This window comes from Bradyrhizobium barranii subsp. barranii (assembly GCF_017565645.3).
Classification (GTDB): Bacteria; Pseudomonadota; Alphaproteobacteria; order Rhizobiales; family Xanthobacteraceae; genus Bradyrhizobium; species Bradyrhizobium barranii.
Map to the genome: position 1 here is coordinate 5,089,542 of NZ_CP086136.1, position 112,831 is coordinate 5,202,372.

The 112,831-nt window shown below is 65.1% G+C and carries 104 protein-coding genes and 4 pseudogenes (2 of these 108 only partly in view); 49 read left to right on the plus strand and 59 right to left on the minus strand.

The window, feature by feature from the left end; all coding sequences use genetic code 11:
- A protein-coding gene (locus tag J4G43_RS24290) for an SDR family NAD(P)-dependent oxidoreductase (protein ID WP_225005061.1) crosses the window boundary here: on the plus strand, positions 1-467 show its 3' portion. 304 nt of this gene lie to the left of the window's left edge; the window shows 467 of its 771 coding nt (coding positions 305-771); its start codon lies beyond the left edge, outside the window; its stop codon occupies positions 465-467.
- Positions 468-562: 95 nt separating this feature from the next.
- Here J4G43_RS24290 and J4G43_RS24295 read toward each other — a convergent pair whose 3' ends face one another.
- Both J4G43_RS24295 and J4G43_RS24300 read right to left on the minus strand, forming a co-directional pair.
- Positions 563-793, minus strand: coding sequence for a DUF6894 family protein (locus J4G43_RS24295; protein ID WP_027530842.1), 231 nt, complete (start codon positions 791-793; stop codon positions 563-565).
- A 377-nt stretch (positions 794-1,170) separates the two neighbouring features.
- Positions 1,171-2,205, minus strand: a complete 1,035-nt coding sequence (locus J4G43_RS24300) for a hypothetical protein (protein ID WP_208086554.1) — start codon at positions 2,203-2,205, stop codon at positions 1,171-1,173.
- Positions 2,206-2,540: 335 nt separating this feature from the next.
- Between J4G43_RS24300 and J4G43_RS24305 the strand changes: the two genes are divergently transcribed.
- Entirely contained in the window at positions 2,541-3,158 is a 618-nt protein-coding gene (locus J4G43_RS24305; protein ID WP_208089401.1) for a L,D-transpeptidase, read from the plus strand.
- A gap of 66 nt (positions 3,159-3,224) precedes the next feature.
- On the opposite strand, the gene J4G43_RS24310 is transcribed toward J4G43_RS24305, so the two are convergent.
- Together J4G43_RS24310 and J4G43_RS24315 are read right to left on the minus strand one after the other, a co-directional pair.
- Entirely contained in the window at positions 3,225-3,656 is a 432-nt protein-coding gene (locus J4G43_RS24310; RefSeq protein WP_208086555.1) for a COG4315 family predicted lipoprotein, read from the minus strand.
- Between the two features lie 121 nt (positions 3,657-3,777).
- Positions 3,778-4,242: a MarR family winged helix-turn-helix transcriptional regulator gene (locus J4G43_RS24315; protein WP_071917490.1), complete on the minus strand. Its 465-nt coding sequence runs from the start codon at positions 4,240-4,242 to the stop codon at positions 3,778-3,780.
- A gap of 102 nt (positions 4,243-4,344) precedes the next feature.
- On the opposite strand from J4G43_RS24315, the gene J4G43_RS24320 reads away from it, so the two are divergent.
- Positions 4,345-6,267, plus strand: coding sequence for an FAD-binding monooxygenase (locus tag J4G43_RS24320; RefSeq protein WP_208086556.1), 1,923 nt, complete (start codon positions 4,345-4,347; stop codon positions 6,265-6,267).
- A gap of 238 nt (positions 6,268-6,505) precedes the next feature.
- Positions 6,506-6,733, plus strand: coding sequence for a hypothetical protein (locus tag J4G43_RS24325; protein ID WP_224580733.1), 228 nt, complete (start codon positions 6,506-6,508; stop codon positions 6,731-6,733).
- 15 nt (positions 6,734-6,748) lie between these two features.
- Here the strand turns inward: J4G43_RS24325 and J4G43_RS24330 are convergent, their stop codons facing one another.
- Positions 6,749-7,027 carry a DUF3551 domain-containing protein gene (locus tag J4G43_RS24330; RefSeq protein WP_208086557.1) on the minus strand — a complete coding sequence of 93 codons (279 nt, stop codon included), beginning with the start codon at positions 7,025-7,027 and terminating at the stop codon, positions 6,749-6,751.
- Positions 7,028-7,138: 111 nt separating this feature from the next.
- On the opposite strand from J4G43_RS24330, the gene J4G43_RS24335 reads away from it, so the two are divergent.
- Positions 7,139-7,345, plus strand: coding sequence for a hypothetical protein (locus J4G43_RS24335; RefSeq protein WP_166096363.1), 207 nt, complete (start codon positions 7,139-7,141; stop codon positions 7,343-7,345).
- Positions 7,346-7,463: 118 nt separating this feature from the next.
- The gene (locus tag J4G43_RS24340; protein WP_225005063.1) at positions 7,464-7,796 is read left to right on the plus strand and encodes a hypothetical protein; all 333 of its coding nucleotides are present in this window, start codon (positions 7,464-7,466) and stop codon (positions 7,794-7,796) included.
- A gap of 12 nt (positions 7,797-7,808) precedes the next feature.
- Here J4G43_RS24340 and J4G43_RS24345 read toward each other — a convergent pair whose 3' ends face one another.
- The 3 genes from J4G43_RS24345 to J4G43_RS24355 all read right to left on the minus strand — a co-directional run bounded on the left by J4G43_RS24345 (position 7,809) and on the right by J4G43_RS24355 (position 9,610).
- Complete coding sequence (locus J4G43_RS24345; protein WP_208086559.1) at positions 7,809-8,378, minus strand: TetR/AcrR family transcriptional regulator; 570 nt, start codon at positions 8,376-8,378, stop codon at positions 7,809-7,811.
- Positions 8,378-8,722, minus strand: a complete 345-nt coding sequence (locus tag J4G43_RS24350; RefSeq protein WP_208086560.1) for a DMT family transporter — start codon at positions 8,720-8,722, stop codon at positions 8,378-8,380. Before J4G43_RS24350 ends, J4G43_RS24345 begins: the two co-directional genes overlap by 1 nt.
- Positions 8,723-8,944: 222 nt before the next feature.
- Positions 8,945-9,610 (minus strand): O-methyltransferase, encoded by a 666-nt coding sequence (locus tag J4G43_RS24355; RefSeq protein ID WP_208086561.1) that lies wholly within the window; start codon positions 9,608-9,610, stop codon positions 8,945-8,947.
- Positions 9,611-9,707: 97 nt separating this feature from the next.
- Here J4G43_RS24355 and J4G43_RS24360 point away from each other — a divergent pair, with 97 nt between their 5' ends.
- From J4G43_RS24360 to pdxY, 3 genes are all read left to right on the plus strand, one after another.
- Positions 9,708-10,340, plus strand: coding sequence for a TetR/AcrR family transcriptional regulator (locus tag J4G43_RS24360; protein ID WP_208086562.1), 633 nt, complete (start codon positions 9,708-9,710; stop codon positions 10,338-10,340).
- 107 nt (positions 10,341-10,447) lie between these two features.
- The gene (locus tag J4G43_RS24365; RefSeq protein WP_208086563.1) at positions 10,448-11,089 is read left to right on the plus strand and encodes an FMN-binding negative transcriptional regulator; all 642 of its coding nucleotides are present in this window, start codon (positions 10,448-10,450) and stop codon (positions 11,087-11,089) included.
- 144 nt (positions 11,090-11,233) lie between these two features.
- The gene (gene pdxY, locus J4G43_RS24370; RefSeq protein WP_208086564.1) at positions 11,234-12,052 is read left to right on the plus strand and encodes a pyridoxal kinase; all 819 of its coding nucleotides are present in this window, start codon (positions 11,234-11,236) and stop codon (positions 12,050-12,052) included.
- Between the two features lie 5 nt (positions 12,053-12,057).
- Here pdxY and J4G43_RS24375 read toward each other — a convergent pair whose 3' ends face one another.
- A complete protein-coding gene (locus tag J4G43_RS24375; protein ID WP_208086565.1) occupies positions 12,058-13,380 on the minus strand; it encodes a hypothetical protein in 1,323 nt (440 codons plus the stop codon).
- A 305-nt stretch (positions 13,381-13,685) separates the two neighbouring features.
- Here J4G43_RS24375 and J4G43_RS24380 point away from each other — a divergent pair, with 305 nt between their 5' ends.
- The 3 genes from J4G43_RS24380 to J4G43_RS24390 all read left to right on the plus strand — a co-directional run bounded on the left by J4G43_RS24380 (position 13,686) and on the right by J4G43_RS24390 (position 14,744).
- Positions 13,686-13,850, plus strand: coding sequence for a Flp family type IVb pilin (locus J4G43_RS24380; RefSeq protein ID WP_166105775.1), 165 nt, complete (start codon positions 13,686-13,688; stop codon positions 13,848-13,850).
- A gap of 209 nt (positions 13,851-14,059) precedes the next feature.
- On the plus strand, positions 14,060-14,314 hold the full coding sequence (locus tag J4G43_RS24385) for a hypothetical protein (protein ID WP_208086566.1): 255 nt from the start codon (positions 14,060-14,062) through the stop codon (positions 14,312-14,314).
- 283 nt (positions 14,315-14,597) lie between these two features.
- Positions 14,598-14,744, plus strand: coding sequence for a hypothetical protein (locus J4G43_RS24390; protein WP_166096368.1), 147 nt, complete (start codon positions 14,598-14,600; stop codon positions 14,742-14,744).
- Here J4G43_RS24390 and J4G43_RS24395 read toward each other — a convergent pair.
- Positions 14,711-15,352 carry a bifunctional transcriptional activator/DNA repair enzyme AdaA gene (locus J4G43_RS24395; protein ID WP_225005065.1) on the minus strand — a complete coding sequence of 214 codons (642 nt, stop codon included), beginning with the start codon at positions 15,350-15,352 and terminating at the stop codon, positions 14,711-14,713. The genes J4G43_RS24390 and J4G43_RS24395 overlap by 34 nt on opposite strands.
- 122 nt (positions 15,353-15,474) lie before the next feature.
- Between J4G43_RS24395 and J4G43_RS24400 the strand changes: the two genes are divergently transcribed.
- The 3 genes from J4G43_RS24400 (at position 15,475) to J4G43_RS24410 (ending at position 17,363) form a co-directional block, all read left to right on the plus strand.
- Positions 15,475-15,891: a nuclear transport factor 2 family protein gene (locus J4G43_RS24400; protein WP_225005067.1), complete on the plus strand. Its 417-nt coding sequence runs from the start codon at positions 15,475-15,477 to the stop codon at positions 15,889-15,891.
- Positions 15,892-15,967: 76 nt separating this feature from the next.
- Entirely contained in the window at positions 15,968-16,888 is a 921-nt protein-coding gene (locus J4G43_RS24405; protein WP_208086568.1) for a DMT family transporter, read from the plus strand.
- Between the two features lie 73 nt (positions 16,889-16,961).
- A complete protein-coding gene (locus J4G43_RS24410) occupies positions 16,962-17,363 on the plus strand; it encodes a VOC family protein (protein ID WP_208086569.1) in 402 nt (133 codons plus the stop codon).
- Between the two features lie 20 nt (positions 17,364-17,383).
- On the opposite strand, the pseudogene J4G43_RS24415 reads toward J4G43_RS24410, so the two are convergent.
- Positions 17,384-17,515: pseudogene (locus tag J4G43_RS24415) on the minus strand (PhnA domain-containing protein); the annotation flags it as partial.
- Positions 17,516-17,612: 97 nt separating this feature from the next.
- Here J4G43_RS24415 and J4G43_RS24420 point away from each other — a divergent pair.
- The gene (locus J4G43_RS24420; RefSeq protein WP_208083632.1) at positions 17,613-18,881 is read left to right on the plus strand and encodes an IS256 family transposase; all 1,269 of its coding nucleotides are present in this window, start codon (positions 17,613-17,615) and stop codon (positions 18,879-18,881) included.
- Positions 18,882-18,911: 30 nt separating this feature from the next.
- On the opposite strand, the pseudogene J4G43_RS24425 reads toward J4G43_RS24420, so the two are convergent.
- Positions 18,912-19,142 (minus strand): annotated as a pseudogene (locus J4G43_RS24425) (alkylphosphonate utilization protein); the annotation flags it as partial.
- Between the two features lie 287 nt (positions 19,143-19,429).
- On the opposite strand from J4G43_RS24425, the pseudogene J4G43_RS24430 reads away from it, so the two are divergent.
- From J4G43_RS24430 to J4G43_RS24445, 4 genes and pseudogenes are all read left to right on the plus strand, one after another.
- Positions 19,430-19,965: pseudogene (locus tag J4G43_RS24430) on the plus strand (helix-turn-helix domain-containing protein).
- A gap of 253 nt (positions 19,966-20,218) precedes the next feature.
- Positions 20,219-20,890 carry a cell envelope biogenesis protein TolA gene (locus J4G43_RS24435; RefSeq protein WP_208086570.1) on the plus strand — a complete coding sequence of 224 codons (672 nt, stop codon included), beginning with the start codon at positions 20,219-20,221 and terminating at the stop codon, positions 20,888-20,890.
- A 66-nt stretch (positions 20,891-20,956) separates the two neighbouring features.
- Positions 20,957-21,238, plus strand: a complete 282-nt coding sequence (locus J4G43_RS24440; protein ID WP_071914421.1) for a hypothetical protein — start codon at positions 20,957-20,959, stop codon at positions 21,236-21,238.
- A gap of 155 nt (positions 21,239-21,393) precedes the next feature.
- Positions 21,394-21,681 (plus strand): hypothetical protein, encoded by a 288-nt coding sequence (locus J4G43_RS24445; RefSeq protein WP_208086571.1) that lies wholly within the window; start codon positions 21,394-21,396, stop codon positions 21,679-21,681.
- A gap of 258 nt (positions 21,682-21,939) precedes the next feature.
- On the opposite strand, the gene J4G43_RS24450 is transcribed toward J4G43_RS24445, so the two are convergent.
- On the minus strand, positions 21,940-22,734 hold the full coding sequence (locus tag J4G43_RS24450; RefSeq protein WP_208086572.1) for a transglycosylase SLT domain-containing protein: 795 nt from the start codon (positions 22,732-22,734) through the stop codon (positions 21,940-21,942).
- Between the two features lie 388 nt (positions 22,735-23,122).
- Here J4G43_RS24450 and J4G43_RS24455 point away from each other — a divergent pair, with 388 nt between their 5' ends.
- On the plus strand, positions 23,123-23,587 hold the full coding sequence (locus J4G43_RS24455) for a hypothetical protein (RefSeq protein WP_408581439.1): 465 nt from the start codon (positions 23,123-23,125) through the stop codon (positions 23,585-23,587).
- A 119-nt stretch (positions 23,588-23,706) separates the two neighbouring features.
- Here the strand turns inward: J4G43_RS24455 and istB are convergent, their stop codons facing one another.
- The 3 genes from istB to J4G43_RS56035 all read right to left on the minus strand — a co-directional run bounded on the left by istB (position 23,707) and on the right by J4G43_RS56035 (position 26,638).
- Complete coding sequence (istB, locus tag J4G43_RS24460) at positions 23,707-24,474, minus strand: IS21-like element IS1631 family helper ATPase IstB (protein ID WP_038952109.1); 768 nt, start codon at positions 24,472-24,474, stop codon at positions 23,707-23,709.
- 4 nt (positions 24,475-24,478) lie between these two features.
- The gene (gene istA / locus J4G43_RS24465) at positions 24,479-26,236 is read right to left on the minus strand and encodes an IS21-like element IS1631 family transposase (RefSeq protein WP_100214066.1); all 1,758 of its coding nucleotides are present in this window, start codon (positions 26,234-26,236) and stop codon (positions 24,479-24,481) included.
- A 138-nt stretch (positions 26,237-26,374) separates the two neighbouring features.
- Positions 26,375-26,638: a GCG_CRPN prefix-to-repeats domain-containing protein gene (locus J4G43_RS56035; RefSeq protein ID WP_071914415.1), complete on the minus strand. Its 264-nt coding sequence runs from the start codon at positions 26,636-26,638 to the stop codon at positions 26,375-26,377.
- On the opposite strand from J4G43_RS56035, the gene J4G43_RS24470 reads away from it, so the two are divergent.
- Positions 26,637-26,825 carry a hypothetical protein gene (locus J4G43_RS24470; RefSeq protein WP_208086573.1) on the plus strand — a complete coding sequence of 63 codons (189 nt, stop codon included), beginning with the start codon at positions 26,637-26,639 and terminating at the stop codon, positions 26,823-26,825. The genes J4G43_RS56035 and J4G43_RS24470 overlap by 2 nt on opposite strands.
- A gap of 4 nt (positions 26,826-26,829) precedes the next feature.
- Here J4G43_RS24470 and J4G43_RS24475 read toward each other — a convergent pair whose 3' ends face one another.
- The gene (locus J4G43_RS24475; RefSeq protein ID WP_208089402.1) at positions 26,830-27,876 is read right to left on the minus strand and encodes a prolipoprotein diacylglyceryl transferase; all 1,047 of its coding nucleotides are present in this window, start codon (positions 27,874-27,876) and stop codon (positions 26,830-26,832) included.
- Positions 27,877-28,364: 488 nt separating this feature from the next.
- On the opposite strand from J4G43_RS24475, the gene J4G43_RS24480 reads away from it, so the two are divergent.
- Together J4G43_RS24480 and J4G43_RS24485 are read left to right on the plus strand one after the other, a co-directional pair.
- The gene (locus J4G43_RS24480; RefSeq protein ID WP_063983569.1) at positions 28,365-28,661 is read left to right on the plus strand and encodes a hypothetical protein; all 297 of its coding nucleotides are present in this window, start codon (positions 28,365-28,367) and stop codon (positions 28,659-28,661) included.
- Positions 28,662-28,761: 100 nt separating this feature from the next.
- Entirely contained in the window at positions 28,762-28,959 is a 198-nt protein-coding gene (locus tag J4G43_RS24485; RefSeq protein ID WP_014495617.1) for a hypothetical protein, read from the plus strand.
- A gap of 228 nt (positions 28,960-29,187) precedes the next feature.
- Here the strand turns inward: J4G43_RS24485 and J4G43_RS24490 are convergent, their stop codons facing one another.
- The 7 genes from J4G43_RS24490 to J4G43_RS24520 form a co-directional block, all read right to left on the minus strand.
- Positions 29,188-29,880: a phasin family protein gene (locus J4G43_RS24490; RefSeq protein ID WP_225005069.1), complete on the minus strand. Its 693-nt coding sequence runs from the start codon at positions 29,878-29,880 to the stop codon at positions 29,188-29,190.
- A 143-nt stretch (positions 29,881-30,023) separates the two neighbouring features.
- Positions 30,024-30,197: a hypothetical protein gene (locus J4G43_RS24495; RefSeq protein WP_166096372.1), complete on the minus strand. Its 174-nt coding sequence runs from the start codon at positions 30,195-30,197 to the stop codon at positions 30,024-30,026.
- Positions 30,198-30,235: 38 nt separating this feature from the next.
- Positions 30,236-30,826: a hypothetical protein gene (locus J4G43_RS24500; RefSeq protein WP_208086574.1), complete on the minus strand. Its 591-nt coding sequence runs from the start codon at positions 30,824-30,826 to the stop codon at positions 30,236-30,238.
- Positions 30,827-30,863: 37 nt separating this feature from the next.
- Positions 30,864-31,541, minus strand: coding sequence for a lytic transglycosylase domain-containing protein (locus J4G43_RS24505; RefSeq protein ID WP_408581440.1), 678 nt, complete (start codon positions 31,539-31,541; stop codon positions 30,864-30,866).
- A 192-nt stretch (positions 31,542-31,733) separates the two neighbouring features.
- A complete protein-coding gene (locus tag J4G43_RS24510; RefSeq protein WP_208086575.1) occupies positions 31,734-32,249 on the minus strand; it encodes a ParB N-terminal domain-containing protein in 516 nt (171 codons plus the stop codon).
- Positions 32,250-32,444: 195 nt separating this feature from the next.
- The gene (locus J4G43_RS24515; protein ID WP_208086576.1) at positions 32,445-32,663 is read right to left on the minus strand and encodes a hypothetical protein; all 219 of its coding nucleotides are present in this window, start codon (positions 32,661-32,663) and stop codon (positions 32,445-32,447) included.
- Between the two features lie 391 nt (positions 32,664-33,054).
- Positions 33,055-36,822, minus strand: a complete 3,768-nt coding sequence (locus tag J4G43_RS24520) for a vitamin B12-dependent ribonucleotide reductase (RefSeq protein ID WP_208086577.1) — start codon at positions 36,820-36,822, stop codon at positions 33,055-33,057.
- A gap of 745 nt (positions 36,823-37,567) precedes the next feature.
- Here J4G43_RS24520 and J4G43_RS24525 point away from each other — a divergent pair.
- Positions 37,568-38,464 (plus strand): DMT family transporter, encoded by an 897-nt coding sequence (locus J4G43_RS24525; RefSeq protein ID WP_208086578.1) that lies wholly within the window; start codon positions 37,568-37,570, stop codon positions 38,462-38,464.
- 15 nt (positions 38,465-38,479) lie between these two features.
- Here the strand turns inward: J4G43_RS24525 and J4G43_RS24530 are convergent, their stop codons facing one another.
- The 4 genes from J4G43_RS24530 to J4G43_RS24550 all read right to left on the minus strand — a co-directional run bounded on the left by J4G43_RS24530 (position 38,480) and on the right by J4G43_RS24550 (position 46,722).
- Positions 38,480-42,850, minus strand: a complete 4,371-nt coding sequence (locus J4G43_RS24530) for an autotransporter domain-containing protein (RefSeq protein ID WP_256461573.1) — start codon at positions 42,848-42,850, stop codon at positions 38,480-38,482.
- 336 nt (positions 42,851-43,186) lie between these two features.
- A complete protein-coding gene (locus J4G43_RS24540; RefSeq protein ID WP_208086579.1) occupies positions 43,187-45,445 on the minus strand; it encodes a CHASE3 domain-containing protein in 2,259 nt (752 codons plus the stop codon).
- Positions 45,442-45,855, minus strand: a complete 414-nt coding sequence (locus tag J4G43_RS24545; protein ID WP_028148724.1) for a response regulator — start codon at positions 45,853-45,855, stop codon at positions 45,442-45,444. The genes J4G43_RS24540 and J4G43_RS24545 overlap by 4 nt, the downstream gene beginning before the upstream one ends.
- Before the next feature lie 246 nt (positions 45,856-46,101).
- Complete coding sequence (locus J4G43_RS24550) at positions 46,102-46,722, minus strand: BA14K family protein (protein ID WP_208086580.1); 621 nt, start codon at positions 46,720-46,722, stop codon at positions 46,102-46,104.
- Between the two features lie 246 nt (positions 46,723-46,968).
- Between J4G43_RS24550 and J4G43_RS24555 the strand changes: the two genes are divergently transcribed.
- The gene (locus J4G43_RS24555) at positions 46,969-47,376 is read left to right on the plus strand and encodes an NADH:ubiquinone oxidoreductase subunit NDUFA12 (protein ID WP_208086581.1); all 408 of its coding nucleotides are present in this window, start codon (positions 46,969-46,971) and stop codon (positions 47,374-47,376) included.
- Between the two features lie 355 nt (positions 47,377-47,731).
- On the opposite strand, the gene J4G43_RS24560 is transcribed toward J4G43_RS24555, so the two are convergent.
- Positions 47,732-48,379, minus strand: coding sequence for a glutathione S-transferase family protein (locus tag J4G43_RS24560; RefSeq protein ID WP_208086582.1), 648 nt, complete (start codon positions 48,377-48,379; stop codon positions 47,732-47,734).
- A 178-nt stretch (positions 48,380-48,557) separates the two neighbouring features.
- Positions 48,558-49,241 carry a DJ-1/PfpI family protein gene (locus J4G43_RS24565; RefSeq protein WP_208086583.1) on the minus strand — a complete coding sequence of 228 codons (684 nt, stop codon included), beginning with the start codon at positions 49,239-49,241 and terminating at the stop codon, positions 48,558-48,560.
- A 94-nt stretch (positions 49,242-49,335) separates the two neighbouring features.
- On the opposite strand from J4G43_RS24565, the gene J4G43_RS24570 reads away from it, so the two are divergent.
- Positions 49,336-50,277, plus strand: a complete 942-nt coding sequence (locus J4G43_RS24570; protein WP_038931737.1) for a GlxA family transcriptional regulator — start codon at positions 49,336-49,338, stop codon at positions 50,275-50,277.
- Between the two features lie 35 nt (positions 50,278-50,312).
- Positions 50,313-51,107: a methyltransferase domain-containing protein gene (locus tag J4G43_RS24575; protein ID WP_208086584.1), complete on the plus strand. Its 795-nt coding sequence runs from the start codon at positions 50,313-50,315 to the stop codon at positions 51,105-51,107.
- 7 nt (positions 51,108-51,114) lie between these two features.
- Here the strand turns inward: J4G43_RS24575 and J4G43_RS24580 are convergent.
- Positions 51,115-52,103: pseudogene (locus tag J4G43_RS24580) on the minus strand (Na+-dependent transporter).
- Between the two features lie 8 nt (positions 52,104-52,111).
- A complete protein-coding gene (locus J4G43_RS24585; protein ID WP_208086585.1) occupies positions 52,112-53,059 on the minus strand; it encodes a LipP1 family hormone-sensitive lipase in 948 nt (315 codons plus the stop codon).
- Positions 53,060-53,262: 203 nt separating this feature from the next.
- Between J4G43_RS24585 and J4G43_RS24590 the strand changes: the two genes are divergently transcribed.
- A complete protein-coding gene (locus tag J4G43_RS24590; protein WP_208086586.1) occupies positions 53,263-54,321 on the plus strand; it encodes a DUF2155 domain-containing protein in 1,059 nt (352 codons plus the stop codon).
- Between the two features lie 40 nt (positions 54,322-54,361).
- Here the strand turns inward: J4G43_RS24590 and aat are convergent, their stop codons facing one another.
- The 10 genes from aat to J4G43_RS24640 form a co-directional block, all read right to left on the minus strand.
- Positions 54,362-55,042: a leucyl/phenylalanyl-tRNA--protein transferase gene (gene aat / locus J4G43_RS24595; protein ID WP_135213473.1), complete on the minus strand. Its 681-nt coding sequence runs from the start codon at positions 55,040-55,042 to the stop codon at positions 54,362-54,364.
- Positions 55,043-55,089: 47 nt separating this feature from the next.
- Positions 55,090-56,193, minus strand: a complete 1,104-nt coding sequence (locus tag J4G43_RS24600; RefSeq protein WP_208086587.1) for a sensor histidine kinase — start codon at positions 56,191-56,193, stop codon at positions 55,090-55,092.
- Positions 56,190-56,630: a response regulator gene (locus J4G43_RS24605; protein ID WP_063983554.1), complete on the minus strand. Its 441-nt coding sequence runs from the start codon at positions 56,628-56,630 to the stop codon at positions 56,190-56,192. Before J4G43_RS24605 ends, J4G43_RS24600 begins: the two co-directional genes overlap by 4 nt.
- Positions 56,627-58,144, minus strand: a complete 1,518-nt coding sequence (locus tag J4G43_RS24610; RefSeq protein ID WP_208086588.1) for a sensor histidine kinase — start codon at positions 58,142-58,144, stop codon at positions 56,627-56,629. Before J4G43_RS24610 ends, J4G43_RS24605 begins: the two co-directional genes overlap by 4 nt.
- Positions 58,145-58,246: 102 nt before the next feature.
- The gene (gene accC / locus J4G43_RS24615) at positions 58,247-59,602 is read right to left on the minus strand and encodes an acetyl-CoA carboxylase biotin carboxylase subunit (protein ID WP_208086589.1); all 1,356 of its coding nucleotides are present in this window, start codon (positions 59,600-59,602) and stop codon (positions 58,247-58,249) included.
- Between the two features lie 59 nt (positions 59,603-59,661).
- A complete protein-coding gene (accB, locus tag J4G43_RS24620; RefSeq protein ID WP_208086590.1) occupies positions 59,662-60,150 on the minus strand; it encodes an acetyl-CoA carboxylase biotin carboxyl carrier protein in 489 nt (162 codons plus the stop codon).
- A 35-nt stretch (positions 60,151-60,185) separates the two neighbouring features.
- A complete protein-coding gene (aroQ, locus tag J4G43_RS24625; RefSeq protein WP_135213477.1) occupies positions 60,186-60,653 on the minus strand; it encodes a type II 3-dehydroquinate dehydratase in 468 nt (155 codons plus the stop codon).
- A 257-nt stretch (positions 60,654-60,910) separates the two neighbouring features.
- The gene (locus J4G43_RS24630) at positions 60,911-61,720 is read right to left on the minus strand and encodes a DUF1236 domain-containing protein (protein ID WP_208086591.1); all 810 of its coding nucleotides are present in this window, start codon (positions 61,718-61,720) and stop codon (positions 60,911-60,913) included.
- 236 nt (positions 61,721-61,956) lie between these two features.
- Positions 61,957-62,724 carry a DsbA family protein gene (locus tag J4G43_RS24635; RefSeq protein ID WP_085401094.1) on the minus strand — a complete coding sequence of 256 codons (768 nt, stop codon included), beginning with the start codon at positions 62,722-62,724 and terminating at the stop codon, positions 61,957-61,959.
- Between the two features lie 92 nt (positions 62,725-62,816).
- Complete coding sequence (locus J4G43_RS24640; protein ID WP_208086592.1) at positions 62,817-64,220, minus strand: M48 family metalloprotease; 1,404 nt, start codon at positions 64,218-64,220, stop codon at positions 62,817-62,819.
- Between the two features lie 178 nt (positions 64,221-64,398).
- Here J4G43_RS24640 and J4G43_RS24645 point away from each other — a divergent pair, with 178 nt between their 5' ends.
- From J4G43_RS24645 to J4G43_RS24655, 3 genes are all read left to right on the plus strand, one after another.
- Complete coding sequence (locus J4G43_RS24645) at positions 64,399-65,586, plus strand: pyridoxal phosphate-dependent aminotransferase (protein WP_208086593.1); 1,188 nt, start codon at positions 64,399-64,401, stop codon at positions 65,584-65,586.
- Positions 65,587-65,693: 107 nt separating this feature from the next.
- Positions 65,694-66,251 (plus strand): biotin transporter BioY, encoded by a 558-nt coding sequence (locus tag J4G43_RS24650; RefSeq protein WP_208089405.1) that lies wholly within the window; start codon positions 65,694-65,696, stop codon positions 66,249-66,251.
- 83 nt (positions 66,252-66,334) lie between these two features.
- Complete coding sequence (locus J4G43_RS24655; RefSeq protein ID WP_208086594.1) at positions 66,335-67,669, plus strand: dicarboxylate/amino acid:cation symporter; 1,335 nt, start codon at positions 66,335-66,337, stop codon at positions 67,667-67,669.
- Positions 67,670-67,695: 26 nt separating this feature from the next.
- Here the strand turns inward: J4G43_RS24655 and J4G43_RS24660 are convergent, their stop codons facing one another.
- Positions 67,696-68,580 carry an SDR family oxidoreductase gene (locus J4G43_RS24660; RefSeq protein ID WP_208086595.1) on the minus strand — a complete coding sequence of 295 codons (885 nt, stop codon included), beginning with the start codon at positions 68,578-68,580 and terminating at the stop codon, positions 67,696-67,698.
- 91 nt (positions 68,581-68,671) lie between these two features.
- Here J4G43_RS24660 and J4G43_RS24665 point away from each other — a divergent pair, with 91 nt between their 5' ends.
- The gene (locus tag J4G43_RS24665; RefSeq protein WP_208086596.1) at positions 68,672-69,508 is read left to right on the plus strand and encodes a helix-turn-helix transcriptional regulator; all 837 of its coding nucleotides are present in this window, start codon (positions 68,672-68,674) and stop codon (positions 69,506-69,508) included.
- Between the two features lie 61 nt (positions 69,509-69,569).
- Here J4G43_RS24665 and J4G43_RS24670 read toward each other — a convergent pair whose 3' ends face one another.
- Positions 69,570-70,802, minus strand: coding sequence for an NAD(P)/FAD-dependent oxidoreductase (locus J4G43_RS24670; RefSeq protein WP_208086597.1), 1,233 nt, complete (start codon positions 70,800-70,802; stop codon positions 69,570-69,572).
- A 64-nt stretch (positions 70,803-70,866) separates the two neighbouring features.
- Positions 70,867-73,974, minus strand: coding sequence for an Rne/Rng family ribonuclease (locus tag J4G43_RS24675; protein WP_208086598.1), 3,108 nt, complete (start codon positions 73,972-73,974; stop codon positions 70,867-70,869).
- A gap of 705 nt (positions 73,975-74,679) precedes the next feature.
- On the opposite strand from J4G43_RS24675, the gene J4G43_RS24680 reads away from it, so the two are divergent.
- The 8 genes from J4G43_RS24680 to J4G43_RS24715 all read left to right on the plus strand — a co-directional run bounded on the left by J4G43_RS24680 (position 74,680) and on the right by J4G43_RS24715 (position 86,511).
- Entirely contained in the window at positions 74,680-75,975 is a 1,296-nt protein-coding gene (locus J4G43_RS24680; RefSeq protein WP_208086599.1) for an N-acetylmuramoyl-L-alanine amidase, read from the plus strand.
- A gap of 262 nt (positions 75,976-76,237) precedes the next feature.
- Entirely contained in the window at positions 76,238-78,748 is a 2,511-nt protein-coding gene (locus tag J4G43_RS24685) for a penicillin-binding protein 1A (RefSeq protein WP_014495579.1), read from the plus strand.
- Positions 78,749-78,851: 103 nt separating this feature from the next.
- Positions 78,852-79,983, plus strand: a protein-coding gene (prfB, locus tag J4G43_RS24690) for a peptide chain release factor 2 (RefSeq protein ID WP_100213929.1) whose coding sequence is annotated in 2 segments (ribosomal slippage) — positions 78,852-78,920 and positions 78,922-79,983 — 1,131 coding nt in all. Because the reading frame shifts where the segments join, the coding sequence is not laid out codon by codon here.
- Complete coding sequence (locus J4G43_RS24695; protein WP_208086600.1) at positions 79,983-80,864, plus strand: NAD(P)-dependent oxidoreductase; 882 nt, start codon at positions 79,983-79,985, stop codon at positions 80,862-80,864. The genes prfB and J4G43_RS24695 overlap by 1 nt, the downstream gene beginning before the upstream one ends.
- A gap of 14 nt (positions 80,865-80,878) precedes the next feature.
- A complete protein-coding gene (locus tag J4G43_RS24700) occupies positions 80,879-81,754 on the plus strand; it encodes a DMT family transporter (RefSeq protein ID WP_208086601.1) in 876 nt (291 codons plus the stop codon).
- 78 nt (positions 81,755-81,832) lie between these two features.
- Positions 81,833-82,744: a DMT family transporter gene (locus tag J4G43_RS24705; RefSeq protein ID WP_208086602.1), complete on the plus strand. Its 912-nt coding sequence runs from the start codon at positions 81,833-81,835 to the stop codon at positions 82,742-82,744.
- Positions 82,745-82,853: 109 nt separating this feature from the next.
- Positions 82,854-84,089, plus strand: coding sequence for an ABC transporter substrate-binding protein (locus J4G43_RS24710; RefSeq protein ID WP_208086603.1), 1,236 nt, complete (start codon positions 82,854-82,856; stop codon positions 84,087-84,089).
- Between the two features lie 238 nt (positions 84,090-84,327).
- A complete protein-coding gene (locus J4G43_RS24715; RefSeq protein ID WP_208086604.1) occupies positions 84,328-86,511 on the plus strand; it encodes a hypothetical protein in 2,184 nt (727 codons plus the stop codon).
- 5 nt (positions 86,512-86,516) lie between these two features.
- Here J4G43_RS24715 and J4G43_RS24720 read toward each other — a convergent pair whose 3' ends face one another.
- The 5 genes from J4G43_RS24720 to J4G43_RS24740 are packed head-to-tail and all read right to left on the minus strand — an operon-like array spanning position 86,517 to position 92,105.
- Complete coding sequence (locus J4G43_RS24720) at positions 86,517-87,875, minus strand: O-antigen ligase family protein (protein ID WP_208086605.1); 1,359 nt, start codon at positions 87,873-87,875, stop codon at positions 86,517-86,519.
- Positions 87,876-87,887: 12 nt separating this feature from the next.
- The gene (locus J4G43_RS24725; protein ID WP_208086606.1) at positions 87,888-89,267 is read right to left on the minus strand and encodes a glycosyltransferase family 4 protein; all 1,380 of its coding nucleotides are present in this window, start codon (positions 89,265-89,267) and stop codon (positions 87,888-87,890) included.
- On the minus strand, positions 89,264-90,004 hold the full coding sequence (locus J4G43_RS24730; protein WP_208086607.1) for an ABC transporter ATP-binding protein: 741 nt from the start codon (positions 90,002-90,004) through the stop codon (positions 89,264-89,266). The genes J4G43_RS24725 and J4G43_RS24730 overlap by 4 nt, the downstream gene beginning before the upstream one ends.
- Positions 90,005-90,007: 3 nt before the next feature.
- Positions 90,008-91,936: a glycosyltransferase gene (locus J4G43_RS24735; protein WP_208086608.1), complete on the minus strand. Its 1,929-nt coding sequence runs from the start codon at positions 91,934-91,936 to the stop codon at positions 90,008-90,010.
- A 7-nt stretch (positions 91,937-91,943) separates the two neighbouring features.
- Positions 91,944-92,105, minus strand: a complete 162-nt coding sequence (locus J4G43_RS24740; protein WP_208086609.1) for a hypothetical protein — start codon at positions 92,103-92,105, stop codon at positions 91,944-91,946.
- 126 nt (positions 92,106-92,231) lie between these two features.
- Between J4G43_RS24740 and J4G43_RS24745 the strand changes: the two genes are divergently transcribed.
- Together J4G43_RS24745 and J4G43_RS24750 are read left to right on the plus strand one after the other, a co-directional pair.
- Positions 92,232-93,131, plus strand: coding sequence for a DUF6502 family protein (locus J4G43_RS24745; RefSeq protein WP_208086610.1), 900 nt, complete (start codon positions 92,232-92,234; stop codon positions 93,129-93,131).
- Positions 93,128-94,333: a DUF5666 domain-containing protein gene (locus J4G43_RS24750; RefSeq protein WP_208086611.1), complete on the plus strand. Its 1,206-nt coding sequence runs from the start codon at positions 93,128-93,130 to the stop codon at positions 94,331-94,333. Before J4G43_RS24745 ends, J4G43_RS24750 begins: the two co-directional genes overlap by 4 nt.
- A gap of 35 nt (positions 94,334-94,368) precedes the next feature.
- Here J4G43_RS24750 and J4G43_RS24755 read toward each other — a convergent pair whose 3' ends face one another.
- A complete protein-coding gene (locus J4G43_RS24755) occupies positions 94,369-95,736 on the minus strand; it encodes a M23 family metallopeptidase (RefSeq protein WP_201266171.1) in 1,368 nt (455 codons plus the stop codon).
- Between the two features lie 109 nt (positions 95,737-95,845).
- Positions 95,846-96,535, minus strand: coding sequence for a peroxiredoxin (locus J4G43_RS24760; RefSeq protein WP_166096410.1), 690 nt, complete (start codon positions 96,533-96,535; stop codon positions 95,846-95,848).
- Positions 96,536-96,737: 202 nt separating this feature from the next.
- Here J4G43_RS24760 and J4G43_RS24765 point away from each other — a divergent pair, with 202 nt between their 5' ends.
- On the plus strand, positions 96,738-100,538 hold the full coding sequence (locus J4G43_RS24765) for a YhdP family protein (protein WP_208089406.1): 3,801 nt from the start codon (positions 96,738-96,740) through the stop codon (positions 100,536-100,538).
- Positions 100,539-100,698: 160 nt separating this feature from the next.
- Here the strand turns inward: J4G43_RS24765 and J4G43_RS24770 are convergent, their stop codons facing one another.
- Together J4G43_RS24770 and J4G43_RS24775 are read right to left on the minus strand one after the other, a co-directional pair.
- Positions 100,699-102,393: a methyl-accepting chemotaxis protein gene (locus tag J4G43_RS24770; protein WP_208086612.1), complete on the minus strand. Its 1,695-nt coding sequence runs from the start codon at positions 102,391-102,393 to the stop codon at positions 100,699-100,701.
- Positions 102,394-102,662: 269 nt separating this feature from the next.
- Complete coding sequence (locus J4G43_RS24775) at positions 102,663-104,354, minus strand: methyl-accepting chemotaxis protein (protein ID WP_208086613.1); 1,692 nt, start codon at positions 104,352-104,354, stop codon at positions 102,663-102,665.
- On the opposite strand from J4G43_RS24775, the gene J4G43_RS24780 reads away from it, so the two are divergent.
- Positions 104,337-104,576: a hypothetical protein gene (locus tag J4G43_RS24780; RefSeq protein WP_208086614.1), complete on the plus strand. Its 240-nt coding sequence runs from the start codon at positions 104,337-104,339 to the stop codon at positions 104,574-104,576. The genes J4G43_RS24775 and J4G43_RS24780 overlap by 18 nt on opposite strands.
- Before the next feature lie 138 nt (positions 104,577-104,714).
- Here the strand turns inward: J4G43_RS24780 and J4G43_RS24785 are convergent, their stop codons facing one another.
- From J4G43_RS24785 to tyrS, 3 genes are all read right to left on the minus strand, one after another.
- The gene (locus J4G43_RS24785; RefSeq protein ID WP_071914328.1) at positions 104,715-105,158 is read right to left on the minus strand and encodes a DoxX family protein; all 444 of its coding nucleotides are present in this window, start codon (positions 105,156-105,158) and stop codon (positions 104,715-104,717) included.
- Between the two features lie 219 nt (positions 105,159-105,377).
- Positions 105,378-106,637, minus strand: coding sequence for an MFS transporter (locus tag J4G43_RS24790; RefSeq protein ID WP_208086615.1), 1,260 nt, complete (start codon positions 106,635-106,637; stop codon positions 105,378-105,380).
- 56 nt (positions 106,638-106,693) lie between these two features.
- A complete protein-coding gene (gene tyrS, locus J4G43_RS24795) occupies positions 106,694-107,947 on the minus strand; it encodes a tyrosine--tRNA ligase (protein WP_063983526.1) in 1,254 nt (417 codons plus the stop codon).
- 164 nt (positions 107,948-108,111) lie between these two features.
- On the opposite strand from tyrS, the gene J4G43_RS24800 reads away from it, so the two are divergent.
- The 3 genes from J4G43_RS24800 to J4G43_RS24810 all read left to right on the plus strand — a co-directional run bounded on the left by J4G43_RS24800 (position 108,112) and on the right by J4G43_RS24810 (position 110,339).
- Positions 108,112-109,215, plus strand: coding sequence for an anhydro-N-acetylmuramic acid kinase (locus J4G43_RS24800; protein ID WP_208086616.1), 1,104 nt, complete (start codon positions 108,112-108,114; stop codon positions 109,213-109,215).
- Positions 109,216-109,327: 112 nt separating this feature from the next.
- A complete protein-coding gene (locus J4G43_RS24805) occupies positions 109,328-110,005 on the plus strand; it encodes a glutathione S-transferase family protein (RefSeq protein ID WP_208086617.1) in 678 nt (225 codons plus the stop codon).
- A gap of 10 nt (positions 110,006-110,015) precedes the next feature.
- Entirely contained in the window at positions 110,016-110,339 is a 324-nt protein-coding gene (locus tag J4G43_RS24810) for a DMT family transporter (protein ID WP_208086618.1), read from the plus strand.
- On the opposite strand, the gene J4G43_RS24815 is transcribed toward J4G43_RS24810, so the two are convergent.
- The gene (locus J4G43_RS24815) at positions 110,336-110,848 is read right to left on the minus strand and encodes a DUF1697 domain-containing protein (RefSeq protein ID WP_208086619.1); all 513 of its coding nucleotides are present in this window, start codon (positions 110,846-110,848) and stop codon (positions 110,336-110,338) included. The genes J4G43_RS24810 and J4G43_RS24815 overlap by 4 nt on opposite strands.
- An 8-nt stretch (positions 110,849-110,856) precedes the next feature.
- The gene (locus J4G43_RS24820) at positions 110,857-111,504 is read right to left on the minus strand and encodes an alpha/beta hydrolase (RefSeq protein ID WP_014495555.1); all 648 of its coding nucleotides are present in this window, start codon (positions 111,502-111,504) and stop codon (positions 110,857-110,859) included.
- 345 nt (positions 111,505-111,849) lie between these two features.
- Between J4G43_RS24820 and J4G43_RS24825 the strand changes: the two genes are divergently transcribed.
- On the plus strand, positions 111,850-112,831 hold the 5' portion of the coding sequence (locus J4G43_RS24825) for a cysteine desulfurase family protein (protein ID WP_208086620.1). It continues 158 nt past the right edge of the window; 982 of the gene's 1,140 nt are visible here — the first part of the coding sequence; it begins with the start codon at positions 111,850-111,852; the stop codon falls past the right edge of the window.

Below are 112,831 nucleotides of genomic sequence, written 5' to 3' on the forward strand. Positions count from 1 at the left end.
TCGCGGTCGATCGCAAGACCTGGCAGGAGATGCATGCCGTCAATCTCGATGCCGGATTCCATCTGGCGCGCGGGCTGGCAAAACGGCTGATCGCGGCGAAACGGCCGGGCTCGTTCCTGTTTCTCACCTCGCTGCACGCGGGCACGCCGCGCAACCTGCCGCATTATTCGACGGCGAAGGCGGGAATGGCGATGCTGGTGAAGGAGCTCGCGAAGACGCTCGGGCGTCACGACATCCGCGTCAACGCGCTGGTGCCCGGCGCGATCGCGGCGGGCGGGTTCGTTGCCGATGCCTCGCTGGCGAAGCACATTCCGCTCGGGCGTCTCGGCGAGGCCAAGGACCTCGCGCCGATGGCGCTTGCGGTGCTGTCGAACAAGCTCTCGGGTTACGTCACCGGCGCAGCCTTCGTCGTCGACGGCGGATTGTCGCTGACGAACTGGTTCGAGCCGCCGGTGCTGGACGACTAAAGTCCCGTTCCGATGACCCGGAACGGTGCTTTTGAGTCACGGATCGACGCGCCCTTACGCGAACCGGTTTCCAAATCGCTCGAAAACGCTGTGGCCTAGCGTCGCCAGGCCGGCACGGGATCGAGCGGCGTGCGATAGACCTCGTTGTGATCGCGATCGGTGACGCGCACCGCGCAACCCTTCCGTTGCAGCTCCGGCTTCACCTGCGACAGCTCGGTAGCCAATTGAACGGCGCGATCGGAAGCGACCTCGATGTCTTCGAGGATGATTCCACCCTGGTTCTTGAACTCTTCACCAACCACGAGATCGAAGGAATAGTAGGGCATTCGATTTCCCCGGTGTGACGACGTGAGCTTCAGTGGAAGTCTCAACACATCCCGGATGATACCACTGAGTCGATATTTTCGAATGAACAGGTCGCGCAATCTCTGTGCTTATGGCGCAGAAATCATGTGCAGCATTTGTGTGCGTTAAGATTTTATTAAATATGTCGACGTGATCATAAGGCATGGAATTGCAGCAGAACCGGGCTCCGGGAACCGGCAGCTGCAAGAGAAGGCCGGCGGCATAAATCCCGACGGCCTTTTCTCTTGACGGAAGACGATCGAAATATCGGTCTCCGTAATTGCCCGGACTCAACGCGTCGCATCGACTCGGACAGCTTGGACGACGTCGCGACAGCGACGCTGCGTCGGCGCCTGATCTAGCGCAGCGGCATCGGCGGACGCACGACAGGTCCGTCGTCATCGGCAATGGCTTGCGTCGTGGCGACCGGTGCTGCCGTCGGCGCGACCGCGGCAGCCTGCGAAGGTGCAGGCGGCGCGGGCGAATAGGCCGGCATGTAGGTTTGCGACACGACAGGCTTCGGCTTGCGCACCGGAGCCGCCGGAGATCGCGGCGGGAGCGTGGACACGCGCGCGCGCGGATCGACTGGCTTGGCCTCAGCCACCGGCTTTGGCGCGGGCGGTTTCGCCATCTCGCGCGCCATCTGCTCCTGCCCGGCCTTCAGCTCGGCGATGTTGGCCTTGAGCGCTTCGATCTGCTGCGCCATCGCTGCGAGATCGCGCGTCATCGATTGGACCGACTGCGCGGGATCGGGCTGTGTTGCGACAGGTGCGGCTGCTGCAACCTGAACCGGAGGCGGCGTCGCGGGTTGAGCAGCTTGATCCGCCGCTTGATCCGTTGCGACTGGCTCCGCGGGCGGCGCGGCCTGCGCAGCGGTGACCGGCGCGGCGGTCACCGGTGCCGCCGTTTGCGATGTCGAAGGCAACAGCGAAGTCAACGCAGTCAATGCAGGTGTCCATTCGGCGAGGATCTGCCTGGCCGTGTCGCCATGTTTCTCCCAGGCGACAGTGGCGGCCGCGCTTCCGCCCGCAAACAAGATCATAATGAACGCGCCGCGCAGCCATTTGCCGGCGGAGGATCGCTTCTGCCGGTTGCGACCATCGCTGGCCGCGACGCGCACGGCGGTGTCGACCGAGGGGGCTGCCGTCTGCGGCTCCAAGACGGGACTGAACTTCGGCTCCGGATTGACGGTGCGCTCCGGCGTGAACTTCGGATCTATTTTCGGCTCTGGACGGGTTGCGATCTCAGGGGCCAACGCGGGCGCACCACTGATGGGGCGCGAAGCCAGCACCATGTCGGGTGAAATCTCAACGGCGTCGTGCGGATCGTTGTCCTTGACCGTGTCCTTCACGATCTCATCGACGATTTGCCTAGAGTTCAGCGTCGCGAGCATCGCAGCTCCTTTGAAGTCCGAGTGTTTAAAGTATGGGCGTCCGCATTGGCGCGAGCCGATCTGTCGAGGTGAACCCATCCCAAATCCGATGAGTCCGCACGATGACCCACGAGTCCAGCCGGGTTTGACCAAAGCAAGGCGAGGGGATGGAGACTGTGCGACGCTTCTTCGCCGTTTGTGGTGATGGAACCATGCCAGTCGAACACGGGCACGTGTTCCGCATTGCCTTGTTTTCAGCACGATTTGGGCAGCATCTGGCGTCGCTGGGAGCGCAACTATCCGCTATCGGGGGGCCGGTGGTGCCAAAATCTCTAATCGTATTGTTCGTCATGGCCATGCTTCCGCTCGCCGGCTGCATGCAGACGACGCTTTCTCCATCGACGGATGCGAGCATGACGCCGCGCGACCGGCAGTTGCTTGCGCACACGCCCTACGCGCAGGCGAACGTGCCTGAGCAATATCTCCGTCATATCGTCGACTATCCGCGCAAGGAGCAGCCGGGCACGATCCTGGTCGATACCGATGCGCGCTATCTCTATTTCGTGCTGCCCGAAGGCAAGGCGATCCGCTACGGCGTCGCGGTCGGAGAGGAAGCCATGGCCTTCTCCGGCGTCGCGCGCGTCGGCCGTCTGGCGGAATGGCCCGACTGGGTTCCGACAGCGGAGATCCAGGCGCGGCTCGGACCGTATCCGGCGCGCGTCGCCGGTGGCCCCGCCAATCCGCTGGGCGCGCGGGGCATCTATCTCTACCTCGGCAACAAGGACACGCTCTACCGTATCCACGGCACCAACCAGCCGGAATATATTGGGCAGGCGATCTCGTCCGGCTGCATCCGGATGCGCAACGAGGACGTGATCGATCTGTTCAACCGGGTGAAGCTGAATGCCACGGTGGTGGTGCTGCCGCCCGGGCAGAATGCACGGGTCGACGCGGGGTCTAGCTGGCGCGGCTAAGCGCGGTGCGATCGGTCATTCCACTGCTCACGAGGCTTTCGTCGTGGCAGGGTTGCCGGTTGAGACCTAGTTCTCAGGCCGGGCGACGCGCCATTGCAGAGTCGTGGCATTGCCGTTGGCATCGCCTGGCGCCTTGTCGGCCGGCGAGGTGTAGAGCGGACGATAGCGGTACGCCCACATCTTGCTGCCGTCGTTGCGGCTGATCACGGTGAAGTCGCCGATGGCCTTGGCGTCGACCGTTGCGGGCAGCGGTACAAAGCTCTCGGCGCACTTGCCGTTGCAGTTCGACGTCTTGCCGGTGGTGTCGCGCTCGTAAGTGTAGAGCGTCATGCCCTTGAGGTCGACGAGGGTGGGGCCCTGCTTGGTCAGGACCACCTTCGCCGGTGCGGTCGTGGCCTCGGACTTCGGCGGAGCAGGGTCGCCACCGCCATGGCCGTTGGCAAGCGCAGGACCGGCCGAGAGCGCGATGGCCGTCGCCGCAATGAGGAACCTGAACATCCGAAACTCCCGAGCGGCAAAGTTAATCGCGCGTTAAGCGCCGAATGTTGGCGACCGTAGCAGCCGAAGGTTAGTTCCAGGTTTCGTGGCACTGCGACAATTACGGATAGAAATACGGGGTTCATGCCTCCAGCTCGCGCAGCGGGGCGCGGCTGAGCTCGTTGCCGGCGGCAATGGCCTTGCGCAGCAGCCGCATCAGCTCTTCACTTTCCTTCGCGCTGAGACCGCGCAGCATGACGCGCTGGGCGGACTCCACGGCCGGGGTGATCTTGCGCAGCGTGCGTCGGCCCTCGTCGGTGATCTCGAGCTCGCGGGCGCGGCGGTCGCGGCTGGAGGCGCGGCGCTCGGCAAGGCCTTTCTGGACGAGGCGGTCGATGACCCCGGTGATGGTGGTGCGGTCGTAGGCAATCAATCCTGCGAGCGTCACCTGGTCGAGCCCCGGATTGGCCTTGATGGTTGCAAGCGCCGCGTATTGCACCGGCGTCAGGTCGAAACCGGCTTCGCCAACCTCGGCCAGAAACACCGCCACCGCGATCTGCTGGAACCGGCGCGCCAGATGCCCGGGCATGTCGTTGTTGTCTTTCACCGAATTCTCCGTTGCGGTAGGGAAGGCGCGGATCATTGACAAGTATACTGATAGTCAGCATACTGAGCAATATCGAAGAAGACGTTGACGGGAGAGGTGCTCATGCAATTCCATCTCAATGGATTTCAGCCGGGCGATCCTGAAATCGCCGATCCCGCCGATCGCATTCTGGCTTCGGGCGCGGCCGGGGCCGTGCCCGAAGAGGTCGATGTCCTCATCGTCGGCTGCGGCCCCGCGGGCCTGACGCTCGCGGCCCAGCTTGCGCAATTCGGCGACATCAAGACCTGCATCGTCGAGCAGAAGCCGGGCCGTTTGCTGGTCGGGCAGGCCGACGGCATCGCCTGCCGCACCATGGAGATGTTCCACGCCTATGGCTTCAGCGCGCGCGTGCTGAAGGAAGCCTATTGGGTCAACGAGACCACGTTCTGGAAGCCGGACGAACGGAAGCCCGAGACGATCGTCCGTAGCGGGCGTGTGCAGGATGTCGAGGACGGGCTGTCCGAATTCCCGCATGTCATCCTCAACCAGGCGCGCATCCATGACGGCTTTCTCGATGTCATGCGCAAATCGCCGGCCAAGCTCGAACCGCATTACAACCGGCGCCTGCTCGACCTCGAGGTCGATTCGGCCGCGGGTCCTGCCGACCATGCCGTGACGGTGCGGCTCGAGCGCTGCGACGGCGCAAACGAGGGCAAGATCGAAACGATCAAGGCGCGTTATGTCGTCGGCTGCGACGGCGCGCGCAGCACGGTGCGCAAGTCGATCGGCCGCGAGCTGCATGGCGATTCCGCCAACCACGCCTGGGGCGTGATGGACGTGCTGGCGGTGACCGACTTTCCCGACATCCGCTTCAAGGCCCTGATCCAGTCGGCGAAGGACGGCAGCCTGCTGATCATTCCGCGCGAAGGCGGCTACATGGTCCGCCTCTATGTCGAGCTGGCAAAACTCGACGTCGGCGAACGCGTCGCCAATCGCAACATCACGGCTGAGGACGTGATTGCGAAGGCGCAGCGGATCCTGAAGCCGCACACGTTGGATGTGAAGGAGATCGCCTGGTGGTCGGTCTACGAGATCGGCCAGCGCCTGACCGACAAGTTCGACGACGTGCCGGACGCCGAGATCGCCGCGCGCCTGCCGCGCATCTTCATCGCCGGCGATGCCTGCCACACCCACAGCCCGAAGGCGGGGCAGGGCATGAACGTCTCGATGCAGGACGCTTTCAATCTCGGCTGGAAGCTCGCCGCCGTCCTCCGGGGGCAGTGTGCACCGAGCCTCTTGCATTCCTATTCGGCCGAGCGCCAGGCGGTGGCGAAGGAGCTGATCGATTTCGACCGCGAATGGGCGGGCATTCTCGCCTCCGCCGCCAAGGCCGGTGGTGCCGATGCGGCCAGGACGCAGGACTATTTCGTCAGGCACGGGCGCTATACCGCGGGCACGGCGACGCATTACCGGCCGTCGCTCCTCACTGGCGCGACATCACACCAGCATCTTGCCGAAGGCCTCGTCATCGGCACGCGCTTCCATTCCGCGCCGGTGATCCGGCTTGCGGACGCCAAGCCGGTGCATCTCGGCCATGCCGCGCAGGCCGATGGCCGCTTCCGCATCTACGCGTTCTCGCCCGCGGAAGATCCCGCGGCTGCTGGCTCGGCCATTCGGACCCTGTGCAATTTCCTCTCCGAAGCCAGGGAATCGCCGGTCAGGCGATACACGCCCGCTGGGGCTGACATCGACAGCGTGATCGACCTCCGCGCGGTCTTCCAGCTGGATCATCGCAAGCTCGCCATTGAAGCGATGCCTTCCCTGCTGCTTCCGCGCAAGGGCCGCTACGGTTTGCTCGACTACGAAAAGATGTTCTGCCCCGACCTCAAGAGCGGCCAGGACGTTTTCACCATGCGCGGTATCGATCGGAGGGCTGGCTGCATCGTCGTGGTGCGCCCCGACCAATATGTCGCGCAGGTTCTTCCGATCGACGCTTTTTCTGCGCTCGCGGCGTACTTCGACGCGTTCATGCTGCAAGCGAGCTGACGCTCAAACAGCCCTGGCGTTGCCAACGAAAGCCGGTCCTCGCGCCGGGCTTTCCGTTTGGTTCGAGACAGGTTCCCGGCGCGTATCATTTAAGAAAGTTCTTCGCGGGCAGATTTCATCGATCGTAATATGTGTACTCAAAGCTGTAAGCATCCACTCGGGGCAGCGGGGCAACGGGAGGATGACGATGAGACAGAGCCAGGCGGAGACGCGCCGCCAAAATGTCGCGAAGCGGTCGATGACCAAGGAGGCCAAACAACTGTCCAGCCTGATCGCCGGGCTGCGCAAATCCCTCGACGGGATTCACAAGGAGCGGACGAGCACGAAGCTCACCGGTGCCGAGATGGGCATGCTCGACGAGCGCCGCAACAACCTGCTGCTGACCATCGCAGCGTTGGACGACCGTCTCTCGGCGGTGCAAGGGCTGATCGATCTCGGCCGTCCCCATATCATTCGCGTCCACTAAGCGGATCGCGATACCTTAACGGTTCCGTCGCGGCGGCGATGGACCCGGGCCCGGTGGCCGGCGCCGCAGGGCATAAGGGTTGGCGTAGCACTGGGCGGACTGCCCGGAAGCAGTCGCGGCGCACTGCGCGATCGACGTGAAGCTGCAATCGATGCTGCTGCCGTCGATGGTGTAGATCTCGATGCAGACGGGATAGCGCGGATCGTAGGTCTGCGCCCGCGCAGGTGCGGTGGCAAGCAGCGCCACGCCAGGCAAGCCCGCGACAAGCAGAATCGCATTTCTGATGCTGCGCACGATCAATCTCCGTCGCTCAGTTGGAACCAGGGCACAATGCTGCCGTCGATGGCACCAAATTGCCACGCTCCCGGCGAATTGCCGCCAAAGCCCGCTGCCACGAGGGAGCGGGTGCAGGACGACGCAAGGGGATGCGCATTGGCCTATAAGATGGTCGCAGAACGCGACAATGAGAAGTGCAGTTTTGCCCGCGAGAGCCGGTTGCTCATCGTGGCGAAGGCAAAAGTATGGGCGAGCGAGGGATGGAAGGTCGTCATCACCGACCCGGACGGCAAGGCCTACACTCCGCCCGAATTCGATCAGCTATCGGCGGCGTGACCGCGCGACGGGGCCGATTCTTCCTTTGACGCGTTTTCTTTACGCGAACCGGAATCCACTTCGCTCGAAAACGCTCTAGGGGACGACATTGATTTCGCTGTTTCGACCGGGGCGCGACGTGATCGCGCCCCTGGTGACTCTCGCAGCCGCGGCGCTGACGGTGACGGTCGCGTCCGCGCAAAATCTCGATGCCGGCAAGCCGGCCGCAAAGCTCTTCGCGGACGGCTGCGCGACCTGCCATCGCAGCCCGCGGGGATTGGCGAAAGGGCGCTTCAGCCTGACGCTCGCCTGGTTCCTGAAGGACCATTACGTAACCAGCCCCGACTCCGCCAAGGCGCTCGCCGCCTATCTGGTGTCCGTCGACGAACCGCCGCCGCGCGCGGCGGCCAAGTCCGGTGCAAAGCCGGCCAAATCCGCGCCGCGTCCGCCCAAGGCAGTGCAGAGCCAATAGCTGTCGTTCCGACTATCCGCGCCGATAGGTCTGTGCGATCAGGCGGTCGTGCACGGCACGCAAGTCCGCGCCCATGCGCGTCTGTCCCGTCGTGATGTAGGACAGCCAGGCGCCGTCGGCGGCGAGGCGTACGACGTGGAGTTCGGGCGCTGCGTCGGTCGTACCGTGACGCTTCAGGCGCGCCTTCATCCAGTCGTTCCAGAGCCGGCGCAGGGAGGGATCGGTGACGACGACCATGCTCAGCGCCGCCCAGGGCGTCGCAAAGCCGAAGGCCTTGCCGGTGAAGACCGCATTGACATAGGCCCGCGTAAAGCTGCCGCGCGGCTTCGGGTCCGCTTCGATAGCGGCGTCGATCTCGGCATCGACGCGGGCGAGAAGATCGGCGAACAGGCCCTCGATCAGCGCCTGCTTGCTGCCGAAATGATGAAACAGCCCGCCCTTGGTGACGCCGGCCGCCGCTGCCACCGCCTGCACCGTGATCCCCGATACGCCGTGATCCATGGCGATCGCCGCGGCATGGTCGAGCAGGGCGCGCCGGACCTGCTCGGGCTGCTTGGCGCGGGTGTAGGCGCTGGCCGGCATCAATGCGCCGTCGTCTGCGAGAACAGGTTGATGACCACGACCCCTGACACGATCAGCCCGATGCCGACGAAGGCCGCGGCGTCCAGCATCTGGCGGAACAGCACGAACGAGACGGTCGCAGTCAGAATAATGCCGACGCCGCCCCAGATCGCATAGGCGATGCTGAGCGGAATGACCCGGATCGCCACCGACAGCGCGTAGAAGGAGGCGACGTAGAACAGCACCATGGCCAGCGTCGGCCATAGCCGCGTGAACTGCGCGGACTGTTGCAGGAAGGCGGACGCGGTCACCTCGAAGACGATGGCGAGGGCAAGCGCTGCGTAGGCATTGAAGGCGGAGGTCATGGCGAGCTCAGATGTGGCGCGCGAAAGATACCGCGCGGTAGGTATGTTTAGCACGCGGAACATGGCTTTTGGCGGGTGGAGGTATCACGTGTGAGTGACGAGCCTGCGACAGGCCGGAGCCTGTTGGCGGCGGTTTGCCGGAGTTTTGGCTGTTTCGCCGAAAAGACGAAGCCGCCGCGCGACAGATCGCACGACGGCTCAGAGTGTCGATTTTATGCAACGTCAGCTGATCCGCACGGAGAGCTCGACGTCTTCGGCGAAGGGCGTGGACATGTAGCCGCTTGCGGGCCTGCGTACGCGCGCGAGATAGTCGGGGCTGTCGTCGGCATTGTCGGCGACGATGATCGCGCCCGGCTTGAGATGGCCTTCGACCAGATCCAGGATCTCCGGGTAGAGCGCCTTGGCGCCGTCGAGCAGCACGAGGTCGATCGTGTCGGGCAGATCGGCGCCGAGCGTCTTCAGCGCATCGCCCTCGCGGATTTCGACGAGATCGATCAGCCCACCAGCCGAAAGATTGTCCCGTGCCCGTGCCGCCTTGGACGGCTCGAACTCGCTGGTGATGAGACGGCCGCCGCCATTGTCGCGCAAGCCTGCGGCAAGGTGCAGGGTCGAGATGCCGAACGAGGTGCCGAACTCGACGATCGCCTTGGCGCGCGAACTGCGCGCCAGCATGTAGAGCAGGTGACCCGTCTCGCGAGAGACCGCCAGCGGTGCGTCCTTCAAGCGTCCGTAGAGGTCGCGGTAATCGGTCTTGCTCCGCATCATCCGCGCCCGGTCTGCGTCGGACAAATCGGCGACGGCGGCGTGTGTTGCGCCCCTGGCTGCTTCGGCCTCGTCAAACAGGCGATCCAGCAGCGGCGCAAGCGTTGTGATGGTCGGGGTGGTCATTTGATGTCTCCGGAGTTCGCGAAGAAGCGCGTGCTTGCGCAGGGATTGAAATACGACTAATTCGTCGCATTTCCTATTCGCATTGCCCGAGCACGCCATGGCCGACCGCCGAAGCCTTTCAATTTCCTCACGAAAACAGCCGCAACAGGCCCGATCGAGCGGGCTGGTGGCCGCGATTCTGGATGCCGCTGTTCAGGTCCTGGCCAAGGAGGGAGCGCAGCGTTTCACTACGGCGCGGGTGGCGGAGCGGGCCGGTGTGAGCGTCGGATCGCTCTACCAATATTTTCCGAACAAGGCGGCGATCCTGTTCCGCCTCCAGAGCGACGAGTGGCGGCGCACGAGCGAGCTGTTGCGCGGGATCCTCGCGGATGCGGCGAAGCCGCCACCGGCGCGGCTGCGCGCGCTGGTCCACGCCTTCATTCGTTCCGAGTGCGAGGAGGCCGCGATCCGCGTCGCACTCAGTGACGCTGCACCGCTGTATCGCGACGCGCCCGAGGCGCAGGACGCCCGGGCAGCCGGCGAGGGGATCGTCGCCGCGTTCATGCGGGAGGCGCTGCCGAAAGCCTCGGATGCGACGCGTATCCTTGCCGGCGAGCTGATCACGGCAACGCTGAGCGAGGTCGGCAAGAGTTTTTCGGAAGAGACGCGGAGCGAGACGGCGATCGCAGCCTATGCCGATGCCATGGCCGACATGTTCTGCGCCTATCTTGCGACGCTGGCGCGGCGCTGAGGCATTGCCGACATCGGCGTTTGCGGGCCGATTGTTCTTCAGATCTTGCCGGCTCGTGGGTTAGCCTTCGCTCGCCGTTCCCTATTCGAGCCATTGAGACCCGTGCCATGCATGTGCTTCGCCCCCAGTTTCGCATCGAGGAGCAGCGTGCGCTGGAATTTGCCGGGCAACGCGGCTTCGGCATGATCGTCGCGGCGGACGAGTACGGTCCGCGGGCCTCGCACGTGCCGTTCGTGCTGGGCGAGCGCGACGGGCAGGTGATCGTGCAGATCCATTTCACCGCCAAGAATCCGCTCGTTGCGCTTGCGGACGGCACGCGGCGCTTCCTGCTGATCGTTGCCGGCGACGACGCCTACATCTCCAACGACTGGTACTCTTCGCGCGACAATGTCTCGACCTGGCTCTACGAGGCCGTGCACCTGTCGGGCGTGGCGCATCTGCGCGAACTGGACGAGAACCGCGGGCATGGCGATGCGCTGCTTGCGGTGTCCGAGGCGCGGTTGCCGAAGCAGCCCTGGGATCTCGCGCAGATGGAGCCGGGCAAGCGCGAGAGCATGCTGGCTGCGATCCGGGTCGTCGATCTCGTGGTCGACACCGTCGAGGGGCAGGCCAAGCTCAATCAGCACAAGAGCGATGCGGACCATGTCGCGATCGCCGACCGGCTGGCGCGGTCGGAGGAGACGGGGCACCGGCGGCTGGCGCGGAAGATGCGGGCGCTGCGGCCGGGGCTGGGGTATGAGATGCTCTAAACTTGTAGCCCGGATGGAGCGCAGCGTAATCCGGGATTCATGCCGCGATCTGAGAACCCCGGATTGCGCTTCGCTCCATCCGGGCTACGCCAGCCGTTCCTGCTATGCTTGCTTCGCTCAGCATTTGATCTTACGGACCTCTCAATGCTCGTCATCTCCATTCAAAGCCAGGTGGTCCACGGCCATGTCGGCAACAGCGCGGCCGCCTATGCCATGCAAGCGGAGGGCGTGAACGTCGCGGCGGTGCCGACGACGCTGCTGTCGAACCATCCGCGTTATCCGACGTTGCGCGGGCGGGTGCTGGAGACCGAGCTCGTCGCCGATCTCCTGAAAGGCGTCGAGGAGCGCGACCTCGTCGACGAGGCCGCGGTGCTGGTCACCGGCTATCTCGGCTCGCCGGGCAACGCGGCTGTGATCGCCGACTTCGTCGAGCGGGCGCTGACGCGGAATTCGAAGCTGGTCTATCTCTGCGATCCCGTGATCGGCGATGACGGCCGCGTCTATGTTGCCGACGGCATTCTGGACGTGGTGCAGCACCGGCTGCTGCCGGCCGCCAACCTGACCACGCCGAACCAGTTCGAGCTCGAGCTGCTGTCGGGCGTCACGATCGCGGACACGCAGAGCCTGCGCACGGCCTGCGCGGCGCTGGCGGGGCAACGTCGCATCGATGTCGTCGCTACCGGCTGCACGCTCGCTGACACGGCAGAAGGGCAGGTGGAGACGATCCTGTGCGCCGACGGCCAGCTGTCGCGCTTTGCGACGCCGCGGTTGCCGATCCGCCCCTCAGGCACCGGCGATCTCCTTACCGGCCTGATTGCGGCGCATCTGGCCAAGGGCAAGGCGATGCAGGCGGCCGTACGGCTCGCGGTCGAAACCATCTTTGCGGTGCTGGTGCGCACGCAAGACGCAGGCACCGCCGAGATTCGCCTCGTACCGCTGCCGATCCCCGGGCGGAAGCCGTAACAGGGTCAGGTCGCGCGCTTGCCGGCCGATTGCGCCGACTTCTGCGGCTTGGCCAAACTCTTCTGCTCGCGTGCGGCGTGTGTCTTTCGCAGCTTTGCGTGGGCCGCGGCCCGCATCACCTTCTTGGACCTCACGTTGGTCGCTTCCTTGCGGTCTCCCGTGCCACGCTTCGAGATGTATTCCTGGCCGTCGACCGGGCCGACATGCGGCGGATCGCGGCCGAGATAGGGCCGGCCAATGCCGAATGCCTTGCCGTTGGCGTCAACCCACTTCCACAGGATTTCGGTCGAGACCCAGCGCTGCGCGCGGTTGTTGCCCTGGGTGCTGACGATGTCGGCCGCCATGCCGTGGCCGTAGCCACCGCGCGTGCTGCCGCCATGATAGGAGCGGTCGGAGGCGGCCTTCAGGCCGCTCGCGATCGACTGGCGGTAGTCGTCGCGGAACGCGCTGGTGATGCCCGGCGACAGGCCGGCGGCCTCGGCTGCGAGCAGCATGCGAAACAGCTTTCGCTTGAAGCTCTTGTCCATGCCGCCGATGACGTAATCCATCATCGGCATGCTGGCGCGCTCGGCCGCTTTCGGATCCTTCCAGCCAAAATCCTGATCGACCAGCTTTGTGAAGCTGCGCATCACCGTGACCATCTTGCCCCTACGCTTGACGGTAACGGCGCGGCGGTCCTCGACCTTGATCGAGTCCTCCTTGGCCGTGCGCTGGTAGAGCGCCCAGAGGTAGCGGTCGATGCAGGCGTCCATGACAAAGCACTCATCGAGCACGGCGACGGTGTCGGCCGGCGGCGACGGCTTGCTCGCGGCAGGCGCTGGGCCGGTCGCGATCGCCGCGGGCGACAGCTCATCTGTCGTCACGATCTCGGTGGGATCGGCGGATGCGAGTTTGATCACGGGCTCCGGCGCCGGTGCGGCTTCTGCTGGTGCAGCCTCGCTGAGGACGGGCGCGGGTTCAGGCGAAATCTGTAGCGCCGGCGGCGCTTCCGCCGGCAAGATCAGCGCCGAATCGGCCGAGGCGAGCTTGATGACGGCGGCGGGCATCTCGGCTGTTGCGGCCTCGGGGGCCGGATCCGGATTCGGTGTCGCAGCGACAGCGGCCGCGATATCGGCGGTCAGGGCGACGCCATCCTCGATGGCCGCAGCATGCGGGACGTCGGCGAGCTCGAGCCGGCCAAGATCTTTCGCGCGCGACACGGCGGAAGCATTGGCGCTGCTTTTCTCGATGAGGGCCGGAGCGTAGGCGGACAGGGAGAGCGCCAGCCAGCCGGCGAGAACGGCCGAGGGGCACGAGACCGCCACCAGAAGAGACTGCCGATCATTCATGATCCCTGCCTCCAAACGGTTCTGTTCGAACCAATCTTGCACAGCCAGGCACGCGACGCGTCAATTGTTCGGGGGATGGTGTGGCGGCGCAATGGCGCAAATAGGCGAAATGGGGCTTTTCGGGCGGGTGTTGCCGAGGTGCAACGCGAGTTCCCTGCGGTTTAGGGCGGCAAGTGGCTGAAAAGCAGCAGCCATTCATTGTCATCAAATTGAAGGGATTGAATTTACTCAATCTTGGATTGCGACTTGGTATCTCTCCTGTGCCGGCAACGTGCGGTAGAGTTGGAAGGATGCGAGTTGTGAAATTGAAATGCCTGTTGATCGAATTTGCCGCCGATGAATCCGGCGCGACCGCGATCGAGTACGGTCTGATTGCAGCCGGTATCGCGCTGGCGATCATCGAGATCATCTATGCGCTCGGCACCAATCTCGTCGCAAAGCTGCAATCGCTGGCGACGGCGTTGAAATAAGCCGCGTGGACGGGGGGGGCATGTGCTCGGTGCCTGACCGCCGCCCATAAAAGCGTCATGTCGCGTCCGGCGGGGCTTCGACCAAGCGCTTGTGCGCATTAAACATATTGCCATGCAGCGCGCGCGTTGTTGCAATGCAACAGAGCATGTCGCAATGCAGCAAAACGCGCTTAAATGTGCTCCGAACCTTCCACTCAGGAGCATCACCAATGAACAAGAAGACTCTGTCGATCGCCGCCGCCATCCTGACGATCGCGGGCAGCACTGCGGCCTTCGCCGCCGAGCTGCCGACCTATGAGGCCAACGGTTTTCCGGTCTCCCCCCTGCAGGTGCGCGTGATTGGTGCAGCGCATGTCGAGCAGCAGGCAACCGTGCCGACCACGGTCGCTTCGGTCCACCAGGCCGGCGTGCTGACGCCGCGCAAGGTCAAGACCGAGGATGTCACGACGGGTACGGCCCGCTGATCTCAATCGCTTGAAGACATGAAACAGGCTCGTCTCCTCCCGAGCCTGCATGGACCGCGTTCCCTTTCAGGAGCGCGGTCATTTTTTTGAGACGCGAGCCACGTTCTGGCGCGGCCGTGCGCGGGTTGAGAAAGTTGCGGCAAGAAAAACCGCCGTCGCGCGCCGATTGTGGACGGCCGTTCAAGACGCGTGTGATCTCTTTAATAGTTACTTTGCAGATCGCGGCGCCTGATGCGGGCGCCGCTTAGTGGCGGCCAAAAACCGTTTTCATAATGGAGCCGTCATGCCCGTTGCGCAAAAAGCAGTTATTGCCACCACCTCGCCGCGCGCGTTCATTCTCAGACATATTGCATTGTTCGCAGCCGCCGCGCTGTTCGTGTTCGTGCTGAGCCTGACCTATGGGCTCGATCTCAGCCCCGGATTTTTCTGAGCGAACTTGCGCAGCTCGATTCGGGCTACGCATGCTCTCGATGAGCGCAGACTGGACGGCGATCTTCCATAGAGCTCGGCGAACGCGGCGTTGAATCTCCGCAGGCTGCCGAAGCCGGCCTGAAACGCGATGTCGGTCATGGTGCGTTCGCCGCCATCGAGCAGGCGTTTTGCGCGCTGGACGCGCAGCGTCTTGGCAAGCTGCTGCGGCGTCGCGCCGACATGCCGCTCGAACAAGCGCGCCAGGTGACGCGAGGAGATGCCGAGCCGCATCGCGAGCGTCACCACCGAATCTTCATCGAGCGCGCCCTCGTTGATCAGCTTCACCGCGCGCGCGACCGTCGAACGCGTGCCGTTCCAGGCCGGGCAGAACGGTGCGGTTTCGGGACGGCAGCGCAGGCAGGGCCGGAAGCCAGAGGCTTCGGCCGCGGCCGCCGTCGGGTAATAGACGACGTTGCGCGTCAGCGGCTGCTTGGCCGGACAGACCGGGCGGCAATAGATGCCCGTGGTCTTCACCGCCGTGAAGAAGCGGCCGTCATAGCGGGGATCCCTGCGCAGGCGCGCGGCGTTGCAGTCGTCAAAACTCAGCATGGCCGGATGATAGCGCATGCCCGCGCGGGCGGAAGGGCCGCGGGATGACCGAGTCCGATTGTGGCGAGCCGCAACGCGCATGGCGGCCTAGAAGGCGGCCCTCGATGCAAGCCCCCTCAATGCCAGTTCTGGAGCGCGCCGTGACCAGCCCGAAAGACATCGTCCTCAACGCCTGGAAGACCTTTTCGTCGCGCGATGCCGGCCGCATCGCCGCACTGTTCACCGACGATGCCGAATGGATCGCGCCGAAGGGCAACGCCACCGCCGTCGCGCTCGATCACACCGATCACATGGTGGGCGCGCAAGCGATTGCGCGTTTCATCGCGCAGGAGATGCACAGGATGTTTTCCGCGGTCGATATCGCCGTTCGCGGCGTCTACGCCGACGGCGATGTCGTGATCGTGGAAGAGCGGATGCGTGCCACGCTCCCTGGCGGCAAGCCCTACGAGAACGACTATTGCTTCGTGTTCACGGTGGCCGGGGACCACATTCGCGAGGTCCGGGAATACATGGACACGCGCAAGGGATGGCGGATGGTGTTCGGCGAGGAGGCATGATGGTTGGGCTACGCTGCGTGCCAGACCTGCAACGGCGTGGGTTGAGGCGGCTCACGCGCTGACATAAGGCTTCCCCATGGATCAGCGAACGAGCGGCGCTGACGCTCTCATTCAGAAGAACGATGCGGCGCCGGCGTTGCTCGGCGTCGTCTGCGGCCTGTCGGCTGCGCTGTTCTGGGCGCTGGGCTTTGCCGGCACGCGGCACGGCCTCAAGGTCGGTTTCACCCCGGTCGATCTGCTCGTGCATCGCTATGTCTGGTCGGGCATCGCGTTCCTGCCGCTGGTCGCGCGCGCCGGCATCGGTGATCTCTGCGGCATCGGCTGGGGCAGGGGCCTTGTGCTGATGGTGCTCGGCGGTCCCGTGATGTCGCTGATCTCCTACACCGGATTCCTGTTCGTGCCGCTCGGCCACGGCAGCGTGATCCAGCCCTCCTGCGCGACGCTCGGCGGCCTCCTGCTCGCGGCAGTCGTGCTGAAGGAGCACATCTCCGCTTCGCGCCTTGCCGGCGCCCTGGTCATCGTCGGCGGCCTCTGCGTGATCGGCGCGGAATCGATCGGCCATATCGGGTCCGATGGTGTGCTCGGCGATCTGACCTTCGTGCTCACCGGATTCATGTTCGCCGGTTTTGGCGCGCTGCTGCGGCACTGGCGCGTCTCCGCCGTGTCGGCCGCGCTCGTCATCAACGTGCTGTCGCTGCTGCTGTTGCCGATCTATCTCGCCACCGTCGGTCTCGCCCATGTCGCGGCGATCGGCGTGACCGAGAATGCGATTCAGGCGCTGGCGCAGGGCGTGCTCGCCGGCCCCGCCGCGCTTTATCTGTTCGCCGTCTCGGTCCAGCGCCTCGGCGTCGCCCGCGCCGCCGTGATCCCGGCCTGCGTGCCGGCGCTGACGCTCCTGGTCGGCTGGCTGCTGCTCGGCGAGCCGCCGACGATGTTGCAGGTGGCGGGCCTGGTCACGGTGCTGTGCGGGTTTTATCTGGCGCAGCGGCAGCGGTGATCGCATAGCGCGACCGGAGGTGCGGCAACATTCCGGATTATGCGTCCGCTCCGTCCGGGTTACGCTGCCCGTCATGACCATCCTGCTCAACATCGACGTTCCCGACGCAGCGCAAGCGACCACCTTCTACACCGCCGCCTTCGGCCTCACGGTCGGCCGCCGCTTCGGCACCGACTTCGTCGAGCTGCTGGGCTGGCCGGCGCCGGTGTATCTTCTGACCAAGCAGGCCGGCACACCGGGCGCGGGCAGCGACCGCCGGCGCTACGAGCGGCACTGGACGCCGCTGCATATCGACGTCGTCGTCGACGATGTCGATGCCGCCGTCGCGCGCGCACTTGCCGCCGGTGCGATCCTCGAGGCGCCCGCGCGCGATGCGTCCTATGGCCGGATCGCGATGCTGGCCGATCCGTTCGGGCACGGGTTTTGTCTGCTGGCATTCAGCGCGAAAGGGTATGACGCGCTGCTGGAGGAATAGCTCGAGCGGACGCGGGCGGCTCAGGCCTTCTTCACGAACTCCGATTTCAAATTCATCGCGCCGATGCCGTCGATCTTGCAGGCGATGTTGTGGCCGTCGGTGGCGTCCTGGAGGCGGATGTTCCTGACCTTGGTGCGGCCCTTGACGACCGAGAGCTATGGCGGAATCTGGGTGATGACGGTGTGAGGAAGGCGGCGTATCGAGGCGGGTGACGAGCCTGCCAGAACCTCTCGAGGAGAGCGATACGCCATGACCGAGACTACCAATGTTCTTGCTTTCCGTCAGCCGTCCGCGGTTGATGATCCACTGACCGATATCGTTCGAGCCGGCGCGCGGGACCTGCTTGCCAGGGCGATCGAGATCGAGGTTGGCGCGTTTCTGGCCAGCAAGGCCAATCTGACGCTGCCCGACGGTCGAGCGCGCCTGGTCCGACATGGGCACGGTCCGGTGCGCGAGATTGCGACCGGCATCGGTCCGGTGGAGGTCGCTCGTCCCAAGGTCCGCGACCGCGGAGCGAGCGGGCCAGGCGACCGCCTCCGCTTCAGTTCGGCAATCCTGCCGCTATGGGCGCGGCGGACGAAGAGCCTGGATGCCTTGATCCCGGTCCTCTATTTGCGCGGCATCTCGACCGGCGACTTCCAGGAGGCGCTCTCGGCGCTGCTCGGCAAGGATGCGCCGAACCTGTCGCCTTCGGTGATCGCCGGCCTGAAGGCCGATTGGCAGGTCGAGTACGAACGCTGGCAGAGACGCGATCTGTCGGCGCGTCGCTATGTCTACATCTGGGCCGATGGCGTGTACCTGCAGGCCCGCATGGAAGATCACAGCGAATGCATGCTGGTGCTGATTGGCACCACGCCGGAAGGCAAGAAGGAGCTGATCGGCTTCCAGGTCGGCGTGCGCGAGAGCGCGCAGAGCTGGCGCGAACTCCTGATCGACCTGCGGCAACGCGGGTTACGGATTGCCCCGCAACTCGCCATCGGCGACGGCGCCCTCGGCTTCTGGAAGGCACTGGACGAGGCCTTTCCCGGCACGCGGCACCAACGATGCTGGTGCCATAAAGTGAGCAACGTACTCGACAAGGTCGCCAAATCCGTGCAGGGCCCCATGAAGAACGACCTGCGGAACATCTATCTGGCCCCACACCGGGCCGAAGCTGAAACCGCGATCGACGTCTTCGTCGAGAAATACCACGTCAAATACGGACGTGCGGTGGAGTGCCTGATCAAGGATCGCCATGCGCTGCTCGCCTTCTTCGACTTCCCTGCTGAGCACTGGATCCACCTACGCAGCTCGAACCCGATCGAGAGCGTCTTCGCCACGGTGCGCCACCGAACGGTGCGGACCAAGGGATCGCTGTCGCAACAAACTGCGAAGCTGATGGTGTTCAAGCTCATCGACGCCGCATCGAAGACCTGGCGGCGATTGAAGAGCACGAACCAGTTGCCGAAAGTCATCGCCGGTGTAAAGTTCATCGACGGAATCGAAGTCATTCCGAACACTGAAAGCCACGCCGCCTGATCAGGCCGCGTCACCCAAAATCAGCCATAGCTCGACGACCGACGATGACCCCTTGACCTTGAGGTCCTTCATCACGATGACGCTGTCGCCATCGGCGAGCGCATTGCCATGCGCATCGCGCACGCCGGCCTCCTGCGCGACCGGAGTGGCCGCATCGCCCCCAGCGCGCCATTCATGGGCGCATTCCGGACAGACCCAGAGATCGCGGTCCTGATAGGCGTGCTCCGACTGGCAGTTCGGGCATTTCATCGGTTCGGTCATTGCTTGCCTCGTCACCCCCTGGAGCCTTTGCTCCAGGTTTTTGTTTTGGCGCGTTTTCTTTGCGAAAACCGGTATCCACTTCGCTCGAAAACGCTCTCACGGGCGCGCCGCACGCATTCCGCCGGAAAAGATGGATTGGGAGCAAATCCTTTACCATGGCGTGCGGTCCCGGTTGAAGTGCCGGAGCCTTAGGGGTTCGGGAAAAATTCCACGGTATCCATGTCCTGATCATACGGATACGTCGGCTACGCCGTTCGACGCTGCCGCAAGCTTTGGGAGTCCAGGTCATGAGCGAGCATCGTGCCGCTGCCAGACATCAGACGTTGCGAACCGGGATTGTCGAGTTCGACAACGGCACCGGCAGCCTCATCAGCGTGCCCTGCACGATCCGCGATGTCTCCGGCACCGGCGCCCGCCTGCAGCTCAACTCGTCGCTATGGGTCGCCGAGCAGTTCACGCTGGTCTTCAGCAGCGGACTGCGCAAGGACTGCCGCGTCGCCTGGCGCAAGGGCAGACTGATCGGCAGCGCGTTCGCCGACGGTTATGCGAGCCCGGACGAACAGGCCGTCATGATGACCGCGGACGAGCAGTCCCGGCACCGGCTCGGGATCGGCGCGCGTGTTAAGCGGCACGCGAGACCCGCGGCTACACCGCAGTCCAGCTCGCCGAGCGCATCGGCGTCACGCCCGCCTTCCTGGCGCTGGCCGAGAGTGGCGAGGCGGACATTCCGCTCTACCAGCTGATGCACATCGCCGATTTGCTGATGGTCGGTCTCGACGGGCTCGTGGCAGGTCCGGCGCCTGAGGACGTCGACGCGGCGTAGGGAGACACGTCGCGGAACTGCGCGGCCAACAAAAATGTCGAAAACAACCCCATGCACCGTAGAAAACTCGCGTGATTTCAGGGGTCTGCGGGACCGAATATTGTGCTGCTCCGTCGGCAATCCCGGTCGTTGCTTGCCTCGTATCGATTTCGGCGATCCCGAATAAAATTTGACTCGTCGGGCAAAACAGGGGCACTATGGCATGGTGGCGCCGGTGCGACGGAGAGGTGCGTCGCCGGGGCCGCGGGGCGACATGCCGAAAAAACTGACGAGAAAACTGAAGACCTACCAGACCTCGCTCGGCTTCTACGACCAGGCGGTCGCCGCACCCTCGATGAAGGCGGCGCTGGAGGCCTGGGGCGCCAGCTCCAACCTCTTCCATCAGGGTGCCGCGAAGGAGATCGACGACCCCGACATCGTCGCGGCGACCATGGCGAGCCCCGGCGTCGTGCTCAGGCGTCCGGTCGGCTCCGGCGGCCCGTTCACCGAGAGCGCCGCGCTGCCGACCGATCTCGCCGACGGTGAGGCCAAGCGAAAACCCAAACCCAAGTCCCAGCCCGAGTCCAAATCCAAGTCGAAGCAGCGTGCGGCCGAGGGCGTAACAAAACAGTCACGCAAGATTGACGATCAAGACGCGCGCAAAGCCGCCGCGGCGTTCGAGAAGGAAGAGCGGCGGCGAGACGCCGAGCGACGCAAGGAAGAGGCCGCCCTCGCCAAGGAGCGCGATAAGCAGCGCGCACGCCGCGACAAGGCGGTTGCCGCAGCCCACGCGGCGCTGGACGCGGCGAGGCGGGAGCACGCCGCGAAGGCGGAGGCGATCGAAGCCGAGCGGGCTGTGCTCGACGAACGCGCCGAGGCCGAGCAGGGCCGGTGGGACAAGCAAAGGAAAAAGCTGGAGGAGGCTCTGCGCCGCGCGCGCACGTAGCGCGAGCGAATTTAGCTTGCCTTGCCTTGCGTCCTTTTGCACTCTTCCAAGGAAGGAGACCAACGCATGAAGATCATCACCGCCGCGTGTGCGCTCGGAACGGCCCTGGTGCTGTGCAACCTCGGGATATCGGGCGCTGAGGCCCGGACGCGGAAGGCCCAAGTGGTTCGCGAACCACAGCAGAGGCTTATCGTCACGGCGCCCGTGCTCAGGCCGACGCCGTGGGATTACTACATTGTTCCACGATATCGTTATCGCCCTGAAGACGACCGGGTCGATCCGAACGGCCCGCCCTATGTGTCGTCATGGGTCCGCTATGAGGGATGGCGGTGGCCGTACTGGTGGTAAAGGCCGCCGACGGACGCGGAGCGGAATAGACGAGAAGCGAAGCCCATCGATAGCTGTCGCGGCACGATGGGTTTCGCAGGCGCTCCACCCATCCTGCGCGCTGCTCCTCGAGGCATCCCCGAGACGTGCTATGCTCCTGGGCGGGAGGAATCAGCATGAGAGTCCCTACCGCGATACTCGCCCTGCTTCTTTCAAGCCCGGCCGCCGCCCAGGAGTGCCAGACATGCTCAATGGCCGACGCCTGCATGAAGGAGTACCTCAAGGCGACGTCGGAGGCCCAAAGGGCCACGAAGCAAGCAATCCGGGACTGGAAGCAGAATCTGGACCGAAAGGCCTCCGCCGAATTGTCCAGCAGAGGCATACTCGCATTGCAGGACGCGATGGAAGCGCAGGTTCGTTCGGAGCTGGAGCGGCTGAAGGAGTGCCTGGCGAAGATCAGGTAGGGCGCAAGCGCGCGGCGGAAAGCACCCGCATATAGGGACGGGTTGAGCCTTTGCCAAAACGCATGATCTTCGTGGCTGGCAAGGCACTGGTTGCGCCTTCTTCGCGGCAAGCCTCGCATAAGCGCGCGTTGGGAAAGCGATGAGTGTTGGAAGGATATCAACGCGCCTCAAAGCGCCGGCCAGCCCGCTGAAGCGCGCGCCCTCGCGACCATGAATGTCTAGGCTGGTGCGCTTCGCGCAGCCGCAGGCAAACCCACCCTACGGGGCATCCGCCGATAGTCGCAGGAACTGCCGCTTCATCGCGTTGACCCTGGCGACATAGCTTGCAACCGAGTGATCGCCGCAGCGTTCGTCGGCGATCATCTGAAACTTGCGGCGCGCGTAGGCTGTGGCGGGACCGGCGCCGCAGAGATGGATGAAGGCGGCCAGATCCTGCTTCTCGCGAGCGGTTGCCTTCACATCGCCCGCGCGGGCGAGAACGTCAGCCACGTTGCGATCCAGATACACCGATGCCAGCTCGATGGCGTGGCTCGGGATCGCGCGGGTGTAGAGGCCCTTGAACCCGCAGCCGGTCTCCGTGACCGCGTTGCCGCGGACACAGAACCGTGCGGCGTCGGCGAAAGCCGGATCGGTCATCTGGTAGAGGCCGACGGCGCTGGAGGCGGGCCGGTAGATCGCGAGCGGATTGAGGCTCAATCGCCAGCGCCAGTAGGTGCGCGCCACCGGATTGCCCGAACTCTCGACTTGTGCCAGCGCCGCCAGCAATTCGGGCGTGATCGTCGCGGTGGAAAAGCTTCGGAACAGCGGCCCGTATTGCCGCCAGTTCTCGGCCGGCTCCTTGTCGAGCGCGTTGCCGACAAGGACGAACAGCTCGGTCGGCTTGCGGATGACGTGATAGACGATGTTCACAAACGCTGCGACTGCAAGCAGGATCGCCACGCTGCCTGCGATCCGAACCATCCGCGGTGCGCGCGCGAACCTCTTTCGCATCCACCGGGCGCCTCGCCGGACGCTGCGAAGGCGGGGGAGGAGGCGTTTGCTTTTTCGTGGCATGGGTCTGGTGGGAGCGCGTGGATGAGTTGAGGCTTTGCGAAATCCATCACCTGACGGGGTCGATGGGGATCGACTCGCTCCACCCATCCTATGGATCGTGTGGGGGTATCACTGCAACGATTCGTCCCTGTCCTCTGAGAGTTGGGTGCACCGTCACCGCAATTCGAACCGCAACTATGAGAGGTTGAGCGTTGATGACATCCATCATCTCTGCGTGCCGCGGCGGAAACTGCACAAAAATGGCAAAGCTGCGACTGTCAACGACATATCTGATTAGAAGGTCGCTTATCCACGTAATACACTCAGCGCCGTTTGGGGTACGGGGAGCGTATTGGGAGGGTCAATCATGGCAAGTGTCGAACAATTGCGCAGACGTGAAGGAGTAAACTTGGTCCAGCTCGAGGCGGACATTGCATCGGTGCGCACGGGAAGCTCGATTGCTTCAATTGCGCTGCCCGATTACGTCGAGCACACCGAGGGGGTCACGCGCGTGGGCGCGCTCAGTGCAGAGGCGGTCATTCGTGACTATGAGTCCGCTGCGAAAGAGATCGAGGCCATGGGCGCCGAGCTGATCGATGCCGCGCGAAAATGCGAGGCGCTGACAGCCCAGGTCCATGATGCGATCGCCTTCATGCGCGAGACGGCAGCGGGGTATCGCGACGAGGGGCGGAAGATCTTCAAGCGCATCGAGGAATGCGCGCTCTTCACGGAAGACGTCCGCAAGACGTGCGAGCAGGTCAAGCGCAGGATGAAGGACGTCTCGGTCGGCGAGTACTGCAGCGAGGAGCTTGCGACGGAAGAGCTCGAGCCGACCGGGATCGCAGCCACGGTGTCGGTGTGCGAGGTACGGTGAGGCGGGCGTAGAGCGTAGTTCGCAGGATGGGGTGAGCGCTCGCGCCCCGCGGGTCACTTCAAATTCCTCCGGGTGTGGTCAGTCAAATTCCTCCACCCGCGAGGCAGGACAAGGGACTGTTAGTTTGAGTTTGTTTCCCGGGCAAGAGCTTCAGCGGCTTCTTTGAGCCGATAGCTGCGTCCGTCGAACTCAAGCAGATGGCAATGATGCATAAGGCGATCGAGGATCGTCGTGCTCATAGTGTTGTCCCCAAGGTATGCCCCCCAATCCTGCACGACGCGATTGGAGGTGACGATGACGCTGCGGCGCAGTTTGTAACGCTGATGGATCAGGGTCTGCAGCAAAGTGCCGGCGTCGTCGGGGATGGCGCGTGCGAGGAATAGATCGTCCAGCACGAGGAGATCGCAGTCGATGATGGTTCGCAGCCGGACCTCGCGTTGTGCCGGAGAGTTCAGGGCGTAGCGGTGGAAGAAGTCGTCGGTCTCAAGATACTGGACCTTGTGGCTTTGCAGGATCGCCTGATAGGCAATCGCCTTGGCGATGTGCGACTTCCCGGTGCCAGGTTTGCCAACAAGCAGAGCGTTCTCGCCAGCGGCAATGAACGCCAGGGTGTGGAGCTGGAAGCAGGTCTGACGTGGCAGTTTGGGATTGAAGGACCAGTCGAACTCGGCGAGCGTCAGCTTTTCGTCGAGCCCGGATTGCTGGTATCGCCGCTCGATAAGACGGGACTGACGACGGTCCAGTTCATCCTGCAGGATAAGGGAGAAGGTCTCGAGGAAGGGCTGGTTGGCGCCCTGCGCCTGGAGCACGCGCGTCTGCAGCGTGTCGCGGACACCCGACAGGCGCAGCTGTCGTAGGCAACGCTCAATTTCCGGCATGGTCATCATGTGGCTAGGTCTCCAGTTTAAGGTGAGAAGGTGCAGCGGGAGCGCTCGTGGCGCCGGAGTTGGCCGGGGTTGCGCAGGCGACACGAGCGCGGATTGCCGTGGCGTGATCGTCGTGAGCCTCGGCCTGCCGACCATTGTCGTCGGCGTCGCGCCGCACAGCGCGGCTGAAGAGGTCGCCGTATTCCGCGGGGGTACGGATCAGCGGATGATCCTGGGTGAGCGGCGATGCCGGCTGTGGCGTCACTCCAACCTGCTCGATCGCCTGTTCGAACAACCGCTCGACGGTCGCACGCACGTGCTTGTAGCGGTAGATGCGGTTGTCGATGGCGTGCGCGCAGGCCTGCTCGACCAGCCGCGCCGGATACTTCCGGCCCAGCCCGACAATGCCCCACATCGCGCGCTGTCCGGGGCGCCCTTCGGTGTCGAACACCTGCTGGCACAAGGCCCTGGTCTGCGGTCCGATGCGCTCGGCGCTCGCCAGCAGCACGGCGGTTTGCCGCGACGGGTTGAACGGCCGTTCGCTGGTCGGCAGGACGACAGAACCGGGGTGCGCCATCCGGGAATGAACACGCAGCAGCGCACGGGTGTGGCGATCACGGATCTCGATCGTGGTGGTGTAGATGCGCACGACGACCTGGCTGCCGATCGGCGCGGGCCGCGCGGCGTAATAGCTGTTGTCGACGCGTACGGTGGTGTCGTCGCAGACAGTCCGGACGACTTCGGTGAAGATGCGGAAGGGAGCGACAGGCAGCGGCCGCAGGTGCGGCTTCTCTTCCTGGAACATCGCCTCGACCTGACGGCGCGTGCTGCCGTGGATGCGTTTGGAAGCCCAGTTCTCCTCCCAGTGCCTCAAGAACTCGTTTTGCGCCTCCAGCGTCTCGAAGCGCCGTCCGGCCAGCGCAGTGCCCTGGGTATGTTGAATCGCATTCTCGACGCATCCTTTCCGATTTGGATCGGCCACGCGCGCGGGATCGGCGACCACGGCGTAATGAGCCAGCATCGCGCTGTAAATCGGGTTGAGCTGGGGCTCGTACAAATCCGGCTTGAGGACGCCTTCCTTCAGGTTGTCGAGCACGACATAGCTGGGGACCCCGCCAAAATACCGGAACGCCTCTTCGTGGAGCTGCGCCCAGACTTGTTGGCTGGACTTCCAGACTACCCGCCGGAAGCTGCGCCGCGAGTAGCGTAGCGTCATCACGAACAGGCGGGGACGACGGTACCGCCCGCTCTTCGGATCAACCGTCGGCGCGCCCTCGCCATAGTCGACCTGAGCTTCCTCGCCGGGGAGGAACTCAAGACGATCAAACTGCTCAGGATCAGCGTGCCGCAACCGGCGCACAAACCGCTTGACACTCTGGTAGCTGGACGGAAAGCCAAATTGATCAACCAGGTCCTGGTAAATCGCCTGCGCGTTCCGCTTCAGCCGGACCTGTTCTTCGATCCACGTCCGATGCGCTTCGCAAGCCGAACGGGCCAGGCTGCTGGTGACCGTCGCTTCCGATGTCCCAAAAGCCGGTGGTCGGGGTGGAGGAATTTGGCCGTCCGCGCTCACCGAGCCGGTGGTCACTTCCCCGGGGGAATTTGCCTCCGCACCGGCCCGCAGCGCCTGATAACGCCGGATCGTCTTGCGATCGACACCCGTCAGCCGGTGAATCTCGCGCTGGCTGGTGTTGCGATCAAGTAATGTAAGTACGGTGCTTTGCAGATGTCGCTTCAAGACGTTCAACTCCCCGGCCCCTTGCTGGCTAAAGGGGTCGAACATAAACGTCCTGCCTGACCGGCTACTGCTGTTCAGCGGCGCTGACGGCGATCATCAGGTGGGGGAGTTTCAAGTGACCATACCCGGGGGATTTTGACCGACCCACGGGGGCTCGCGCGCCCCCATCCTGCGGGCTGGGCGTCAAAGCCAATCGCGCGTCGACGGGAAACAAGCCCGTTTGCGAGAGTCCCAGACGTAATCCGAACCGCCGCAAGGCGGACGCGCACGCGACGTGGCCGGACATTGATTCCAGACGCGCGCACCCGTTGCCCAGCCATCGACCACGCACGCGCCGGAAACGGTGGCGTGGCAACCGGTGCCGCAGCCGTCTGCGGCGCTGGCCGCGCAGACTGCAAACAGAAGCATCATTGGGGTCAACAGGACGCGTGAAAGGTGCCTGGTCATGGGCTTGCTCCTTCATGCCGAGGCCCGTCGTGACGTCGCACAGATCTGGCCGAGGGCCTGCCGGCCGATCACCGCGCAGCATAGCACCAAGGTTCTTGGCACCAAGGTTCTTGGCACCAAGGTTCTTGGCACCAAGGTTCTTGGCACCAAGGCTCTTGGCACCAAGCCTCTTGGCCGAGAACGCTGACGGCTTACCAATCCGGATCGTAGGGGTCGGCCATATAGGGCGGGGGCATCCAGCGTCCTCGCGGCGGCGGTGGCCTGGGCCGCCGGGGGGCGGTCGCTTGCACGTGCGGCCGTGCAGGCGCAGCCGTCTCGTTGCTCGTCGCGCTCCGCACGACCGGTTTCGCGGGTGCAGGCGCGGCTGACGTCGTCAGTTGCGTTTGCAGCGCCTGGACCTGTGCGGCGAGGCGCGCATTGTCCGCGGCATCCTTCTCCTGCGCCGCCTTGAGCTGTTGAATGGTGTCGGCCTGCTCGCGCAGCGTCTGCTCGTTGCGGCTCTTCAGTTGCTCGAGCTTTCCGTTGATGCTCGCAAGCTCGCTGGTGATGGTCTTGAGCGATTGCGTGAGATCGGACGATGATTGGTCAGCCGCTGTGGCGCCAGTTCTTGGCGCGTCAGGTCTTGCAGCGTCAGCTTTTGGAGCCTCAGCTCTTGGAGCGTCAGTTCTTGGAGCGCTTTCCGTTTCCTTGCCGAGCGGCGGGGCAGGCACCGGAGTGAGCCCATCCGCAGCAGCCAGTTGCACGGCCGGCGGCTGCGCCGGACTTTCGACCACGGACGCTCGCGAGGGCTCGCTCGCGGCCGGCGGAGCCCATCGCGCCATGATGGACTTGGTCATCGACTTGGCCTCATCGCGATATTGCGAAGCGAAGGCGGCACCGAGAAGGCCGATCGCCAGCACGAGGCCAACCAGGGCACGCAGCATGGTCCGATCTCCCTTCAGGCCTGGATTGCCCACCTTGCTGACCGGTGCCGGCACCTTGTCCTTGGGACCCTCGGCTGCCTTCGCTCCGGCGCTGGCCTGCGAGGTCCGCGGGGCTTCGTTGCCGCGTTCCATTCCGGAAACCAGCCGGTCCAGCCGCGCAAGGTCTTGCTCTGCGCTCTTGATCTGGTCATAGGCCCGCGCCAGCCCGCCATCGGCGCGCACCTCGTCCGGCTTGGCGGCCTCAGGCTTTTGGGCCTCAGGCTTGTCGGTATCAGGCTTGGGGTCGTTCGCTTCAGGCACCGATGCGCGCTCCATCCAGTCGGGCGTCAATGGGAGTGCGGCAGTCCGATCGTCGGAAGGATAGGCCTCACCGTTGTCCAACACAACGCGCGAGCGAAGGAGAAATTATGGCGGGCTACGGTTGCTGAAGCAGCCGGGCGCTGCTCCCCGGGGCATCCCTGCGACGTGCTGTGCTATCGCGGGAGGAAGCGCCATGAGGGTCTCCACCGCGACACTCGCTCTGCTTCTTTCAGGTCCGGCCGCGGCCCGGGAGTGCCAGACATGCTCAATGGCCGACGCCTGCATGATGGAGTACGTTAAGACGACGTCGGAGGCCCAAAAGGCCACCAAGCAAGCCATCCGGGATTGGAAGCAGAATCTGGACAGAAAGGCCTCCGCAGAATTGTCCAGCAGGGGCATACTCGCATTGCAAGACGCCATGGAGGCGCAGGTTCGTACGGAGCTGGAGCGCCTGAAGGAGTCCCGGCGAAGATCAGGTAGGGAGGGGCGCAAAGGAGGATCCAATGAAATCGCTTCTGCTGCTCACGGCGAGCGGTCCGCTGCTCATTCTCACCTCGCACCAGTCCCTGGACGACCAGAAGCTCCTTGGGGTGCTCAGGCAAAAAGGCATCGGCAAGTTCGTCGCGTTCGAGGTTCCCTTGTCGCTCGCCAGAGAGCGCTACGGCGGGCACTTTCACGCGGTCGAAAGCAATCTGCACGAGACCGATGATTTGAGAGTGCTCGACTTCAACGGCCAGCGGGTCTTTCAGCTCTTTCATTTCGAAGAGCTCGGTTCACCGATCCTGGTAGAGCGGTCGTGATCCGGTATTGTTCGGCGGCGAAAGGGGATGTGTCGAGCAGGGCTGTTCCGAAGGGACGCCGATTGAGGTACGGTAGAAGCCTGGACCCGTGGAGTCTGCCATGACGTCATATACTGTCGGGTTGAAGCTCGGGGTGCGTGCCAAGGTGCTCACGATCGAAGCCGAGGACGCATTGGTCGCGGCGCTGAAGATCAAGCTCGAGAACCCCGAGGCACTCGTCACCTACGTTCGCAAGTCAAATCGGCGCGGCGATCGTCGCCACCCGCACGAAGTGCAGCGGGCCAAGACAACCGGCTAAAGCGCGATGAGATTGGGATGAATCGTCATCGCGCTTTAGGTTGTTGTTTGAGCACGATCTTTTCGGAAAACCGCTTCGCACTTTTCCGGATCATGCGTTAGCCGATGCCGAGACCGCGGCAGGTAGCCCGGATTTCGCTTCCGCCTTCGCTCTTCGAGCTACGGCGGACAAGTCGCTGCATCCGGGCTACGCTCGCTCCCCCCGCTGTGTCGGAATACGCAGTTGTCGTTAGTGACGTGTCGCGCGGATTTCGAGCGTCGTCTGGGTGAGCTTGGCCACGAACCCCTCAAAATGCATGACCCTTTGTCTGGTCAATTGTCCATGCAACTCGGCGATCTTCTGGGATTCGGCGATCAACGATCCGCACACCTGTTTCGCGTACTCCATCTGAAGCTCAAAGGCCTCGACGGGTGAGCGCGCCGCCGCGAGCTTTCCCAGGAAGGTCCAGGCGTGCTCAAGCGACGTCCTCGTGTAGTCGCTATAGGCATCGGCAATCGCCTGCGGGCTGGCCTGGGAGGGTTCCACCGGTGCGACGGGCGCGCTTGCAGCGATCTCCATCCCGGAAGCCTCGCCTGGCAAGGCTGCAGCCGAGGGTACCTGAGCACTGATCTCTCGGCTCGTCTCTTGCCTTATCTCTTGCTCGGCCTCTTGCCTGTTCTCTTGGGTGCTCTCTTGCTTGTTCTCTTGGCTGATCTCCGCCGAGGCATCCGGCAATTGATGGGCCGCAGTTACGTGTTGCTCGCCGGCCCTGGTCCGTTGCCCGGCCTTTTTCTTCGCGCCGCGCCGGCCGGATTTTCCCGTTGTCTTATTTTCGCCCGCACTCAACATTGCAAATAACTCCTGAATATCGCTGAAGCCGCAAGCCTCCGTCGTGTTTGCGCTGAAATCGCGATTGCGGGTTGTCGCTTGCGTGGCGGCCATGTGGTGAGATTTTGCCGGGCATCGGCAAGGCGCAATTCGCGGGTGACGGCCTGGACTGCTTCGCAGAGCCTGTCATCGGGCCGCGCTCCGCGCGGACCCGGCGGCTCGCAATGACGGGCGTCCTGGTCCTCGCGCGTTCGTCGTCACCCGAACAGGGCGACATAGACCACGTAGAGCCAGCCCAAGATGCCGTGGATGATCGCCCACAGGATCGAATGATTGTTGGTGTAGGAGATTGCGATGGCGAGTGCGGAGCCAAAACCCACGCCGTATTTGGCGCCCTCGACCCGAACCCCATAGTAGCGATTGCCGTTCATGGCGGTCCTTCCTGCGGGCCACGCTTGCTCATCACGCCTTATAAAAGTCTTCCGCCAATTGTGAAATGGCGCACAGACGGCAGCCCTCGGGTCTGCTTCTTTAGCACCGACACTATACCCTCGTGCGCTTGCTCGGCGATGCGCACCGGCGGGTCGGCATTTGGCAATTTCGGGATGATGGCTATGGGCGTTTTCAATCGCACGGCCATGCTTTGCAGCTCTTTCATCGTGTCCACCATGAGCGGGTGAACCGAGAGATTTTCGCGTGCGCGAAACGGCGCGTGCAGGGATTTTTCTTGAGGCCCCGCCGGTGACGGACGGGGCCTTTCCATTTTTGATGTCAGCCCACGACTGCCCGGCGGCGCCTTCGCGAAGAAGGATGCAGGGTCATGTGGGAGTATTTTGGACCCGATTTCGCTTTTGACGTGGTGAAGGGATTTGTCGCCGGCGTTGCCTCCATGGCGTTTCAGGTCGTGGCGCCGCGGGCGTTTCATGCCGCGAAGCGATTTCGCGCGCACTGGGTTGCCAGAAAAGACGCAAGACAAGCCGCAAGGCAAGCACGCCGCAACGCGCCGGCGAATGATGAGCCGTGAGGTCTCGTAGGATGGGTGGAGCGAAGCGATACCCATCCTACACCCTTCCCAGATATCGCTACGCTCATCCGAGCTACGAATTGCCGATATCCGCCGCTAGCCGCAAAAACTGCCGTTTCATCGCGTTGACCCTGGAAATGTAGCTTGCGACGAGGTGATCGCCGCATCGCTCGCCGGCCATCATCTGAAAGTGGCGGCGTGCGTAGGCCGTGGCGGGACCTGCGCCGCAGAGATGGATGAAGGCGGCCAGATCCTGCTTCTGCTCGCGGCTTGCCTTCACATCGCCCGCGCGGGCGAGAACATCAGCCACATTGCGGTCCAGATACACGGAGGTCAGCTCGATGGCGTGGCTCGGGATCGCGCGGCTATAGAGGCTGGTGAACCCGCAACCGGTCTCCGTGACCGCATTGCCGCGGACGCAGAACCGTGCGGCCTCGGCGAAGGCCGGATCGGTCATCTGGAAGAAGCCGACGGCGCTGGAGGCGGGCTTGTAGATCGCCAGCGGATTGAAACTCCATCGCCAGCGCCAATAGGTGCGCGTCACCGGATTGCCCGAACTCTCGACCTGCGTCAGCGCGGCGAGCAATTCAGGCGTGATTGTTGCGGTGGAGTAGGTGTGGAAGAGGGGGCCGTATTGGCGCCAGATCTCGGCGGGGTCCTTGTCGAGGGAGTGGCCGACGAAGGCGAAGAGTTCGGTTGGCTTGCGGATGATTTGATAGGCGATGTCGAGGAGGGTGAGGGCCGCAAGCAAGACTGCTACGCTGACCGCGATCCGGACGATCCGCGGGCGAACGCCTTTCGTATCCGCCGAGCGCCTCTTCGGAGGTTGCGAAAGCGAGGGAGGAGGTGGGTGCGTTTCCTGGCATTGCGCTTGCGCAGCACTGTCACTGCAATTCAAGCTGTGATCTCAAGACGCTGTGATCTCAAGATCTGGAGCCCGCCATCAATAGCGGCCGCCGCTGCCCTTTTGCTGCGTGATCCAGTCCGACAATGTTTTCCGTGTCGATCCCGCAGTCCGGCCCGGTGATGCCTTCGGATTGTCGCGAACGCCTTTCGTCGGACGGGTGCGCGGCGCTTCCGTTCCGTTGACGCTCTTCAAGGCAGCCGTCGATGCCTCTGCGGCTTCCTTCTCGAGGCGCAGCTGTTTCAATCGCGCCATCTTGATGCGCTCTGCCTCGACTGCGGGTCCTTCGGACAGCAGTGGCCTGTGTTGAGCAAGCTCCGCCGGGACGATGACACCGAGTATGGTTGTCTCGCCGAGCGCCTTGCAGGCTTCGAGCCGATGCAGTCCCTCGACCAGAACGAGGCGGTCTCCGTCGAGCCGAACGGAAATGGGAGCCTGCTGTCCGATGTCCAGCATACTTTCCGCGATCTCCCCGACGATCTCGGGCTTGATGGCCTTCTTCATTTTCGTGGGAACGAAAATCTTCTCGATCGGGAAGCTTTCCGATGTGGGCATAACTCGACTCCGCTTCTACCGTTCCCGTCGGAACCCTTGCCGGTGGGGTCGGAGTTTAGGAGGGATGGGCTCGACCGCAAAGGCAATTTCGGCGGCAGGGTGTTGATGCCGGAACCAATCTACGATTACGGCGGCAGTGCACTTAATTGCGCCGTCTACCAAACACGAGCCGAAGGCGCGGCTACGGACTGCTCATTAGAATGGAATATCGTCGTCGAGATCATCGCCGAGTAAGTTAAGCGGAGGCCAAGTCGGTGGTCGTTCCGCGGTCTCAGGATGGATTGATCGCTGGTTTGCTTTGAGTCCCTTGAGGTCGTCGGGATAGAACTCAGCAACGTCCTCCAAGTTGATGTCGAGAATCTCGGTCTCCGGATTTGCCATCACGCGTAGATTGGAGTCTGCGGAGAGCTTCATGCTTCTAAGCTCCGCGCGGAGCAAAATTGTGCCCGCCAAACTCAATGCAATGGTGGAGGGGTGATTCCTATCATACCGGCTAGGTAACCTAAAGCCATAGAGAATGCTCCCATCTGCGTTGAGCTTAGATGGCGAGTCTTAGCAGATCTGCCAGCAACCAGCCGATCGCTAGAAAACCAACGACAACAAGTAAAACGAAAAGAACAATAGCGATAACGCTAATAGGCGTCGCAATTTTGGACGATGGCTGTTCGAAAGCACCGATAAGTTTTAATGGCCATCCACGGGTATTCGTGTGTGTCTCCATTTGAAGCTCGCAGAGGTTGCGTTTCCGATCGCAATAAAGGCCGCTCTGTCGAGCGGCCTTTATAAGTTCAGTCCAGGTAAACCCTCACGAACACCCCGTCGTGGACCCGCAAGTATCGCACTTCATGCAGGTGCCATTCCGGACCAGCGTGAAGTTGCCGCACTCGCTGCACATCTCGCCCTCGTAGCCCTTGGCCTTGGCTTCCGCGCGGCGTTCAGCCTTGCTGGGGACGAGCGTCTGTGCGGTGCTGCCGGCCTTGCTCCACTGGAGGGCCTCGAGCTTCTCCGTCGGAGAAAGGTCGTGGCTGGCTTCCTGCTTCAGGGCGACGGCGCCTTCGATGGCATCGCCGGCGCGGGCCGACGCGCCGTGCGAGGCGAGGGCGGTGACCTTGCTGCCGCCGGTCGGCGCGCTGTCGTTGCCCTGGGCGACCGCGGCGGAGCCGCCGCGCATCACGACGAGGTTGTCGGTGCGGGAGCGGGTGAGGCCGCGCGAGACCAGCTTGGTCGCGTGCTGGGTCTCGTCCGGCTCCTTGCCTTCCTCGACGCCCTTGCCGAGCGCGTCGAAGTTCGACTCGGTCGGATCAACATGGGCGAGATCGAAGCGCGACATGTAGCTCACCGCGAGCTCGCGGAAGACATAGTCGAGGATCGAGGTCGCGTACTTGATGCTGTCGTTGCCCTGCACGGGGCCCGCCGGCTCGAAGCGGGTGAAGGTGAAGGCGTCGACATATTCGTCGAGCGGCACGCCGTACTGGAGGCCGAGCGACACCGCGATGGCGAAGTTGTTGATGAAGGAGCGCAGCGCTGCGCCTTCCTTGTGCATGTCGATGAAGATCTCGCCGAGACGGCCGTCGTCATATTCGCCGGTCCGCAGGTAGACCTTGTGGCCGCCGACGACCGCCTTCTGGGTGTAGCCCTTGCGGCGATCCGGCATCTTCTCGCGCTCGCGCATCACGATGATGCGCTCGACCAGCTTCTCGACGATCTTTTCCGAGACCTGGGTGGCACGCGCCGCCATCGGCTTCTCGTAGAGGCTCTCGACCGCATCCTCCTCGTCCTCATCGTCGGCGATGAGCTGCGAGTTGAGCGGCTGGGAGAGCTTGGAGCCGTCGCGATAGAGCGCGTTGGCCTTCAGCGCGAGCTTCCACGACAGCATGTAGGCGGACTTGCAGTCCTCCACCGTGGCGTCGTTCGGCATGTTGATGGTCTTGGAGATCGCACCCGAGATGAAGGGCTGCGCCGCCGCCATCATGCGGATGTGGCTCTCGACCGACAAATAGCGCTTGCCGATCTTGCCGCAGGGGTTGGCGCAGTCGAACACCGAATAGTGCTCGGCCTTCAGGTGCGGGGCACCTTCCACCGTCATCGCGCCGCAGATGTGGACGTTGGCCGCCTCGATCTCGCGCTTGGTGAAGCCCACGGCCTGGAGCAGGTCGAAGCCGGGGGCTGCGATCGCCTCGGCACCGATGCCGAGCTGGTCGCGGATGAAGTCTTCGCCAAAGGTCCACTTGTTGAAGGCGAACTTGATGTCGAAGGCGGTCGGCAGGGCCTTTTCGACCTTGGCGATGGCTTCATCGGTAAAGCCCTTGGCCTTCAGCGTCGAGGCGTTGATGGCCGGCGCGTTGGAGAGCGAGCCGTGGCCGACGGCGTAGGCTTCGATCTCCGCGATCTCGCTCTCGCGATAACCGAGCGCGCGCAGCGCCGCGGGGACCGCGCGGTTGATGATCTTGAAGTAGCCGCCGCCGGCGAGCTTCTTGAACTTCACCAGGGCGAAGTCGGGCTCGATGCCGGTGGTGTCGCAATCCATGACGAGGCCGATCGTGCCGGTGGGCGCGATCACAGTGGTCTGGGCGTTGCGATAGCCGTGCTTCTCGCCGAGCTCGAGCGCCGCGTCCCAGGCGGCCTGCGCGTGGCTGACGAGGTCAGCCTGCGGGCAGGACACGAGGTCCATCGGCACCGGGTTCACGCTGAGCGCCTCGTAGCCGTTGGACTGGCCGTGGGCGGCGCGGCGGTGGTTGCGGATCACGCGCAGCATGTGCGCGGCGTTCTTCTTGTAGCCCGGGAAGGTGCCCAGTTCAGCAGCCATTTCCGCGGAGGTCTTGTAGGTGATGCCGGTCATCACAGCGGTGAGGGCGCCGCAGAGCGCGCGGCCTTCCTTGCTGTCATAGGACAGGCCCATGGTCATCAAGAGGCCGCCGATGTTGGCGTAGCCGAGGCCGAGCGTGCGGAACTCGTAGGAGAGCTCGGCGATCGCGCGGGACGGGAACTGCGCCATCATCACCGAGATTTCGAGCACGATGGTCCAGAGCTGGCAGAGGTGCTCGTAGCCCTTCACGTCGAACTGCTTGGTCTCGGTGTTGTAGAACGTGAGCAGGTTCGCGGACGCGAGGTTACAGGCGGTGTCGTCCAGGAACATGTATTCCGAGCACGGATTGGACGCGCGGATGTCGCCGGACGCCTTGCAGGTGTGCCAGTCGTTCATGGTGGTGTTGAAGTGCAGGCCCGGGTCGGCCGACGCCCAGGCGGCGTAGCCGATCTTTTCCCAGAGGTCGCGCGCCTTCAGCGTCTTGGTGATCTTCTTGGTGGTGCGTCCGACGAGATTCCAGTCGCCATCGGTTTCCACGGCGCGGAGGAAGTCGTCCTTCAGCGAGACCGAGTTGTTGGAGTTCTGGCCCGAGACCGTGAGGTAGGCTTCCGAATCCCAGTCGGTGTCATAGACGTCGAACTGGATGTCCTTGTAACCCTGCTTGGCGAACTGCATCACGCGCTTGATGTAATTGTCGGGCACGAGGCTGCGGCGCGCGAGCTTGATCTCGCGGCGGAGAGCCGGGTTCTTCTCGGGGTCGAAGCAGTCGTCGCCCGAGCCTTCGCAGTTCACGCAGGCCTTCAGCACCGCCTTGAGGTGCTTCTGGTTGATCTTGGAGCCGGTGACGAGGGCTGCGACCTTCTGCTCCTCCTTCACCTTCCAGTCGATATAGGTCTTGATATCGGGGTGATCGACGTCGACGACGACCATCTTGGCGGCGCGGCGCGTGGTGCCGCCCGACTTGATCGCGCCGGCTGCCCGGTCGCCGATCTTGAGGAAGCTCATCAGGCCGCTCGAGCGGCCGCCGCCCGAGAGCTTCTCGCCTTCGCCGCGCAGGCGGGAGAAGTTGGAGCCGGTGCCGGAGCCGTACTTGAACAGGCGGGCTTCGCGGACCCAGAGGTCCATGATGCCGCCCTCGTTGACGAGGTCGTCACCGACGCCCTGGATGAAGCAGGCGTGCGGCTGCGGGTGCTCGTAGGCCGACTTGGACTTGGTCAGCTTGCCGGTGAAGGGGTCGACGTAATAGTGGCCCTGGCCGGGGCCGTCGATGCCATAGGCCCAGTGCAGGCCGGTGTTGAACCATTGCGGCGAGTTCGGCGCGACCATCTGCATGGCGAGCATGTAGCGGATCTCGTCATAGAAGGTCTGGGCGTCCTCGTCGGAGGAGAAGTAGTTGCCCTTCCAGCCCCAATAGGTCCAGCAGCCGGCCAGACGATCGAACACCTGCTTGGCCGAGAGCTCGCTGACGAAGCGCTCTTTCTCGGGGAGAGCGGCGAGCGCCTCGGTGTCGGGCACGGAGCGCCACAGGAAGGAGGGGACGGACTCCTCCTCGACCTTCTTCAGGCGCGCGGCGACGCCGGCTTTGCGAAAGTACTTCTGGGCGAGCACGTCGGAGGCGACCTGCGACCACTCGGTCGGCACCTCGACGTTCTCGAGCTTGAACACGACCGAGCCGTCGGGATTCCGGATCTCCGACGTGGTCAGCCGGAAATCGATCCCGGCGTAAGGTGACTGTCCCGAAGTGGTGTGGCGCCGCTCAATCCGCATGGTCTTGCCCCGTCCTTTTATCTGCCGGACTGCCTCCGCAAGGCGCCCAGGTCGCTATTTCGGTTCGCGATTCCTCCAAGGGCCTCATCGGCCCAAAGGCTTCGCAGTTCAGCCGGTGGATCCGGCCCAGTTTCTCCCGGCGCGATGGTTCTCATCCGCCGGCATGTCCACACCCATCCGCCCCCAAGGGGATGTGCGCGACATGCGTTCAACGCCCCACACGCCACTTCAACCAATGCCATCCGAGCCCGTTGCCGGCCCGTTCTGACGCCCGAAGGTCTGCATTTCGAGGGCAGACAAGCCCTCATCCGCGGCCTTTGGCTGGCTTGGCGGAGTGACGATTTGCGAGACCCTTTGGGGGAGTGCCGGCGGGACGCAAACTCACTCGCGCCGAACGGACCGAAAGCTAGGACTCTCCGTTGCGCCCGTCAAGAACTAGTGCGAGTTCCTGAATCAAATGCTAAATATGGTGGATTGCGGGGGATAACAGGGGGCAAGCCCGCGCCTGTTGTTGAGCCAAGTATCGGTGAGTCCTCAGGGATTCCCAACCAAAAAAATTCGCATCCCGTGACGATACGGACCCTTCACCCCGCTGTTCACAGGGCAGGTATATTTTTCGGGACCGGGGTTGCCTCAGCGGGACTCACGTAGGGCTACGGAAGGTGAGGGCAGGCATGCCCGCCGGGGTGGTGGTGGCGCGTGCGAATCCGCGCGAAGCTGACCGCGATTTCGCCGGGTACCCCACATGCTTGATTCGACTCGCCGGGATGCGCGACCGCGCATCGCCCCGGCCGGCCTGATGTTCCTCGCCATCACCTCGATCGGCTGGGGCTTCAACTGGCCGGTGACGAAGTTCCTGCTGTCCGAGCTGCCGCCGCTGACGCTGCGCGGGGTGACCGGCGTGCTGGGCGCGGTGCTGCTCGCCGCCCTCGCGCTGATCCGCCGGCAGAGCCTCAAGGTGGGGCCGGGGGTCTGGCCGCGCTTACTGACCGCCGCCGTCCTCAACGTCACCGGCTGGATGGTGCTGATGGGCCTGGCGCTGCTCTGGCTGCCGGCCAGCGAGGCGGCGCTGATCGCCTACACCATGCCGGTCTGGGCCTCGCTGATCGCCTGGCCGGTGCTGGGCGAGCGGCCGACCGTGCTGCGCACGCTGGGGCTGGTGATGGCCTTCGTCGGCCTTGCCTCGATCATGGGCGGCAACGGCTTTGCCGCGAGCGTGGAGAAGCTGCCTGGCATCATCATGGCTCTGGCCGGCGCGCTCGGCTTCGCCGTCGGCACGGTGTTCTCGAAGAAGTACCCGATCCATCTGCCGCTGATCACGGCCGCGGCCTGGCAGATCGGGATCGGCTGCCTGCCGATCTCGATCATCGGCCTCTTGGTCGAGACCACGCATCTTTCGCTGGTGACGCCGGTCGGCTGGTGGCTGCTGGTCTATTCCACCGTGGTGCAGTTCTGCATCGCCTATGTCAGCTGGTTCGCGGCACTGGCGCGGCTGCCGGCCTCGGTCGCCGCGATCGGCACCATGGCGGTGCCTGTCATTGGCGTGGTCGCCTCCGCGCTGGCGCTGGGCGAGCCGCTGGGGCCGGGCCAGATCGCCGCGCTGATCTTTACGCTCGCCGCCGTGGTGCTGGCGACGCGGTAGATCGAGAACCAGGCATCACCATGCGTAGCGGATCGCGCCCTTGCCGGCATAGCTTTGCGTGACATTCGAGAACTCGCCCTCGAACGTCGCGGCGGCAGACCAGCCGTTGGTCCATTGCCATTCGGCCGAGGCTGTGGTCAGCGCGGAGTTGGGCGCCTGCGCCGCACCGTTGACGACGAAGCTTGCGCCCGGCAGCGACTGGAAGGTCGGGGCAATCGAACGATCCGGATTAAAATCATGCGCCCATGCAAGGCGGCCGCGCAGCGTGACGATGCCGTTCTGCATGGCGAATGATTTGTCGGTGCGAATGCCGAGCTCGCTGCGCGTGTCGGTCACGCTCTTGGCGGCATAGGTCTGTGCAAACAACAACGAACCGGCGACGACAGTTTCGGCATAGGCCGGCAGGTCGAATGTGGTGAATTGCCCTGCGGCGTAAGGGGTGATGCCGAGACCGCCCAGCGTCGGCATGACGAAGCGGTAGCCACTCTCCACGCGACCCGAATACGCGTTCGCATTGAACTCGGCGCGCAGGTGGTCGATGCCGGCGACCGTGACGATGCGGTTGGTCGTGATGTCTTGCCAGCCATAAGCCAGCGCAGCAATGATGTAGGCCGCACCGATGTTATGGCGAACGAAGGCGCCGGCCTGGAACAGGTCGGAGCTGCCATAGCCGAGGCCGTTGACGTTGAAGCCGGTGCGGCCGCCCGCCAGCGCAAATCCCGCGAGCGTGTCCGGCGAGACCCGATAGTCCGCACCGACCGCGATGCCGTAGATGCTGCTCGCGCTGTTGTTCGAGCCGATGATGGCGTTACCGGCCGTGGTCTGCGACCCGCCGAAGCCGGCGGCCCACACGCTCCAGCGTTGTTCGAAGGTCGGGGTTGGCAGCGCCTTGGTGGACATCGCCGCATACGCGTCGCGCTCGCCATCAGTTCGACCGCGTGACGCGTGGGCCGAACTCTCCTCCGCAAACGCACTCGGCGCGCCACTAGCCCTGACGGGATCGCTGCGACCGGAGACGAATGGATCCGTCATCAGGCCCATGAACTGGTTCATCGCGTTGAACGTCGTCTGCTGAGAGCCGGTGGCGCCCTCGCCGGAGACCTGGGTCAAGCCGGCGGGATCGAGCCCGAAGAAGCCCATCGGAAGGCCGCCGTTATTGTTGAAGGCGTAGGTCAGCGCGTTGGCGACGTTCCGCTGGTTGACGTTGAGGCCGGTGTAATTGGTGAAGGCGGCCGTCAGGTTCAGATAGGCGTTGTTGGCGTCATAGCTCAGCGTATCGCTCGCGCCCGTCGGCAGTCCGACATTGGTGATGCCCGCGAACGTCGTGCCGCCCCGTCCGCCGGCCGCGGTCAGGATCGTGTATGTCTTCGAGACATAGCTGCCGGGCAGGAAATTCGCGACCACGGTCGCGCCTGTCAACGTCGCCGCGCCCGTGACATTGGCGAAGCTCGACGTCGATGGATTGACCGCAACGACGTAGAGCGCGCCCGATTGGAAGGCCAGATTGCCGACCACCATCGTCGACGTCCCGGGCGTGTTGACGGCTCCAGGCATGAACGTGCCACCGGCATTGATCGTCGCTGCGCCGACAGTGCCAGTGCCGCCAAGCGTGCCGCCGGCGTTCACGGTCATGGTCGAATTGGCCAGCGAGCCGTTCACCAGCAGCGTGCCGGCGGCGATCGACCACGGCAATGCAGCGCTATTGGTGCCGCTCAGCGTCCAGGTCGAAGCGCCCGTCTTCTCGAAGCTCGCGAAGCCCCGATATTGCGCAGCGGCGCCGATCAGCGAAACGTCGAAAGAAGCAGTGGGGTTGGTGTTGCCGCCGAACTGCAAGGCGCCGTTGCCCGTCTGATCGACGACGTTGCCGCTGAAGCTGTAGCCGGCCTGAAGCTGCAGCGTGTTCGCGCCGCCGGTGAAGGTGATGGCGTTGGCACGCGCGACGCCGTCGCCGGCGAGACCGCCTGAAATCGATCCGCTGTTGATGATGCTGAGATTGGTGCCGATGACGCCGGCGCCGCCTGCACCGACCGCGCCGGAGACCCCGGCGGTGACGGTGCTGCTGCCGGAGCTACCGCTCGCGCCGGCGCTGCCGCTCACGCCGGAGAAGCCGTTCGTCCCCGTGGTGCCGTTCGTGCCGCCGCTGGCGGCCAAGGCCCCGGCACCGCCGACGCCGCCGGAGCCGCCGACACCACCGCTGCCGGCGCTGCCCGCGGTGCCGCCGAGGCCACCCATGCCCGCGGCCCCGGCGATGCCGCCATTGCCGCCGGTGATCGTGCCGCGATTGATCAGCGTGCCGCCGTTGGAGAAGGCGGCGCCAACGCCGCCGGTGCCACCATAGCCGCCATCGCCGCCGCGGCTCGAGGCGCTGCCACCGTTGCCGGCATTGCCGCCGGCACCGCCAAATCCGCCGGTCCCGCCGTTGCCGCCATTGCCGCCATCGGTCGAGCCGACCACGTTGACGCCAGCGGTGCCGTTGCCGCCAGCGCCGCCAACGCCGCCGACACCGCCGTTGCCCGCATTGCCACCGGCGCCGCCGTTGCCGCCACTGCCTGCGGTGCCGCCGCGGCCGCCATCGCCGCCGGTGATGATGCCTTGATTGGTCAGCGTGCCACCGTTTGAAATGGTCGCGCCGGCGCCACCGGCGCCGCCATGACCACCTACGCCGGCATTGCCGGCGCTTCCTCCGCTCCCGCCGTTGCCACCCATTCCGCCGGCGGCGCCGCTGCCGCCGCTGCCGCCAGCGACGGCCGGGAGAAGAGCACTCGCGCCAGCACCGCCGGTGCCCGCTGCGCCGGCGTCACTGCCGTTGCCCCCGGCGGCGCCGTTGCCGGCATTGCCGCCGGAGCCGCCAATCCCGCCGGTGCCACCAGCGATGCTGCCCGAAACTGTAACGGTCCCGCCGTTCGTGAGCTGGACACCATCGCCGCCGCTGGATCCGCTACCGCCAATACCGCCAATACCGCCATTTCCGCCGGCGCCACCATTCCCGCCGTTGCCGCCAGCGCCACCAACCAGACCGTTGTTGCCATTGAGAAAGCCGGAGCCGGAGGACCCGTTGGCGCCATTGTCGCCTGTGCCGCCGGCGCCGCCAGTCCCGCTTGCGCCGCCATTGGCGCCGTTGCCGCCAGCGCCGCCATTGCCACCGGCGCCTCCCATGATCGTTTGGGAAATTGAGAGCGTGCCACCGCTCGTCACCTGCAGACCAACGCCACCGTCGGCACCATTGGCGCCATCGCCTGCGTGGGCGCTGGCGCTGCCGCCGGTGCCACCATTGCCACCGCGCCCGCCGGCTACGCCGAGCCCGATGCTGGATCCCGCGTTGCCGCCGTTGCCGGCCATGCCGCCGGCGCTGCCTGCACCGCCAGCGCCACCGCTGCCGCCGGTACCTGCCGTGACGCTTTGCAAAATCGTCACGGTGCCGCCACCCGTGACCTGGATGCCGTCGCCACCGCTGCCGCCGATCGCACCATTGCCGCCGGCACCAACCCCGCTATTGCCGCCGTTTCCACCGGTCCCGCCATCGAGCGCGCCGAGAACATTGGCGCCGGAAGCGCCCGCACCACCGCTCCCGCCGTGACCCGCTGTACCGCCGCGCCCGCCGCTGCCGCCATCGCCGCCGGCGACCGTTTGCTGGACCGTCGTGGTGCCTGCGCTGGTGACCTGCACGGCGGTGCCGCCATTGCCGCCGCCGCCGGCAGCGCCCCCGCTGCCGAGGACGTTGCCACCGGTCCCGCCGGTCACACCAGCGACGCCCAGGGAGAGAGCACTGGCTCCATTGCCGCCGCTCCCGCCGGCGCCGCCACTGCCACCAACCCCACCCGCGCCGCCGGTCGCCGCTATCGAAAGGGTGCTGCCTCCGACGCTGACCTGCACGCCGGCGCCACCCGCACCACCGCCGCCACCGACGCCGCCGCTGCCCGTTCCCGCGCTGGCATCAAGGCCACCAATGACAGCAGAACCATCGGCGCCGCTCGCGCTGGCGCCGCCGTGACCGCCGGCGCCACCCGCTCCACCGGAGCCGGCACCGAGCGCACCTTCGCCGCCACCGCCGCCGCCACCGCCACTACCCGCAGTCAGGGCTGAGTTGCCGTTGCCGCCATTGCCGCCGTTGCCACCGGCAACGCTGCCGCCGTCACCGCCAAGTCCGCCGTCGCCGCCCGAGGTCGCCGTGCCCCCGGAGCCTCCGGTGCCGCCTGCGGCAGCGCCGCCGCCGCCGCCCGCGCCTTGTCCGGTCGCGTTGTCACCGCCATTCCCACCGTTAGGAGAGGCGCTGGTACCGGCCGCGCCACCGCCGCCGCCCGTGCCATTGCCACCGGCTCCGCCAGCGCCGCCGTCGGCGCGCACCGACACGATCGTCAGCGCCAGTGCGACAGCCGTGCTCGCCAACAATGTGGGGAGCCTGAAACGGCGCCGGGTCGGACAAGAACCAATTCTCGATTCAATTATCAATTGTATTACCGGCAGCCTTGGCACCGACCCGCAGGCCATTCCGAGGTGAAATCCTCAGAAACAGACCGCAACATATTCGCTCGCCGAAGCGGCTCAACGAGAATGGTCTTGCCTGCCAGGAATACCGTTTGATTTCGGTCGCCTGTCACCCGGAAACAACATCGACGCCCGCAGCGAGACCGCCGATGACGTCAGTGAGCATTCGTAATTCAGTGCAGTTCTCAGCCGAGCGCACACACAATCCGCGCGCTTTCGAAGCCGTGAGAAAATGCTCTAGCCCGCCGTCATCCCGCCGCCGTTCAGCGCCTTCCTGATCATCTCGGCGAGCTGGTTGCGGCGGTAGGGCTTTGTCAGCAGCAGCACGCCGTCGTCGAGCTTGCCGTGATGGACGATGGCGTTGTCGGTGTAGCCGGAGGTGTAGAGCACCCTCACACCCGGCCGGCGCTTGGCCACCTCTTCGGCGAGCTCGCGCCCGCTCATGCCGCCGGGGATGACGACGTCGGTGAACAGGAGGTCGAAGTCCTGGCCTGCCTCGATCATGTCCAGCGCGGCCCGGCTGTCGGGCGCGGCGACCGTGTCGTAGCCGAGGCTCTGCAGCTGTGCGGTGACGAAGTTGCGCACCAGCGTGTCGTCCTCGACCACGAAAATGGTCTCGGCGCCGCCTTCGGCCTGCGGCGCCACTGGGGCCGCCGCGTCCGTCATGCCTTCGCCGGGCGGCAGGTAGAGCTTGATCGTGGTGCCGTGGCCTTCCTCGCTGTAGATCTTGATGTGGCCGCCGGACTGCTTGACGAAGCCATAGACCATGGAGAGGCCGAGGCCCGAGCCCTTGCCGACCTCCTTGGTCGTGAAGAACGGCTCGAAGGCCTTCTGCTGGATGTCCGCTGACATGCCGGTGCCGGTGTCGCTGACCGCGAGCATCACGTAGGGACCGGGCTGCACCTCCACGTGGGCCTGCGCATAGGCCTCGTCGAGCACGACGTGGTGGGTCTCGAGCAGCAGCTTGCCGCCGTTCGGCATGGCGTCGCGGGCGTTGATCGCCATGTTGAGCACGGCATTGGTGAGGCGGGACGGATCGATGTGCGCGGTCATCGGTCCCTGTTTCAGCACGGTCTCGATCTGGATCTGCTCGCCGAGGGTGGGGCGCAGCAGCTTGGCGATATCGGCGATCGCGCCGTTGATCTCGACATTGCGCGGCTGGAGCGGCTGCCTTCGTGCAAAGGCGAGCAGATGCTGGATCAGCTCGGCGCACCGCTCGGCGGCATCGTCGATCAGCCGCGCCACGCGCTGGAGCTCAGGCTGCTGCTTCAGGCTCGCCACCAGCGTCTCGGTATTGCCTGATATCACCGTGAGCATGTTGTTGAAGTCGTGCGCGACGCCGCCGGTCAGCTTGCCGATCGCATCCAGCTTCTGCGACTGGTGCAGCTGCCGCTCGGTTTCGCGCGACGTGGTCGCGTCGTGATAGACCAGCACGGCGCCGGAGACGTTGCCTTGTCCGTCGCGCATCGGCCGGCCGCTGATCATCAGATGGCGGGGATCGTTGCCGTTATGCGGGCGGACGATCATCTCCAGATTCTCGAACTGCTCGCCGCGCAGCACGCGCGTCGAGGGCAGTTCGTCCGCCCTGAGCGGCGTGACGCCGTCGCCGTGAAACACGTCGGACAGGGCGCGCAGATTGCGCAGGCTCATCCCGGCGCGATGCAGCAAGATGCGCTCCGCGGCCGGATTGGACAGAAGGACAGTGCCCTCGGCGTCGATCACCAGCACAGCCTCGGCCATGCTGTGGAACGTGCTCTGGAGCACGTTCACCGACAGGCGCAGCTCGTCATGCGCGTTGACGAGATGCTCGGTGCGCTCGGCGACGGCCGCCTCGAGTTGCTCCTTCGCCGCCGTGGTCTCCAGCAGCGTGCTCTTCAGCGCGACCGTGGTGCGCTGGCTCTCGCGCATCAGCATCGCGACCAGCAGCAGGATCACCAGCGCGCCGATCACGTCGATGCCGAGCAAGACGATGCCGGTGCGGCGGGAACTTAGGGCGCGCGCGGCGAGCAATCGCTCTTCCTCCGCGCTCAGCTGATCGAGATTGCCCATCACCGTGTCCATCAGGCCGCGGCCCTCGCCCTTGCCCTGGAGCGCGGCAACGCCGGCCTGGTCGTTCTCGGCGCGCAGGCGCATCACCTCTGCGGCGATCTCGACCCGGCGCAGCGCCAGCGACTCGGTGCCCTCCATGAGCGCGACCTGATCCGGATTGTCACGCAGGCTGCGCTTGAGGTCGGCGAGCGCCGGCGCGAGCTGGGCGTGCACCGCCTGAAACTCGTCGCTGAAGCTCGGGTTGCGATAGATCTCGTAGCCGCGCGCGGCGCTCTCGGCGTGGCGCATCAGCACGCGCAGATCGGAGATCTTCTTCTGCGTCTCGATGGTGTGATTGACCCAGGCGGCATCGTACCGTGACTTGACGTCGAGTCCGATCGAGGCGGCGGTGATGATCAGGAGGATTGCAAGTCCAGCACCGAGAATGACGCGCTGCGTTGGGATCAAGGGGCTTCTTTCTTGTCCTTCGGCTGCGCGGCCTCGCCGAGGCATTCCCGGATCGTCGTCAGGAGCGCGTCCGGCGTGAACGGCTTGCGCAGGCAGCGTGTCGCGCCGAGTTCCAGTGCCATGCGGAGGAAATCGGGGGAGGGCGACGCAGACGAGGCGAAGGCGTAGCCGGACATCGCGATCAGAGGGATCGCCGGCGCGCGCTCGTGAAAGATTCGGATGGATTCGAAGCCGCGCATGTGCGGCATGAAGATGTCGACCAGCATCACGTCAAACGTCTGCGCTTCGAGCGCAGCCAGTCCCGTTTCGCCGCCGTCAGCCATCGTGACATCGAAGCCCTGACGCTGGAGCAGAACCTCGATGGTCGCGCCGACCATCGGATCGTCATCTACCACGAGGATACGCGGCATGACATTTCCCAGTAGATCGAAGTCCCCACATCCATCGGTGATATAGGCGAATCGCGGGACGGGTCAATTTGGGATTGGATCATTGTAGATATGCACGGTGCGGTGAATAAAGGTCCCTCGCGCTCGCGTGCATAGATCCTCCCACGCGATGCGCGGGCCGCGCGCGAAACAGGCGATGAGCGCGCGACAAACGAAAGAGGCGCCGCACCGATGCGACGCCTCTTCCGTCAAGCGTTGTCGATCTGCTTACGGGCAGGGATGACGCTGGCCGTCATAGCCGAGATACGTACCCGAGGCCGGATCGTAGGACTTGTAGCGCTGCGCGCAATAAGCCGACGAGTCACCACCGTTGTCCGGCACCACCGCGACCGACGGCTCGTCATAGTAGCTGTCGTCGCCATAGTAATAGGGATCGTTGTAGTATCCGCCACCGTAGTAGGCGTAAGAGCCTAGCCCGCCGATCGCAGCACCGGCTGCGACACCCGGCCAGAAACCGCCACCGTGACGACGCCAGCCGCCACCGTGCCAGTTGCCGCCGCCGCCACGCCAGTTATTACCCGCGACTGCGAGGGGACGGCCACCGCCGCCGCTAAAGCCTGGTCCTGCGGTCGGACGCATGGCTAGGCCGGCGCTCGGGCGCATGGCTCCGGCTGCGAAATTGCCGCCGCCGCCACCGAACCGCGCGCCGCCAAAGCTGCCGCCGCCCATGCGGGCGCCGCCACCGCCGAAATGGGCGCCGCCACCACCGCCAAAATGACCACCGCCGCCACCGCCGTGGCCGCCACGGCCCTGGGCGAAGCTCGGCGTCGCCAACGGAAGGACCAACGCCACCGCTGCCGCGGCGCTCAAAATTCTCAGACTTTTCATGTTCAAACTCCTTATTCCCTGAAGCAAACCTCTTGAAGGGCCCGCGGTTCCAGGGTTCACGCCGGTGTGCGCGTATGGCGCAGGTTTCCATGCGGCCGCTGTACCCGGCATGAACGGATCGCGTCCGATTTGCGGCAGTGCTTGCGCCGGGGCACCACATTTTGCGGGGGCACGGCCGCCCCCGCCGAACTGGACATTTCGCCGCCCGGATGGCATCAGGGCCTCACGAAGCAGGGCCCTAGCCGCATGAAACAGTTCTTCCTCAAGTTCTTCACCTGGTGGAGTGGCCAGACCTTTGGCACCCAGCTCTGGACCAAGCGGTACGGCGAGCTGGTCGGCCAGGACGAGCAGGGAAACCGCTATTATCGGACCCGCGGCGGCGCGATCGATCCGACGCTCGGATTCGAGCGGCGCTGGGTCATCTATAACGGCTACGCCGAGGCAAGCCGCATCCCGACGGGTTGGCACGGCTGGATGCATCACGTCGTCGATGTGCCGCCGACTGAAGAGAACTACCAGCCGCGCGAATGGCAAAAGCCGCACCAGCCGAACCCTACCGGCACGCCGAACGCCTATCGGCCCTCCGGCTCGACGCTTGCCAGCGGCAAGCGTCCCAAGGCGACCGGCGACTACCAGTCCTGGACACCCGGCTAGCTTTCCGATCTCCGTCCGAATCCTTGTCGTGGGGGTGGATGCACCAGCATCCGCCTCACCGTGCTGTGGACAACGGGAACAGCGGGGACAGCGCCTGCGCGGGCGTTGCAGCTACGCGAGAGATGCGGCTCAATGGTCCCATCTTACGGAGATGGGAGACCATCGCGTTCGGTTCGGGCAACAGTTCGCGACTGTCCCGAGATGCAGCGGCCGCCGACGAGGACTCGATCGGGAGATAGGCCCCTGGTCTGGAAGTTCGAAATCGCCCGATGGAATGTGCAGCCACCGTAAGACAGGAAAGGCCGCTTGGGAAACCGAGCGGCCTTTTTCTTTGATCTGTTGCTCTGCTCGCTTCTCAGAGATGGAGCGTCGGTGAGTTGCCAACTGGCATCATCTCATAGGGCGGCTTCCAGCCCGGCAGTTCGGCGACACGCCGGCGCCAGGCATCAATCGCCGGGAAAGTCGCGGCAAGATCAAAGCCCGTCTCCTCGGTCGGATAGTACAGATAGCCCAACATTGAGAAATCGACGATCGTCGGCCGATCGCCCAGCATGAAGCTGCGGTGGGAGAGGTGTCTGTCGACGATCGAGAAGGCGCTGTCGGTCCGCGCGCGCAAGTAAGCGAGCACAGCGGGATGGGCGGGCTCCGGCATGAAGCAGCGTTGAAACCGGTGCTGGGCAAAGTTCGCGGTGAACTTGTGGTTGTCGAACAGCAGCCAGCGCGTGGCTTCGAACGTCTCCTCGGGCGTCGGACGGAACACGCCGTGAGTCTCGGCGAGCCACAGCAGGATCGCACCGGACTGGCTCATGTGCCGGCCATCGACCTCGAGGACGGGGACTTCGCCCATGACATTGGTTGCGGCCCGCCAGTCAGGCGTGCGGGTCTCGCCGCCGGCAAAGTCGAGGCCGACCGGCTCCCAGTCGAGCCCGGCGCAGTTGAGGAATAGCGCGACCTTGAACGAATTGCCGGAAGCTCCGATGCAGTGCAGCCGGTATCGCGCCATGGTCAGATCCTCCTGTGCGCACGCGACCGGGAAGCGTCCGTGGGCGTTGGGCGCGATACGGATTGTCGCGACAGGCTCCTGACAGCGTCATGTCAGCAGTGCGGAGCTTCCGGACGATGCTTTGCATTGCCCGGGAAGTGCTGCGCTGCGTTCGGGGCGCGTGAGCAAAGCCTCTGCTCTACACCCGCTCAGCCGCGCGCTTGACCGCCTCGAGGCGGCGGGCCTGGTTTGCGGTGCCGCGCTCTCTCAGCAAGGCCAGCACTTCGGCCGGCGCGGTGTCGGGCGAGCCGGACGTGAACGGCGGGGCCGGATTGTATTCGATCTGGAGCTGGATCGCTTCCGCCGTGGTGCGGTCGACCAGGATCGACACCAGCGTCAGCGCGAAATCGATCCCGGCGGTGACGCCACCGCCGGTGACGCGGTTGCGGTCGATGCAGACGCGCGTCTTGGTCGGCGTCGCGCCGAACTGGCCGAGCATCTCCATCGCGCTCCAATGGGTGGCAGCGCGGTAGCCCTTGAGCAGGCCGGCAGCGCCGAGCGCCAGCGCCCCCGTGCAGACCGAGGTGACGTACTTGGCGCCTTCGGCCTGCCTGCGCAGGAAATCCAGCACCTCTTCGTCATTGAGCAGGTCGTTGGTGCCGCCGCCGCCGGGCACGCAGATCACGTCGAGCTGCGGACAGTCGGCGAATGTCGTGGTCGGCGTCAGCGTCAGCACGGAATCGCTCGGCACCGGCTCGATCCGTTTCCAGATCAGGTGCAGCTTGGCGCCGGGGACGGAGGAGAACACCTGCAAGGGACCGGTGAAGTCGAGCTGGGTGACGCGCGGAAACACCAAAAGACCGATCTGGAGCGGTGACGACATGGGCAGGTCCTCCAAAGATGAGCTTGACGGACGCAGCCTCTCATGATGCCATTCCGTCCAAAATGGCGTATTTCCCTCACCTTCGGACATGACCATGATCGGCATCCTGATCTTCCCGGATTTCCAGTTGCTCGATGCGGCCGGCCCGATCTCGGTGTTCGAGATCGCGGCGCGCTGCACGGGCAAGACGACCACCGGAATCCGCGTGCTGGCACTGAACGCGGGGCCCGTGCGCAGCTCGTCCGGCGTGGAAATGATGGCGCGCGACTTCAGGTCGGCGAACGCGATCACGACACTGGTCATCGCGGGTGGGGCAGGCGTAACGGACGCCGCACGCTGCGAGGTCACGCGCGCCTTCGTGCAGCGGCTGGCGCGGCGCGGTGTGCGTGTCGCCAGCGTCTGCTCGGGCGCCTATGTGCTGGCCGAGGCGGGCCTGCTCGATGGACGACGCGCCACCACGCATTGGGGCCGCACGCGGGATTTCGTCGCGCGCTATCCCAAGGTGAAGTTCGAGCCGGACCAGATCTTCACGCATGACGGCAATGTGTGGACGTCGGCGGGCATCACCGCGGGTATCGATCTCGCGCTCGCGATGGTCACAGAGGATCATGGTGAGGAGATCGCGCAACAGGCCGCCCGCCAGCTCGTGCTGTATCATCGCCGCAGCGGCGGCCAGTCGCAGTTCTCCTCACTGCTGGAATTGAAGACACCGAACGGCCGCTTCGGCGCGCTGCTGTCCTGGGCGCGCGAGAACCTCGATGCCCGGCTTACGGTCGAAGATCTCGCCGATCGTGCCGGCATGAGCGCGCGGCATTTTGCCCGCGCCTTTGCCGCGGAGACCGGCACGACACCGTCCAAGGCGATCGAGCGCTTACGGATCGAGGTCGCGCGCGAGCGCGTGCAGTCCTCGCGCGAGGCGATCGAGCTCGTCGCGGAGACGACCGGATTTGGCGATCCCGAGCGCATGCGGCGCGCCTTCATCCGCGCCTTCGGCCAGCCGCCCCAGGCGCTGCGGCGCGCGGCGCGGGCGGGTTAGCAAATCTCACCTGGCACTCGAGCGTGGAGGCGAAGATGACCGGGATGGAGTACAGCAACGAGAACGCGAAACGGCTCCAAAGACTTTATCTCACAGGGGACGTGACCGCCCAGCGTGCGGAGACCATTCGGCAGCTCAATCTGTCCGCCGGCGAGAGCGTTCTCGATATCGGATGTGGTCCCGGCTATCTCTGCGAAAGCATGGCGCAGATCGTCGGGCCGGATGGTGCTGTCGTCGGTATCGATGTGTCGACTGACCTGATCGAGGTCTGCAACCGGCAGAAGGCTTCCGCCTGGATTTCCTATGCGATCGGCAACGCGACGGAATTGGGTCAATCCCATGCGTCGTTCGATGTCGTCGTGTGCACGCAGGTTGCCGAGTACGTGCCTGACGTTGACCGCGTCCTCGCAGAGACATTTCGCGTGCTCAAGCCAGGGGGCCGCACGATTTTTGTCGCAACGGACTGGGACGCGGTGGTGTGGCATTCCGAAAGCCCAGAACGTATGGCCGCGGTGATGAAATCATGGGAAGCGCACTGCGCTCACCCGCGTCTCCCGAGGTCGATGGCCCACAGATTGGTGCATGCACGACTTCACCTGGACGGTGCGTCGGTCTTTCCAATCCTGAATTTGCAGTACGATGACGATAGCTACAGTAAGGGGCTGGCCCAGGGCATTCGGGACTTCGTCGCCCGCAGGAACGACGTTTCAGCCGATGATCTCGAAGCATGGCATAGCGAGTTCGAGCGTCTGAGCGGAGCGGGACAATACTTCTTCAGCACCAACCGCTATCTCTTCAGGGCCTCAAAGCCGGCCGCGACGCCGCTATGAATGCGTCCTAGGTCGCCTTGCCTGCAGCGGCCTCGCCGTTGCCATCCGCGCGCGCCGTGAAGCGGCGCGCGATTGGCGTCAGCATGTAGGGCGCAAGATGGATCGGAAACTGCGTCATCGCGAAATAGAGCCAGGTGGTGGGCGGCAGCGCGCCGGCGGTCGCGGCCAGCATCAGGCCCAGATTGCGCTGTGACACCATCAGCCCGAGCGCCAGCGCGCGCTCATAGCCGATGCGGCGGAACAGCAGCGTGGTGACGGCGAGCAGCGTGAAATAGATGGCGAAGGACAGAGCCGCCAGGCTGATGGTGAACACCGGCTGCGCCACCAGATCGTTCACAACATCGCCCATGATCGCGGCGGCGAAGATCAGGAGGATGATGATGTTGAAGCCGTCGATCGGCTTCCTGTGGCGCTGGATCGCTTCTGCGCCGAACACCCAACGGATGATAGTTGCGGCCAGCAGCGACGCCGCGAGGATGCCGAGCAGCTTCAGGCCGAGCGTCGCCGGCGTGACGCTGAGCATGCCGTCGAGGAACAGGCTTGCGAACAGCGACGCTGTGAAGGGGACCAGCGCGGTGGAGGTCACCAGCGTGACCAGCACCAGCGTGGCATCGAGCCCCATCAGCGCGGCGAGCGCCGGAGACGCCATCATGGGCGAGGCCATGCTCTGGAGCATCAGGGCAACGGAAAGGCCGGGCGAGCGGTCGTTGAGCCCTGTTGCATCAGCGGCACGCCCATCGTAGTCCAGGCGGTTGCGGTCGCAATCAGCGCCGGGCGGCGTAGGTGACCGTACAGCGCCGCGAGATCGACTCGCATGAAGGAGATGCAGAGCAGGACGAGGATCGCTTCGGTGATGTAGGGCCGCAGCAGCGTGCCGAGCGGCGGGACGGCGGCGGCGACGAACACGACCGCCGCGACCCCGCGGGTGCCCTGGCTGCCGAGCCATGTCAGCGCGCGCAGGGGGAGGGAGAAGACGGTTTGAAGAACGAAGGGCATGGGAGGCGTCAGCCCAGCTCCTTCAACCAGGCGCCGATCTCGCGCACCGCGACATTGGCCTGCGGCAGCAGCTTGCCCATCGTGAAGAAGCCGTGGAATTGCCCGGGATAGTGCTTGTACGTGACGGGCACGCCGGCCTGCCTGAGGCGCTCGGCATAGTCGTCGCCTTCGTCGCGCAGCGGATCGGCGCCGGCGGTGAGCACATAGGCCGGCGGCAGACCGGCAAGGCTCTTCGCGCGCGCCGGCGAGGCACGCCAGTCCTGGATGTCGGCGGCGCCGTTGAGATAGTGGTCGCGGAACCAGCGGATCACCGAATGCGTCAGCAGCACGCTGGTCTCGGGCTCGCTGTGGGAGCCGTGCGTCATGGCGAAATCGGTCGCGGGGTAGATCAGGACCTGACCCGCGATCTCTGGACCATTGCCGTCGCGTGCGGTGAGTGCGACCACGGCGGCGAGATTGCCGCCGGCGCTATCGCCGCCGATCGAAAGGCGCGAGGCATCGATGCCGAGCTCGCGCGCATTCGCGGCAATCCATTTTGTGGCGGCGATCGCGTCATCAGCGGCGGCGGGAAACTTGTGCTCGGGCGCGAGGCGGTAATCGACCGAGATCACGATCAGCGCGCCTGAAACGGCGAGCTGGCGGCAGACGACGTCGTGGGAGTCGAGATCGCCGATCACCCACCCGCCGCCATGGAAGAACACCAGCGCCGGCGACAACCCGTCCTGAAGGCGCGGCTCCTTTGGCACGTAGATGCGGGCGGGGATCGCGCCGTGCGGCGCCGGGATCGCCAGCGCCGCGACGCGCGCCAGTTCCGGCGGCTCCGGGTTGGTGGCAAAGCGGGCCTGCCCGTAATAGGCGCGGGCTTCCGGTGCCGTCAGGGTCTCGTAGGCGGGGCGGCCGGCGTCCTGGAAGGCCTTGTAGACGGCGGCGGCATCGGGATCGAGCACGACGGGCATGGGAGCGACCTTGGGCTTTCTGTTATCGTTGGACGTCGTTTCGGGGGCGCTGCCCGCCTCGGCCCCGGGGAGGGGCCGGTCAACTATCCCATCCGGCCGCCGGTCTGGCCAGCGGGCGACGGGCAGGGCAGGGATGCCGCCCTTCCCCCGCCGTATTCGCCGTGTTAACCGGATGGCCTGCGAGCGGCGGTATCCCCTGTAGAATGTCCAGCAAGCCCGATTCGCTGTTGAAGCCGCGCGAGAAGATGGTTCGAACCTTTACCCTTACAAGACTTGCCCTGCCAGGTCTTGCGGCGCTTCTGGCCGCCACTGCATTGACGGTTGCGACGCCCGCGCAGGCGCAGATCGGCACGATCTTCTCCGACCCGCCGCCGCGGCCGCCGGGTTCGATTCCGCGTGGTCAGCCGCAGCCTCAGATCCCCGATGACGATGAAGAGGTCCCCGAGCTGCCGCCGCAGGGCCGCGTGCTGCCATCGCGCCCGATGGCGCCGCCGCCGGGCCGGCAAGGTAACGTGATGCCGGGGCCGGTCGAATCCCAGCCCCTGGCGCCGCCGCCGGGCTCAACCGTCGCTCCGCCAAACCAGCCGCCGTCCGTGGCGGTCGCTCCGCCCAATCCGCAAGCCGCCCCGGGTGCGCCCGGTCAGCGCCAGCCCCAGCAGAAGGGCGGGCCGGGCGGCCCTGTCCCGCAGACCCCGGCGAGCCTCCAGCCGGGCGACGAGGTCGTGACCGAGCCGCCGGCCCAGAAGATCGTGAACAAGAAGGCGACCTTCTCCGGCCTCGACAAGATCACCGGGCGCATCATCAATTTCGACGAGGACATCGGCGAGACCGTCCAGTTCGGCGCGCTGCGGGTCAAAACCGACGCCTGCTATACGCGGCCGGCGACAGAAGCCACCAATACCGACGCCTTCGTCGAGGTCGACGAGATCACCTTGCAGGGCGAGGTGAAGCGCATCTTCTCGGGCTGGATGTATGCGGCGAGCCCCGGCCTGCACGGCGTCGAGCATCCGATCTACGACATCTGGCTCACCGACTGCAAAGAGCCGCAGCAGACCATTGCGACCGCGGCGCCCGATCCGACCGCGGCAAAGCCGCCGGCTCCGCCGCCCGCGCAGAAGAAGGCGGCGCCACCCAAGCAGGCCGTGCAGCAGCGCCCGCCGCAGCCCTTGCCGCCGATCCAGCAGCAGCAGCCGGCGCCGCCACCCCCGCCGCCGCCGGAGCAGCGGCCGGGCCTGTTCGGTATCCCGGGGTTTGGGCGTTAGACCAAATCCCCCGGGTTCGGGCGCTAGGCCCCATCACCGATTATGGCCGCGAGGCGACGATGTCGAGCGCGCGCGCGCCCGGGATCGCGTCACCGGCTGACAGCCTCAGGAAATCGCCGGGGTCGCCGGCGAGGGCCTTGTCGAGCAGTGCGGTGTAGCGCCGACGCGAAATCTCGACCGCGCCAAAACTCTTCAAATGATCAGTGACGTATTGCGTGTCGAGCAGCTCGAAGCCGCCATGGATCAGCCGCGCGACCAGGTGCACCAGCGCGACCTTCGAGGCATCGCGCGCGGTGTGAAACATGCTCTCGCCGAAGAAGGCGCGTCCCAGGCTGACGCCGTAGAGCCCGCCGACGAGGTCGTCGCCCTGCCAGGCCTCGACGCTGTGGCAATGGCCGAGCTCGTAGAGGCCGCCATAGAGGTCGCGGATGCGCTTGTTGATCCAGGTGTCCTCGCGCCCCGCCTGCGGCGCGGCGCAGCCGGCGATCGTTGCCTTGAACGCGGTGTTGACGGTGACGCGAAAGGCGTCCGTACGGACGGTGCGCGCGAGCCGCGAGGCCACGCGAAATCCCTCGAGCGGGATCACGCCGCGCAATTCCGGCTCGACCCAGAACAGGGTCGGATCGTCGGCGCTCTCGGCCATCGGAAAGATGCCGCAGGCATAGGCACGCAACAGCACGGCCGGCGTGATTTCAGACGAAGCGGAGTCGCGCGAAGTCATGGCGCAACAGTAGCAGGATCGTGGAGGTGTTGCGAAGGGGGCGAGGGTCAGCCTGCGGCGGCGTTGTTGGTCTTGTCGGGGGCCGCGGGCGTGCGGCGGAACCTCAGCATGACGCGAGTTCCGGAATGGGCGGGGTCGCGCTCGACGGTGGCGTCGAGCTTGGTGGCCATCGCCGCGACGATGCGCTGGCCCATGCCGGTCGAGCGTGGATCCGCCTTGACCTTGTCGCCGACGCCGTCGTCGGTGATCGCCAGCAACAGATCCTCGCCCTGCGAGGTCAGCTCGACATGGATGGGGCCGGCGCCGTCGGGATAGGCGTATTTCACCGCGTTCATCACCAGCTCGTTGACGATGATGCCGACGGCGACGGCGCGGTCCGGGTCGATCTCGATCGGCTCGGCCTTCACCGTCAGGCGCGACATCCGGTTGCCTTCGGCCGAGCGCCTGAGATCCTCGAGCAGCGAATCCAGATACTGGTTCAGCACCACGCTCTTCAGGTCCTGCGAAGTGTAGAGCCGGCGGTGCACCTGCGCGACCGCGGCGACGCGGCCCATCGCGTTGGTCAGCGCCGCCTTGACCTCTTCCTGGCCCGCCGAGTTCGCCTGGAGATGCAGCAGCGAAGCGATGATCTGGAGCGAGTTGCCGACGCGGTGATTGACCTCGCGCAGCAGCAGCTCGCGTTCGGCGGCGAGCGCGGCATAGCGGTCGCGCGATGCGTGGATCTCGGCCTCGGCTTCCTCGCGCGCCTTCTGCAATTCGGCCTGGCGCAGCGCGCCGTCGGCGGCGACGTGGAGCAGGGGGATGAAATCGCCCTTGACGTCCTTGACGAGATAATCGGCCGCGCCCGCCTTCAGCGCGGTGACCGCGATGCTGGAATCCTGCGACGCGGTGACGAACACCACGGGCGGCGCGCCTGGTATCGCCATGATCTGCTCGAGCGTCTCCAGCCCGTCGAGGCCGGGCATGTACTGGTCGAGCGCCACGACGTCGATGCAGCCGTCGGTCTCCGCGCGGCGGATACGCTCCAGGCCTTCCTCGCCGCTCGCGGCATGAATGACCTTGTAGCCGCGTCGCGTCAGGCCGCGCTCGACCAGGCGGGCCAAGGCCGCGTCGTCGTCGATGTAGAGCAGTGTAGGCGGGTGCTGGTTCATGAGGCGGCGGGCGGGACCTGGATGACCGAGAAGAACAGGCCGAGCTGCCGGATGGCATTGGCGAAATTCTCGTAGTTCACGGGCTTGGTGATGTAGACGTTGCAGCCGAGTTCGTAGCAGCGCTTGATTTCCTGGCTGTCGTCGGTGGTGGTCAGCACCACCACGGGCGAGGCCTTCAGGTATTTGTTCTCCTTGATCTGCTTCAGGATGTCGATCCCGGTCATGTCGGGGAGATTGAGATCGAGCAGGATCAGGAGCGCATTGCCCTTCTGCACGAGCCCGCTGCCGTCGGAGCCGAACAGGTGCTTCACCGCGTCCGTGCCGTTGGCGAAGGGGATGATCTCGTTGTTGACGCCGGATCGGCGGATGTTGCGCTCGATCAGCCGGGCGTGGCCCTCGTCGTCCTCGATCATGATGATGGTGACGGGTTGAGTCATTGGTCGGCGTTCCGGTTGCTTGCGTTCCAGGTGATGGGCAACGTGATGGTGAAGGTGCTGCCCGTATTCAGTTCCGATGATACCGACATGGTACCGCCGAGGCGGCGCACAAGTGCGCGCACATGCGCAAGACCGATGCCCTGACCAGGCTTGTCCTGGGTTCCCGCCCGGCGAAACAGGTCGAAAATCCGCTGGTGATCTTTCGGATCGATCCCGCGGCCGTTATCGCTGATCTCGAAGATAGCGTAGCCAAGCTTGGTGCGCCCGCGGATTCTGATCTCGCCGGGGGCGCCGGCCTTGAGATATTTGATGGCGTTGTCGATCAGATTGGAGAAGATCTGCTCCAGCGCAAGGCGGTCGCTGACGAGATCCGGCAGCGGCGCGACATGGATCTCGGCCTGCGCTTCGGCGGACTGATGCGCCAGCGTCGACACGATGGCTTCGATCAGCTCGCGGGTGTCGATCTTTTCGGGCACGAATTCGCGCCGGCCCTCGCGGGTGAGGTTGAGGATCGCCGAGATCAGGCGGTCCATCTTGGCGATCGACGACTTGATGAAGCCGAGCGCTTCGGAAAAATCCGTTGAAAGCTGCTTGTCGGGGCCTTCGAGCGTGACCTCGCCGTCAGCTAGCGGCGGGCCATCGGCCGGGACATGGGTAAGGCCACCGATACGGCGGAAAATGTCGCCGCTGAGCTCTTCGAGTTCGCTGGTGAAGCCCATGATGTTGACGAGTGGCGAGCGGAGATCGTGGCTGACGATATAGGCAAAGCGCTGAATCTCGTTGTTGGCCTCGCGCAGGTCTGCCGTGCGTTCGTCGACCACGGTCTCGAGGTTGGCGTAGGCGTCGCGCAGGCGCGTCTCGGCCTCGTCGCGGGCCCGCACTGAACGCCGCACCAGCCAGATCGAGATCAGGGTCAGCAGCACCACGAGGCCCGAACCGATGCCGGTCATCGAGGCCGCCAGCGTCTGGCTGCGGTCGGAATTGGCCGATCGGAGCCGGAACAGGCGCTCCTCCTCCTGGATCATGGAGACCGCGACTTTGCTGATCTCGGCCGTGGTGTCGGTGGAGGCGGCCTCGCGGACCTGCGCTATGGCCTTGTCCGGCCGATTCTGGCCGATGAAGTCCAACTCCTGCTTGAATTGCCCCAGCCGGATTTCGATCGCCGCGCTCAGCTTCTCGATGTTGCCGCGTTGGTCCGGATTATCGCGGGTCAGGCGCGTGAGCTTGTCGAGGGCAGGTATGATCGCTGCCACGGCTTTCTCATGGTCGGCCTTGAAATCCGCCCCTTGCGTCAGGAGATAGCCGCGGGCGGCGCTCTCGGCACGCCGGATTTCCAGCAGCAGGGCGTTGATCTGATTCTCCGCCTCGATGGTGTGGATCACCCATTTGCTATCGTCTCTGGCCTTGTTGACCAGGTAGACGGAGCCGGCGCTGATCACGGTCAACACCAGAAGACCCGCCGAGAACAGCAGGATCTGCCACATGGAGCGCCGTCGTTGCGCTTCAGTCGTCACGACGGTCTCGCTTCGTCACGTCAACGGAACTCAAAAGGCCCCCTCGGAACTGTCCCCGTCCAGAACGCGATGGGGGCCAAAGGGTTCCATGGGGAGGGAGGGTCACCCCGCGGCCGGTTCCTTACCGGCGAGGTACTGTTCCAGCCAGTGGATGTGATAGTCGCCGTTGATGATGTCGTCCTGGCGCACCAGGTCGCGGAACAGCGGCAGCGTCGTCTCGATGCCCTCGACCACCATCTCGTCCAGCGCCCGGCGCAGCCGCATCAGGCATTCGGCGCGGGTCTTGCCGTGGACGATGAGCTTGCCGACGAGCGAGTCGTAATAGGGCGGGATGGTGTAGCCCTGATAGACCGCGGAATCGATGCGCACGCCGAGCCCGCCGGGCTGGTGATATTGCGTGATGCGGCCTGGCGAGGGACGGAAAGTCTGCGGGTTCTCGGCGTTGATGCGGCACTCGATCGCATGGCCGATGATCTGAATCTCGCTTTGCTTGGCCGGCAGATCGCCGCCGGCAGCGATGCGGATCTGCTCCAGCACGAGGTCGATGTCGGTGATGCTCTCGGTGACGGGATGCTCGACCTGGATGCGGGTGTTCATCTCGATGAAGTAGAACTCGCCGTCCTCGAACAGGAATTCGATGGTGCCGACGCCGAGATATTTCATCTCGCGCATCGCCTTGGCGCAGGTTTCGCCGATCTTGGCGCGTGCAGCGGCAGCAAGGACGGGCGAGGGACCTTCCTCCCAGACCTTCTGGTGGCGGCGCTGCAGCGAGCAATCGCGCTCGCCGAGATGGATCGCGCCGCCGCGGCCGTCACCGAGGATCTGGATCTCGATGTGGCGCGGCTTCTGGAGGTATTTTTCGAGATAGACGGACGCGTCACCGAAGGCGGACTTGGCCTCGTTGGCTGCCGTCGACAGCGCCACCTGGAGGTCGGCCTCGCTCTGCGCGACCTTCATGCCGCGGCCGCCGCCGCCGGCGGCTGCCTTGACCAGCACGGGGAAGCCGATCTTCCTGGCGATCGCCATCGCGTCGTCCTCGGGGCCGACCGCGCCGTCCGAGCCGGGCACCACGGGAATGCCGAGCTTCCTGGCCGTCTTCTTGGCCTCGATCTTGTCGCCCATGAGGCGGATGTGCTCGGCCTTGGGGCCGATGAAATGCAGATTGTGCTCGGAAAGGATTTCGGCGAAGCGCGCGTTCTCGGAGAGGAAGCCGTAGCCGGGATGCACGGCATCCGCGCCGGTGATCTCGCAGGCCGCGAGCAGCGCGGGCACGTTGAGATAGCTGTCCTTGGACGGCGGCGGCCCGATGCAGACGCTCTCGTCCGACAGGCGCACATGCATGGCGTCGGCATCGGCAGTGGAGTGCACGGCGACGGTCGCGATCCCGAGCTCCTTGCAGGCGCGCAGGATGCGAAGGGCGATCTCGCCGCGATTGGCTATGAGGATCTTGTCGAACATGGTGTCCTTAAGGGACTGGCGCGCGGGAAGCGGCTAGGGCGGCTGACCGCCCACGACCATTACTCAATGATGACGAGTGGCTCGCCGTACTCGACCGGCTGGCCGTCTTCGACCAGAATCTGCGTCACCGTGCCGGCGCGCGGCGAGGGGATCTGGTTCATGGTCTTCATGGCTTCGATGATCAGCAGCGTCTGGCCGATCGAGACCTTGCTGCCGACCTCGATGAACGGCTTGGCGCCGGGCTCCGGCGCCCAATAGGCGGTGCCGACCATCGGCGAGATCACCGCGCCCGGATGCTTCGACAGGTCGGCCGCGGCTGGCGCGGCGGCAGCTGCGGCTGCCGGCAGGATGGCGGGAGCGGCCGCCATCTGCATCGGCATGGTCGCGGCGACGCTGATGTTGCGGGCGACGCGCAGGCGAAGGCCGGCCCGTTCGATCTCGATCTCGGTGAGGCTGGTCTCATCGAGCAGAAGTGCGAGCTCGCGGACGAGCGCGGAATCCTCGCTGGAAAACTTTACGGCTGCTTTGTCGTCTGGCTGGCGCGCCATGTTCTGATCCGAATGTTCTGTGTGAAGAGGGAGCGTCAGGCTTTGGGCTTGATGCCGAGCTTGGCTGCAAGGCCCTGGATCGCGAGGCGGTAGCCCTCGATGCCGAAACCGCAGAGCGAGGCGAAGGCCGCGCGCGCGGTGTAGGAATGGTGACGGAAGCTCTCGCGGGCGTGGATGTTGGTCACGTGCACTTCGACGGTCGGAATCTGCACCGCGAGCAGCGCGTCGTGCAGCGCGATCGAGGTGTGCGAATAGCCGCCGGCATTGATGATGATGCCCTTCATCTTGCGGGCGTGCGCCTCGTGGATGAAGTCGATCAGCTCGCCTTCGCGGTTGGACTGCCGGCAGTCGGCCTTGAGGCCGTACGCCGCCGCCGCTTCGCGGCACAGCGTTTCGACGTCGGCCAGCGTCGCATGGCCATACTTCTCGGGCTCGCGCGTCCCCAACATGTTGAGGTTCGGCCCGTTGAGAACGAGGATCGTGTCGGTTGCTGGTTCGGCCATTCCAATCCCGCAAGAGGTGCTTCGGCGTGGCGGGGGTTATAGGTAACAAAGCGCCCTAGGGGAAGCCTTGAAGGACCTCCCAGGGGGCTTCAAACAGCTCATCCGGGGTGCAAAAACCTGTGCGGAAGTTACGGAAATTGCTTGTTAACCAGTTCTAATCGTGGCTGCCGGGCGGGATAGGCAGGGGAGGCCGCCCAATAGGCCAAAAGCCCCTGCCGATCTCTCGGCAAGGGCTTATCGGGCGTCAGCCAGGCGGCTTAGCCTTCGATGATGTACACGATCTCGCGCGTCTGCGGACGGACGATGATGTACTGTCCGCGGACGTAGATCACGTCATAGCCGCGCCACTCCGGATAGATTTCCACGATCCGGGGCGGCAGCGGATGGAAGCGAACGGACGCCGGGATCGCGGCGCCGACCGAGATGTTGAAGTTGACGTTCGTGGTCTCTTCGATCTTGGTCGACTTGATCGCCGTTGAGATCTCGGACCGCTTCTCGGCAGGCGGTGCCGCAGCGGTCGCAGGCGCGGCGCCGGTCGTGGTCTGAGACTTGGTGTCGGCAGCCTTGCTGTCCGCGCCCTTGGTCTGGGCGTTCATGTTGCCGCTCTTGGTGTCAGTCTCGGTGCTCTTGGACTTGTCCATCTGGGACTTGTCCATCGTGCTCTTGGACTTGTCCTGCGCGGACTTGTCCTGCGCGCCTTGGGCGTGCTCACCCTTCGTCGCGCCGGCCTTCTCGTCAGCCGCGTTCTTGTTCATCGTGCCGGATTTTTCCATCCCGCCTGACTTTTCCATCGCACCGGATTTCTCCGTCGCGCCGGACGACTTCTCCTCGGCTGCTCCGCCGGGCTTCATGGCGCCTCCGGCCTGGCCGACGGTGCCCTTCTCGGGAGCGGCTTCCTTGCCCATCGCGCCACGTTCAGCTGCGCCGCCGGCGGGTTGCGAATGTTGCGTCGGCTGCGCACCGGCGCCACCACCGCTGTCGCGGTTCATGGTGCCCTGTGCGTTCGCCAGTCCGGTGCCTGCGACGAGCGCGAGCGCGGCAACCGAGATCATAAAGCGGTTAGACATCGAATTCTCCTCACGTGTTTCTTTGCGTCATTGCCCGCGCCACCAACGAAAGGAGATTTGAGTTGTTCCGGAACATCGGCGGTTCCGGGGTATTTGTTTCTTAAACGCGAGATGAATGCGCGCGCGGGATTCGCGCCAGAATTCGCGCAAAGCTGCGGTCAACGAAAAAGGCCGGCTGTTCAGCCGGCCTCCTTGCATGCGTGAATTGTGAAACGCGCGATCAGCAGGTCGCCTTGTTAGCAAGTCGCCTTGCCGCAACGGGCAACGCCGATCTTTTCCTTCAGGCCTTCGAGGCCGACGGCGCCGATCACGATCTGCTTGCCGATCACGTAGCTCGGCGTGCCGTTCATGCCCATCGCTTCGGCAAGCTTGAAATTCTCCTCGATGGTGGCGCGCACTTCGGGGCTGCCGATGTCCTTCTCGATCTTGGCGGTGTCGAGGCCGGCTTCCTTGGCCGCCTGCAGCGCGCGCGCCTTGTCGGCGGCGCCACGGCCGCCGAGCAGCTTTTGGTGGAAGTCGAGATACTTCTTGCCGGTGGGATCCTGCATGCGCACGGCGACCGCGACCTGTGCCGCTTCGACCGAGCCCTGGCTCAGCACCGGAAACTCCTTCAGCACGACCTTCAGCTTCGGATCGGCCTTCATGAGGTCGAGCATGTCGCCCATCGCGCGCTTGCAGTAGCCGCAATTGTAATCGAAGAACTCGACGAAGGTGACGTCGCCGTCCTTGTTGCCGAGCACGACCTGGCGCGGCGAGTTGAAGATCGCATCGGAGTTCTGTGCGATGCTGGCTTCGTGCTTCTGCGTTTCGGCCGCGGCCTGGCGCTTGGTGAGCTCGGTCATCGCTTCCTCGAGCACCTCGGGATGGGTGACGAGATAGTTCTTGATGATCGCCTCGATGTCGGTGCGCTGGGCATCCGAGAAGCTGTCGGCCGACGCGGGCGCGGCTGCGCCGAACATGGCGAGCGCGAACAGCGCGGGAGCAAGCAGGCGCAGCGAAGGCATAGGCAAATCCTCTTATCGAAAGCTGGTTTCGGAAAACGTCCCGGCGGACTTAAGCTCGGTGTCGTGACGTGTCAGGCGTCGTCTTGGTCGCGTTAGTTGCGCGGCGGCTTGGCCGCCACGATGTCGTCGGCCTTGACCCATCCGGGCGTGCCGACGGCGAAACGGGTTTTCGCGCGCGTGGCGAGCTCGCGGGCGGTCTTGTTGTCGCCGCGCAGATAAGCGGCCTGCGCCGACGCCAGATCCGCCTCGGCATAGTCGCCCTTCCGGCCATAGGCCATCGCGAGCTGCATATAACCGAGCGCAGCCTCCGGTTCCCGTGCCACCGCGGCCCGGAGAATCCGAACGGCATCATCGGTGTAGGCCTTATTATCCGATCCAACCAGAGCCTGCCCAAGTAACATCTCGATGAGGGGCGCGTTGTTGGACAGCTGCACCGCCTTGCGCAGGGCAGGGATCGCCTCGGCCGGCTTGCCGCCCTCCAGCAGGGCCTGGCCGCGCACCTCGTAGAAATACGGGTTGTTCGGCTGGACCTGGATCAGCGCATCGATCTGGGCCAGGGCGCTGCGCAAATCGCCGTGCAGATAGGTGCTGATGGCGCGGGCATAGCGCGCCGGCATGCTGTCGTTCGTCTGGGGGTAGCGGCGGTAGACCGTCTCCGGCCGCTCCATGAACGCGGAAATCTTGGCGCGCGCCATGTCGTGGCGGAGCTGGAGCGCGGGATCGTCCTTCTTGTCCCAATAGGGGCTGGAACTGGCGAATTCCTGAAGCGACGCGACGCGCTCGGCGGGCATCGGATGCGACTGGAGATAGGGATCGGTGCCGCGGGCAGCGAACAGGCTCTCGCTGGTGAAGCGCTTGAAGGTCTCGTACATGCCCTTCGGCGACTGCTGGGTCGCGGTCAGGAATTTCACGCCGGCGCGGTCGGCGTTCTCCTCCTGCTGGCGCTGATAGGACAGCAGCGTGCGGCGGATCATCTCCTGCGGTCCGGCGATGGCGGCAGCACCGGCATTGGCGAGCCCGTTGTTGCCGGCGCTGTTGCTGCCGCGGGTGCTGCCCACGGCGATCGCGCCGGCCCCGAGCAGCATGGCGATGATCATCTGGGTCTGGGCGTTGGCGAGCTGTTCGCGCAGCTTGGACAGATGGCCGCCGGCCAGATGTCCGGTCTCGTGCGCGAGCACGCCGATGATCTGGTTCGGCGTCTCCGACTGCATGATCGCGCCGTAATTGACGAAGATGCGGCGGCCGTCCGCGACGAACGCGTTGAACGAGCCCTCGTTGATGATCACCATCTGGATGTTCTGCTTTTCCAGACCGGCAACGCGCAGGATCGGGCGCGTGTATTCGCGCAGCAGCTGCTCGGTTTCGGTGTCGCGCAGGATCGGCGGCCCCTTGGCCTGCGCATGCACGGCCGGCATCGGCAACAACGCGATCGCCGCGGCGGTGACGAGGGCGGTGAGGGAGGAGGCCTTCTTGCGCAATGCGATCTGGAGCAACATCAGGCGGTCTGGGTCAAACGGTCTTGATCAAGCAGTTTCGTGATTGGTTTTTGGCGATTGGCGGCGGACCGGATACGAGATATGCCCTTATGAGCCGTACAATGCGGCCAGTCTGGGGCGCAAGCGCCCCGTTTCCCGGACCGAACCGACCGGTTCGCCAGCGAAATAGCAGAATTCGATGCACGATGCGACATTGAGGAACCGGGTGGGGCAGTGGCTCGAGCCCTCCCGCCGCAGCGATGTTCCCCCGTTCATGGTGATGGACGTGATGGCCGCCGCGGCCCGAATCGAGGCGGCAGGCGGCCATGTCATCCACATGGAGGTCGGCCAGCCCGCAACCGGCGCCCCAAAGACCGCGATCGCGGCCGCCCATGCGGCGCTCGAGGCGGGGCGGATCGATTACACCTCCGCGCTCGGCATCCCCTCATTGCGCGAACGCATCGCGTGCCACTATCGGGATGCCTATGGCTGTGATGTCAGCCCCGAGCGGATCGTGGTGACGACAGGCTCCTCCGGCGGTTTCATCCTGGCCTTCCTGTCGATGTTCGCGCCCGGCGACCGCGTCGCCGTGACGGTGCCGGGCTATCCGCCCTACCGTCACATCCTCACCGCGCTTGGTTGCGAGCCGGTGCTGATCGAGACCACCAATGACACGCGCCACGCGCTGACCGGCGAGGCGCTGCTGGCGGCGCATCGCAAGGCGCCGCTGAAGGGCGTGCTGGTCGGCAGCCCGGCCAATCCGACGGGGACGATGATGTCCCGCGAGGCGCTTGCCGGCCTGATCGCTGCGGCGGAAGACGCCGGCATCCGCTTCATCTCCGACGAGATCTATCACGGGCTCGACTACGCGTTTCCGGCGGCAACGGCGGCGGCGATGTCGGAGCACGCACTCGTGATCAACTCGTTCTCGAAATATTTTTGCATGACGGGCTGGCGCGTCGGCTGGATGGTCGTGCCCGAGATCCTGGTGCGACCGATCGAGCGGCTGCAGCAGAACCTCTCGATCTCGGTGCCGTCATTGTCGCAAATCGCGGCCGAGGCCGCCTTCGACGGCGCAGCCGAAATGGAGGAGATCAAGCACGGCTATCAGGAAAACCGGCGCATCCTGATCGAGGGATTGCCCAAGGCGGGCCTCAGCAAGTTCCTGCCTGCCGACGGCGCCTTCTATCTCTATGCCGACGTCTCGGACTTCACCTCGGACAGTTTCGAATTCGCCAAGCAGATGCTGGAGCAGGCGCACGTTGCGGCCACGCCGGGTCTCGATTTCGATCCCATCCATGGTCGTTCGTTCATACGGCTCTCCTATGCGCGTTCGGCAGCGGAGATGCGGGAGGCAGTTGACCGGATCGCTCACTGGCTTAAATAGCCGCGAGTTTTCGACAGCCGTTTCGACACCAGCCCTGCGGAGTTCCAACTTTGTCTGACCGTTCCCTCCCGTCCGTCGCCACGCCGCATTCTCCTCTCGCCGCATTGATGTGGCCGACCCGTCCGGGTGAAACCGTCGGCGCACTTCGCGCCGTCGTGCTGATTGCGCTCGGCACCGCCTTGATGGCGCTATCAGCCAAAGTGAATCTGCCGCTGCCTTACGTGCCCATGACCCTGCAGACGCTGGTCGTGCTGGTGATCGGCGCCGCCTATGGCTGGCGCCTTGGCAGCGCAACCATGATCGCCTACCTCGCCGAAGGCGCGATGGGGCTGCCGGTGTTCGCCGGTCCGGTCGGTGGAATTGCACCGCTGCTCGGCCCGACTGCCGGCTATCTGTATGGCTTCGTGCTGGCTGCCTTTATCACCGGCTGGCTGGCCGAGCGCGGCTGGGATCGCAACGTCGTGTTCCTGTTTGGAGCAATGGCGCTCGCCCATGTCGTCATCTTCATCGCCGGCTTCGGCTGGCTGGCCTACGTCATCGGCCTTGGCGCAACCAAGGCCTGGGCGGTCGGCGTCGCGCCGTTCATTGCGGCATCGGTGGTCAAGAACGCGCTGGGCGCCGCGCTGATGCCGGCGGCCCGCCGGATCGTCGATCGACGCGGGTAAAGCGCACCATTCCGAGCAGTTCCGATTGACAGAGCCGGCCAAGTTGATCTTGGCTGGCTCTGAGTTTGAGGGGGAGTGAAACAATGACGACGACAACGATGGCGGGGGCGCCGGTCGCACCGGCCGCCGCCAAGCCGTGGTACAAGGTTCTCTACGTCCAGGTGCTGATCGCCATCGTGCTCGGCGCCTTGGTCGGCTGGCTGTGGCCGTCGCTCGCCACCAACGAGTGGATCAAGGCGATGGGCGACGGCTTCATCAAGCTGATCAAGATGGTGATTGCGCCGATCATCTTCTGCACCGTGGTCTCCGGCATCGCGCATATCCAGGACGCAAAGAAGGTCGGCCGCATCGGCGTCAAGGCGCTGGTCTATTTCGAGGTCGTCTCGACCTTCGCGCTGGTGATCGGACTCATCATCGGCAACCTGGTGAAGCCGGGTGCGGGTTTCGGCAGCGCCGCCGCCAACGCGCAGGCCGTCGCCAACTACGCCAAGCAGGCCGAGGGCCAGAGGTCGGTCGACTTCATCCTGCACATCATCCCCGACACCGTGGTCGGCGCCTTCGCGCAAGGCGAGATCCTGCAGGTGTTGCTGTTCTCGGTGCTGTTCGGCTTCGCTATCATGGGCCTCGGCGAGCGCGGCCATACCATCCGCAGCTTCATCGATGACGCCGCGCATGCGGTGTTCGGAGTCATCTCCATCGTGATGCGCGCGGCGCCGATCGGCGCCTTCGGCGCAATGGCCTACACCATCGGCAAGTTCGGCACCGGGGCGATCCTCAACCTGGTCGGCCTGATCGCGACGTTCTACGTCACCGCGGCGCTGTTCGTGTTCGTCGTGCTCGGAACCATCGCGCGCCTCGCCGGCTTCTCCATCTTCAAGTTCCTGGCCTACATCAAGGACGAGCTGCTGATCGTGCTCGGTACCTCGTCCTCGGAAAGCGCGTTGCCGTCCTTGATGGAGAAGCTCGAGCGCCTCGGCTGCTCGAAGTCGGTGGTCGGTCTCGTGGTGCCCACGGGCTATTCGTTCAATCTCGACGGCACCAACATCTACATGACGCTGGCGACGCTGTTCATCGCGCAGGCGCTTGGCTTCGATCTCTCCTTCGGCCAGCAGCTCACCATCCTGGTGGTGGCGATGCTGACCTCGAAGGGTGCCTCCGGCATCACCGGCGCGGGCTTCATCACGCTGGCCGCGACGCTCGCCGTGGTCGATCCGCGCCTCGTGCCGGGCATGGCGATCGTGCTCGGAATCGACAAGTTCATGAGCGAGTGCCGCGCGCTGACCAACCTCTGTGGCAACGGCGTGGCCTGCGTGATCGTCGCCTGGTGGGAAGGTGAGCTCGACCGCGACAAGCTCAACGCCAACCTCGCCAGGCAGATCGATCCGACCGACTTGGAGACGGCCGTCACGACGGACTGATCTGCCGGTGGCGGCGCCGCGCGCCGTCAGACCTTGAAGTAGTAGGGCTGGTCGAGATCCTCGATCAGCCCTTTTTCTTTGGGCTCCCAGCCGAGCAAAGCGCGCGTCCTGGCGCTTGAGGTCGGAACGTCGATGCCGGCGAATTGTGCGAACCAGCCGAAATGCGCGGCCGCTTCCTCAGGCGATTTGGACACGACGGGGACGCCGAGCCTTCGGCCGATCACCTCTGCAATCGCCTTGAACGGCACGCCTTCCTCGGCGATCGCATGATAGCGCCGCGCGGTCGCACCTTGCTCCAGCGCGAGACGATAGACGCGCGCGGCGTCGAGGCGGTGCGCGGCCGGCCAGCGGTTTTGACCTTCGCCGATATAGGCCGCGGCGCCTTTCTCCCGGGCGAGCGCGATCAGGCGCGGCACGAAGCCATGGTCGCCCTCGCCATGGGTCGTGGGCGGCAGCCGCACGATGCCGGTGCGGACGCCGCGCTCTGCGAGGTCTTCGGCAGTGGCTTCCGAGACGCGCGGAAAGTGGCGGGCCGCCGCATCGTCTTCGGTCGCGAGCCGTCCGGGCGTCAGTAGCGCCACACCTGATGTGACGATGAGAGGGCGGTCGGAGCCTTTGAGCTCCTCACCAAGCGCGAGGATCGCGCGGCGGTCGAGCTCGCAATTGTCGGCGAATTTCGAGAAGTCGTGGTTGAAGCCGAGATGCAGCACACCATCCGAAGCGGCGGCGCCGCCGCGTAAGGATGCATGATCCTCCAGCGACCCACGATGGACCTCGGCGCCCATCGCGGTGAGCGCTGCGGCGCCGGCATCGGAGCGGGCGAGGCCGAGCACGCTATGGCCGGCGGCCAACAGATCTCGAACGACGGCGGAGCCGACGAAGCCGGTGGCACCGGTAACGAATACACGCATGCGAAATCTCCAGATGTTGGTGGAGAGAACCATCTGCGCTAGAGTTATCCGGGTAAAGTAGTGACATTATCAGGGTATAATATCTAACAGGATGAGCGAGAGCACTGCCGCCGACAACTTGCTTGGGGCCTATCTGAAGGACCGTCGCACCCGGCTCGATGCAGCCGCGTTCTGCTTCTCCGGCAGCCGCAGGCGCACGCCGGGTCTGCGCCGGGAGGAAGTGGCCCAGCGCGCCAATATCAGCTCGACCTGGTACACCTGGCTGGAGCAGGGCCGCGGCGGGGCGCCATCGGCCGACGTGCTCGACCGGATCGCGCGCGCGTTGATGCTGACCGATGTCGAGCGCGAGCACCTGTTCCTGATCGGCCTCGGCCGCCCGCCCGAGGTGCGCTACCAGGCGAGCGAAGGCGTCTCGCCGCGGCTGCAACGCGTGCTCGATGCGCTCTCATTCAGCCCGGCGCTGGTACGCACAGCGACCTGGGACGTTGTCGCCTGGAATCGCGCCGCAAGCGTCGTGCTGACCGACTACGGCGCGATCCCGCCGGGACAGCGCAACATCCTGCGCTTCATCTTCTGCGATCCGCGCGTGCGCGCCGCGCAATATGACTGGGACAGTGTGGCACGCTTCGTGGTGGCCGCATTCAGGGCAGACGCGGCGCGAGCAGGTGCCGTCTCGCATGTCGCCGATTTCGTCGACGAGCTCTGTCGGACAAGTCCGGAATTCGCGGCGCTCTGGCGCGACAATGACGTGCGCCATCATGGCGACGGCACCAAGCGGCTGCGGCATCCCGTTCACGGCACGATGTCGTTCGAATATTCGAGCTTCAATGTCGAGGGCCGCTCCGATCTCAGCATGATCGTCTACAATCCGGCGACGCCCGAAGATGCCGACCGCATCAGGAAGCTGCTGGCCGAGCGCGCCGACTGACGGAATTTGCCAGCTCGCGCATCTCAGCCGCGCTCGCGGTGCGCACTGCGGACGCCGACAGCTAAAAGCGCTCAGGCCGGTATGGCGTCGGATCGATCGCCGGCGTCTCGCCGCTCATGATCTCGGCGAGGAGGCGGCCGGTCGCGGGCCCGAGCGTAAAACCTTGGTGGCCGTGGCCGAAATTCATCCAGAGGCCGGGGTGACGCGGAGCTTGCCCGAGCACCGGCAGCATGTCGGGCGTGCAGGGGCGGGTGCCGAACCACGGGTCGGGCTCGACCCGCCTGCCGAGGTCGATCAGCTGTCGCGCCGAAGCTTCGGCACTGGCGAGCTGCACGGGCGTGGCGAGCGCGTCCATGCCGGTCAATTCCGCGCCTGTGGTGATGCGGATGCCCTTCGCCATCGGACCCATGGCATAGCCGCCGGCCTTGTCGACCAGCGGCAGATCGAGTGATGCGCCGCCGCTGTAATGCATGTGGTAGCCGCGCTTGCGCACCAGCGGAATGCGATAGCCGAATTTGTGCAGGAGATTGGGCGACCAGGGCCCGAGCGTCACGACGGCGGCCGCAGCGTCGACGGCTCCCTGGTCCGTGTCGACCGACCAGCCGGTCGCGGTCTGCCGCAAGGTCTGGGCATCGCCGAGCACGATGGTGCCGCCGAGGCGCTCGAACAGCTCGGCATAGGCCGTGACCAGCGCGCCGGGATCGGACACGGTCCAGGTGTCGAGCCAATGGATCGCACCGGGCAGGTCGTCGCGCAGAATCGGTTCGGCCTTGGCGAGCTCGGCCCCCGAGAGCGCGCGAAACCTCACGCCGAATTCGCGCTGGTCTTGTTCCGCCGCCTTGACGGCGAGATCGAAGGAAGCTGCGTCGCGATGCAGGTGCCGGTAGCCCGCGCGGCGGATCAGATTGTCGGCATGGGCTTCGCGGATGAGGATGTCGTGCTCCGCCGTCGCGTAGGCGATCAGCCGCGCCCAGGCGTCGATCGCCTCGCGATGCCGCTTCGGCGCCGAGTGCCACCAGTAGCGGAGCAGGGGCTCGATATGGAGATGAAGCGACGACAGGCTGTAGCGCACGTCGTTGGTGCGGCCGGTCGCGATCTTCAGGAGCGTGGCGAAGTCGCGCGGCATCGGATAGGGACGCACGGCTTCGGCCTGGATCATCCCGGCATTGCCGTAGCTGGTCTCGCGGCCCGGCTCCCTGCGGTCGACGAGCGTGACCGACCAACCGCGCTGCCGGAGGTGCAGCGCCGCGCTCACGCCGATCATGCCGCCGCCGAGAACAATTGCGCTTTGCATCGTACTGACCTTGCCAAATCAAAACCGCCCGGTTTGGCCGGGCGGTCTCAACTGATTTGTTCGCCTACTCGCCGCCGCCGAACCGGCGAGACCACCAGCCGGCGCGACGCGGCGCGGCCGGAGTTTCGGTTGCCGCTTCCGGCGCGGGTTCAGCGGCTGGTGCGGGCGGGGCAACCGGCTCCGGCGCTGCCGCAACCGGTGTTGCCGGCTCGCTCGCGCTGCTCGACAGGAAGCTCACCTTTTCCCGGACCGTGGAGCGGCGACGCGCTGCCTTGTCGTCGGCGGGCTCTTCGTCCGCGGCGGCAGGAGCGGGCTCAGGCTGGGCCGGCGCCTCAATCTGCACCTCGGCGCGCGGCTCGGGCTGGCTGACCTCAGGCTCGGCGGCGGTGTGTTCGGCCTGCGCGATCGAGGGCGCAGCCTCGCCGCCAAAGCTGTCGAAATCGGCGACGGCGTCGGTCGCTTCCGACGGTGCATTGGCCGCGAGCTCGTCGCCGATGGAGCCGGCGAGACCTTCCTCGTTGCCACCGCGACGGCGGCGTCCACCGCGACGACCACGCCGGCGGCGGCGATCGCCGTTGCCCTGCTGCTCGCTGCGGGCCGCCTGGTCCTCACCTTCCTCGCCGTCCTGTTCGGACTCGGCGTCTTCTTCACCTTCGCTGGCCGCCACGGTCGCTTCGGACGACGTCGGAGTGCCATCCTCGCGCAACTCGCCGTCGCGCGGGGCACCGCGGCCGCGCCGACGCCGGCGGCGCTTGCGGCGCTGGCCATCCTGGTCGGAAGCCGCTTCGCCGCCAGCCTGCTCCTCGGCGAGGCCTTCGGTTTCTTCGGTCTCGACCTCGGATTCCAGCTCCGGATCGAATTCCTCGTCGTCATAGACTTCTTCGGCTACGGGCGGCGGGCTTGCGGCGGCCTGTGCCGCCAGCAGCGCCTTCGCTGCTTCCAGCGTATGCACCTGCTCGCCGCGGTCGATGAGATAGGCCTGCGGTCCGCTGACGCTGGGGTCGGCGATGACGGCCAGCGTGACCTTGAAGCCATTCTCGAGGTCGCGCAGATGGCCGCGCTTGTGGTTCAGCACATAGAGCGCGACGTCCGTGCGGGTGCGGACCACGAGATTGTGGGTCGCGCCCTTCATCAGGATCTCTTCGAGGCCGCGCAGCAGCTGGAGCGCAACCGAGGAAACCGAGCGGACATGGCCGGTGCCGCCGCAATGCGGGCAGGGATCGGTCGAGGATTCCAGCACGCTGGCGCGGATGCGCTGGCGCGACATCTCGAGCAGGCCGAAATGCGAGATGCGGCCGACCTGGATGCGGGCGCGGTCCTGCCGCAGGCAATCGGACAGCTTGCGCTCGACCGCGCGGTTGTTGCGCTTCTCGTCCATGTCGATGAAGTCGATGACGATCAGGCCGGCGAGGTCGCGCAGGCGAAGCTGGCGGGCGACCTCTTCGGCCGCTTCCAGATTGGTTTTGAGCGCGGTGTCCTCGATATGGTGCTCGCGGGTCGATCGTCCGGAGTTGACGTCGATCGAGACCAGCGCCTCGGTCTGGTTGATCACGATGTAGCCGCCGGAGCGCAACTGCACGGTCGGAGAGAACATCGCGTCCAGCTGGCTCTCGACGCCCATGCGCGAGAACAGCGGCTGGCCGTCGCGATACTGCTTCACCGCGCTGACATTGGCGGGCATCAGCATCTTCATGAAGTCGCGCGCTTCGCGGTAGCCGGACTCACCGGCAACCGAGATCTCGTCGATCTCCTTGTTGTAGAGGTCGCGCAGCGAGCGCTTGATCAGCGAGCCTTCCTCGTAGACCAGGGTCGGGGCCTGCGACTTCAGCGTCAGGTCGCGCACCGTCTCCCACATCCGGATCAAATACTCGAAGTCACGCTTGATCTCGGGCTTGGTACGGGCGGCGCCGGCGGTGCGCAGGATGATGCCCATGCCCTCGGGCACGTCGAGATCCTGCACAACTTCCTTCAGGCGGGAACGATCCTGGGCGCTCGTGATCTTGCGGCTGATGCCGCCGCCGCGCGCGGTGTTCGGCATCAGGACGGCATAGCGGCCGGCGAGCGAGAGATAGGTGGTCAGCGCCGCGCCCTTGTTGCCGCGCTCTTCCTTGACGACCTGCACCAGCATCACCTGGCGGCGCTTGATGACTTCCTGGATCTTGTACTGGCGGCGCGGGCGGAAGGTGCGCTCCGGCACTTCCTCCATCACGTCGTCGCCGCCGACGGATTCGACGTGTTCCTCTTCGGCTTCCTCGCCGTCCTCGTCCTCGTCGTCTTCCTCATCGGACTCGTGATGACGAGCATCAGTGCTTTCGCCGGCAGCGTAGACGGCGTCGGCCGGTTCGGCGGAGGCGGTCACGGCTTCGGCGAGAGCCTCGGCATGGGCCTCGGAGGCGATAGCCTCCTGCGGTTCGGCAGCGGTCTCGGTCGCGACCACGGGCTCGGCGCCGACGGCTGCGACAGGCGCGGGCGTCTCGTCGGCATGATCATGGTCGTGATGATTGTGCTCGTCATGACCATGGTCGTCATGACCGTGGGCGTGATGGTGATCGTCATCATTGGCATGATGATGGTCGTGACCATGTCCTTCGTGGTCATGATCGTGGTGATCATGATCGCCATGTTCGTGGTCTTGATGCTCGTGGCCTTCGTGCTCGCCGTGATGCTCCGTCTCGGCGTGCAGGTGCTCGCCCTCGTGCGACGCACCCTCGATGTGCAGGGCGTCGCTCTCGACCGGCTGGGCCGCTGGGTCGGCGCCGGCCTCGAGGCCCTCGACGATGTCGCTGCGGACGCGTTCGCCTTGACTGCGGCGGCGGGAGTTGCGGTGGCGCGAGCGGCGGCGGCCGTGGGAGCGGTTCTCGCTCTCTTCCTCCGCCTCGCGATGGGCCTGTTCCTCGGCCTCGATCAGTGCCTGCCGATCGGCGACCGGAATCTGGTAGTAATCGGGATGGATTTCGCTGAAGGCGAGGAAGCCGTGGCGGTTGCCGCCATATTCGACAAAGGCGGCCTGGAGCGAAGGCTCCACCCGGGTGACCTTGGCGAGGTAGATATTCCCGCGCAGTTGCTTGCGTTGTGCGGTCTCGAAATCAAACTCTTCGACGCGATTGCCGCGGACCACGACGACCCGGGTCTCCTCCGGGTGGGTGGCATCGATCAACATCTTGTTGGGCATGTCTTAACTCTTGGCGGCGGCGGGCGCGATTCACCGTGGGCGCGATTAGCGCTGCCGGGTGCCGCGACGGTCCACCTGATTCGGGGGTGAGGGGAAGGCCGAAACGCCGTCTCTCGCGCCTTGCCGAAACGGAAGCTGGAGGGCCGAAGCGGCGCGCGGGATTGTCACTCCGCAGCGTCGCGAACGGTCCTTCAGAATTCGTCGGCACAGTCTGGCGCATCAAGCGTCGGCCCGTATGAAACATTGGGCGGCGGGGCCGCCCCTCAATCAGTTGCTGCTGGCCAGGCATGGCGCGAGCGCGCTCGCCTTGGGGATTACGAACCGCTCCCTTGGGATTAAGGGACCGGGTAACGAGTCACGTCGCTGTCAAAACCGTCCCGGAAACGCGGTGGTAACCAGGGACCGTCCGCCGCCGGGGCTTGACCCGCTCCACCTCGCTGCCGCGCACCGCGCTGGTCTTTGAGGGGAACGGAAAAACGCTGGAATTCCCAAACCTTGAGAGTTCCGGCGCTGCACCGGGAGGCTGAACGCGACACAACCGGAAATATCGGCCGTCAGCACTCCGTACATACGTGGAATGGACCAACCGTGCAAGGGAGCGTCGCACGGCGGTCACAGTCGGGGAGTTTCGTATATCTGTCATTAAGCGACGATTAACCCTGTGGTTCTATTGCGTTAGAAGGGCCGCTCGGAGGCACTGAATCGGTGACGAGCCGCACAAATCAAAGGGTTTTGCTGGGATGCGCGCTTCTGTGCGCCGCAGCATTGGTATGCGCTGATTCCTGGCGCCTGAGCGCGGCGGAAAGCCAGCCGCAACCCTCTGTTGCGGTAGCGAATTTTCCAACCGCGTCCGCCGCCCGGCTGGCCGGCGATGGCAAGCAGACCCGTTTCATCCTCGACATCGATCAGGCCGTCACATTCCGCGCCGTGACGCTCGCCGACCCGTATCGGGTGGTGGTCGATGTGCCCCAGGTCAATTTTCAACTGCCCGCGGGCACCGGGGTCGAGGGGCGGGGACTGGTCAAGGCCTTCCGCTACGGGCTGGTCATGCCCGGCGGCTCGCGAATCGTGTTCGATCTGACAGGCCCGGCCAAGATCGCCAAGTCCTACGTGCTGGAGGCCGCCAATGGCCAGCCAGCCCGGCTCGTGCTCGAGCTGGAGGAGGTCGACCGTGCCGCCTTCGTGCAGTCGCTCGTCCCCGAGAAACGTCCCGAACTGCGGCCCGCAATCGCCGACGCGCCGCCGGCAACGGTTCCGGCCGCCGCAGCTCCGGAAGCCGGGCAGCAAAAGGCCGACGGGCGCCCGATCGTCGTGATCGATCCCGGCCATGGCGGCATCGACAACGGCACGCAGTCGGGCGGCGAGAGCGAGAAGAACCTGGTGCTGGCCTTCGGCCTGGCGCTGCGCGACCAGCTGGACAAGACCGGCAAATTCCGCGTGGTGATGACACGGGATGACGACACTTTCATTCCGCTCAACGACCGGGTCAAAGTCGCCCGCGGGCTCAAGGCCGCCTTGTTCGTCTCGATTCACGCCGATGCGCTGCCGAAGGCCGAGGGCGATGCGCAGGGCGCGACCATCTACACGCTGTCCGACAAGGCCTCCGACGCCGAGGCGCAGCGACTGGCGGATGCGGAAAACCGGGCGGACGCGATCGCCGGTTTCAACCTCGCGGAGGAGCCGACCGACGTCGCCGACATCCTGATCGACCTCACCCAGCGGGAAACTCGTACCTTTTCAAGCCGTTTTGCCCGCCTGTTGATGGGCGAAATGAAGTCGTCCGTGCGGATGCACAAGCATCCCCTGAAGTCGGCCGGCTTCCGGGTCCTCAAGGCGCCGGACGTGCCGTCGGTGCTGGTCGAGATCGGCTATGTCTCCAACAAGGGCGACCTCGAGCATCTGGTCTCGGAGGGGTGGCGGTCCAAGGCCGTGGGCTCGATGGCGCAGGCGATCGACGGGTTCCTGACCAAGCGGATGGCCACGGCCGGATCGTCAAATTGACGACCGGGGGTTCGTCGAATTGACGACCGGGGGTCGTCGAATTGAGAGGGATTTTCCGTCCCGTTGCAAAAGCCCTAGTTTGGCCACAGCGGGCGCTTTATAAAAATGCCGCAGGGGGTTCCGGAATCGGCGAGAATCCCGTTCGGCAAGCGTCTTGGTCCGGCACTGATGTAATTGAGTAGGCCGGTAAATTCGCGACGTGGAGTTGGCGCCTGTTTTGGGTGCCTTGAGCTGATCCAGAGTTTGAACGGATAAACATATAATGCGCTTGCTGGTGCGGTTCATGGGCTTCCTGTTCGCCGCGGGAACGGTGGTGTTCCTTGTCGGTGTCGGGGCCGTGGCAGGCCTGATCTGGCATTTCTCCAAGGACTTGCCCGACTACTCTCAGCTTCAGGATTACGAGCCGCCGGTGATGACCCGCGTGCACGCGGTCGACGGCTCGCTGCTCGGCGAATACGCCAAGGAGCGGCGGCTGTACTTGCCGATCCAGGCGGTGCCGAAGCTCGTGATCAACGCCTTCCTCGCGGCCGAGGACAAGAATTTCTACGAGCATGGCGGCATCGACTACACCGGCATGGCGCGCGCCGGCGTGCTCTTCATCCAGAACTACGGCTCGAACCGGCGTCCGCAGGGCGCCTCCACGATCACCCAGCAGGTCGCCAAGAACTTCCTTCTGACCAACGAGGTCTCCTTCGCCCGCAAGATCAAGGAAGCCTTGCTGGCGATGCGCATCGAGAAGACCTACTCGAAGGACAAGATCCTCGAGCTGTATCTGAACGAGATCTATCTCGGCCTCGGCGCCTACGGCATCGCGGCCGCTTCGCTGGTGTATTTCGACAAGTCGGTGAACGAGCTGACGGTCGCTGAAGCGTCCTATCTCGCCGCGCTGCCGAAGATGCCCGCGACGCTGCATCCGGTCCGCAACCGCGATCGCGCCATCGAGCGCCGCAACTACGTGATCGACCGTCTGCTGGAGAACGGCTGGATCAAGCAGGCCGATGCCGACAAGGCGCGCAAGGAGCCGCTGGCCGTCACCAACCGTTCAAACGGCGCTCACACCTTCGCCGGTGAATATTTCGCCGAGGAAGTCCGCCGCGACATCTTCGAGCGCTACGGCGAGAAGAAGCTTTATGAGGGCGGTCTGTCCGTCCGCACCACGCTCGATCCGAAGATCCAGGTCATGGCGCGCAAGGCCATGGTCGCCGGCCTCGTGAACTATGACGAGCAGCAGGGCTATCGCGGCGCCATGAGCAAGCTCGATATTTCGGGCGATTGGGGCGTGAAGCTCGCCGAGATCAAGTCGCTCTCCGACATCTCGCCATGGCGCATGGCGGTGGTGCTGGAGACCAGCGACCAGTCCGCGCGCATCGGCTTCCAGCCGAACCGCGAGCTCGGCGGCGCCATCAGCAAGCAGCGCGAGACCGGCATCGTCACGGTCGACGGCGTGCGCTGGGCGAGGGCGGCCCAGGGCAACGCCAAGGGCAAGACTCCGACGTCGGTGGCGCAGGTGTTGCAGCCCGGCGACGTGATCTATGCCGATCCGCTCTACACCAAGGAAGGACAGCCGGTCGAAGGCCAGTACCGCCTGCGCCAGATCCCCGAAGTGTCCGGTGCGATGGTGGCGATGGATCCCTGGACCGGCCGCGTGCTCGCGATGGTCGGCGGCTTCTCGTTCGACCAGAGCCAGTTCAACCGCGCGACGCAGGCCTACCGGCAGCCGGGTTCGTCGTTCAAGCCGATCGTCTATTCGGCCGCGCTCGACAACGGCTATACGCCCTCGACCGTGGTGCTCGACGCGCCCATTGAAATCGACCAGGGCCAGGGCGCCGGCGTGTGGCGGCCCGAAAACTTCTCGTCCGGCAAATTCCAGGGACCCGTCACGCTGCGCAACGCGCTGCGGCAGTCGCTCAACACCGTGACCGTGCGCCTCGCGCAGGACATCGGCATGCCCCTGATCGGCGAATATGCGCGCCGCTTTGGCGTCTATGACGAATTGCCGAACTATCTGTCCTACGCGCTCGGCGCCGGCGAGACCACGGCGATGCGCATGGTCACGGCCTATTCGATGCTCGCCAATGGCGGTCGCCGGGTGAAGCCGACCTTGATCGACCGCATCCAGGACCGTTACGGCCGCACCATCTTCAAGCACGACCAGCGCGAATGCCGCGGCTGCGACGCGCCGGGCGGGTGGAAGAACCAGGCCGAGCCGCAGCTGATCGACCGCCGCGAGCAGGTGCTGGATTCCATGACCGCCTATCAGATCACCGAGCTGATGGAAGGCGTGGTCCAGGCCGGTACCGCAACCGTGGTCAAGGAGGTCGGCAAGCCGATCGCCGGCAAGACCGGCACCACCAACGAGGCCAAGGACGCCTGGTTCGTCGGCTTCTCGCCCGACGTCGCCGTCGCGATCTATATGGGCTACGACAAGCCGCGCGCGCTCGGTAGGGGCAACGCCGCGACCGGCGGCCATCTGGCCGCACCCATCGCGCGCGACTTCCTCAAGCTTGCGCTCGCCGACAAGCCCGCCGTTCCGTTCAAGGTGCCGGCCGGCATCAAGCTCGTGCGCGTCGTCTCCAAGACCGGTATGCGCGCTGGTCCCGGCGAGACCGGCGGAACCATCCTCGAAGCCTTCAAGCCGGGCACGGCGCCGCCGGACAACTACTCGGTCATCGGCGTCGCCGATGCCGACGGGCGCGGCGGCGTGCCGGCGTCGCAGCAGCAGCAGCCGGATTCCGGCTTCTTCATGCGGCCGGGCACCGGCGGGCTGTACTAGCGGATAAGACAGACGATCGCGGTTCCGGCGGTTGCGCTTTGCAGCCGCCGCCGCTACATCCCAGCTCCAATGCACGCGGGATTCCGCGAGATCAGAGAACAACATGCGCGCCGAAATCGAACGGTTGGTAGAAGAGATCAAGCAGTCAGTCGGGCTGCTGAGGAGGCATCTTTGACGTCGAGAAATCGACGGCGCGCCTCGCTGAGCTGAACAAGCTCGCAGAAGATCCCAACCTCTGGAACGATCCCCAGAAAGCCCAGAAGCTGATGCAGGAGCGCACCTCGCTTGAGGATTCGCTCTCGGGCATCGGCAAGGTCGAGCAGGAGCTCGAAGACGACATCGGCATGATCGAGCTCGGCGAGGCCGAGGGCGATGCCGGCGTCGTCACTGAGGCCGAAACCGCGCTGAAGAACCTGAAGAAGGAAGTCGCCCGGCGCGAGCTCGAGGCGCTGCTGTCGGGTGAGGCCGATCGCTTCGATTCCTATCTCGAAGTCCATGCCGGCGCCGGCGGCACCGAGAGCCAGGACTGGGCGCAGATGCTGCTGCGCATGTACACGCGCTGGGCCGAGACGCACGGCTTCAAGGTCGAATTCCTCGAAGAGTCCGAGGGCGAAGAGGCCGGCATCAAGTCCGCGACGATCCAGGTCTCGGGCCACAACGCCTATGGTTGGCTGAAGACGGAGGCGGGCGTGCACCGGTTGGTGCGCATCTCGCCGTTCGATTCCAACGCGCGGCGGCACACCTCGTTTTCGAGCGTGCAGGTGTTCCCCGTCATCGACGACAGCATCAAGATCGACATCAAGGAAGCCGACGTCCGCGTCGACACCATGCGCTCGGGCGGCGCCGGCGGCCAGCACGTCAACAAGACCGAATCCGCGGTGCGCCTGACGCATATTCCGACCGGCGTTGCCGTGGTCTGCCAGGCCGGCCGCTCCCAGCACAAGAACCGGGCGCAGGCGTGGGACATGCTGCGCGCGCGGCTTTACGAGATCGAGCTGAAGAAGCGCGAGGAGAAGGCTGCCGCCGACCAGGCCGCCAAGACCGATATCGGCTGGGGTCACCAGATCCGCTCCTACGTGCTGCAGCCCTACCAGATGGTGAAGGATTTGCGCACCGGCGTGCAGACGTCCGACACGTCGGGCGTGCTGAACGGCGAGCTCGACGACTTCATGGCCGCAACGCTGGCGCAGCGCGCCTTCGGCACCACCGGCGCCGACATCGAGGACGTCGACTGATGTCCCGCGTCGCCTTCATCGGGTTGGGGCGGATGGGCCACGGCATGGCCGGGCGCTATCTCGATGCCGGCTTCACGGTGACGCTGTGGAATCGCAGCAAGGCAAAAGCGGAGGACCTGATCGCGCGCGGTGCGCATTGGGCGACCTCGCCTGAGGATGCCGCGATCGATGCCGATGCGGTCGTGACCATGGTCGCCGACGACGACGCCTCGCGCGCGGTCTGGCTCGGGCCCGAGGGCGCGGCCAAGACGGCAAAGGCCGGCACCATTGCGATCGAGTGCTCCACCGTCTCCTATGACCACGCCCGCGAGATGGGCCGCGAACTGAACGCGCGCGGGCTGATCTACATCGACTGCCCCGTGACGGGATTGCCGGATGCGGCAGCGGCCGGAAAGCTGACGCTGCTCGCCGGCGCCGACGCAGCTGATCTCGAACGTGCGCGGCCGTTTCTCGAACCGATCGGCTCGACCATCCGCCATTTCGGCGCGGTCGGCTCCGGCACCGTCTACAAGCTCATCAACAATCTCCTGGGCGCGATCCAGATCGCGGGCCTTGCCGAAGGCCTCGCCATCGCCGAGCAGGCCGGGCTCGACATGAACCTGGTGCTGGAATCGATCCAGGCCGGCGTCGCGGCAAGCCCGCAGGTGCAGCGTCACTCCAGGCGCATGGTCGCCCGCGATTTCAGCGGCGCGACGTTTACGGCGGCGCTGCGGCACAAGGATGCCGCCTACGCGGTGAGGCTCGCCGAAAGCCTGCTCGCCGACAAGCCGCTGGTCTCGCGCGCTGCGGTCGAGTCCTACGCGCAGGCGAAGGCCGCAATGCCCGACGACGATGAAGGCAAGATGATCGAGCTGGTGTCGCGGCCGAAGAAGCCGACCTAGCTGGACGCATCAACATGGGGCAGCCTCGTTCGGATCGCGGTCTCGGCATTGCCCTCGTCATCGCTGCCGCAGTTGCCTGGAGCACGGCGCCGTTCTTCACGCGCCTCTTGCCGTTCGACCCCTGGACCATCCTGTTCTGGCGAGGCCTGTTCGCGGGCAGCCTGATCACGGTCTTTCTCGTCGTGATGCAGGGTCGCGCTGCGCTGTGGCAATTGGTCGTGCCGGGGAAGGGCGGCCTGCTCGTCGCGTCCTTGTCCGCGGTCGGCATGGTCTCGTTCATTCCCGCGCTTCAGATGACCAAGGTCATGAACGTCGCCGTGCTGATCGCCACCCAGCCCTTCGTTGCGGCTGTGCTGGCGTGGCTGTGGCTCGGCGAAGCCGCGACGTGGCGTACGCTGGCCGCGAGCCTGATTGCCTTTGCCGGCGTGGTCATCACGGTCGGCGGTGTGCAAGCCGGCGCCGATCTCGGCGGCGTCGCGCTGAGCTGCCTGATGGTGCTTGCCATCTCCGCCATGACCGTCGTGGTCCGGCGCCATCGCGAGACGTCGATGGTGGCCGCGGCCGCGCTGTCGAACTTCATGGGAAGCCTCGTCAGCCTTCCCTTCGCCCACGACATCGCCCATGTCGGCGGCAATGGCCTTGCGATCCTCGCGATGTTCGGCTGCCTCCAGGTCGCGCTCGGCCTGACCTTCTACATGCTCGGCTCGCGCTTGCTGCCATCAGGGCAGGCCTCGCTGATCGCGACGCTGGAAACGCCGCTGATGCCGTTTTGGATCTGGGTGGCCTTCCGGGAGTTGCCCGCCGTGCATGCGCTCATTGGCGGCGTTCTGGTGATTGGAGCGGTTGTCGCCGATATTGCCGGTGACGGCCGCTCGCGGCGCTCCTCCTGAGCAAATTTGTCGGAAATCGGGTGGCGGCCTGTCTCGCGCCGTTCTAGGCGGCAGGCTCGGCCGCCGAGGTGAAGCAACATGTCCCCGAACGATAACAGGATCGACGCGCGAGACTGGTCGCTGCTCGCGGTGCTCTCGGTTCTCTGGGGCGGATCGTTCTTCTTCAATGGCGCGGCGCTGCGGGAATTGCCGCCGTTGACGCTGGTATTCCTGCGCGTCGCGCTTGGGGCGGCCATTCTCCTGCCATTGCTCCGGATGCAGGGCATCGGGCTTCCCAAGGGAGTGACGGGCTGGAAGCCGTTCGTCGCCATCGGGCTGCTCAACAACGTCATCCCGTTCTCGCTGATCGTGCTCGGCCAGACCTTCATTCCGAGCGGACTGGCCTCGATCCTGAACGCGACCACGCCGCTCTTCACGGTGATGGTGATGGCGGCGGCCGGCGAAGAGGCCCTGCAGATGCGTCGGGTGGCCGGCGTGGCGCTCGGCCTCGCCGGCGTCATCATCCTGCGCGGATGGGGCATCGAAACGAGGCCGGGGCAGGGGCTCGGCATCCTGCTCTGCCTGGGCGGCGCGTTCAGCTATGGCTTTGCGGCGCTGGCCGCGCGGAGGCTACTGAAGGACGCGCCTCCGCTGGGAACGGCGACGTTTCAGCTGATGGCATCGACTGTGATGATGGCGGTCGTCGCCGGAGCTATGGAACAGCCGTGGCACCTTTCGATGCCGGGTCTCACGACCTGGCTCGCGGTGCTTGGCCTGGCCGCCCTATCTACGGCGCTCGCCTACATCGTCTTCTTTCAGATCATTCGGCGTTCGGGCGCGACCAACGTGATGCTGGTGACTCTGCTCATTCCCGTCACCGCCATCCTGCTGGGATGGCTGGTGCTGGGTGAGCCGATCTCCGCGCGCGAGATCGCGGGCGCCATCGTCATCGGTAGCGCATTGCTCGTGATCGACGGGCGCGCGCTGAGACTGCTGCGGCGCACCGCGTAAGTTCGGGGTCCGTCGTTTCACGGCGCGGAAAATCGCGGCGCTTGCCAGCGGCGAACGGCCTTGCGACACTCTCCGCAAAACAAGACTACAAAACATAGGGGAGAGAACGATGCCGGGTCGTCGCGAAAGCCTTGCTGCCCTCGCCATTCTTGCTGCCGGCGTGCTCGTCACGGCACCGGCTCTGGCGCAGAAGAAATACGATCCCGGCGCCACCGACACCGAAGTCAAGATCGGCAACATCATGCCCTATAGCGGGCCGGCGTCGTCTTATGGCGTGATCGGCAAGACCGAGGCCGCCTATTTCAGGATGATCAACGACCAGGGCGGCATCAACGGCCGCAAGATCAACTTCATCAGCTATGACGACGCCTATTCGCCGCCGAAGGCGATCGAGCAGGCGCGCAAGCTGGTCGAGAGCGACGAGGTGCTGCTGATCTTCCAGCCGCTCGGCACGCCCTCGAACTCGGCGATCATGAAATACATGAACGTCAAGAAGGTGCCGCAGCTCTTCGTCGCCTCCGGCGGTACCAAGTTCGGGGACCCCAAGAATTTCCCGTGGACCATGGGTTTCCAGCCGAACTACCAGAGCGAGGGGCGGATCTACGCAAAGTATATCCGCGATCATTTCCCCAACAGCAAGATCGCCGTGTTCTGGCAGAACGACGACGCCGGCAAGGACCAGTTCAAGGGCCTGAAGGACGGGCTCGGCGACAAGGCCGGCATGATCATCGCCGACAAGTCCTATGAGGTCAGCGATCCCTCGATCGACTCGCAGATCGTGGCGCTGCATGACTCGGGCGCCGACATTTTCTTCTCATGGGCCGCCCCGAAGGGATCGGCGCAGGCGATCCGGAAGGTCGGCGAGCTCGGCTGGAAACCAAAGTTCTTTCTCGCCAATACCGCGACCTCGGTCGCCTCGGTGCTCAAGCCCGCCGGGCTCGACTATTCCAAGGATATCATCTCGACCGTCTATCTGAAGGATCCGACCGACCCGACCTGGGACAAGGACCCGGCGGTGGTGAAGTGGCGCGAATTCATGGACAAATATTATCTCGATGGCGACAAGGCCAACGCCAACAACATCTACGGCTATGTGCAGGCCGAGGCGATGGCGCAGGTGTTGAAGCAGTGCGGTGACAATCTCACCCGTGAGAACGTGATGAAGCAGGCCACTAGCCTGAAGAATTTCCACACTGATCTGATGCTGCCAGGCATCATGGTCAACACCTCCACCGACGACTATTTCCCGATCGAGCAGATGCAGTTGATGCGCTTCAACGGGCAGGCCTGGGAGCTGTTCGGCGACGTCATCACCGGCGAGGTCGGCCACGAGCGGAGTCCGTAGTTCGGTTGTATGTGACCAACAGCGGTCGCGGTGTCCAACTCCGCTAAAGAAATGTCCTCCCGGGTGTGTTCTACTTCACATTGCAGCCGGGTCGGCCCAGCGTAGTCTTCCCTATTGTTCGGGCACCTGTGTCGACGCGCGCTGCGTCTCCACGATGTCCCTGATCTGAATTGTGCCCTGCCTCGGCGAGGGCAGAGCCATTCATGCAAGCGTCGCCTGCTATGTGGGAGCGCGTAACATGGACATCATTGAAGCGATCGTTACGAAGAGCCAATGGATTATTGCGATCTTGGCACTCTTTGTCGTTGCCTGGGCTCGCTTCAACTCTCCGCCCACCAATCGGTCCGGTACGACCTTCGCGCTGTTCTTCTGGGGGGTGATATTCTACTATGCCCTGATGATACCGCTCTGGCTGGTCGTCATGATCGGACTCGTCCAGGGCAGCATCGGGTTCGACTTCATCGTCGGCCAGGTGAAGGCGGTAGATCCAAAGGCGCAGGCGCAACTGGCTCAATATGCTCCGATCGTGGCCGTGCTCATCATCGTCGTCGCTTCGCAATTCCGGCAGGTGGCACGGATCGACCGGGCCGCGCGCGCATTTTGTGTCAGATTGGCCGCCATTCCGCGTGAAGCCGACCGACTCGCATTTGAACTCGCGCAAACCACGGGTTTCGTCCCGCGCGACGACCTTCGAAGCAAGGTGACCAAAATCGTTTCGGAGAATATCGGTCCGCAAGCGTTGAGTTTCAGCAGGGACGGTACTCTTCCCGACCGCTTCACAAGAGCCATCGGCCTTTACAACCTGTTCGTCGGACCCCGGCAGAATGCCGCGGCACTCGACTTCACCGGAAATGGCTATGGCCGATCCGCCTACGCCATGATCATGCAATTGGGCGACGCGGTGGCGGCTCGTGCGGATGCCCGTTACGAAGAGATGATGCACGCCGGTCTTGCCTTTTTCACGTCGTCGCTTCCAACCCCGGAATTGAAGGACGCTTTGAACCGCAACATTGCTGAGGTCACCAACCTCACTTGCGGCCTCGTATCTCGCTATGTCCTGTTTTGCGAACGGACCCATAGCGGCCGATTGCAGCGGCTAGCGAGGATGGGCTTCGCCTACAGTCCGGGGCCGACCTTTGGGCTGGATCAATGGGCGACAACGATCTTCCTCGTGACGGCCTGGAGCATTGGCATGATGGTGTTCATGCCGGGAACACTTCCGATCGACGTCGGCAAGGTGCTGACGATTGCGGTCACGTTCGGCGCTTCGATCGGCTTCGCAGTCCTGGGCGCGATCGTCGTGGCGCAACGCTTCATCGGACGCAAGGAAGGCAACACACCCGGATATCCGCCTATCGCCGAGTTGGTTGTCGCCGGTCTCGTCGTCGTGGGGCTGTCGATTGGGCTCCGGATCGGCATTCCACTAGTGTCCGCCCTGATGCAGGGAGGAGGATATCAGGACGTTCTTAGGCAGTTCATCGAGCGGCTATACGGCGTCATCACGCCTTTCATCTGTACGATTTCCCTCGGGCTCATTTGTTCCTACATGGGATGTTCGCGGATGAGCTGGTACCGCGTGGCGGCCCTCGGGGCTCTCGCGAACGGCGCCGCGCTGACCTGTGCGGGGTGGCTGGTCGCACATATGATCGGCCAGCAAGTACTGGCTCTGTTCTATGTACATCCGCAGGATGCGATCCAACTGGTGGCGTTAAGCTCTGGCTTAACCGGCTTCATCGTCGGCGGCATGGTCCTCGCGGTCTTCAATGAGTCCGAGCGCATACGCAACGTCACTGCTGAGCGGATAGCCACCAGTCCGCACAAGGAGTTTCCATTGCATGATGCGCCGTCGATTGCCGGCGGACTCGAACCTCCGCCAGCGACGTCTAGGTTCGACGTCGCCGATGATCTTGGCTACCGCGATCGCGCGGGAGTGGAGGCCTTCGAGGGGGACTACGTCTGCTTCAGGCCCGCGTTCTCCAACCCCGAGATCATCAGTGCCTACATCATCGGCATTCATTGGGACGAAACCGAGTCCTGTCTCATGTTCGAGGAACGCGAACGTGTTGATGCCGGGCACACGCAGAGGGGCCGTGTCTACATCCCGGATGGACGCCCGTTCCTGAACTTCGTCACCCTCGAAAAGGGAGCGATACGTCTGATCATGGTGTCACGTCCCGATAAGAGAAACGAGCCCGCACGCGGTCTGATCACGACGCTGTCCAATCCCGGTGGCGCCCAGTTTACGCCGGCGAGCGCTCCGATTGTTCTCAGGCGTGTGGTCGATCACACGCTTCAACTCGGCTTCATTCGGCCGGGAGCCCTCAGCTACGAAAGCTATCGCCGCGAACTCGAAATGGTGGTGCCCGATTTCGGCGTCTTTGCGCTGGCTCCCCCCCAGGCGGCTTGCGTGGCGGCGGAGTAAAAGGCCTAGTCGGCGCTGAGCCGCACGCCGGCGCGCAGAAATTTCTGCGAATCGAGCGCTTCACCCTCGATGCGGATCTCATAATGCAAATGCGGTCCGGCTTTCGCTTTCAGCACGATGCCGCCGGCGACGCCGACGCCGAGCACATACGTCCACCCCGCGTGGAAGTCGAACAAATGCGAGTTCAGAAGCGAGCTCGCGATGTTCTGTACGGCGGCCACGAGCCCGATCCAGGCCGCAAGGCCTTCGTCCAGGAACTGGCGAAGGTGGGCGATCCACATCGTATAGAGCAGGACGACGCCGAGTACGCCCCATTGCATCGCGACATTGAGGGTCTGGTTGTGGGGATTGCTGACGATCTCCGCATCGAGGCTGCTTCCACCGGTGGCGGCGCGCTCGAACTGGCGCTTGATCGACCCGGTGCCGTGACCGCTCAGGGGCGCCTCGGCAACGGCGTGAAGAGCCTTGCGCCAATAGGTCAGGCGTTGGGCGGTCGAGGCTCGGCTGATGTCCTCATGGCCGTGGCGGTATTCGACGGCGATGTCTGCAATGCGGTGGCGCAGATAGGGCGAGGTCGTCCAGGCCAGCGCGCTCGCGGTTATTGTGCCCGCGAGCAGGACCAGCGCCGCGCGCCGGCTCAAATGCCTCCAGGCGAGCAGGCCAAGCAGCACCGCGATGCACAGCAGCGCCGTGCGCGCGAAGGCGACGAACACCATGTTGGTGACGAACAGCAGGATCAATGCCAGACAGATGGCTGTCGCGACCACGCTTCCACCGCGCCAGAAGGTCAACGCCGGCAGCGCGAGCGCAAAGGCGCACAGCGTGAATTCCTGGCTCTGGTCGATGTAGTTCTTGACGGGAACGCCGGCCGACGCGGTCGCGGTGAGTTTCCAGGCGGGATCGTGCAGCACGATCCAGGAGTAGACTGCAAGCAGCGCGCAGGATGCGAGAAAGCCAAGGAAAACCCAGAAACCGCGTTCGGATCGGCTGAAGTGATAGAGCAGTGCTGGAATGAGCACGAGCTTTGCGACCGGCTTGATCGCATGCAACCGGTCGGCCCACGCGCCGTCCGACCAGAGCGTGCCGAGAAGCGCGAGCAGCAGGAAGGCAAAGGGCAGGGCGAACGCAGGCCGCGCGAGCTGGCGTCCATAGTCGCGCCAGTCGATGGTCGGCGTCACCACCAGCAGCCAGAGCCCGACGAAGATCGAAGGCGCTGTGGTCGACCAAGGCAGCGACGCCGCGATCAGCACGGCGAGCACATCGGCGGCTCCGATCAGAGCGGGCGATTGGCCCATGGCTTGCCATCGGGCGCGCAAGGCTAGTCGACCGGCCGGGCCGGACGATACCGCGGCTTCAGCAGTCATGCTCAACGACGCTTATTGCGCGGCGGCCAGGCTTTCCCGGGGCATCTCATGCCCGAGGAAGTCGCGCGCCTGGGTCTCGTAGCCGAAGCGCTCGGCGAGCTCGTGTCGCCTCGCGCGGATGCGGCCGCGGCATTCCTCCTGCCGCGTCAGCACGCGGGTGATTGAAGCTGCGATCGCCTCAATCGAGAACGGATCGAAATAGTCGGCGAGCTCGCCCGCGACCTCACGGAACACCGCGATATCGGAGCACAGCACTGGCGTGTTCGCGGCCAGCGCCTCGATGATCGGTATGCCGAAGCCTTCGGCCAGGCTCGGCATGATCAGCCCGTGCGCCTCCGCGATCATGGCGGCCTTTTCATGCTCGTCGACATAGCCGGCGAAGCGGACATTTGGCGGCAGGTTGCGCATCCGGCTGATCTGGCCCGCATGACCGATCACCACGAGATCGGCCTGAGGGACGTTGCGGAAGGCACGAATGACGGTGGCGACGTTCTTGCGCGGCTCGTTCGACACGATGATGACGAAGTTCGGCCGCCCCGGACGCCCCGACAGGGCTGGGAGGTGGAGGACATCCGGGGCGTCGAACCGGGTGCGGGGATACACGACCCGCGCCGGCAGGTGCGCAAATTGCGGCAACAGTTCCCTGAACCGCATCATGCTATAGTTTGAAACGAAGGCGAGCTCGTCAGCCTGGCGCAGGCTGGTGCCGATCCGCGCCAGGAACTGCCGCGTGGCGATGTCGCTGAGCTTGAGGTCGGTGAGCGGCAGCAAATCGTGGACGACGCAGATCACCTTGGCGTTCGGCTTGCGCCTGATCGCGACCCGCGTCGGGGTGTCCACAACGATGAGATCATAGTCACGCGCGTCGATCCGCGGCGGCGGCAGCAGGAAGAAGGCCGAGGAGTCCTGATAGTTGAAGAATCCGGGCTCGAGCTGGAATTCGCTGAACAGTTCGAGATGGCGCATATCCGGCGGAATGTATTCGAGCGCGGCGGTCCGGTTCTCGATCAGCCGGGCGTGCAGGCCAAGCAGGCCGATCGCGCGCAGGAGGCAGAGGATATTGTCCCGCGACAGCAGCATGGTGGCCTTGTGGCGGAGCCAGTCGAACCTGCGACGCGCGCCGCTGAGCATCACCGGTCCGCTCACGTTGACCTCGTCGAGGAAGCGATAAAGAGCGAGCAGCTCGATGTTGCGCGACTGCGCCGGAAATAGTTTCGTGCGTCGCTCGCGCCGACATAGCTTGCGGTAACGCTTCGAGGTTTCCACCAGCAAGGTGAGTTCGTGGCCTTCCGACGCGAGCGACCGTACCAATTCCCGGGTGAAGTGGAAGATGCCGCGCTTGTGATTGGGTTGTCCGAGCGACTCGGACACGACCAGGATGTTCTGTTTCATGCGCGTTTCTCTCGGAGCTCAAAGGCGTGCGTGGCTGATGGTTCGACCGCGATGGTCGAGGCGATGCGGCCGTGATCGAGGTTGATAATGCTGGAGCAGGTGCGGCGCAGCAGCGGCAGGTCGTGCGAGGCGATGATCACGATCGCCGCCTGCGAGACCAGGTTTTGCAGCCGCCTCTCGGCCTTCTCCGCAAAATGCTCGTCGACGACGCTGAGCCATTCGTCGAGCAGCAGGATGTCGGCCGGGAAAGCGGTGGCGGTCGCGAACAACACCCGCATCAGCATGCCCGAGGAGAACATCCGCAGGGGCAGGCGCTGCATGCGCGCTTCGAGCTCGGTGAAGGCCCAGATCTCGTCGATCACTCTGCGTGTGGGCCTGCGACCGCTGATCCGCAGCAGCAGCGCGATGTTGTCCTCCGCCACGAAGTCCAGATTGACCCCGGCGTTCAGGCCGAGCAGGGGGACGACGTTGCCCCGGACCGTGACGCGGCCACTGCTCGGCGGATAGACACCGGCGATCAGGCGCAGCAGCGTCGACTTGCCGGAGCCGTTGGGCCCGGCAAGCCCGATACGGGCGCCGGCTTCGGCCTCGATCGAGACGTTGTCGACGGCGCGGATGATCCGCATCTCGCCCCGTTCGCGGATGAGGTGGCCGAGCAGCCGCCGCTTCAGCGAGAAGTCGTAGGCGCCGTAGAGTGGATAGTCGAGACAGACGTCGTGCAGGCTGATCGAGACCATGCGTCAAATCCAGAATGCGGCTTTGCGCAGGTGGACCAGCGTTAGCACGCTCGCCAAGATCAGCAGCGCCAGCGTGATGAGGACGTAGACGATGCTGGCGGGATCGATATGGCCGCCGGCAAGCGGCTCGCGCCACACCGCGAACAGATGCGTCAGCGGATTGAGCCGCATCACTGTCGAGCGGTGATTGATCATCTCGGCGGACCAGATCACGGGCGAGGCGAGGAAGGCGAGCATCAGCGTGGATTCGATGATCGGCTTGAGGTCGCGATAGCGCGTTGCCGTCGCGCCGAGGACGAGGCTCAAGGCGAAGGTACAGGCTATGAACAGCAGCAGGCCGGGCAGCGCCGCCAGCGCGTGAGAGAGGTCGTGGGGCGAGAGGATCAGCCACAGCACCAGCGGCACGCAGGCGTTATGCAGCGCGAACAGCGCCTGGCGGAAGGTGCATTGCAGCAGGAAGATCACCGGCGGCAGCGCCCGGTCGCGGATCAGGCTCGCGGAATTCTGAAGCGCCGTGGTCGCATCGAGCACGACGCTGTTGAGGAAGGTCCAGGCCGTCATCGACAGCGCCAGCATCGGCAGGCGCGCCAGCATGTCGGCGTTCGACATCTGGCCGATCACCGAGCCCAATACTGCGACCACGATAGCCATCTGAAGCGACATCCAGAACGGGCCGAGCAGCGAACGCACGTAGCGGTGGCGCATGTCCGACCAGGCCAGTGCTGCCGCGATCCGGACGGTGTCCAGCCAGCCGGTCGCCTGCGGCGGCTCGGCGGCGGTTGCGGGTTCCTTGCACGACGCGGTGACGGCGTCGCGGTAGACGGCCTGCATGCCTTCTCTGAAGGCTGGGGCGGAATAGCGGGTGAGGGCGCGCGTCCGGGCTGACAGTCCCATGCGGCGGCGGCGCTCGGGATCGCTGATTAGCGTGTCGATGGCATCGCCGAGCTTTTCGGCATCACCCGGCGGCACCGTGATCGCCTCCATGCCGTGGCGGGCGACGCGCGGCACCGCGGTGTCGAGCGCCGTGTTCACGACAGGGCGGCCGGCGGCCATGGCCTCGAGCTGGACCAGGCCAAAGGTCTCGGCATTGGTGACCGACGGCATGACGAAGACGTCGGACAGGCACATCAGCTTGATGCGCTCGCAGTCGTTCACCGAACCGAGCAGGCGGACGCGGTCACCGAGGCCGAGTTCGCGGATCAGCTGCTCGAGCCGCGGCCGCTCGGTGCCTTCGCCGATGATCCAGACCTCGAACTTGCGGTTGACGGCCGCGCGGATCAGGACGTCAAAGCCCTTGTAGGGCACGAGCCGGCCGCAGGCGAGCACGAGCCGGCCGCGATCGTTCACGTGGTGCGGCTCGATCTTCGGCCAGTCGTACCCTGAGGTGTCGATGCCGAACGGCACGACGTGGCATTTGTCGACGAATTCCCGCAGCAACGGCGTGTTCTCGATCAACGCATGGTCCGAGACGATGATCGCTTTCGCCCGGCGCAGTGTCCGCCGCATCAACGGTTCGATGAACCAGCGCAGGCCGGCATGGGTGACGATGTCGGCATGCCAGTGCACCACCAGCGGCCGATTGGCGCCGAAGCCGAACGCGAAAACGAGGTCGGCGAGCGGGAAGGGGGCATGGAGCGCCAGCAAATCGTGCTCGGCGATCTTGCGCCAGAGCCGCCAGGGATAGGTAGGAGCGGCGGGAAGCGACAGGACATTGCCGAATGAGCGGACGCGCTCGACCGGCACGTCATTGACGACGATCTCGCGCCGCTCGGCCGATTGCGAGCAGACCAGCACGGTGGAGGCGAAGCTGTCCTTCAGGCTGGCGCAGATGTCGCGGATCACCGTCAGCGTGCCGCCGAACAGGTCGGGATAATAGACCTTGAAGATGTGCAGCACCGACGGGCGGCGCGGAGTTTCGCTGGTGTGATGCATGATGGTGTCAGCCTGCGAGAAGGGCCGCGACGAACGGTGCGGCCAGCACCGAGATGAAGATCACGCCGCGCAACAGCGCCGGCAGCATTGGCTCGATTGCGCCGTGCCCCCAGTCAGGAGCCGACACAGCACGCAGTGAGTTGGAATTGCGGACCAAGCGGTCAGCCATGGGTGTGAGTCCCTTTACGTCGCGCCCTCAGTGGCGTCCCGTATATGTGGGAAAATTTACCACGTCAACCGGAAGGGAGAAACAAGTGGGATTGTGTCCCACGTGGGGCGCGGGTACAATTCAGACATGAATGCCAAGTCCGGGTCCAAAGCAGCGGCTCCGCAGCCGACTGCCGCGAAGCTGCACGCGCCGCTGGCGCGGCTGCTGCGCCCGCTCGTGCGGCTCTGCATTCGCAGCGGCATGACCTTTCCGGCATTGGCGCAATTGCTTCGCGAGCTGTTCGTCAACGTCGCCGAGCACGATTTTGCGCTGGAGGGGAAGGAGCAGACCGACAGCCGTGTCAGCCTGCTCACCGGGATCCATCGTAAGGAGGTGGCGCGGCTGCGCGGTGCCGGCGCGCCGGTGCACGAGGCGCCGGCCGCGGTGTCGCTGACGAGCGCCGTGATCGCGCGCTGGCTTGCTGCGCCCGAATTCACCGATGCGAAGGGCGAGCCGCTGGCGTTGCCGCGCACGGCCGAGGGCGATGCGCCGTCGTTCGAGCAGCTGGTTGCCTCCGTCACCAAGGACGTGCGGCCGCGCGCGGTGCTCGACGAATGGGTCGACCGCAAGCTCGTCACCATCAACGATTCCGACGAGATCGAGCTGGTCGAGGCGGCCTTCGTCCCGAGCGGCGAGGACGACAGCAAATGGCACTATCTCGGCCGCAATCTGCACGACCATATCGCGGCCGCCGCGCAGAACGTCTCAGGCGCGGCGCCGCGCTTCCTCGAACGCGCGGTGCACTACAACAACATTTCGCCCAAGCTGGCGCGGCGCCTCGAGGCACGCTCGCGCGAGCTCGCGATGGACGCGCTGAAGACCGCTAACCGCGAGGCCAACCGCGCGCTCGGCAAGGACAAGGGCGGCGACGCCCGCTGGAATTTCGGCATCTACATCTACAGCGAAGATGCAGATGGCGAGGCAGAGGCCAAGGAAGGCGGCAAGGACAGCAGCAAGGAAAGCGGCAAGGAGGGTGGTTCTTCATGAGCCGGCCGCCGCTGATCTCCCGCCGTCTGCTGCTGACAGGATTTTGGCTCGCCGGTACGGCGATGGCCCACGCGCAGGTTAAGCGCGGCACCGATCAGGGCATCGGCGGCACCGGAATCAGGCGCGGTGACGACCACGGCATCGGCGGCACCGGCATCGTCGGCGTGATTCAGCGGTTTGGCAGCATCTACGTCAACGGCGAGCGGGTCACTTATGCGAGCGACGTGCCGGTCCGGATCGACGGCGAGGCCGCGAGCCCCAAGGCTCTACGCATCGGCCAGCTTGCGCGCGTGGTCGCGACCCGTCAGGCCGACGGCACGCTCGTGACGCGCAACATCACGATCGCGAGCGAGGTCGCAGGTCCGATCGAAACCGTGAAGGGCAACGAGCTGACGGTGCTCGGCCAGAAGATCGTCACAAGCGAGAAGGAGAGCAAGCTTCGTGCGGGCACGCAGGTGGCCGTCTACGGCCTGCGGCGGACCGACGGCGTGATCGTCGCAAGCCTGATCGAGCCGCGGCGCGAGGCGACCGAGCGTGTCACCGGTCTCGTCGAGCGCGGGCCTGACGGCTTGCATATTGGCGGGCTGAGGCTGAGCGGGGTCGATCCGCTGCTGGTTGGCCAGCGCGCCCAGATCGAGGGCCGTTCGAGCCAGGGCACGATGCAGGCCGCGCGCACGCGCATCGACGACTTCTCGGATCTCGTCGGCGCAAGCCGCCTCTCGATCGAGGCCTATGTGCAGCGCGTGGGATCGAACCTCCAGCTCGGCTCCGGCTTCGTGGCTCGTGACGGTTCACGCTTTGGCCCGGCCGCCGGCGAAGCCCGCATGGTGGTCAACGGCGTGTTCGATCGCTCGCGCGGCTTCCAGGTGGAGTCGGCTCAGGCCATAGGCCAGGGGCCTGGAGCCCCTCCATCCGGTGGCAATCCCAATCGGTCGCCCGGCGGCTCGATCCTGCATCCGAACCGCAGCGCCACCACTCCGAGCGGCGGCCAGCCCGGCGCGCCCGGTGGTGGACCTGCGCCGGGATCTGGCCCGGGACCTGGCCCGAGTGCGAATCCCGGCTCCGCGCCGACGGGTCCGAGCGGCCCGTCAGGCCCCGGTGGATTTGGTTCGCCCGGCGGCGGGCCCATGGGACCCGGCGGTGGAATGGGCGGTGGCGGCTTCGGAGGTCCCGGAGGCGGGATGGGCGGCGGCCGGCGGTAGGCGCGGCCACGCTGAAAGCGCGTGGCACGGGCTTACTAGCCCGCGCTGAGCCGCACGCCGGCGCGCAAGAACTTCTGCGGATCGACCGCTTCGCCGTCGATGCGGGTTTCGTAATGCAGGTGCGGGCCGGTGGAACGGCCGGTCGAGCCGACGAGGCCGATGACCTGGCCGAGCTTCACGATCTCGCCGACCTTGACGTTGATCTCGGAGAGATGGCCGTAGCGGGTCGACAGCCCGTTGCCGTGATCGACTTCGACCATGCGGCCGTAGCCGCCGGACCAGCCGGCCGAGACCACCTTGCCGTTGGCGGTGACGCGGGCGGGATCGCCGGTCGCGGCGCGGAAGTCGAGGCCGGTATGCATCGCGGGCCGGCCCAGGAACGGATCGCTGCGCACGCCAAAACCGGAGGTGAATTCGACCTCGCCGATGACGGGCTTGCGGTAGGGCACCAGCGCCAGCGTGCGATTGAGCCGGTCCATCTCGGCGCGGGTGACATTGATGCGGTTGAGCTGCTTCTCGAACGGCCCGGCATTGGCCGTCAGCTTGACGGGCACGAAAGGACCGCCCATCGCGGAGCGCGGCACGGCGGCTTCGAGGCTGGCGAGATTGAGGCCGAGGTCGCTGACGACGCCGCGCATCCGGCGCATGCGTGAATCCATGCCTTCCTCGACGGCGCTGAGCGTCGCCATCTGGCGACGCTCGACCTGGTCAAGCGAGGTCGTGAGCCGGACCAGGACGTTGTCGAAACCCTGGTTCTTGGCGAATTGGCTGGTCGGCGGTGCCGCGACGGTCGGCGCGCGCGACTCAAGCCGCGCTTCGCGATCGGGCGGTGCCACGAAGATCACGGTGTCGCTGATCGGCGACGGCTTCGGCGTACCCTGCGTCGCGCCCTGGCTCGAATCGCCGCGCTGCGGGGCCGTGCGGGGGATTGATCCCGTGACGTCGGGCATGGCCCCGAGCGCCGTGGCGCGGGACTCCAGCGCCGTCTGGCGCTTCATGATCTGGTCGAGCTTCTGGTCGAACTGTTCCTGGTCGAGTAGCTGCCGGCTGGTGGTGCGGTCGACCTTGGCGCGGAGCTCGGCAATGCGATCCTCGTAGGCGTACTGCATCTCCGCCTGGCGCGCGATCAGCCGGGTCAGGACGTCGTCGCGGAAGGCGAAATAGGTCGCGGTCGCGGCCGACCAGAGTCCGAGCAGCACGACGGTGCCGACCACGATCCAGAACACCACAGGTCCGAGGCGGACCTGCTTGCCGTGGTGCACGATGGTGTAGGCGTCGTCGGTCGAGGGAAGGGGGATCGCGGCTGCAGCCACGGCGGCGGCAGGACGGCGATGGAGGGGCCGTCCGTGGTCGTGCGCGTGATGTTGGGGGTACTGCGAATATTGGGCAGAACTTTTCGACATCGGCACTCCCGCGCCGGTCGGATGAGTCCGTACGGCCTAATTGCCGCAGCAATCTGGGCCAGTCATGGTTAATTTCCGGAAATGGAACCACTCGAATTTAACGGATTGGTTAAAGGCCTCTTGCCGCTTCCAGCACCTCGTCGGCGTGGCCGTCGACGCGGACATTGCGCCAGACCCTGGCTACCTTGCTGTCGGCACCAAGCAGTATCGTGGTGCGAAGAACTCCGAGGAAGCTCTTGCCATACATGGATTTTTCGCCCCACGCGCCGTACGCCTCCAGCATCTCGTGTTTCTCATCCGAGATGAGGGGCATGCCGAGGCTGTGCTTGTCGCGGAACTTCTCCTGGGCCCTTAACGGATCGGCGGAGATGCCGAGCAGGGCCGTGCCGGCAGCGCTGAAAGCGTCCGCCAGACGCGTGAAATCGATCGCCTCCCGGGTGCAGCCGGGCGTGTCGGCGCGGGGGTAGAAGAACAGGACGAGCTTCCGACCGGCATAGTCGGCGAGCGAGACCACATCGCCGCCGTCGCGGGGCAGCCGGAAGGCGGGCGCCTTCTGGCCTTCGGTCAGGGCCGGCTTCGCCTTCGCGGGCGCGGAGGCCGATTTGGAGGAATTTAACTGTTTCGATGCGGCCTTATGTGATCCTGCTTTTGCTACGGTCCTGGTTGATTTGCTCGCCTGCGTCCGCTGTGTTTTTGCGGACTTTGTTTGAGTCGTTGCCCGCTTGGTCGGGGTCTTCTTTTTAGCCGTTGCGATGCCGGAGGGCGTTTTGGACGATTTCTTTCGGGATTTCTTGGACATACGCCTTCCTTTCGTCGCTTTCGGCGGGTCAACCAAAGCGGTATTGCAGCTCTCGTCCGGTGTGCCGGAATCGCCCTCGTCTGGGCAAGTCTGGCGACGCCGGGGTATGGTTACAAGGAATTCCACGCACCACCCCACTGCTCGTTGAACGCGCGCCCGGGGCGAAATGACGAACAGCAGGAACATTCGAGGTATGGCGGCAATGCCGGCGCGGGGAGCTTCGCTTCCCGCGGACGGCTGCGGTCCCGGCGGTGCTCAATCCTACGATGGGCGCCTGTATCGAGAGGCAATGGCAAGGAATACGTCGCCCCAGGATTACAATCGGGATTTCGATCGGCGCGGCGGTCAACAGCAGCCGCAGGAATGGGACGACGCCGACTGGGATCCGGATCAGGAAGCAGCGGCGGGCTATCGGGCGCGCCGGCTGTTGTCGCGTTCCAATTCAGGCTTCCATCGTTTCGGTGACGGGTTTGCGTCAATGCGCCGCTGGCTGGCGGCTGATCGCTGGCTGAAGCGGCTGGCCATCGTGGTCGGAGCCCTTGCCGTCATTTTCATCGGCTGTTTCGGCGCGCTGTGGTGGCGGCTTGGTGCGGGTCCCATCAATCTCGACATCGCGACACCCTGGCTCGCTGCTGCCATCGAGGACAATATCGGCCACGGCAACACTGTGGAGGTCGGCGGCACCCAGATCGAGCGGGCCGGGCGGATCCGCATCGCCGTGCGCATCCGCGACATCGTCGTCCGCGACCATGATCACGCCATCGTCGCCACCGCGCCGAAGGCCGAAGTGAAGCTGTCGGGGGCGGGTCTCCTGATGGGGCACCTGCGCGCGGAAAGCCTCAACCTCGTCGATGCCGAGCTCGCGATCCGCATCGCGCCCGACGGCACCGTCACCGTATCCGCCGGCGACACCGCCAAGCCGCTGGCAACCGGCGTCGCATCCAAGAAGGAAGCGGGCCTGCCGCCGACATTCCCGCGCAACGGTGTCCCGCCGCCGCCATTCGCCACCGAACCTGCAAACCCGGACGCATCGCAGGCCGCTCCCCAGGCCGCTGCCCCGAGCGGCATTCTTCAGGGCCTCGACTGGCTCGACAGTCTGAGTATGACCGGCCTCGACGGCCAGAACCTGAACGAGATCGGTCTGAAGAACGGCAATCTGATCGTCGACGATCAGCAGCGCGGCAGCAAATGGAGCTTTGAGAACATCACGCTCAGCCTGCGCCGGCCGAGCCATGGCGGCGTCGCGCTCAGCCTAGGCGAGGAGGGCGCGCGCCCGTGGTCGCTGCGCGCCACGATCGGCCCTGCCGAGAATGGTGTGCGTTCGGTCGACATCCGCGCCGATAAGCTTTCCACCGCCAACATCCTGCTGGCACTCCGGGTGAAGGACTTCACCTACACCGCCGACCTGCCGCTGACCGGCGAGCTCAAGGGCGAGCTCGGCCGCGACGGCGTGCCGACCTTCTTCCGCGGCAAGATCGCGGTCGGTGCGGGCAACATCATCGACACCGACACGCCTGACTATCCGATGGCGATCGACTCGGCCGAGATCAACGTCGAGTGGGATTCGAACCGGCGGGTATTGGTCGCTCCGTTCAAGATTCTCTCGGGCGCGAACCGCCTGACGCTTCTGGCCCATCTCGAGCCGCCCAACGGCACCACCAACGACTGGCAGCTTGGCTTCAGCGGCGGCTCGATCCTGCTGGGCGGCATCGACAACGAGCCCCCGCTGGTCTTCAACCGCATCGCGATCGGCTTCCGCTTCGATACCGACCACAAGCGCATGCTGCTGACGCAAGCCGATATCAGCAATGGCGAGATCGGCGTCGCCGGCACCGGTGCCATCGACTATTCGGGCGAGCCGCGGTTGACGCTGGGCTTTGCGGGAACGCCGATGTCGGCCTCCGCGCTCAAGCGGATGTGGCCGACGCTCGTCGTTCCCGAGTTGCGCGAATGGGTGATCGAGCGGATCGAGCGCGGCACGCTCCAGCGCATCGAGATCGGCGTCAATTCGCCGACGAAGAACCTCCCGCGCAAGGGGCCGCCCATTCCCGACGACGGCCTGTCGGTCAACATCGTCGCGAGTGGCGTCGCGGTCCGCCCTGTGGATGGCATGCCGGTGGTGCACGATGCCGATTTGAAGGCGCGTGTGACCGGGCGCACCGCGACCGTGAATATCGGGCAGGGCATTGCCGATACGCCGGCGGGCCGCAAGGTCACGATCTCCGACTTCGTCTTCGAGGTGCCGGATATGGCGCCCAAGCCGTCGCCATCGCGGACCAGGTTCCGCGCCGACGGCCCCGTGGCGGCCGCCGCCGAAATCCTTTCCAATGATCGGCTCAGCGATCTGTCGGCGACGTTCGTCGATCCCAACACCAGCAAGGGAACGTTCTCGGCGAACATCCAGCTCGGCTTGCCGGTCAAGGGCGCGCTGACCAAGGGCGACACCAGCTACGCCGTCAGCGCCGACCTCAACGGCTTTGCCGCCGACAAGCTGGTGATGAACCAGAAGCTGGAGGCCAACAACCTCAAGATATCAGCCAACAACCAGGGCTATCAGGTCAAGGGCGACGTCAAGATCAACGGGCAGGCGGCTTCGCTGGACTATCGCAAGCCGACCGAGGGCGACGCTGACGTCAAATTGCAGGCCACGCTCGACGATGCGAGCCGCGCGCGTCTCGGATTCGACCTCAGCCCTGCCGTGAGCGGATCGCTGCCGATCAAGCTGTCGGGCAAGATCGCCGGAGGTCCCGACCAGACGACGAAGCTCGGTGTCGAGGCGGACCTGACCTCGGTCAAGCTCGACAACATCCTGCCCGGCTGGGTCAAGCTGCCGGGCAAGTCGGCCAAGGCCAGCTTCAAGGTGGTGCCGACGGCGCAATCAACGCGCCTGGAGGACATCGTCGTCGAAGGCGGCGGCGCCTCGATCAAGGGCTCGCTTGAAGTCGATCCGAACGGCGACCTCATGAACGCGAACTTCCCGACCTACGCCCCGTCCGACGGCGACAAGGCCTCGTTGAAGGTGGAGCGTGGCCAGGACGGGGTGGTGCGGGGCACGATGCGCGGGGATGTGTTCGACGGCCGCGGTTTCCTGAAGTCGGCGATCTCGGGCAATTCCAAGGACGACGCCAAGAACAAGATGAAGAACGTCGATTTCGACATCGACGTGAAGCTCGGTGCCGTCGCGGGCTTCAACGGCGAGGCGATGCGCAGCGTCGACGGCAAGATGTCGCGGCGCAACGGCACCGTCAAAGCCTTCACGCTGAACGGCAAGATCGGCCGCGACACGCCGGTGGCAGCCGATTTGCGCGGCGGCCGCGCCCAGGGCAATCGCGAGGTGATCTACCTCCAGACCAACGATGCCGGCGCGTTGCTGCGCTTCACCGACACCTACACCAAGGCGAGCGGCGGCCAGATGGTGGTGGCGATGGAGCCGCCGACGTCGGAGCCGAACACCACGCGCGAGGGCCTCATCAACGTCCGCGACTTCACGGTGAAGGGCGAGGCGCAGCTCGAACGCGTTGCCGCCGGCGCGCCCAACGGCACCGGGAACGGCGTCTCCTTCAGCGCGCTGCGCGCCGAGTTCACGCGCCAGAACGGCGCGCTGACGATCCGCGATGGCGTCGTCAAGGGCCCGATGATCGGCGCCACCATCGAGGGCTCGATCGACTATCCCGGCAACCAGGTCTGCATGAGCGGCACCTTCGTGCCGATGTACGGCTTGAACAACATGTTCGGACAGATTCCGGTGCTCGGGTTGTTCCTGGGCGGTGGCGACAAGGAAGGCCTGATCGGCGTGACCTACGAGGTCGTCGGTACGCCGGCCGCGCCGGTGATGCGCGTCAATCCGGTTTCGGCCATGGTGCCGGGTGTGTTCCGCAAGATCTTCGAATTCAACACCGGCAAGCAGAACACGCCGTTCGAGGAATTCCCGTCGCAGTCGAACGACGGCTCGACCGGATCGACGCGCCAGCTCTCGAGCGGCTGCACCCTCGCGCGGCGATAACCCACTAAAAATTCGCAGGTGCTCGTCCCGGCTGCGCGGCCGAAGCCGCTTCGGCGCGGCGAAGGCCTGGGTATCCACGTCCTTCGTGCCGCGCGGCAAAACGTGAATGGCCGGGACAAGCCCGGCCATGACGCATGTGGAGGGATTGGCGTCGGGAAGCTTACGCCGCGCGCACGCCCGCCAGGAAGGTGCCGACTTCGCCTGAGAGCTGCTCGGCCTGCTTGGAGAGATTGCTGGCCGCAGCGAGCACCATGCCGGCGGCGTTGCCGGTCTCGTTCGCTGCGGTGCTGACGCCGCCGATATTGGTGGTGACTTCCTTGGTCGCTTCAGCGGTCTGCGAGACGCTGCGGGCGATCTCGGCGGTGGCGGCGCCTTGCTCCTCGATGGCCGCGCCGATCGAGGTGGCGATGCGGCTGACTTCCTCGATGGTGGCGGTGATGCCGCCGATGGCGTCCACGGCCTCCTTGGTCGCGCCCTGGATCTGGGCGATCTTGTCGCCGATCTCGCGGGTGGCTTCCGCGGTCTGGCTGGCGAGCGATTTCACCTCGGAGGCGACGACGGCAAAGCCGCGGCCGGCTTCACCGGCGCGCGCGGCCTCGATGGTGGCATTCAGCGCGAGCAGATTGGTCTGCGCCGCGATGCTGGAGATCAGCTCGGCGACGTGCTCGATCTGCTGGGCGCCGTCAGAGAGGGCACGGACGATGGTGTCGGTGCGGCGTGCGCTGTCGACGGCGCGCCCCGTCACCTCGGCGGACTGCGCGACCTGACGGCTGATCTCGGTGATGGAGGAGGAGAGCTCCTCGGCCGCGGCGGCAACGGTCTGAACGCGCTGGCTGGCTTCGGTGGCGGCCGAGCCGACCACGGCGGCGCGGCGGTTGGTGCCCTCGGCCGTGGACGACATCGACTTGGCGGTGGTCTCGAGCTCGCCGGAGCCCGAGGCCATCAGGCCGACGAGCTGGCCGACCGAGGCATCGAAGCGGTCGGCGAGCGAGATCAGCGCGTCGCGTTTCTCCTGCTCATTGCGGGTCTTGGCGGCGACCTGCTCGGCCTCCAGCGTGCGCGCCGTCAAAGCGGTCTGCCTGAGCACTTCGAGCGTCTCGGCCATGCGGCCGATCTCGTCGCCGCGATCGGTCTCCTCGACCGGCCTGTCGATAGCGCCTTCGGAAATCTCCTGCATGCGGGTCTTCTGGCGGTTGAGCGCGCCGAGCACGTCGCGGGCGATCAACCAGGACAGCGTCGCCATCAGCAGCATCAGGCCAACGCCGATTGCGGCGAGCTCCAGCGTCAGCGCGCGCACGTCGGCGTCGATGTCGTCGACATAGAGACCGTAGGCAATCGCGACGTTCCAGGGCGCGAACTGGCGAGCGAACACCATTTTGCGGACCGGAACGGTCTCGCCCGGACGCGGGAAGAGATAGGACAGGATACTGCCTTCCGGTGTCTGCTTGCCTGCGGCCACCGTGGCATCGCCGATCACGATGCCATTGGCATCCTTGATGCCGTTGTTCTTGCCCTCGAGCTGAGGCGCGCCGCCATTCATCATCACTGTTGAATCGGCGGTATAGACGACGGGATAGCCTTGGCCGCCGTTGAACTTCATTCGCCGGCCGCGCAGCTTGAACTGGTCTTGCGCATCGGCGAGCGTCATCTTGCCGGCGGTGACGTCGTCCTGGAGCGATTGCGCGAAGCCGTGCAGCAGATCGACTGCCGTCTGCATCTGGCGCGCGCGATCTTCGAGCATGCGCGTCTTGCTGAGATAGGCTGACGCGACGATGAGGGCAGTCACGGTGAGCGCCGCAAGACAGACCATGCTGGCAAGCTTGGTGCGGATTTTCAGGTGACTGAGCAGCGTCATAACGGCCTCGCGAACGGTTGCAAAATGCTAATTCTCGCGCAGCCGTATCAGGAAGTCCTTACCATTCCTGAACGCAGGGCACGGCGTGTTCAGACGCGGCGCAATCTGCGCAGCCATGGACACGCATGTGCAGGGAAGACGCCGATGCCTGCGGCGACGTGTCCAGAAAAATGCATCGTGATCGTGTTCGTGCGATCAATCCGGTGCGCTCCGAACATCGATTCGCAGATGCGTCGTCTTGTTCGGAACCTGCGCAGATGTTGCGCGGCTTATGCCGCGCGCACGCCCGCCAGGAAGGTGCCGACCTCGCCTGAGAGCTGCTCGGCCTGCTTGGAGAGGTTGGAGGCGGCCGCGAGCACCATGCCGGCGGCGTTGCCGGTCTCGTTCGCTGCGGTGCTGACGCCGCCGATATTGGTGGTGACTTCCTTGGTCGCTTCAGCGGTCTGCGAGACGCTGCGGGCGATCTCGGCGGTGGCGGCGCCTTGCTCCTCGATGGCCGCGCCGATCGAGGTGGCGATCCGGCTGACTTCCTCGATGGTGGCGGTGATGCCGCCGATGGCGTCCACGGCCTCCTTGGTCGCGCCCTGGATCTGGGCGATCTTGTCGCCGATCTCGCGGGTGGCTTCCGCGGTCTGGCTCGCCAGCGACTTCACCTCGGAGGCGACGACGGCAAAGCCGCGGCCGGCTTCACCAGCGCGCGCGGCCTCGATGGTGGCATTCAGCGCGAGCAGATTGGTCTGCGCCGCGATGCTGGAGATCAGCTCGGCGACGTGCTCGATCTGCTGGGCGCCGTCAGAGAGGGCACGGACGATGGTGTCGGTGCGGCGTGCGCTGTCCACGGCGCGGCCGGTCACTTCGGCGGATTGCGCGACCTGGCGGCTGATCTCGGTGATGGAGGAGGAGAGCTCTTCGGCGGCAGCCGCGACCGTCTGGACGCGCTGGCTGGCTTCGGTGGCGGCCGAGCCGACCACGGCGGCGCGGCGGTTGGTGCCCTCGGCCGTGGACGACATCGACTTGGCGGTGGTCTCGAGCTCGCCGGAGCCCGAGGCCATCAGGCCGACGAGCTGGCCGACCGAGGCATCGAAGCGGTCGGCGAGCGCGATCAGCGCGTCACGCTTCTCCTGCTCGCTGCGTGTCTTGGCGGCGATCTGTTCGGACTCCAGCGTGCGCGCCGTCAAAGCAGTCTGCCTGAGCACTTCGAGGGGTTCGGCCATGCGGCCGATCTCGTCACCGCGGCTGGTCTCCTCGACCGGCTTGTCGATGGCACCGTCGGCGATCTCCTGCATGCGGGTCTTCTGGCGATCAAGCGCGCCGAGCACGTCGCGGGCGATCAGCCACGACAACGTCGCCATCAGCAGCATCAGGCCGAAGCCGACCGCGGCAAGCTCGAGCGTCAGCGCGCGCACATCGGCGTCGATGTCGTCGACATAGAGGCCATAGCTGATCGTCGCGTTCCAGGGAGCGAACTTGCGCGCGAACACGGTCTTGCGCACCGCTTCGGTCTGGCCGGGGCGGGGATAAAGATAGGAGGCTACGCCGCCGCCATTCTGTTCGCCGGCCTTGAGGATCGCGTCGGCAATCAGGACGCCGTTGGCGTCGATCGCGCCGGTGATCTTGCCTTCGAGCTGCTGGTTGGCGCCGTTGACGAGGAGGGACGTGTCGGCGTTGTAGACGACCGGATAGCCCTGGTTGCCGTTGAAGGTCATGCGCCGTCCGCGCATGTGGAACTGGGCCTTGGCCTCGGCCTGCGTCAGCTTGCCGGCGGTGACGTCGTCCTGGACCGACTGGGCGAGATTGTAGAGCATGTCGACCGCGGTCTTCATCTGCTGGACCCGGTCCTCCATCATGCGGCTCTTGCTGAGGAAGGCCGATACCGCGATGATGGCCGTGACTGTGAGAGCCGCAAGACAGACCATGCTGGTAAGCTTGGTGCGGATCTTCAGATGGCTCAGCAGCTTCATCGCAGCCTCTACGAAATGGTTGTTATTGCTCGCATCGGTAGCATGAAGTTCTTACCAATCATGAACATAGGCATGCGGCCGCCGGCCGCGCGCGTGACCGTTCGCAGCCTGATGCGCAACCGTGCAGGCAAAGCGACATGCGTCGGCGCACGTCAGCGCGTATGCTGGAAAAGATCGATGCTGGACTTTGGTGGTCATCGAGCCTGGCGGGAGCGGCAATGAACCGATTCGTTCACCGCCTCATCATGTCCGCGCTGCTCGTCGCGGCCCTCGTCCTGATCTGGAACGTGCTGGGCTCGCGGTAGATGACACCGGCAAAGCTGCCGGTGCCATCCATGACTTGCGCGTCAATTGCGCGCGTCAGCGTCGCGCAAATGCGCCGCCGGTCGAGGCGCGTTCGTTGCCCAGCGCCGCATCGACGCTGATCGGGCCACCGCCGGCCGCCGAGAGATAGAGGCAGGCGAAGCAGAACAGGATGGCAAGCGTGCCGTTGTTGAGCAGCGGCAGGAGCACCGGCGTCTCGCCCTTGAGCATATGTCCCATGAAGTAGGCGAAGGCCATTTCACCGGAGAGGATGAAAGCGGCGAGGCGGGTGAACAGGCCGAGGATCAACAGCGCGCCAAGCACCAGTTCAAGCGTCCCGGCCGCGCCGTAAAGCGACATCAGTTCGACTTTCGCGAACATCGGCAAAGGCGGAAACTTGAAAAGCTTGGCTACGCCGAATTGAAACAGCAGCAGGCCGGTGATGAAGCGGAACAGGCTCAGGAGAACCGGTTCAAAGCGAGTGAGATAGGAAAAGTTCATTGGTTTGTGCCCTCCATCCAATGGGCGACTTGGACCGTATTCAGTTCGGCCTCGCAAGCCACCCGGGGTCAATTCCGTGCTGACATTTTTGTCATGTGGACAAAATATCGCAGTTCGTCCCTTAACTCCGGTTGCGCTCGACTGTTTCGCACGCGGAGCCGCGTGTGTCGCCCGTAATTTCCCGGTGACGCGGAGGGGTGCAGGTTACGTCGGGGAGACCTACTCCCGCAAGGCAGGGACAATCAGAAATGGAATCATTCCGAGGATCACGCTCGCAAGTGCGAAGACGAGCAGGAGATTGTAGCCGTGCGTGAAGTCGTGGATGAGGCCGCCGCTCCATGAGCCGAACGCCGAACCCAATCCGCTGCCGATCGAGATGGTGCCGAAGATCGTGCCGACGCGCTTGCCGCGAAAAATCTTCATGGCGGTCGCTGTGATCAGCGGGCCGCGCGAGCCCATCATGCTGCCGAAACAGACGACGAAGCCGGTGAGCAGGATGATGTTCGGATAATACTGCAAGAGCCAGAGCAGGACGATGCCGATGATCGAGATCGCGTAGCTGAGCAGTACCGAGGGCCGGCGCCCGATCAGCCCGTCGAGCGCGGATACGCCGAGCATGCCGAACACCAGCACCACGCCCGAAAAACCCCAGGCGGTTGCGGCCTGGAGCGGCGGAAAGCCGGCGTCGATGAGATAGGCCACGATCTGCGCGGCGATCGAATACATGCCGACCGCGGTGAAGAAGAAGGTCGAGAACAGCGCCCAGAAGGCGTGGTGGCGCATCGCGCTCGCAAGCGTCCAGCCGTTGTCGATGAAATCAGGATCGGTCTTCTTGCTGACACGCGGCGAGCCGAGCGCGAACATGCGCCAGGGCAGAAGCAGCAGCGGCACGAGCAAACCGAGCGCGGCGAAGCCGTATACCTGATAGGCTTCACGCCAGCCGAGATGATCGATCAAAAGCTGCGAGGTCGGGAGCAGCGCCAGCACGCCGCCGCCCATCGCCGAATAGACCACCGCCATCGCGGTCGGCAGCCGTGGCCCAAACCAGCGGCCGAGCAGGATCGAGTTCGGCACAATGCCGATGAAGGCGACGCCAATGCCGACGCAGAGGCCGATCGAGAGCTGAAATTGCCAGAGCGCCTGCGCGTGCGCAGCGATCAGGAAGGCCGAGCCGAGCAGGAAAAGTCCGAGTGCGTAGACGATGCGCGGTCCGGAATGGTCGAACAGGCGCCCGACCAGTGGCGCGGTCAGCCCGCTGATCAGCCAGGTCAGTGAGTAGATCGAGACGACCTGCGCACGGTCCCAGCCAAAGTTTTCGGAGATCGGCTTGAGGAAGACAGTGAAGCTCTCGCTGAGGCCGCGGCCGAGGACGGCGAGCGTGAAGCACAGTCCGAGCACGATGAGTGCGGTGCGCACCGCATCTCGCTGCGTGCGTACGGCTTGTTCCCTCGAAGTTTCCCTGGGCGTGTTTTGATCCATTGCCGGTCAGGGAGCGCGCTTCGGCGCGCCCTGACAAGCATCAAAAGCTCATACGCCTATGCAGGCCGGATCAGGACGTGCTTCTTCTTGCCGAAGGACAGCTTGATCACGCCCTCAGGTGTCAGATTGGCCGCCGACAGCGCCATCTTCTCGTCGCTGACGGACTCGTCGTTGACGCGCAGACCGCCGCCCTTGATCTGGCGCCGTGCCTCGCCATTGGAGGCAACCAGGCCTGCCTTGACGAAGGCGTTGAGCACGCCGAGGCCGGCGTCCAGCTCGCCGCGCGGAATTTCCACCGTCGGCAGGCTTTCGGCCAGCGCGCCTTCCTCGAAGGTGCGGCGCGCGGTTTCAGCCGCTTGGTTTGCCGCGTCGCGGCCGTGCAAGAGCGCGGTCGCCTCGGTCGCAAGCACCTTCTTGGCCTCGTTGATCTCGGAGCCGCCGAGCGCCTCGAGCTTCCTGATCTCGCTCATCGGCAGCGTCGTGAACAGTTTCAGGAATTTGCCGACGTCGGCGTCCTCGGTGTTGCGCCAGTATTGCCAGAAGTCATAGGGCGAGAACTGGTCGGCGTTCAGCCACACCGCGCCTTGCGCGGTCTTGCCCATCTTGGCGCCGGACGCCGTGGTCAGCAGCGGTGTCGTCAGCGCGAACAGCTGGTGGGTGCCCATGCGGCGGCCGAGATCGACGCCCATGATGATGTTGCCCCACTGGTCTGAGCCGCCCATCTGCAATTTGCACCCGGTGCGCTTGGCGAGCTCGACGAAGTCGTAGGCCTGGCAGACCATGTAGTTGAACTCGATGAAGCTCATCTCCTGCTCGCGCTCGAGGCGCAGCCGCACGGAGTCCATGGTCAGCATGCGGTTGACCGAGAAATGCCGGCCGACGTCACGCAGCATCTCGATCCAGTTGAGCTTGGTCAGCCACTCCGCATTGTCGAGCATGACGGCGTCGCTCTTGCCGTCGCCGTAGCGCAGCACCTTTGCGAACACGCCGCGGATCGATTCCTTGTTGGCCTCGATCTCGGCGACGGTGCGCATCGCGCGGGTCTCGTCCTTGCCGGAGGGGTCGCCGACCATGGTGGTGCCGCCGCCCATCAGCGTGATCGGCTTGTTGCCGGACTGCTGGAGCCAGTGCAGCATCATCATGGTCAGGTAGTTGCCGATGTGCAGCGAGCGAGCGGTGCAATCGTAGCCGACATAGGTGGTCGCTTCGCCCTTGGCGGCGAGCGCGTCCAGCCCCTCGAAATCGGAGCACTGATGGATGAAACCACGTTCCTGCAGGGTATTGAGGAAATCCGATTTAAATGCAGTCATCTGTCGGCGAGCCTGACAATTCTTGGTTTACTGTTTCGGGTGCAATTTAAGGGTCTCCCGTGGGAACTCGATTGCCACCCGCCACTTTGCCTGTGGCATTATAAGATGTGTCCCTCTGGCACAAGATCGGCATGCCGGAGGGGGTCTCTTGAGGACGCTGATCCATGATGTTGACGGCACTCGGTTTGATGAGCGGCACCTCGCTGGACGGGGTGGACGTCGCGCTGATCGAAACCGACGGAAAGCAAGTGAAGGCGTTCGGGCCGTCCGGTTACCGGGCCTACAGCCCGGCGGAGCGCAATCTGCTGCGCCAGGCGCTGAGCGAGGCCGTGCACCTGCCGCGACGCGACGCCCGCCCGGGCGTTCTGGCCGAGGCCGAGCGCGCGGTGACGCTGGCCCATGCCGAGGCTGTGGCCGCCTTCATCGCCCAGAACCGGATGAAGCCGGAGGACATCGACATCGTCGGCTTCCACGGCCAGACGGTGCTGCATCGCCCCGAGAAGCGGCTTACGGTCCAGATCGGCGATGCGCCGGCGCTGGCCAGGGCGATCCATATCCCCGTGATGCACGACTTCCGCGCCGCCGACGTCGAGGCCGGCGGGCAGGGCGCGCCGTTCGTGCCGGTCTACCACCGGGCGCTCGTCCATTCGCTGGAGCGCGAAGGGCCGATCGTCGTCGTCAATATCGGCGGCGTCTCCAACATCACCTATATCGACGGCAACGACACGCTGATCGCCTGCGACACCGGACCGGGCAACGCGCTGCTTGACGATTTCATGTACCGCACCATGAACCAGGCCTTCGATGCGGAAGGAAAGTTCGCAGCGCTCGGCAAGGCGGACGAAACCTGGATCGCGCGGGCACTGGAACTGCCGTTCTTCGCGGCTCTGCCGCCGAAATCGCTCGACCGCAACGACTTTGCCGCGCTGAAGCTCGGCGATGTCCCGCCGGCCGACGGCGCCGCGACCCTGACTGCCTTCACCGCGGCCGCGATCGCCCGGATCATCTCGCTCCTGCCGCGCCGGCCGCGGAGCTGGATCGTCTGCGGCGGCGGCGCCCGCAACCTCACCATGCTGCGGATGCTGCGGGAGCGGGTGGGCTCGGCCACCGTCGAAGCCGCCGAGACGCTCGGCTGGGCCTCCGACGCCATCGAGGCGCAGGCCTTCGGCTTCCTTGCCGCCCGCGGCCTCAAGGGCCTGCCGCTGTCCTACCCGGCCACGACGGGGGTGCCGATGCCGATGACGGGCGGCGTGATGGCGCGGCCCTGAGGTCCTGTCCTTAAGATCCAAGGTCGGTTGATGCAAATGCATCGATCTTGACGAGTGAATGCAATTGCATTTATATTGGATGCAGTTGCATCAAACCGCCGGGATCATTGCCATGACCGCTTCACTGAAACTCATCAGCCACAAGCTCTGCCCCTATGTGCAGCGTGCCGTGATCGCGCTCAACGAGAAGGGCGTGCCGTTCGAGCGGATCGACATCGATCTTGCCAACAAGCCCGACTGGTTTCTGAAACTCTCGCCGCTCGGCAAGGTGCCGGTCCTGGTGGTGACGACGGAGAAGGGCGAGGTCGCGCTGTTCGAGAGCAACGTGATCTGCGAATACATCGAGGAGACGCAGGCAGGCCTCAAGCTGCATCCGGCGGATCCGTTGAAGCGCGCCGAGCATCGCGCCTGGATGGAGTTCGGCTCGGCGATCCTCGGTGACCTCTGGGGTCTGGAGACCACGACCGATCCGGCGACGTTCGAAGGCAAGCGCCAGGCGGTTGCGGCGAAATTCGCGCGCGAGGAGGCCGCGCTCGGTGCGGGGCCTTACTTCGCAGGTGATGCGTTCAGCCTCGTGGATGCGGTCTTCGCCCCGATCTTCCGCTATTTCGACCTGTTCGACGAATTGACCGAGCACGGCATCTTCAGCGATCTGCCGCAGGTCCGCACATGGCGCGCGGAGCTTGCGAAACGTCCAAGCGTGCGCACTGCAGTCGGCGCCGACTATCCGCAATTGCTGCGTGCCTTCCTGGTGCGCCACGACGCGCATCTGCTGAAGCTTGCGGCCTGAGCGCACGCCAATGTCGCAATCCATGGCCTGGCTGATGCTGGTGATCGCCGGTGCGCTTGATGTCGGCTGGGCGATCTCGATGAAATATGCGGAAGGCTACACGCGGGCAGGCTGGAGCATCGCCTCGCTGGTGCTGCTCGCCGCCTTCGTCTTCCTGCTCGGACGCGCTTTGCAGGTGCTGGAGGTCGGCGTCGCCTATTCGGTGTGGACCGGCATCGGTGCGGCCGGCACCTTCCTGTTGGGCGTCGTGCTGTTCGGCGAGACCTTGAGCGCGATGAAGCTTGCCGGCATCGCGCTCGTGCTGATCGGGATCGCCGCGCTCAAGCTGGCCTAGATCTCCGCGGCCATCTTCGCGAGCGTTGCGACGGTATTCATGTTGCGCGCGGTGCCGGTCTTGGCGGCGGGGATGACGAGCTTCGACGTCCCCATGCCGTCGCCATAGTGCACGTAAATCTCGCGGCGGCCGAGGCGGAGCTCTTCGTTGTTCTGGCCGCGGATGCTGGTAAGCGCGTCTTCAGGTGGCGCCCTGTCGAGGAAGATCGCGACGGTGCGATTGGGCGCTGCCTTTGGAAAAGGATTGTCGGCCGAGACTTGCGCCATCTCGGCGGCGCTACGCACGAGCACCCCGACCGGCGCGCCGGCGTAGGCGTGCAGGCGCTTTTCGAGGGCGGTCTTGATTGCAGCTTCCGACTTGCGGCTCGTGAAGACGACGTTGCCGCTCGCAATATAGGTGCGCACGGCGGCGAAGCCGAGCTCCTCGCACATGGCCTTGAGCTCGCTCATCGGCAGCTTGCCGGTGCCGCCGACATTGACGGCACGCAGCAAGGCGACGAAGGAGCCCATTTGAGGCCTTAGCGCACGTTGGCGAGGCGCATATCGAGATAGGCCGTGATGGTTTCCATCAGCGGCTCGAGCTTGGCGTCGAAGAAGTGGTTGGCGCCGGGGATGACCTGCTGGTCGATCACGATGCCCTTCTGCGTCTTCAGCTTCTCGACCAGCGTGTTGACGTCCTTGGGCGGCACCACCGCATCCTTCTCGCCATGCACGATCAGGCCCGACGACGGGCAGGGCGCCAGGAACGAGAAGTCGTAAAGGTTGGCCGGCGGCGCGATCGAGATGAAGCCCTCGACCTCGGGACGGCGCATCAACAGCTGCATGCCGATCCAGGCGCCGAAGGAGAAGCCGGCGACCCAGCAGGCGCGTGCTTCGGGATTGATGGTCTGCGCCCAGTCGAGCGCTGCGGCCGCATCCGACAATTCGCCGGTGCCGTGGTCGAACGAGCCCTGGCTGCGGCCGACGCCGCGGAAGTTGAAGCGCAGCACCGAGAAGCCGCGATGCGCGAAGGCGTAGTAGCACTGGTACACGATCTGATGGTTCATCGTGCCGTGAAACTGCGGATGCGGATGCAGGATCATCGCGATCGGCGCGTTCTTCTGCTTGGCCGGGTGATAGCGGCCTTCGAGACGGCCAGCAGGGCCGGTGAAAATGACTTCAGGCATGATGATCTCTTGATTGATCCCTTGAAGACGCTCTTCAGCAATCAACCGATTGTGCGGACTCCATCGACTGCTGTGCCGATCAAACCGCGAATGGAAGAGTGGAGCGGCGCCCTCGGATGGTGCGCGAGCGGCGCGCGGTGAACTGACGCGGGCGTTCTAACATGAGGCGAGGGTCAAAAAGCAAGCATCTTGAACATCCCGCAATGGGCTCAAGATGTTAGCGTGTCATGGCGGCGTCATTGCGCGACGGGGATTCGGAATCGAGTTGCCAAGCGCTCCACGGGGGCCCATGTCGGGCTCCAGGACGGGCACACCAGCCTGATCCATGGAGTAACATGATACCTCATGCCGAGTCGTGTCTATCTCGACTGGAATGCGACCACGCCGCTCCGCGCCGAAGCGCGGACCGCGATGCTTGCAGCCTGGGAGCTGATCGGCAATCCGTCCTCGGTTCATGCCGAGGGTCGCGAGGCTCGCCGGCTGGTCGAGGAAGCCCGCGCCACGCTCGCGGCGGCCGTCGGTGCATTGCCGCGGAACGTCGTCTTCACCTCAGCCGGAACCGAGGCCAATGCGTTGGCGCTGTCGCCCGGTCTGCGGGGGGCGTCCGGCGGTCCTGTCGAACGCCTGCTGGTCTCGGCTGTCGAGCATGCCTCGGTGCTGTCAGGCGGCCGGTTCCCAGCGGACAAGGTCAGCCAGATCCCGGTCACACGCGCCGGCGTCATCGACCTCGGCCATCTGAAGGCGTTGCTCGGTGACGGCCCGCCGGCGCTGGTCTCCATCATGGCTGCGAACAACGAGACCGGCGCAATTCAGCCGATCGCAGAGGCCGCAGGGATCGTCCACGAGGCTGGCGGACTCCTGCACGTCGATGCGATCCAGGCGCTGGGGAAAATCCCGTTCGATATCAAGGCTATGGGCGCAGACCTTGCGACCTTTTCCGCGCACAAGATCGGCGGACCCAAGGGTGTCGGCGCACTGGTCCTGGCGGAGGGAATCGCTGGACTGGAACCCGTGTTGCGGGGCGGCGGACAGGAGCTGAGCCGGCGTGCGGGAACCGAGAATGTCGCTGGCATCGCCGGCTTCGGCGCAGCGGTGAGAGCGGCCCTTCAGACTCTGCCGGAGGATGCGGAGCGGATGGCAACCCTTAGAGATTCCTTGGAAAATGGTATCCGCGGGATCGCCGGCGCGAGGGTCTTCTCGGATGACATCGAGCGGTTGCCAAATACCATCCTTTTCACTGCCCCCGGCCTGAAGGCCGAAACCGCCGTGATCGGCTTCGATCTCGAAGGCGTGGCCGTGTCCTCGGGCTCTGCCTGTTCATCAGGCA

Bases quoted from the DNA above. Each gene is read 5' to 3' on its own strand.
- accB (WP_208086590.1), bottom strand. From the start codon at position 60,150: ATGGCGCGCCAGCCAGACGACAAAGCAGCCGTAAAGTTTTCCAGCGAG.
- J4G43_RS24735 (WP_208086608.1), bottom strand. From the start codon at position 91,936: ATGCATCACACCAGCGAAACTCCGCGCCGCCCGTCGGTGCTGCACATC.
- J4G43_RS24360 (WP_208086562.1), top strand. From the start codon at position 9,708: ATGGCCGACCGCCGAAGCCTTTCAATTTCCTCACGAAAACAGCCGCAA.
- J4G43_RS24560 (WP_208086582.1), bottom strand. From the start codon at position 48,379: ATGGCGCGATACCGGCTGCACTGCATCGGAGCTTCCGGCAATTCGTTC.
- J4G43_RS24420 (WP_208083632.1), top strand. From the start codon at position 17,613: ATGACCGAGACTACCAATGTTCTTGCTTTCCGTCAGCCGTCCGCGGTT.
- J4G43_RS24575 (WP_208086584.1), top strand. From the start codon at position 50,313: ATGACCGGGATGGAGTACAGCAACGAGAACGCGAAACGGCTCCAAAGA.
- J4G43_RS24525 (WP_208086578.1), top strand. From the start codon at position 37,568: ATGCTTGATTCGACTCGCCGGGATGCGCGACCGCGCATCGCCCCGGCC.
- J4G43_RS24700 (WP_208086601.1), top strand. From the start codon at position 80,879: ATGGGGCAGCCTCGTTCGGATCGCGGTCTCGGCATTGCCCTCGTCATC.
- J4G43_RS24490 (WP_225005069.1), bottom strand. From the start codon at position 29,880: ATGGCCGCCACGCAAGCGACAACCCGCAATCGCGATTTCAGCGCAAAC.
- J4G43_RS24775 (WP_208086613.1), bottom strand. From the start codon at position 104,354: ATGAAGCTGCTGAGCCATCTGAAGATCCGCACCAAGCTTACCAGCATG.
- J4G43_RS24590 (WP_208086586.1), top strand. From the start codon at position 53,263: ATGTCCAGCAAGCCCGATTCGCTGTTGAAGCCGCGCGAGAAGATGGTT.
- J4G43_RS24720 (WP_208086605.1), bottom strand. From the start codon at position 87,875: ATGACTGCTGAAGCCGCGGTATCGTCCGGCCCGGCCGGTCGACTAGCC.
- J4G43_RS24605 (WP_063983554.1), bottom strand. From the start codon at position 56,630: ATGACTCAACCCGTCACCATCATCATGATCGAGGACGACGAGGGCCAC.
- pdxY (WP_208086564.1), top strand. From the start codon at position 11,234: ATGCTCGTCATCTCCATTCAAAGCCAGGTGGTCCACGGCCATGTCGGC.
- J4G43_RS24780 (WP_208086614.1), top strand. From the start codon at position 104,337: ATGGCTCAGCAGCTTCATCGCAGCCTCTACGAAATGGTTGTTATTGCT.
- J4G43_RS24375 (WP_208086565.1), bottom strand. From the start codon at position 13,380: ATGAATGATCGGCAGTCTCTTCTGGTGGCGGTCTCGTGCCCCTCGGCC.
- J4G43_RS24450 (WP_208086572.1), bottom strand. From the start codon at position 22,734: ATGCCACGAAAAAGCAAACGCCTCCTCCCCCGCCTTCGCAGCGTCCGG.
- J4G43_RS24670 (WP_208086597.1), bottom strand. From the start codon at position 70,802: ATGCAAAGCGCAATTGTTCTCGGCGGCGGCATGATCGGCGTGAGCGCG.
- aat (WP_135213473.1), bottom strand. From the start codon at position 55,042: ATGACTTCGCGCGACTCCGCTTCGTCTGAAATCACGCCGGCCGTGCTG.
- J4G43_RS24475 (WP_208089402.1), bottom strand. From the start codon at position 27,876: ATGGAGCGCGCATCGGTGCCTGAAGCGAACGACCCCAAGCCTGATACC.
- J4G43_RS24745 (WP_208086610.1), top strand. From the start codon at position 92,232: ATGAATGCCAAGTCCGGGTCCAAAGCAGCGGCTCCGCAGCCGACTGCC.
- J4G43_RS24715 (WP_208086604.1), top strand. From the start codon at position 84,328: ATGGACATCATTGAAGCGATCGTTACGAAGAGCCAATGGATTATTGCG.
- J4G43_RS24565 (WP_208086583.1), bottom strand. From the start codon at position 49,241: ATGTCGTCACCGCTCCAGATCGGTCTTTTGGTGTTTCCGCGCGTCACC.
- J4G43_RS24790 (WP_208086615.1), bottom strand. From the start codon at position 106,637: ATGGATCAAAACACGCCCAGGGAAACTTCGAGGGAACAAGCCGTACGC.
- J4G43_RS24650 (WP_208089405.1), top strand. From the start codon at position 65,694: ATGTGGCCGACCCGTCCGGGTGAAACCGTCGGCGCACTTCGCGCCGTC.
- J4G43_RS24800 (WP_208086616.1), top strand. From the start codon at position 108,112: ATGATGTTGACGGCACTCGGTTTGATGAGCGGCACCTCGCTGGACGGG.
- J4G43_RS24345 (WP_208086559.1), bottom strand. From the start codon at position 8,378: ATGCCGGCCAGCGCCTACACCCGCGCCAAGCAGCCCGAGCAGGTCCGG.
- J4G43_RS24365 (WP_208086563.1), top strand. From the start codon at position 10,448: ATGCATGTGCTTCGCCCCCAGTTTCGCATCGAGGAGCAGCGTGCGCTG.
- J4G43_RS24410 (WP_208086569.1), top strand. From the start codon at position 16,962: ATGACCATCCTGCTCAACATCGACGTTCCCGACGCAGCGCAAGCGACC.
- J4G43_RS24515 (WP_208086576.1), bottom strand. From the start codon at position 32,663: ATGAAGCTCTCCGCAGACTCCAATCTACGCGTGATGGCAAATCCGGAG.
- tyrS (WP_063983526.1), bottom strand. From the start codon at position 107,947: ATGACTGCATTTAAATCGGATTTCCTCAATACCCTGCAGGAACGTGGT.
- J4G43_RS24545 (WP_028148724.1), bottom strand. From the start codon at position 45,855: ATGCCGCGTATCCTCGTGGTAGATGACGATCCGATGGTCGGCGCGACC.
- J4G43_RS24635 (WP_085401094.1), bottom strand. From the start codon at position 62,724: ATGCCTTCGCTGCGCCTGCTTGCTCCCGCGCTGTTCGCGCTCGCCATG.
- J4G43_RS24710 (WP_208086603.1), top strand. From the start codon at position 82,854: ATGCCGGGTCGTCGCGAAAGCCTTGCTGCCCTCGCCATTCTTGCTGCC.
- J4G43_RS24810 (WP_208086618.1), top strand. From the start codon at position 110,016: ATGTCGCAATCCATGGCCTGGCTGATGCTGGTGATCGCCGGTGCGCTT.
- J4G43_RS24350 (WP_208086560.1), bottom strand. From the start codon at position 8,722: ATGACCTCCGCCTTCAATGCCTACGCAGCGCTTGCCCTCGCCATCGTC.
- J4G43_RS24395 (WP_225005065.1), bottom strand. From the start codon at position 15,352: ATGCGCTATCATCCGGCCATGCTGAGTTTTGACGACTGCAACGCCGCG.
- J4G43_RS24485 (WP_014495617.1), top strand. From the start codon at position 28,762: ATGACGTCATATACTGTCGGGTTGAAGCTCGGGGTGCGTGCCAAGGTG.
- J4G43_RS24740 (WP_208086609.1), bottom strand. From the start codon at position 92,105: ATGGCTGACCGCTTGGTCCGCAATTCCAACTCACTGCGTGCTGTGTCG.
- J4G43_RS24815 (WP_208086619.1), bottom strand. From the start codon at position 110,848: ATGGGCTCCTTCGTCGCCTTGCTGCGTGCCGTCAATGTCGGCGGCACC.
- J4G43_RS24405 (WP_208086568.1), top strand. From the start codon at position 15,968: ATGGATCAGCGAACGAGCGGCGCTGACGCTCTCATTCAGAAGAACGAT.
- J4G43_RS24325 (WP_224580733.1), top strand. From the start codon at position 6,506: ATGACCAAGGAGGCCAAACAACTGTCCAGCCTGATCGCCGGGCTGCGC.
- istA (WP_100214066.1), bottom strand. From the start codon at position 26,236: ATGTTCGACCCCTTTAGCCAGCAAGGGGCCGGGGAGTTGAACGTCTTG.
- J4G43_RS24725 (WP_208086606.1), bottom strand. From the start codon at position 89,267: ATGAAACAGAACATCCTGGTCGTGTCCGAGTCGCTCGGACAACCCAAT.
- J4G43_RS24705 (WP_208086602.1), top strand. From the start codon at position 81,833: ATGTCCCCGAACGATAACAGGATCGACGCGCGAGACTGGTCGCTGCTC.
- J4G43_RS24785 (WP_071914328.1), bottom strand. From the start codon at position 105,158: ATGAACTTTTCCTATCTCACTCGCTTTGAACCGGTTCTCCTGAGCCTG.
- J4G43_RS24355 (WP_208086561.1), bottom strand. From the start codon at position 9,610: ATGACCACCCCGACCATCACAACGCTTGCGCCGCTGCTGGATCGCCTG.
- J4G43_RS24550 (WP_208086580.1), bottom strand. From the start codon at position 46,722: ATGAAAAGTCTGAGAATTTTGAGCGCCGCGGCAGCGGTGGCGTTGGTC.
- J4G43_RS24750 (WP_208086611.1), top strand. From the start codon at position 93,128: ATGAGCCGGCCGCCGCTGATCTCCCGCCGTCTGCTGCTGACAGGATTT.
- J4G43_RS24310 (WP_208086555.1), bottom strand. From the start codon at position 3,656: ATGTTCAGGTTCCTCATTGCGGCGACGGCCATCGCGCTCTCGGCCGGT.
- J4G43_RS24305 (WP_208089401.1), top strand. From the start codon at position 2,541: ATGCTTCCGCTCGCCGGCTGCATGCAGACGACGCTTTCTCCATCGACG.
- J4G43_RS24665 (WP_208086596.1), top strand. From the start codon at position 68,672: ATGAGCGAGAGCACTGCCGCCGACAACTTGCTTGGGGCCTATCTGAAG.
- J4G43_RS24520 (WP_208086577.1), bottom strand. From the start codon at position 36,822: ATGCGGATTGAGCGGCGCCACACCACTTCGGGACAGTCACCTTACGCC.
- J4G43_RS56035 (WP_071914415.1), bottom strand. From the start codon at position 26,638: ATGACCAGGCACCTTTCACGCGTCCTGTTGACCCCAATGATGCTTCTG.
- J4G43_RS24645 (WP_208086593.1), top strand. From the start codon at position 64,399: ATGCACGATGCGACATTGAGGAACCGGGTGGGGCAGTGGCTCGAGCCC.
- J4G43_RS24695 (WP_208086600.1), top strand. From the start codon at position 79,983: ATGTCCCGCGTCGCCTTCATCGGGTTGGGGCGGATGGGCCACGGCATG.
- J4G43_RS24675 (WP_208086598.1), bottom strand. From the start codon at position 73,974: ATGCCCAACAAGATGTTGATCGATGCCACCCACCCGGAGGAGACCCGG.
- J4G43_RS24660 (WP_208086595.1), bottom strand. From the start codon at position 68,580: ATGCGTGTATTCGTTACCGGTGCCACCGGCTTCGTCGGCTCCGCCGTC.
- J4G43_RS24820 (WP_014495555.1), bottom strand. From the start codon at position 111,504: ATGCCTGAAGTCATTTTCACCGGCCCTGCTGGCCGTCTCGAAGGCCGC.
- J4G43_RS24755 (WP_201266171.1), bottom strand. From the start codon at position 95,736: ATGTCGAAAAGTTCTGCCCAATATTCGCAGTACCCCCAACATCACGCG.
- J4G43_RS24765 (WP_208089406.1), top strand. From the start codon at position 96,738: ATGCCGGCGCGGGGAGCTTCGCTTCCCGCGGACGGCTGCGGTCCCGGC.
- J4G43_RS24480 (WP_063983569.1), top strand. From the start codon at position 28,365: ATGAAATCGCTTCTGCTGCTCACGGCGAGCGGTCCGCTGCTCATTCTC.
- J4G43_RS24555 (WP_208086581.1), top strand. From the start codon at position 46,969: ATGAAACAGTTCTTCCTCAAGTTCTTCACCTGGTGGAGTGGCCAGACC.
- J4G43_RS24470 (WP_208086573.1), top strand. From the start codon at position 26,637: ATGGGCTTGCTCCTTCATGCCGAGGCCCGTCGTGACGTCGCACAGATC.
- aroQ (WP_135213477.1), bottom strand. From the start codon at position 60,653: ATGGCCGAACCAGCAACCGACACGATCCTCGTTCTCAACGGGCCGAAC.
- J4G43_RS24435 (WP_208086570.1), top strand. From the start codon at position 20,219: ATGCCGAAAAAACTGACGAGAAAACTGAAGACCTACCAGACCTCGCTC.
- J4G43_RS24300 (WP_208086554.1), bottom strand. From the start codon at position 2,205: ATGCTCGCGACGCTGAACTCTAGGCAAATCGTCGATGAGATCGTGAAG.
- istB (WP_038952109.1), bottom strand. From the start codon at position 24,474: ATGATGACCATGCCGGAAATTGAGCGTTGCCTACGACAGCTGCGCCTG.
- J4G43_RS24600 (WP_208086587.1), bottom strand. From the start codon at position 56,193: ATGAACCAGCACCCGCCTACACTGCTCTACATCGACGACGACGCGGCC.
- accC (WP_208086589.1), bottom strand. From the start codon at position 59,602: ATGTTCGACAAGATCCTCATAGCCAATCGCGGCGAGATCGCCCTTCGC.
- J4G43_RS24500 (WP_208086574.1), bottom strand. From the start codon at position 30,826: ATGGGTATCGCTTCGCTCCACCCATCCTACGAGACCTCACGGCTCATC.
- J4G43_RS24630 (WP_208086591.1), bottom strand. From the start codon at position 61,720: ATGTCTAACCGCTTTATGATCTCGGTTGCCGCGCTCGCGCTCGTCGCA.
- J4G43_RS24770 (WP_208086612.1), bottom strand. From the start codon at position 102,393: ATGACGCTGCTCAGTCACCTGAAAATCCGCACCAAGCTTGCCAGCATG.
- J4G43_RS24390 (WP_166096368.1), top strand. From the start codon at position 14,598: ATGCCCGTTGCGCAAAAAGCAGTTATTGCCACCACCTCGCCGCGCGCG.
- J4G43_RS24295 (WP_027530842.1), bottom strand. From the start codon at position 793: ATGCCCTACTATTCCTTCGATCTCGTGGTTGGTGAAGAGTTCAAGAAC.
- J4G43_RS24440 (WP_071914421.1), top strand. From the start codon at position 20,957: ATGAAGATCATCACCGCCGCGTGTGCGCTCGGAACGGCCCTGGTGCTG.
- J4G43_RS24585 (WP_208086585.1), bottom strand. From the start codon at position 53,059: ATGCCCGTCGTGCTCGATCCCGATGCCGCCGCCGTCTACAAGGCCTTC.
- J4G43_RS24320 (WP_208086556.1), top strand. From the start codon at position 4,345: ATGCAATTCCATCTCAATGGATTTCAGCCGGGCGATCCTGAAATCGCC.
- J4G43_RS24760 (WP_166096410.1), bottom strand. From the start codon at position 96,535: ATGTCCAAGAAATCCCGAAAGAAATCGTCCAAAACGCCCTCCGGCATC.
- J4G43_RS24685 (WP_014495579.1), top strand. From the start codon at position 76,238: ATGCGCTTGCTGGTGCGGTTCATGGGCTTCCTGTTCGCCGCGGGAACG.
- J4G43_RS24805 (WP_208086617.1), top strand. From the start codon at position 109,328: ATGACCGCTTCACTGAAACTCATCAGCCACAAGCTCTGCCCCTATGTG.
- J4G43_RS24510 (WP_208086575.1), bottom strand. From the start codon at position 32,249: ATGCCCACATCGGAAAGCTTCCCGATCGAGAAGATTTTCGTTCCCACG.
- J4G43_RS24570 (WP_038931737.1), top strand. From the start codon at position 49,336: ATGATCGGCATCCTGATCTTCCCGGATTTCCAGTTGCTCGATGCGGCC.
- J4G43_RS24655 (WP_208086594.1), top strand. From the start codon at position 66,335: ATGACGACGACAACGATGGCGGGGGCGCCGGTCGCACCGGCCGCCGCC.
- J4G43_RS24385 (WP_208086566.1), top strand. From the start codon at position 14,060: ATGAACAAGAAGACTCTGTCGATCGCCGCCGCCATCCTGACGATCGCG.
- J4G43_RS24495 (WP_166096372.1), bottom strand. From the start codon at position 30,197: ATGAACGGCAATCGCTACTATGGGGTTCGGGTCGAGGGCGCCAAATAC.
- J4G43_RS24640 (WP_208086592.1), bottom strand. From the start codon at position 64,220: ATGTTGCTCCAGATCGCATTGCGCAAGAAGGCCTCCTCCCTCACCGCC.
- J4G43_RS24730 (WP_208086607.1), bottom strand. From the start codon at position 90,004: ATGGTCTCGATCAGCCTGCACGACGTCTGTCTCGACTATCCACTCTAC.
- J4G43_RS24445 (WP_208086571.1), top strand. From the start codon at position 21,394: ATGAGAGTCCCTACCGCGATACTCGCCCTGCTTCTTTCAAGCCCGGCC.